The 115,343-nt window shown below is 63.3% G+C and carries 83 protein-coding genes and 1 pseudogene (2 of these 84 only partly in view); 46 read left to right on the plus strand and 38 right to left on the minus strand.

Going from position 1 to position 115,343, the window contains the following annotated elements; all coding sequences use genetic code 11:
- Positions 1-921: the 5' portion of a pyridoxal-phosphate-dependent aminotransferase family protein gene (locus FHS03_RS02585; RefSeq protein WP_183439429.1), read on the minus strand. 282 nt of this gene lie to the left of the window's left edge; the window shows 921 of its 1,203 coding nt (coding positions 1-921); its start codon is at positions 919-921; its stop codon lies beyond the left edge, outside the window.
- A gap of 123 nt (positions 922-1,044) precedes the next feature.
- On the opposite strand from FHS03_RS02585, the gene FHS03_RS02590 reads away from it, so the two are divergent.
- Both FHS03_RS02590 and FHS03_RS02595 read left to right on the plus strand, forming a co-directional pair.
- On the plus strand, positions 1,045-1,665 hold the full coding sequence (locus tag FHS03_RS02590) for a TetR/AcrR family transcriptional regulator (protein ID WP_183439430.1): 621 nt from the start codon (positions 1,045-1,047) through the stop codon (positions 1,663-1,665).
- A gap of 193 nt (positions 1,666-1,858) precedes the next feature.
- Complete coding sequence (locus FHS03_RS02595; RefSeq protein ID WP_183439431.1) at positions 1,859-2,470, plus strand: 2-hydroxychromene-2-carboxylate isomerase; 612 nt, start codon at positions 1,859-1,861, stop codon at positions 2,468-2,470.
- Between the two features lie 8 nt (positions 2,471-2,478).
- Here the strand turns inward: FHS03_RS02595 and FHS03_RS02600 are convergent, their stop codons facing one another.
- Positions 2,479-3,399: a LysR family transcriptional regulator gene (locus FHS03_RS02600; protein ID WP_183439432.1), complete on the minus strand. Its 921-nt coding sequence runs from the start codon at positions 3,397-3,399 to the stop codon at positions 2,479-2,481.
- Between the two features lie 94 nt (positions 3,400-3,493).
- Here FHS03_RS02600 and FHS03_RS02605 point away from each other — a divergent pair, with 94 nt between their 5' ends.
- Positions 3,494-3,976 carry a GNAT family N-acetyltransferase gene (locus FHS03_RS02605; protein ID WP_183439433.1) on the plus strand — a complete coding sequence of 161 codons (483 nt, stop codon included), beginning with the start codon at positions 3,494-3,496 and terminating at the stop codon, positions 3,974-3,976.
- Between the two features lie 23 nt (positions 3,977-3,999).
- On the opposite strand, the gene uvrA is transcribed toward FHS03_RS02605, so the two are convergent.
- Positions 4,000-6,852 carry an excinuclease ABC subunit UvrA gene (uvrA, locus tag FHS03_RS02610; protein ID WP_183439434.1) on the minus strand — a complete coding sequence of 951 codons (2,853 nt, stop codon included), beginning with the start codon at positions 6,850-6,852 and terminating at the stop codon, positions 4,000-4,002.
- A gap of 231 nt (positions 6,853-7,083) precedes the next feature.
- Here uvrA and ssb point away from each other — a divergent pair, with 231 nt between their 5' ends.
- A complete protein-coding gene (gene ssb, locus FHS03_RS02615; protein WP_183439435.1) occupies positions 7,084-7,581 on the plus strand; it encodes a single-stranded DNA-binding protein in 498 nt (165 codons plus the stop codon).
- A 219-nt stretch (positions 7,582-7,800) separates the two neighbouring features.
- Here ssb and FHS03_RS02620 read toward each other — a convergent pair whose 3' ends face one another.
- The gene (locus FHS03_RS02620) at positions 7,801-9,885 is read right to left on the minus strand and encodes a M4 family metallopeptidase (RefSeq protein ID WP_183439436.1); all 2,085 of its coding nucleotides are present in this window, start codon (positions 9,883-9,885) and stop codon (positions 7,801-7,803) included.
- Positions 9,886-10,305: 420 nt separating this feature from the next.
- Between FHS03_RS02620 and FHS03_RS02625 the strand changes: the two genes are divergently transcribed.
- Both FHS03_RS02625 and FHS03_RS02630 read left to right on the plus strand, forming a co-directional pair.
- Positions 10,306-11,985 (plus strand): M12 family metallo-peptidase, encoded by a 1,680-nt coding sequence (locus FHS03_RS02625; protein ID WP_183439437.1) that lies wholly within the window; start codon positions 10,306-10,308, stop codon positions 11,983-11,985.
- 85 nt (positions 11,986-12,070) lie between these two features.
- Positions 12,071-13,792 carry a M12 family metallo-peptidase gene (locus FHS03_RS02630; RefSeq protein ID WP_183439438.1) on the plus strand — a complete coding sequence of 574 codons (1,722 nt, stop codon included), beginning with the start codon at positions 12,071-12,073 and terminating at the stop codon, positions 13,790-13,792.
- Between the two features lie 42 nt (positions 13,793-13,834).
- Here the strand turns inward: FHS03_RS02630 and FHS03_RS02635 are convergent, their stop codons facing one another.
- The gene (locus FHS03_RS02635) at positions 13,835-16,438 is read right to left on the minus strand and encodes an MXAN_6230/SCO0854 family RING domain-containing protein (protein ID WP_183439439.1); all 2,604 of its coding nucleotides are present in this window, start codon (positions 16,436-16,438) and stop codon (positions 13,835-13,837) included.
- A gap of 304 nt (positions 16,439-16,742) precedes the next feature.
- On the opposite strand from FHS03_RS02635, the gene FHS03_RS02640 reads away from it, so the two are divergent.
- From FHS03_RS02640 to FHS03_RS02675, 8 genes are all read left to right on the plus strand, one after another.
- On the plus strand, positions 16,743-17,015 hold the full coding sequence (locus FHS03_RS02640) for an ACT domain-containing protein (protein ID WP_183439440.1): 273 nt from the start codon (positions 16,743-16,745) through the stop codon (positions 17,013-17,015).
- Positions 17,016-17,055: 40 nt separating this feature from the next.
- On the plus strand, positions 17,056-18,846 hold the full coding sequence (locus FHS03_RS02645; RefSeq protein WP_183439441.1) for a S8 family peptidase: 1,791 nt from the start codon (positions 17,056-17,058) through the stop codon (positions 18,844-18,846).
- 20 nt (positions 18,847-18,866) lie between these two features.
- Positions 18,867-19,121, plus strand: a complete 255-nt coding sequence (locus FHS03_RS02650; protein ID WP_050410792.1) for a hypothetical protein — start codon at positions 18,867-18,869, stop codon at positions 19,119-19,121.
- 11 nt (positions 19,122-19,132) lie between these two features.
- Complete coding sequence (locus tag FHS03_RS02655; RefSeq protein ID WP_183439442.1) at positions 19,133-19,465, plus strand: hypothetical protein; 333 nt, start codon at positions 19,133-19,135, stop codon at positions 19,463-19,465.
- A 328-nt stretch (positions 19,466-19,793) separates the two neighbouring features.
- Complete coding sequence (locus tag FHS03_RS02660; protein WP_183439443.1) at positions 19,794-20,948, plus strand: efflux RND transporter periplasmic adaptor subunit; 1,155 nt, start codon at positions 19,794-19,796, stop codon at positions 20,946-20,948.
- A gap of 4 nt (positions 20,949-20,952) precedes the next feature.
- Positions 20,953-24,102 carry an efflux RND transporter permease subunit gene (locus tag FHS03_RS02665; RefSeq protein WP_183439444.1) on the plus strand — a complete coding sequence of 1,050 codons (3,150 nt, stop codon included), beginning with the start codon at positions 20,953-20,955 and terminating at the stop codon, positions 24,100-24,102.
- Positions 24,099-25,526, plus strand: a complete 1,428-nt coding sequence (locus FHS03_RS02670) for an efflux transporter outer membrane subunit (RefSeq protein ID WP_183439445.1) — start codon at positions 24,099-24,101, stop codon at positions 25,524-25,526. Before FHS03_RS02665 ends, FHS03_RS02670 begins: the two co-directional genes overlap by 4 nt.
- A 28-nt stretch (positions 25,527-25,554) precedes the next feature.
- Entirely contained in the window at positions 25,555-26,763 is a 1,209-nt protein-coding gene (locus FHS03_RS02675; protein ID WP_183439446.1) for an arabinose transporter, read from the plus strand.
- Positions 26,764-26,897: 134 nt separating this feature from the next.
- On the opposite strand, the gene FHS03_RS02680 is transcribed toward FHS03_RS02675, so the two are convergent.
- Positions 26,898-28,304 (minus strand): MFS transporter, encoded by a 1,407-nt coding sequence (locus FHS03_RS02680; protein WP_183439447.1) that lies wholly within the window; start codon positions 28,302-28,304, stop codon positions 26,898-26,900.
- A gap of 110 nt (positions 28,305-28,414) precedes the next feature.
- Between FHS03_RS02680 and FHS03_RS02685 the strand changes: the two genes are divergently transcribed.
- The 4 genes from FHS03_RS02685 (at position 28,415) to FHS03_RS02700 (ending at position 39,644) form a co-directional block, all read left to right on the plus strand.
- Positions 28,415-29,266 carry an AraC family transcriptional regulator gene (locus tag FHS03_RS02685; protein WP_183439448.1) on the plus strand — a complete coding sequence of 284 codons (852 nt, stop codon included), beginning with the start codon at positions 28,415-28,417 and terminating at the stop codon, positions 29,264-29,266.
- Positions 29,267-29,777: 511 nt separating this feature from the next.
- Entirely contained in the window at positions 29,778-36,005 is a 6,228-nt protein-coding gene (locus FHS03_RS02690; protein ID WP_183439449.1) for a beta strand repeat-containing protein, read from the plus strand.
- A 166-nt stretch (positions 36,006-36,171) separates the two neighbouring features.
- A complete protein-coding gene (locus FHS03_RS02695; RefSeq protein WP_183439450.1) occupies positions 36,172-38,316 on the plus strand; it encodes a peptidase domain-containing ABC transporter in 2,145 nt (714 codons plus the stop codon).
- Positions 38,289-39,644: an HlyD family type I secretion periplasmic adaptor subunit gene (locus FHS03_RS02700; RefSeq protein WP_183439451.1), complete on the plus strand. Its 1,356-nt coding sequence runs from the start codon at positions 38,289-38,291 to the stop codon at positions 39,642-39,644. The genes FHS03_RS02695 and FHS03_RS02700 overlap by 28 nt, the downstream gene beginning before the upstream one ends.
- A 146-nt stretch (positions 39,645-39,790) precedes the next feature.
- Here FHS03_RS02700 and FHS03_RS02705 read toward each other — a convergent pair whose 3' ends face one another.
- From FHS03_RS02705 to FHS03_RS28590, 16 genes and pseudogenes are all read right to left on the minus strand, one after another.
- Positions 39,791-40,684: an NAD-dependent epimerase/dehydratase family protein gene (locus FHS03_RS02705; protein ID WP_183439452.1), complete on the minus strand. Its 894-nt coding sequence runs from the start codon at positions 40,682-40,684 to the stop codon at positions 39,791-39,793.
- Positions 40,681-41,238 carry a dTDP-4-dehydrorhamnose 3,5-epimerase gene (gene rfbC / locus FHS03_RS02710; RefSeq protein ID WP_183439453.1) on the minus strand — a complete coding sequence of 186 codons (558 nt, stop codon included), beginning with the start codon at positions 41,236-41,238 and terminating at the stop codon, positions 40,681-40,683. Before rfbC ends, FHS03_RS02705 begins: the two co-directional genes overlap by 4 nt.
- Before the next feature lie 15 nt (positions 41,239-41,253).
- Complete coding sequence (locus FHS03_RS02715; RefSeq protein ID WP_183439454.1) at positions 41,254-42,018, minus strand: hypothetical protein; 765 nt, start codon at positions 42,016-42,018, stop codon at positions 41,254-41,256.
- Between the two features lie 10 nt (positions 42,019-42,028).
- Complete coding sequence (locus FHS03_RS02720) at positions 42,029-42,691, minus strand: class I SAM-dependent methyltransferase (RefSeq protein ID WP_183439455.1); 663 nt, start codon at positions 42,689-42,691, stop codon at positions 42,029-42,031.
- Positions 42,688-45,537, minus strand: a complete 2,850-nt coding sequence (locus tag FHS03_RS02725) for an O-linked N-acetylglucosamine transferase family protein (protein ID WP_183439456.1) — start codon at positions 45,535-45,537, stop codon at positions 42,688-42,690. Before FHS03_RS02725 ends, FHS03_RS02720 begins: the two co-directional genes overlap by 4 nt.
- A 28-nt stretch (positions 45,538-45,565) precedes the next feature.
- Positions 45,566-46,885 carry a lipopolysaccharide biosynthesis protein RfbH gene (gene rfbH, locus FHS03_RS02730; protein ID WP_183439457.1) on the minus strand — a complete coding sequence of 440 codons (1,320 nt, stop codon included), beginning with the start codon at positions 46,883-46,885 and terminating at the stop codon, positions 45,566-45,568.
- A gap of 4 nt (positions 46,886-46,889) precedes the next feature.
- Complete coding sequence (rfbG, locus tag FHS03_RS02735; protein ID WP_183439580.1) at positions 46,890-47,972, minus strand: CDP-glucose 4,6-dehydratase; 1,083 nt, start codon at positions 47,970-47,972, stop codon at positions 46,890-46,892.
- Positions 47,969-48,742 (minus strand): glucose-1-phosphate cytidylyltransferase, encoded by a 774-nt coding sequence (gene rfbF / locus FHS03_RS02740; RefSeq protein ID WP_183439458.1) that lies wholly within the window; start codon positions 48,740-48,742, stop codon positions 47,969-47,971. The genes rfbG and rfbF overlap by 4 nt, the downstream gene beginning before the upstream one ends.
- 132 nt (positions 48,743-48,874) lie before the next feature.
- Positions 48,875-49,351 (minus strand): acyltransferase, encoded by a 477-nt coding sequence (locus tag FHS03_RS02745; protein WP_183439459.1) that lies wholly within the window; start codon positions 49,349-49,351, stop codon positions 48,875-48,877.
- Positions 49,352-49,363: 12 nt separating this feature from the next.
- Positions 49,364-50,470 (minus strand): DegT/DnrJ/EryC1/StrS family aminotransferase, encoded by a 1,107-nt coding sequence (locus tag FHS03_RS02750; protein ID WP_183439460.1) that lies wholly within the window; start codon positions 50,468-50,470, stop codon positions 49,364-49,366.
- 9 nt (positions 50,471-50,479) lie between these two features.
- Positions 50,480-50,914 (minus strand): sugar 3,4-ketoisomerase, encoded by a 435-nt coding sequence (locus tag FHS03_RS02755; protein WP_183439461.1) that lies wholly within the window; start codon positions 50,912-50,914, stop codon positions 50,480-50,482.
- A gap of 2 nt (positions 50,915-50,916) precedes the next feature.
- Positions 50,917-51,795 carry a glycosyltransferase gene (locus FHS03_RS02760; RefSeq protein WP_183439462.1) on the minus strand — a complete coding sequence of 293 codons (879 nt, stop codon included), beginning with the start codon at positions 51,793-51,795 and terminating at the stop codon, positions 50,917-50,919.
- A 55-nt stretch (positions 51,796-51,850) separates the two neighbouring features.
- Positions 51,851-53,155 carry a methyltransferase domain-containing protein gene (locus tag FHS03_RS02765; RefSeq protein ID WP_183439463.1) on the minus strand — a complete coding sequence of 435 codons (1,305 nt, stop codon included), beginning with the start codon at positions 53,153-53,155 and terminating at the stop codon, positions 51,851-51,853.
- Between the two features lie 29 nt (positions 53,156-53,184).
- Positions 53,185-55,698, minus strand: coding sequence for an O-linked N-acetylglucosamine transferase, SPINDLY family protein (locus tag FHS03_RS02770; protein ID WP_183439464.1), 2,514 nt, complete (start codon positions 55,696-55,698; stop codon positions 53,185-53,187).
- Between the two features lie 169 nt (positions 55,699-55,867).
- Complete coding sequence (locus tag FHS03_RS28585) at positions 55,868-58,675, minus strand: SPM autocatalytic domain-containing protein (protein WP_371871576.1); 2,808 nt, start codon at positions 58,673-58,675, stop codon at positions 55,868-55,870.
- A 114-nt stretch (positions 58,676-58,789) separates the two neighbouring features.
- A pseudogene (locus tag FHS03_RS28590) lies at positions 58,790-61,696 on the minus strand (hypothetical protein); the annotation flags it as partial.
- A 283-nt stretch (positions 61,697-61,979) separates the two neighbouring features.
- On the opposite strand from FHS03_RS28590, the gene nudC reads away from it, so the two are divergent.
- The 3 genes from nudC (at position 61,980) to FHS03_RS02790 (ending at position 64,773) form a co-directional block, all read left to right on the plus strand.
- Entirely contained in the window at positions 61,980-62,702 is a 723-nt protein-coding gene (gene nudC / locus FHS03_RS02780) for an NAD(+) diphosphatase (protein ID WP_183439466.1), read from the plus strand.
- A 106-nt stretch (positions 62,703-62,808) separates the two neighbouring features.
- On the plus strand, positions 62,809-63,375 hold the full coding sequence (gene folE / locus FHS03_RS02785) for a GTP cyclohydrolase I FolE (protein WP_183439467.1): 567 nt from the start codon (positions 62,809-62,811) through the stop codon (positions 63,373-63,375).
- A gap of 3 nt (positions 63,376-63,378) precedes the next feature.
- Positions 63,379-64,773, plus strand: coding sequence for a thioredoxin family protein (locus FHS03_RS02790; protein ID WP_183439468.1), 1,395 nt, complete (start codon positions 63,379-63,381; stop codon positions 64,771-64,773).
- 107 nt (positions 64,774-64,880) lie between these two features.
- On the opposite strand, the gene FHS03_RS02795 is transcribed toward FHS03_RS02790, so the two are convergent.
- The 3 genes from FHS03_RS02795 to FHS03_RS02805 all read right to left on the minus strand — a co-directional run bounded on the left by FHS03_RS02795 (position 64,881) and on the right by FHS03_RS02805 (position 66,794).
- Entirely contained in the window at positions 64,881-65,294 is a 414-nt protein-coding gene (locus FHS03_RS02795) for an STY0301 family protein (protein ID WP_183439469.1), read from the minus strand.
- Positions 65,291-65,662 carry a BPSL0067 family protein gene (locus FHS03_RS28000; RefSeq protein ID WP_371871573.1) on the minus strand — a complete coding sequence of 124 codons (372 nt, stop codon included), beginning with the start codon at positions 65,660-65,662 and terminating at the stop codon, positions 65,291-65,293. The genes FHS03_RS02795 and FHS03_RS28000 overlap by 4 nt, the downstream gene beginning before the upstream one ends.
- A 235-nt stretch (positions 65,663-65,897) precedes the next feature.
- Positions 65,898-66,794: a LysR family transcriptional regulator gene (locus FHS03_RS02805; protein WP_183439470.1), complete on the minus strand. Its 897-nt coding sequence runs from the start codon at positions 66,792-66,794 to the stop codon at positions 65,898-65,900.
- A 100-nt stretch (positions 66,795-66,894) separates the two neighbouring features.
- Between FHS03_RS02805 and FHS03_RS02810 the strand changes: the two genes are divergently transcribed.
- Together FHS03_RS02810 and FHS03_RS02815 are read left to right on the plus strand one after the other, a co-directional pair.
- Positions 66,895-67,893, plus strand: coding sequence for an aldo/keto reductase (locus FHS03_RS02810; RefSeq protein WP_183439471.1), 999 nt, complete (start codon positions 66,895-66,897; stop codon positions 67,891-67,893).
- 178 nt (positions 67,894-68,071) lie between these two features.
- Complete coding sequence (locus FHS03_RS02815; RefSeq protein ID WP_183439472.1) at positions 68,072-69,700, plus strand: methyl-accepting chemotaxis protein; 1,629 nt, start codon at positions 68,072-68,074, stop codon at positions 69,698-69,700.
- A gap of 98 nt (positions 69,701-69,798) precedes the next feature.
- On the opposite strand, the gene FHS03_RS02820 is transcribed toward FHS03_RS02815, so the two are convergent.
- On the minus strand, positions 69,799-70,245 hold the full coding sequence (locus FHS03_RS02820; protein ID WP_183439473.1) for a hypothetical protein: 447 nt from the start codon (positions 70,243-70,245) through the stop codon (positions 69,799-69,801).
- A gap of 138 nt (positions 70,246-70,383) precedes the next feature.
- Between FHS03_RS02820 and FHS03_RS02825 the strand changes: the two genes are divergently transcribed.
- The 6 genes from FHS03_RS02825 to FHS03_RS02850 are packed head-to-tail and all read left to right on the plus strand — an operon-like array spanning position 70,384 to position 78,847.
- The gene (locus FHS03_RS02825) at positions 70,384-73,920 is read left to right on the plus strand and encodes a response regulator (RefSeq protein ID WP_183439474.1); all 3,537 of its coding nucleotides are present in this window, start codon (positions 70,384-70,386) and stop codon (positions 73,918-73,920) included.
- 14 nt (positions 73,921-73,934) lie between these two features.
- Positions 73,935-74,768 carry a CheR family methyltransferase gene (locus tag FHS03_RS02830; protein WP_183439475.1) on the plus strand — a complete coding sequence of 278 codons (834 nt, stop codon included), beginning with the start codon at positions 73,935-73,937 and terminating at the stop codon, positions 74,766-74,768.
- Entirely contained in the window at positions 74,768-75,373 is a 606-nt protein-coding gene (locus FHS03_RS02835; RefSeq protein WP_183439476.1) for a chemotaxis protein CheB, read from the plus strand. The genes FHS03_RS02830 and FHS03_RS02835 overlap by 1 nt, the downstream gene beginning before the upstream one ends.
- A complete protein-coding gene (locus FHS03_RS02840) occupies positions 75,373-76,548 on the plus strand; it encodes a hybrid sensor histidine kinase/response regulator (RefSeq protein WP_183439477.1) in 1,176 nt (391 codons plus the stop codon). Before FHS03_RS02835 ends, FHS03_RS02840 begins: the two co-directional genes overlap by 1 nt.
- A gap of 11 nt (positions 76,549-76,559) precedes the next feature.
- Positions 76,560-78,578: a S8 family serine peptidase gene (locus FHS03_RS02845; RefSeq protein ID WP_183439478.1), complete on the plus strand. Its 2,019-nt coding sequence runs from the start codon at positions 76,560-76,562 to the stop codon at positions 78,576-78,578.
- A 32-nt stretch (positions 78,579-78,610) separates the two neighbouring features.
- Complete coding sequence (locus FHS03_RS02850) at positions 78,611-78,847, plus strand: hypothetical protein (RefSeq protein WP_183439479.1); 237 nt, start codon at positions 78,611-78,613, stop codon at positions 78,845-78,847.
- Here FHS03_RS02850 and FHS03_RS02855 read toward each other — a convergent pair.
- A complete protein-coding gene (locus FHS03_RS02855; protein ID WP_307729484.1) occupies positions 78,837-80,399 on the minus strand; it encodes a methyl-accepting chemotaxis protein in 1,563 nt (520 codons plus the stop codon). The genes FHS03_RS02850 and FHS03_RS02855 overlap by 11 nt on opposite strands.
- A 236-nt stretch (positions 80,400-80,635) precedes the next feature.
- Between FHS03_RS02855 and FHS03_RS02860 the strand changes: the two genes are divergently transcribed.
- Positions 80,636-81,103 carry a DUF2244 domain-containing protein gene (locus FHS03_RS02860; RefSeq protein WP_183439481.1) on the plus strand — a complete coding sequence of 156 codons (468 nt, stop codon included), beginning with the start codon at positions 80,636-80,638 and terminating at the stop codon, positions 81,101-81,103.
- Here the strand turns inward: FHS03_RS02860 and FHS03_RS02865 are convergent.
- On the minus strand, positions 81,100-81,711 hold the full coding sequence (locus FHS03_RS02865) for an OmpW/AlkL family protein (RefSeq protein ID WP_183439482.1): 612 nt from the start codon (positions 81,709-81,711) through the stop codon (positions 81,100-81,102). The two genes, FHS03_RS02860 and FHS03_RS02865, sit on opposite strands and share 4 nt — an antisense overlap.
- A gap of 239 nt (positions 81,712-81,950) precedes the next feature.
- Between FHS03_RS02865 and tssF the strand changes: the two genes are divergently transcribed.
- The 5 genes from tssF (at position 81,951) to FHS03_RS02890 (ending at position 89,351) form a co-directional block, all read left to right on the plus strand.
- Positions 81,951-83,759, plus strand: a complete 1,809-nt coding sequence (gene tssF, locus FHS03_RS02870; RefSeq protein ID WP_260108362.1) for a type VI secretion system baseplate subunit TssF — start codon at positions 81,951-81,953, stop codon at positions 83,757-83,759.
- Positions 83,760-83,843: 84 nt separating this feature from the next.
- Positions 83,844-87,554, plus strand: coding sequence for a type VI secretion system tip protein TssI/VgrG (gene tssI, locus FHS03_RS02875; protein WP_371871574.1), 3,711 nt, complete (start codon positions 83,844-83,846; stop codon positions 87,552-87,554).
- Positions 87,551-87,964 (plus strand): hypothetical protein, encoded by a 414-nt coding sequence (locus tag FHS03_RS02880; RefSeq protein ID WP_183439484.1) that lies wholly within the window; start codon positions 87,551-87,553, stop codon positions 87,962-87,964. The genes tssI and FHS03_RS02880 overlap by 4 nt, the downstream gene beginning before the upstream one ends.
- Positions 87,965-88,144: 180 nt before the next feature.
- A complete protein-coding gene (locus tag FHS03_RS02885; protein ID WP_183439485.1) occupies positions 88,145-88,729 on the plus strand; it encodes a hypothetical protein in 585 nt (194 codons plus the stop codon).
- Positions 88,730-88,784: 55 nt separating this feature from the next.
- A complete protein-coding gene (locus tag FHS03_RS02890; RefSeq protein ID WP_183439486.1) occupies positions 88,785-89,351 on the plus strand; it encodes a hypothetical protein in 567 nt (188 codons plus the stop codon).
- Positions 89,352-89,624: 273 nt separating this feature from the next.
- On the opposite strand, the gene gyrB is transcribed toward FHS03_RS02890, so the two are convergent.
- From gyrB to dnaA, 3 genes are all read right to left on the minus strand, one after another.
- Positions 89,625-92,123 (minus strand): DNA topoisomerase (ATP-hydrolyzing) subunit B, encoded by a 2,499-nt coding sequence (gene gyrB / locus FHS03_RS02895; RefSeq protein WP_183439487.1) that lies wholly within the window; start codon positions 92,121-92,123, stop codon positions 89,625-89,627.
- A gap of 62 nt (positions 92,124-92,185) precedes the next feature.
- Positions 92,186-93,292, minus strand: coding sequence for a DNA polymerase III subunit beta (gene dnaN / locus FHS03_RS02900; protein WP_183439488.1), 1,107 nt, complete (start codon positions 93,290-93,292; stop codon positions 92,186-92,188).
- A 122-nt stretch (positions 93,293-93,414) separates the two neighbouring features.
- On the minus strand, positions 93,415-94,824 hold the full coding sequence (gene dnaA / locus FHS03_RS02905; RefSeq protein WP_183439489.1) for a chromosomal replication initiator protein DnaA: 1,410 nt from the start codon (positions 94,822-94,824) through the stop codon (positions 93,415-93,417).
- A 373-nt stretch (positions 94,825-95,197) separates the two neighbouring features.
- Between dnaA and rpmH the strand changes: the two genes are divergently transcribed.
- From rpmH to FHS03_RS02950, 9 genes are all read left to right on the plus strand, one after another.
- Positions 95,198-95,332: a 50S ribosomal protein L34 gene (rpmH, locus tag FHS03_RS02910; protein ID WP_082219652.1), complete on the plus strand. Its 135-nt coding sequence runs from the start codon at positions 95,198-95,200 to the stop codon at positions 95,330-95,332.
- A gap of 23 nt (positions 95,333-95,355) precedes the next feature.
- Positions 95,356-95,763 (plus strand): ribonuclease P protein component, encoded by a 408-nt coding sequence (gene rnpA / locus FHS03_RS02915; protein ID WP_183439490.1) that lies wholly within the window; start codon positions 95,356-95,358, stop codon positions 95,761-95,763.
- Positions 95,760-96,020 (plus strand): membrane protein insertion efficiency factor YidD, encoded by a 261-nt coding sequence (gene yidD / locus FHS03_RS02920; RefSeq protein WP_183439491.1) that lies wholly within the window; start codon positions 95,760-95,762, stop codon positions 96,018-96,020. Before rnpA ends, yidD begins: the two co-directional genes overlap by 4 nt.
- Positions 96,021-96,031: 11 nt before the next feature.
- Positions 96,032-97,768, plus strand: coding sequence for a membrane protein insertase YidC (gene yidC / locus FHS03_RS02925; RefSeq protein WP_183439492.1), 1,737 nt, complete (start codon positions 96,032-96,034; stop codon positions 97,766-97,768).
- A gap of 68 nt (positions 97,769-97,836) precedes the next feature.
- Positions 97,837-99,216: a tRNA uridine-5-carboxymethylaminomethyl(34) synthesis GTPase MnmE gene (mnmE, locus tag FHS03_RS02930; protein WP_183439493.1), complete on the plus strand. Its 1,380-nt coding sequence runs from the start codon at positions 97,837-97,839 to the stop codon at positions 99,214-99,216.
- A 174-nt stretch (positions 99,217-99,390) separates the two neighbouring features.
- Positions 99,391-100,608: a tyrosine-type recombinase/integrase gene (locus FHS03_RS02935; protein WP_183439494.1), complete on the plus strand. Its 1,218-nt coding sequence runs from the start codon at positions 99,391-99,393 to the stop codon at positions 100,606-100,608.
- Between the two features lie 149 nt (positions 100,609-100,757).
- Complete coding sequence (locus FHS03_RS02940) at positions 100,758-101,645, plus strand: hypothetical protein (protein WP_183439495.1); 888 nt, start codon at positions 100,758-100,760, stop codon at positions 101,643-101,645.
- 102 nt (positions 101,646-101,747) lie between these two features.
- Complete coding sequence (locus tag FHS03_RS02945) at positions 101,748-101,978, plus strand: helix-turn-helix transcriptional regulator (RefSeq protein WP_183439496.1); 231 nt, start codon at positions 101,748-101,750, stop codon at positions 101,976-101,978.
- Between the two features lie 308 nt (positions 101,979-102,286).
- Entirely contained in the window at positions 102,287-103,411 is a 1,125-nt protein-coding gene (locus tag FHS03_RS02950; RefSeq protein WP_183439497.1) for a YagK/YfjJ domain-containing protein, read from the plus strand.
- On the opposite strand, the gene FHS03_RS02955 is transcribed toward FHS03_RS02950, so the two are convergent.
- The gene (locus tag FHS03_RS02955) at positions 103,401-104,255 is read right to left on the minus strand and encodes a toxin-antitoxin system YwqK family antitoxin (RefSeq protein WP_183439498.1); all 855 of its coding nucleotides are present in this window, start codon (positions 104,253-104,255) and stop codon (positions 103,401-103,403) included. The two genes, FHS03_RS02950 and FHS03_RS02955, sit on opposite strands and share 11 nt — an antisense overlap.
- Before the next feature lie 92 nt (positions 104,256-104,347).
- Between FHS03_RS02955 and FHS03_RS02960 the strand changes: the two genes are divergently transcribed.
- Positions 104,348-104,593 carry a helix-turn-helix domain-containing protein gene (locus FHS03_RS02960; RefSeq protein WP_183439499.1) on the plus strand — a complete coding sequence of 82 codons (246 nt, stop codon included), beginning with the start codon at positions 104,348-104,350 and terminating at the stop codon, positions 104,591-104,593.
- A 196-nt stretch (positions 104,594-104,789) separates the two neighbouring features.
- The gene (locus FHS03_RS02965; protein ID WP_183439500.1) at positions 104,790-107,300 is read left to right on the plus strand and encodes an N-6 DNA methylase; all 2,511 of its coding nucleotides are present in this window, start codon (positions 104,790-104,792) and stop codon (positions 107,298-107,300) included.
- 181 nt (positions 107,301-107,481) lie between these two features.
- Here the strand turns inward: FHS03_RS02965 and FHS03_RS02970 are convergent, their stop codons facing one another.
- The 6 genes in view from FHS03_RS02970 to FHS03_RS02995 are tightly spaced (at most 34 nt apart) and all read right to left on the minus strand, a layout consistent with a single transcriptional unit that may run on beyond the window.
- Entirely contained in the window at positions 107,482-110,646 is a 3,165-nt protein-coding gene (locus FHS03_RS02970) for an efflux RND transporter permease subunit (protein WP_183439501.1), read from the minus strand.
- Position 110,647: 1 nt separating this feature from the next.
- Entirely contained in the window at positions 110,648-111,844 is a 1,197-nt protein-coding gene (locus FHS03_RS02975; protein WP_183439502.1) for an efflux RND transporter periplasmic adaptor subunit, read from the minus strand.
- Positions 111,844-113,010 carry an acyl-CoA dehydrogenase family protein gene (locus FHS03_RS02980; RefSeq protein ID WP_183439503.1) on the minus strand — a complete coding sequence of 389 codons (1,167 nt, stop codon included), beginning with the start codon at positions 113,008-113,010 and terminating at the stop codon, positions 111,844-111,846. The genes FHS03_RS02975 and FHS03_RS02980 overlap by 1 nt, the downstream gene beginning before the upstream one ends.
- Positions 113,011-113,044: 34 nt before the next feature.
- A complete protein-coding gene (locus FHS03_RS02985; RefSeq protein ID WP_183439504.1) occupies positions 113,045-113,602 on the minus strand; it encodes a cytochrome b in 558 nt (185 codons plus the stop codon).
- Positions 113,603-113,634: 32 nt separating this feature from the next.
- Positions 113,635-115,212, minus strand: coding sequence for a condensation domain-containing protein (locus FHS03_RS02990; RefSeq protein ID WP_183439505.1), 1,578 nt, complete (start codon positions 115,210-115,212; stop codon positions 113,635-113,637).
- Positions 115,213-115,234: 22 nt separating this feature from the next.
- Positions 115,235-115,343, minus strand: the 3' portion of a protein-coding gene (locus tag FHS03_RS02995; protein ID WP_183439506.1) for an MATE family efflux transporter. Its footprint extends 1,274 nt past the window's final position; the window shows 109 of its 1,383 coding nt (coding positions 1,275-1,383); its start codon lies beyond the right edge, outside the window; its stop codon occupies positions 115,235-115,237.

Consider the following 115,343-nt stretch of genomic DNA (forward strand, 5'->3'; position numbering starts at 1 on the left):
TACGAGCAGTTCCAAGCCCATGGCTTCGATGCCGGCCTGCAGCGCTTCCGAGCATTGCAGGTGGCGGCGGAAGCGCTGTGGCAGGCTCTCGCTGCAGACCAGGCGCAGCGCCTCGTGCAGGGCCAGGATGCCGGAAACGGGCGCTGTGTAGTGGTAGGATTTTTGGTTCCAGAATTTGTCGGCCAGTTGGGCGTCCAGACACCAGTGGAAGGGCAGGGCTGTGCGCTTGGCGATCTTCTTCTGCCACGCGTGTTCGGAGAAGGCCAGCAGCGAGACGCCGGGAATCGAGGACAGGCCTTTCTGCCCGCCCGTGATCACGGCGTCGATCTGCCAGTTGTCCATCTCCAGCGGCATGGTGCTCAGCGTGCAGACCGCGTCGACGATGACCAGGCAGCCATGCTCTTTGGCCAGGCGCGCGATGCGATCCAGGCTGCGGTTGCAGACCGTGTTCGAGGTTTCGCCCTGCACCATGGTGATGGCGTCGAAGCGGCCGTTGCGCAGCGCGGCCTCCACCTGTTCCACGCTGGCGCTTTCATTGCTGCCCGCTTCCAGCAGCACCGGTTCGCCGCGCACCCGGCCCACCATCTCGGCCATGCGCCGGCTGAAGTAGCCGTTGCAGATGCAGAGCACGCGGTCGCCCTCGTGCACCAGGTTGGCGACCGCCATTTCCATCGCCGCCGAGCCGGGACCGCTCACGCCCATCACATAGGGGGAGTTGGTTTGGAACACATAGCGCCCCATCTCCTGCACCTGCCCGATCACCTTGTTCATGGTCTCGCCCAGATGGTTGATGACGATGGAGTTGGCCGCCGCCACGCGCTGCGGAATCGGCACCGGGCCGGCGCCCATCATCAGCAGGGGCTCGTCGGGCAGAATCTGCTCCAGCGGGACGATATGCGGAATGCTCACGGCTTCGATCATCGGACTTCCCTTTCCATTGGTTGAGATTGTCGAATTATCATAAGCCATTTAGTACGGTCATGCTTTTTTCCTCCAAAAAGAAAGCTTTGGCATGTTTCGCACACCTGTGCTAAAGTAATTCGCATGGATGCCCTGACCGCAAAAAGTGAAGCCACATATACCGCCATCATTGCCGCCGGCTGTGAGATGGCGGCGGCCGAGGGCATCGGCAAGCTGTCGCTGGGCGAGATTGCCAAGCGCACCGGCATCAGCAAGAGCGGGGTGTTTTCCCGCGTCGGTTCGCTGGAAGCCTTGCAGATCGCGGTGCTGGACGAGTACGACCGGCGCTTTGCCGAGCAGGTTTTCCTGCCCACCTTGCAGCTGCCGCGCGGCTTGCCGCGCCTGACGGCCCAGGTCAGCAACTGGATCCGGCGCGCTTGCGACGAGGCGCTGAGCAGCGCCTGTCTCTACACGGCGGGCGCCTTCGAGTTCGACGACCAGGACGGCGGCGTGCTGCGCGACCGTTTGCAGGACGGCGCCCTGCGCTGGCGCGCTTCCATGCGCAAGACCATCCTGCAGGCGATGGAAGCCGGCCAGTTGCGTCCCGATACCGAGCCGGAACAACTGGTGTTCGAGATTTACAGCCTGATCGTGGGCCTGGTGCACGATGTGCGCTTCCTGCGCGACGCGGACGCTCCGCGCCATATGCAGCGCGCTTTCAACCGTTTGATTTCGACGTACAAAAGCTTCAACGATATGGCGTAAGAAGGCGGCCGCGGCCTGTTTGCGGCTTTTTCTTTAATTAAATTTCGCACACCTGTGCGAAACGGAGATTGAAAATGAGCATCCTGCTGCTGTTAGTCCCCCTGGCCCTATACTTGGCCTATCCGCGCGGCCTGGTTTCCGTGCTGCGTTCCCTCCCCAACAGTAACGAAGACTTCGTTTTATGAGGACCGCCATGCAAGAACCCATCGAGTTTTACTTCGACTTCATTTCGCCCTACGCCTATCTGGCCACCACCCGCATCGACCAGCTGGCGGCGGCGCATGGGCGCAAGGTGCGCTGGCGCCCGGTGCTGCTGGTGACGCTGTTCCAGGCCATGGGCAACCAGCCGGCGCCGCTGGTGCCGCTGAAGTGGCGCTATGTGCAGCATGATCTGGAGCGCAGCGCGCGCGCCGCCGGCATTCCCTACCGCTTGCCGCCCGGCTTTCCCAAGCTGATGGTCGATCCCGGCCGCGCCATGCTGTGGATCGAGGAGCATTACGGCAGCGACAAGGCGGCCGCCTTCGCCCGCAACAGCATGAAGGCGTACTTCGCCGACGGCGTCGACATCGACGACAAGGACGTCCTGGCCGGCATTGCCGCCGCGCTGGGCGTTGAACGCGAGGCGCTGCTGGCGGGCATGGCCGACAGCGCCATCAAGGCGCGCTTCAAGCAGGCCAGCGAGCAGGCGATGGAGCTGGGCGTCTGCGGTGTCCCCTTCGTGATTGCCGATGGCGAGCCATTCTGGGGCAATGACCGCTTCGACCAGCTGGAAGCCTGGCTGGCCGGACAGCGCCAGGCGGCATAAGGGGCGCTTCAGCGCGCCGCGGCGGCCAGCAGTTGCGCGCGCATCCAGGCATGCGCCGCCGTGCCGCTGTGGCGCATGTGGTGGTAAACCTTGAGCGTGTATGGCGGCAGCTCGAACGGCGCCGGATAGATGGTCACCGGCGCCGCCGCCTGCAAGGTCTGCGCCGCATGGCGCGGCACCGTCATGATCAGCGGCGAGCGCGCGATGATGAAGGGTGCGGCCAGCACCGATGGCAGCTGCACCGCCACATCGCGCTGCAGGCCTTGGCGCTGCAAGGCCTTGTCGATGGTGCCGCTGGCATCGTTCCACGGCGTGACCACCACATGGCGCGCCGTCAGATACTGTTTCAGATCCAGACTGCCCTGGATCGTGGGATGCTCGCGGCAAGCGATCACCACATACTCGTCGCTGAGCCAATCGAAGCTTTCGATGCCGGGCAGGGGCTGCATCGGATCGTTCTCGTAGCCGAGCGCGAAATCGATGCGCCCCGCCGCCAGGTCCTCGGCCGGTTCGCCGCCGCGCGAATACACCACCTTGATGCGCAAGCGCGGCGCGGCGTGCTGCACGGCCGCGAGCAGCTGCGGCAGGATGGCAAACGCCGTGTAATCGGTGGCGGCGAAGACGAAGGTGCGCTCGCTGCTGGCGGCATCGAAGGAGGACGCATCGGACAGGCCGCGCGCCAGCAGCTCCAGCGCCGCCGCCAGCGGCTCGGCCATACGCTCGGCAAAGGCCGTGGCCTGCATGCCGCTGCCGGCGCGGACCAGCAGCTCGTCGCCCAGCGTGGCGCGCAGCCGCGCCAGCGCGTGGCTCAAGGCCGAGGGACTCATCGCCAGCTCGTCGGCCGCCGCGCTCACTGAGCGGTGGCGCAGCAGGGCGTCAAAGGCCAGCAGCAGGTTCAGGTCGAGGCGGCGCAGGATCGGATGCTGCATGATGTTCACAGTCGGCTGAAATAAATGCAGCGCATGCATGGTTGGAATGCCCTAGTATAGGCACTTTCAGCCCAAGAGTTAAAGAGTCCCGAGCATGACTATCCATATCCGCGCCGCCGGCGAACAAGATTCCGCCCTGATCCTGCGTTTCATCACCGAATTGGCTGTCTACGAGAAAGCCGGCGATCAAGTGGCCGCCACCGTCGACACCATCCGTTCCAGCCTGTTCGGCACCGGCAGCCCGGCGCGCGCCCTGATCTGCGAAGTCGATGGCGAAGCGGTCGGTTATGCCGTTTACTTCTTCAGCTATTCGACCTGGCAGGCGAAGAAAGGCTTGTACCTGGAAGACCTGTACATCTCGCCCTCGGCGCGCGGCGTGGGCGCGGGCAAAGGCATGCTGCGCCATCTGGCGCAAGTGGCGGTGCAGCAGGGTTGCGGACGTTTTGAATGGAGTGTGCTCGACTGGAACCAGCCGGCCATCGATTTCTACCTGTCGATCGGCGCGCAGCCGCAGGCTGAGTGGGTGCGCTACCGGATGGCCGATAGCGCCTTGCGCGATTTCGCGGCTGGCGCTTGAAAGCGCGCCAGCCGGCATAAGGCTTACTTCTTCTTCAGCAGCGGGCCGAGATACTTGCCGGTAACGCTGGCCGGATTGGCCGCCACGTCTTCCGGCGAACCGGCGGCGATGATCTGGCCGCCGCCCGCACCGCCTTCCGGACCCAGGTCGACGATCCAGTCGGCCGTCTTGATCACGTCCAGATTGTGCTCGATGATGACCAGCGTATTGCCCTGGTCGCGCAGGCGGTGGATCACCTTCAGCAGCAGGTCGATATCGTGGAAGTGCAGACCGGTGGTCGGCTCGTCCAGGATATACAGGGTGCGGCCCGTATCGCGCTTGGACAGTTCCAGCGACAGCTTGACGCGCTGCGCCTCGCCGCCCGACAGTGTGGTGGCGCTCTGCCCCAGCTTGATATAGCCCAGGCCCACGTCGAGCAGGGTTTGCAGCTTGCGCGCGATGACCGGCACCGGCTTGAAGAACTCGTGCGCGTCTTCCACCGTCATGTCCAGCACTTCGGTGATGCTCTTGCCCTTGTAGTGCACTTCCAGGGTTTCGCGGTTATAGCGCTTGCCGTGGCAGACGTCGCAAGGCACGTACACGTCCGGCAGAAAGTGCATCTCCACTTTCAGCACGCCGTCGCCCTGGCAGGCTTCGCAGCGGCCACCCTTGACGTTGAAGGAGAAACGGCCGGCGCTGTAGCCGCGCTCCTTGGCCGCCGGTACGGTGGCGAACAGGTCGCGGATCGGCGTGAACAGGCCGGTGTAGGTGGCCGGATTCGAACGCGGCGTGCGGCCGATCGGCGCCTGGTCGACCGAGATCACCTTGTCGAAGTGTTCCAGGCCGCTGATGCTGTCGTGCGGCGCCGGTTCCGTCTGCGAGCCATACAGGTGGCGCGACAGGGCGGGATACAACGTGTCGTTGACCAGGGTTGATTTGCCGGAACCGGAAACGCCGGTGACGCAGGTCAGCAGGCCGACCGGCAGGTCCAGCGACACCTTCTTCAGATTATTGCCGGTGGCGCCGCTGATGCTCAGCTGGCGGTCCGGGTCGGGCTGGTGGCGCTTCTTCGGCACTTCGATTTTCAACGCGCCGCTCAGATACTGGGCCGTCAGCGATTGCTTGTTCTTCAGGATGTCCTTCAGCGAGCCGGACGCGATCACGTCGCCGCCATGCACGCCCGCGCCTTTGCCCATATCGACGATGTAGTCGGCAGTGCGGATCGCATCTTCGTCATGCTCCACCACCAGCACGCTGTTGCCGATGTCGCGCAGATGGCGCAGGGTGTCGATCAGGCGGTCGTTGTCGCGCTGGTGCAGACCGATGGATGGCTCGTCCAGCACGTACATCACGCCGGTCAGGCCGGAGCCGATCTGCGAAGCGAGGCGGATGCGCTGCGCCTCGCCGCCCGACAGGGTGTCGGCGCTGCGGTCGAGCGACAGGTAGTCCAGGCCCACATTGTTGAGGAAGGTCAGGCGCGACACGATCTCCTTGATCACGCGGTCGGCGATATCCTTTTTCGCGCCTTTCAGCTTGAGCTGCTCGAAGAAGCTCAGCGTATCGCGCAGCGGCTTCTCGGCGATCTCGTAGATGGCCTTTTCCTGCTTGCCGCTGCCGACTTTCACGTAGCGCGCTTCCACGCGCAGGCGCGCACCCGAGCAGGAAGGGCACTTCTTCTCGTTGATGAACTTCGCCAGTTCCTCTTTCACCGCCATCGAATCGGTTTCGCGGTAGCGGCGCTGCAGATTGTTCACCACGCCCTCGAAAGTGTGCTCCTTGATGACGGTCTTGCCGCGCTCATTCACATACGAGAATGGAATCGTGTTCTTGCCCGAACCGTGCAGCACCACGTTCTGCGCATTGGCCGGCAGCTTCTCGAAAGGCTCGTCGATATCGAAGCCATAGTGATCGGCCAGGCTGGTCAGCATCTGGAAGTAGAACTGGTTGCGCCGGTCCCAACCCTTTACCGCGCCGGAAGCCAGCGACAGATTGGGGAAGGCGACGATGCGTTTGGGATCGAAGAACTCGATATGGCCCAGGCCATCGCATTCCGGGCAGGCGCCCATCGGATTATTGAAGGAGAACAGGCGCGGCTCCAGCTCCTGCAGCGAATAGCCGCAGGTGTTGCAGGCGAATTTATTGGAATACACATGCTCCACACCGGTATCCATCTCATACGCCATGGCGCGGCCATCGGCCAGGCGCAGCGCGGTCTCGAAGCTTTCGGCCAGGCGCTGTTTCAGCTCGGCGTTGACCTTGATGCGGTCGATCACCACGTCGATGGTGTGCTTCTCGGTTTTCTTCAGCTTGGGCAGCTCGTCCACTTCATAAATCTTGGCATCGTGGGTGCCGCTCTGCACGCGGAAGCGCACGAAGCCCTGGGCCTGCATCTGCTCGAACAGGTCGACGTGCTCGCCCTTGCGGTTGGCCACCACCGGCGCCATGATCATCAGCTTGGTGCCCTCGGGCATGGCCAGCACGGCGTCGACCATTTGCGACACCGATTGCGCCGCCAGCGGATTGTCCGGATGGTCGGGGCAGTAAGGCGTGCCCACGCGCGCATACAGCAGACGCAGATAATCGTGGATCTCGGTCACGGTGCCCACGGTCGAACGCGGATTGTGCGAGGTGGCTTTCTGCTCGATCGAGATAGCGGGTGACAAGCCCTCGATCAGGTCCACGTCCGGCTTTTCCATCAGCTGCAGGAACTGGCGGGCATAGGCCGACAGCGACTCCACATAGCGGCGCTGGCCTTCGGCATACAGGGTGTCGAAAGCCAGCGAGGATTTGCCGGAACCCGACAAGCCGGTGATGACGATCAGCTTGTTGCGGGGGAGGTCGAGATTGATGTTTTTCAGGTTATGCGTGCGCGCGCCGCGGATGCGGATCTGTTCCATTGTCTGTGCCTTGGTAGCGGTGGGCCAAAAACGGTGAACCTTGTACTATAGCCGGGTTTGCCAAACAGCGCTGTGGGCAGCTTGCGCTGGATCAGCTGGCCGCTGGCAAATACTGTATATAATACCAGTATTCAAAACCGCATGCTGGCGTCCGCCACAAATTTTCCGCAGGTCAGCCAGCGGCGCTGACATATAATTCTTGTTTGCTTAATTTCACCGCAGGAGTAATACATGGCATCTGTCAACAAAGTCATCATCGTCGGCAATCTGGGCCGTGACCCGGAGATTCGCTACATGCCTAGCGGTGATGCCATCGCCAATATCGCGGTCGCCACCTCCTACAAGAGCAAGGACCGCAATACCGGTGAGCAGAAAGAGCTGACCGAATGGCACCGCATCTCCTTCTTCGGCCGCCTGGCTGAAATCGTGGGCCAGTACCTGAAAAAAGGCTCCTCCGTCTACGTCGAAGGCCGTCTGCAGACCCGCAAGTACACCGACAAGGACGGCGTCGAGAAATACGCGACCGACATCATCGCTGAAAACATGCAGATGCTCGGTGGCCGTCAAGGTATGGGTGGCGGCGACTCGATGGACGATGGCATGGGCTATGACGCCGCTCCAGTGAGCCGTCCAGCATCGCGCCCGGCGCCAGCCCCGGCCCCGGCGCCACGTCCGGCAGCGCGGCCAGCGCCGAACTTCTCGGATATGGATGACGATATTCCGTTCTGAGGAACACCCCATCCAAGGGTATAAAAAAACCCTGCAACTCATTGAAGTTGCAGGGATTTTTGTTTTTGGATGTGTGTGAATGCCGTTGAGGTCGTATTAGTGCGGGCTGCCTGTCGATAGCAACAGTGATAGGTCGCACGATTTTGGGCCAGACGGCAGGGTGAAAACGCGAGCGCAGCGCCTTGCCAAGCTGCGCTCGCGATGTAGAAGCATGTAGCTTTAGTGGTTAGCGACGATATCGGCGATCGTGGCGTCGATGGTTGGAATGAAGGCCTGCACCTGGGTGGCGGACGTCACGGTTTTCAGCAGATTGCGACCCTTGCTCAGACCCACGGGTGTAATGTACGAAGAAATCTCCGCTGGTTCATTGACATGTTCCGTGAAACGCAGGGACACGCCAACTTTCTTCCCGACTGTCAAAGCATCGTTTTTGCGCTCGGCATAAGGACTGGCCAAAGCGTCCGCCATGATTTTCATCGGTGCCGACTGGCGGGTACTTTCTCCGGAGTTGATCCGATGATTCCAGATACCGTTATTGGACGAGTCGATCCCGCGGCCAAATTCATTCTGGAAGACCGCGCCGATCAGTTGGTAGTGGCTGCCTGCCGGGTCGCTTGGTAAGAAAGCTTGCGCTTCCGTGCTCAGGGCAATGCCATCGACAATCGATTTGACGCTGGGATTGCTGCTGTAGGCGGCCGCGAATTCCACCAGGGTTTTCGGTACGCCGGCCGCCGCCATATTGTCGGTCCAGTATTTGAGTCCGCCGGGGTCGCCAGGACGGCCGGTGTAGGCCAGATACAGCTGTTCCGCCAGCCATTTATAGTTATCGCAATTGACGCCCACGGCATTAAAGGCGGTGCTGACCTGGCTCACATTGTAGCCGCGGTTGCTGGCCGCTTGTTCCACGCCGCAAGCGCCTTCATTGAAAGTACTCAGCTCAGTCCAGTACAAACGATTGGCATCGAACATCACCTCGAATGCTTTACGGGTATTCCAGCCGGGCGAGGTCGCCAGCAAATAAAACGCCTTATTGTAGACACCGCTGCTGTAATGCACATTGTCGAACGGCGAGACATTGGCGGCATTGTCCTTGGAATTGCCATCCAGCGGAGGGTTGTACATATAGCGCAAGGCGTCGGTGGTCTTCGTTATAGCGGCGCCGGATTTGAAATCATTCGTACCCTTCAAATAATATTCCAGCGCCTCGCCGGCCATATCGGAAAATGCTTCATTCATCCCGCCCGAATGCGCAAAGTAGAGCAGCTTGGAATTTTGCTCGGTAAAGCCGTGGCTCACCTCATGCGCGATCACATCGGCCGATACCAGCGGATAGAACTGGTTGAGGCCATCGCCAAAGATCGTGGTGCCGCCGGTCCATCCCGCGCCTTCGTAGTTTTGGCCATAATGCACGCGCATGACCAACTGTTGCTGGATCGGACCGACGCCGAACCAGTCGCGGTACATCTTGACCGTGGCATTGCCGAAGAAATGCGCATCGTTCATGGGAGCGAAGGCGCCGTTCACCGCCCTGTAGGTATTGCGCGGGCAATTGAACTGGAAGGCGGTGCTGACATTTGCCGTGCCATTGTTTTGATCGACGGTCTTGATCGTGCCGTTGTCCATGGCGCAGTTGCTGCTGACGTCGAGCGGGCCGTAATTGACGCCAAATTCGTACTGGCCGGTCTTGCTGTTGCCGCCAGGCCCGGTGGCGTTGACGCGGGCCAGGCCATCCCACTGTTTGACGACCTCTCCCGTATTGGCATCCATTAAGAAGAATGGCCGGCTCGGCTGGTTGCCATTGGGCGCGAAGAACGACACCAGGTAGACCAGGCGGGCGGACTTGCTCTTCTCGTCCAGGTGTACATATAACTGAACCTGTTCTTCCTCAAATTTTGCTTTTGGCACTTTGCTCTTGGCCAGATTCAAGATGGCGGACGAAGACAGCTGCGGCGTTGCGGTCGGCACATCGCTGGCCAGACCCTGGATGATGGCGCCAGTCAGCGATGGTGCCGCTTTGCTGTTGTCGCGATGCTCAACCACATTGCTATTTAAAACAGGAATCCCACGATATAACTGCTGATAACGGGTCAGTACCTTGCCATTCGGAAGGGTCTGGCTATAAAGCGCTTTCAAATCGCTATTGCCGAGTCCCAGTTTTTCCGCCGTTGTGGCGGAGCTCTTCGCCAGTGCGGCGGAATATTTGGGGGCAATCGTATCGATATCGACACGGCTTGCAGCCTGCACTCCAGTAGTACCAAATGCGAGTGCTACCCATACTGCCCCTTTTTTTAAAGTCGCTTGCATGAAACTCCCCATAAATGATTATTGTTGGCACTTGATCCCAAGTGCTGGCAGGGAAAATGAATTATTCATTTTCTAATTTAATTTATCACATAATTGTATAAATATAAATTGTTCGAGGGTTGCATTTGGCATCTGTTGTCTCAACGATGGAAATGTTGACTGTTGTGTAAATTGGCGAGAATCCATGCAAACGGGCTGCGACAGAATGGCATGGCGGAGTTCCAAAAAAGCATATGAGTGGACGGGAAACTCATAAGACGGAGCTCGCGCATCAAAGTACTGTGCATCCGCGCGTATTGCGGCGGTCAACCAAGTGGCATAGATAAAAGGACTTTTACGATGAAAGGTTTAAGCGCTTTTATATCGCAATTTACGATGGCCAGTGCCTTGCTTATTCCCGCAGCGGGATGGGCGCAAACCGTGGACTTCTTTACCGCCATACCGGCCGGCCAAGCCGGCAAAATGGATGCGGTCCAATCCCGGCACCTGGGCCAGATCCAGGGCCGCGCCACCACCAAGGAAGTGACGCTGATCCGCCTGAACGCTGCGGCATTCCAGGCCAGCAGCCTGCGCATGGCCATGCCCGGTAGCAAACCCTTGGACTTCAACAAGACCCAGCTGGAAACGCGCAGTCCCACCGACGCCACCTGGTATGGCAAGCTGGCCGGCATTCCCGGCACGGCGATCCTGGTCATCCGCGACGGCAATGTGACGGGCAGCGTGCGCGATAACGGCAATCTGTACAGTATCGAACCGCTGGGCCAGGGCGTGCATGCCCTGATCAAGGTCGACCAGAGCAAATTCCCCGAGGACGAGCCGCCATCGTTCCGGGAAAAGCAAAGCCAAAAGCCGGCCCCGCTGCCGGAGACAAAACAGTCCGCCGCCCAGGCTGACGGGCCGACCGTCATCAATGTGCTGGTGGCGTACACGGCGTCGGCGCGCACCTCGGTGGGCGATATCAACGCCACCATCGACCTGGCCGTGGCTGAGGCCAACCAGTCCTACATCAACAGCAATATCAATATCCGCCTGGCCAAGGTCAACACCTTCGAGGTCGGCTATTCCGAAAGCGGCAAAAGCTACGAGCAGATCGTGCAGGACTTCAAGGGCTTGAACGATGTGGTGAATAACCGCAATATCACGGCAGCGGATATGTCGGTCCTGATCGTCAACCAGTCCGATTACTGCGGCATGGCCGATGCGATCATGGCCAATGCTTCCACCGCCTTCGCGGCGGTGCATATCGGTTGCGCGACGGGCTACTACTCCTTCGCCCACGAACTGGGCCATCTGCAGGGTGCGCGCCACGACATCGCCAACGATTCGAGCCAGCAGCCCTTCCCGTATGGGCATGGCTTCCAGCACACGGCGCCCGCTCCGGCATGGCGCACGATCATGGCTTATAACTGCGCCGGCAATTGCAACCGTCTGCAGTACTGGTCGAATCCATCGGTGACGTATAACGGCTACGCGATGGGCAATACCGGCACCGCAAACAATGCGCGCGTGCTCAACGAAACGGCGGCCACCATCGCCAGCTTCCGCAACACGCAGGCCTATACGCGCTGCGCCGCCGAGCATGAAACCTGCACGGTCAGCGGCACGCGCAATATCGCCTACGGGGCAAACGGGAAGTTCGTGTACCGTACCGTGACCGGCAGTTTTGTCTGCGATAACGGCACCTTCGGCGACCCGCTGCCAGGCACGCCGAAAGCCTGCTATGCCGGCAAGATCGGCTATGCCTACTGCACCGCCGAACATCAGAACTGCAGCTTCGCCGGCACGCAGTCGATCGCCTATGGTGCGGGCACCAAGTTCGCGCACCAGCTGGCCACCAATAACATCATGTGCGATAACGGCACTTTCGGCGACCCGAATCCTGGCGTGGTGAAAGCCTGCTATTCAGGGCCATCCGGTTATGCCTACTGCTCGGCCCAGAACGGCCAATGCGCCGTCAGCGGCACCAAGACTGTCGCCTATGGCGCCAACGGCCAGTTTTACTACCGCACCGTGAGCGGGCCGATCGCCTGTACCGACGCGGCTTTTGGCGATCCCGCCTTTGGCATCGGCAAGGCCTGCTTCGTCGGCCCGGCACTGTAGGGCGCATCCCCCATTTCCGATTAAGTTGGACTGATAGGAGATACTCATGAAGAGATGCTCAAACTCTTTATTAGCATTGCTCGCCTTGGTCTTCACGCTGTTGATGCCTGTGCCAGGGTGGGCGCAGGCATTGGAGTTCTTCACGCCCGTATTGACCGGCAAGGCCGATGACCTGGATGCCGTCCAGGAACGCAAGCTCGATCAGATCGCAAAGCGTCCGACCAGCGCCAGTGTGACGCTGGTGCGTTTGAACGAGGCGGCATCAAAAGCGGGTAGCCTGCGTATGACCATCCCCGACCGCAAACCGCTCGACTTCGCGCGGGTGCAACTGGAAAGCCACAGCGCCAGTAACGTCATCTGGTCCGGCAAGCTGTCCGCCCGGAATGGCACGGCGACCCTGGTCTTCCGAAACGGGAATGTTACGGGCACGGTGACGGAAGAGGGCAATCTGTACGGAATCGAACCGATCGGCAATGGTCTGCATGCGCTGATCAAGGTCGATACGGCAAAGTTCCCGCCCGACGAATCGCCTTCGTTCCTGGAGAGGGAGCGGCGTGCCGCGCCTTTGCCGAAGGCGGCATCGTCCTCGCCTGCCACGGACGGGCCAATCACCATCAATCTGCTGGTGGCCTATACGCGGAGCGCGAGCGGTGCCGTCGGCGATATCGATGCGACAATTCAGCTGGCAATGGCGGAAGCCAATCAAAGCTATATCAACAGCAACGTCAATTTGCGGCTGAAAATGGTGAGCACATTCGAGGTCACTTACTCCGAGAGCGGTAAGGACTACGACCAGATTCTCGTCGATCTCAAAAAGATGAACGATGTTCTGAACAGCCGCAATATCACGGGCGCGGACATCGCCATGCTGGTGGTAAACCAGGATGAATCCTGCGGCCAGGCGGATGAGATCCTGGCGACGGCTCCCACCGCCTTCGCCGCCGTGCATATTGGCTGTGCCACCGGCTATTACTCGTTTGCGCACGAGCTGGGGCATTTGCAGGGCGCGCGCCATAATATGGGCAACGATCCCACCCAGACCCCCTTCGCTTACGGGCATGGCCACCAGCATACATCGTCGGCACCGGCCTGGCGGACGATTATGGCTTACGAATGCAAGGGCGAGTGCGCCCGTCTGCAATACTGGTCCAATCCTGATGTGAATTACAACGGCTTCCCGATGGGAACGGCCGACACCAGCAACAATGCCAGGGTGTTGAATGAAACCGCCGCCACCATCGCCGCTTTCCGCAACACGCAAGCCTATACCCGTTGCGCCGCCGAGCACGAAAACTGCAGCTTCAGCGGAACGCGGACGGTTGCCTATGGCGCCAATGATAAATTCGTGTACCGTACCGCCAGCAACGGCATCGCCTGCGATAACGGCGCGTTCGGCGATCCCCTTCCGGGCGTGCCGAAAGCCTGCTATGTGGCGAGGATAGGCTACGAGAAGTGCGCGAACGAATGGGGGAACTGCGTCTTTAACGGAACGCAATTCGTCGCTTTCGGCGCCGGCAGCAAGTTCGCCTTCAAGCTGGCCAGCGGCAGCATAGGCTGCAATTACGACGTCTTTGGCGATCCGGCTTTCGGCACGCCGAAAGCCTGCTATATCGGACCGGCCGGCTTCACATACTGCGCCGCAGAGAATGGCCAATGCGCCGTCTCAGGCACCAAGACTGTCGCCTATGGCGCCAACGGCCAGTTCTTCTACCGCACAGTGAGCGGGCCGATCGCCTGCAGTGACGACGCCTTTGGCAATCCTGCCGTTGGCATCGGCAAGGCCTGCTTCGTCGGCCCGGCGCTGTAAATATGGAAGGCGGTCGCTAACGTCGCCATGGCATCTGAAAAATCAGGAAATCAGGTCGCTGGCGGCGATGGTGGCCGCCGTTTCGCCTGGCTGCAGCACGTAGGCCTGGCTGCCGGCAGGTAGTGCCAGATCGCCTTTCAGCAGGGCGGCGAAGATGGGGGCGGCGCCGCCATCTTCCGTGGACGCGGCGGCGCTTGCGCCGTCGTCTGCCCGCAGCCGCGCCAGGAAGTCCGCGCTGGATTCGCCGGCAAGCCGCGTGACGATACACTCTTCGCCGCCGCGCAGCCTGACCCGCTGGCCGCGCGCGGCCGCATGCAGCAGGGCCAGCTCGTACATGGAGGGCCGCACGCCGCTGGCGAAGTACGCGATCAGCGCCGGGCAGATCGCCGTGATGGCCGCATGCGAGGAGGCGGCGTTGTTGAATTCGAACTCGCCTTTGGAATAGACGTCGAGCCAGTGCAGACGCTGTTGTTCCAGGTCGAGCACCAGCGGCAGGAAAATGCCGTTCTCGCCTTGCAGATCGAATTTCAGCTGGACCGTGCGCGGATCGAAGTGCGCGCCATGCTTGTCGTCGCGCAGCATCAGGCCGGCAAAGGCATGCTCCAGCTCCTCAAAAGGCATGCCGCCATAATTATTCACCACGGCGACGGCGTAGCGGATGCCTTCCTGGCGCGCCTGGCCGCAGTCGATATCGACAAATTCGGTCGCTCCGTCCGGATGCCGCGCGCTGCGCAGGTCGCCCGCGCTGCGCGCGATGCCGGCGCCGCTCTTGCCGGTCAGCGTCAATTGGTAGTAGGAGCAGACGCCGAGATACGCCCAGGCCTCATCGTAAAAGGCGACCGACAGGTCAAGGTCGGTGGTATGGCCGCCGCGTTGCGGCTCGCACCAATGCAGGAACAGGCGCAGCGTTTTCGGAAATTCGAGATCGATATCGATGGCTGAACCGCGCGGCAGCTGGATCGCCGAACGGCTGGCCGTTCTTTCGTTGAACGGCGCCATAACCGTATCCAGCGTCCTGTCGATGACGAAATCGTTGTAGTGCTCTTTTTGCGCGAAGCGGCGCAGCAGTTCGCCTTCCACCAGCGCCAGGGCGCGGCTGATGGCCGCCGGCGTCAGGGAGGGGCGCTGGTCCGGGCCGAATACGCCCTTGGCCGCTTTGCCCTTGGGCCAGTAGACGCGCGCGGCCGCCGGCGCGCCGCGCGTGGGCAGCAGCGCCGCCAGCGTCAGCAACACAGGCGTCGCAAAGCGCTCCACCATGCTGGCGAAGGTGGTCAGCAGCTGTTCTTCCGCGCCAGCGTCGCCGCCGGCGATGCGCAGGGCATGGTCGAAGCGGCGCGCCAGTTCGCCGGGACGTTGCGACAAGAGGCGCAGCATGCCGCTGCTGTCCTTTTGCTGGGCGCTTTGCTCCAGGCGCGCGTAGTAGCTGCGGAAAAGCGGCGCGGGCGTGCCGTCAGGCGCCTTCTTGCGTACGATGGCGAAGGAGTGCGCCACGCCCGGATAGCGCTTCTGGTATTCGTGCGGATGCAGGAATTCCCCCAGCCATACCCAATAGGAGCGATGGCGCAGCATGTCTTCCGTGCGCGATTCGGGGGAAAGGCTTTCCAGATAGGCGAGCAGGGCGCGCCGCAGCGGACGGCCAAGCTTGGCCAGTTTGAAGCGCTTGTTCAGCTGCGCTATGGGTATGGTCTGGCGCTGCAGCCAGTAAGACCCTGGGGCGAAGAAGGCCTGATATTTTGGCATTGCGCGCAGCGTCGCGGTATCTCGTTCGCGGAAAATCGTATCGCCTTGCAGCGCGGGGTCCGCACCGGAATAGGCGGCCAGCAGGCGCAGGGCATCGGTGGCGCTGTTGAAATAGGGCGCCGCCGCCGCCATCACGGCATCGGGCGCGAGGTGCCGCAGCAGGCTGCCGAACAGCAGGGCCACGTTTTCGCGCACCGGAATGGCAGCCGGCATCCAGTCCAGGATGGCGGCGCCGCGTTCGCGTATCAAGGCTTGGAAATCATCCTTGTCCACCGGCGACAAGGCTTGCTTGCGTTCGCAGAAGGAGACGAAGAGCGCCTGCGCGCTGGCTTCGAGCGACTCGCCCAGCGTCAGCAGCTTGAGCGGCGTTGCCGCCGCTGGCGGCGCCGTGGCGCGCTCCGGGGCGGGCAGGAAGAAGGGCGAGCCGGGATCGACCTGCCGCTCGCACACCGGGCAGGCCGAGTAATTGCTGCCGTCGAAACAGGCGCTGCACACCACATGGCGGCAAGGATTCAGCACATGGGTGGTATGCGTCTGGCCGCAGTGCAGGCAGGCTTGTCCTTCGGCTTGCATGAAGTGGCTCAGCACCTTGCGGCACCACAGGTCGAAGGTATTGTCCGGCACGTCCTCGGGGAAGCGGCGGAACAGGGGCTGGTGGCGGCGCTGGCCGCCGAACGCGGTCAGCAGCGTGGCCAGTATGTTTTGCTGCAAGGCGCCCAGTTGCGCTGCCGTGCCGGTGGCCAGGCGCGCGCGCAAGCGCGTCGAGATGGCATAGCCGATGCCCGCCAGATTGATTTCAAACGCTTCCAGATGCGACGCTGGCAGCTGGCCGTCCCCCGCCGCGGCGAAGACCTGGGACTGGCGTCGCAGCAGTATCGCTGCGCTGGCGGGAAAGCTTGTTTGCATGGGGCCATCCTGGCTGGGCAAAAAGAAAAGCGGAGGATGGCATGGCCATCGTCCGCGCATGGGGTGAGAAGGAAAGCGGCCAGACTGAATTGGAGTAGAAGGAAGTCCGGCCTAAGCCTTCTCGAATGCAATCGTAACCCATCTTGCCCGGATCGCTCAAGCCGTTTTCATTTTTTGACAAGTACTTTTATGTAGATGAGATGCCGACAATTTCGCGACAAACTTGCCGTCCTTGCATCCTATAGTGGTTGAGCGCCTCCGGCCCAAACCAGGGGCGTGAAGATCCACTTAAAAAGGAAGACCTATGCAGATCGTCGTGCAGCTCGAAGCCGGGACGGCGCGTCTTTTCCAGCAGCAGCGAAGGGAGGCGGCGGCGGCAAACGAGCTGGCGCAGGTGCTGGCGCAGTCGGGCCTGGCCCTGCAAGCGCTGCATCCGGACAGCGGCGACCCTGCGCTTTCAGGCTTTTTCCACATCGATGTTCAGGATCAGGACATCGCCGCGCGCGTAATCGAACGCCTCCTGCAGGTACCGGGCGTGGAGGCAGCATACCTCAAGCCGCGCGACGAAGCGCCCTGAAAGAAAGAGACCACAGCAAGCAATCCAAGGAGGATGTGCGATGCAAAAGAACCGTGTATTTCCCGCCGGGCAGCGTTCTGCCGGGCAGCGGCCGGGCGATCCGCCCGGCGGCGGCGGCGCTTTCCCGCCGGGACCGAGCAGCGAATGGGAGCTGATCGTCGTGGCGGAGCCGGGCTATGGCCTGCGGGCCAAGCGCGATGGCGTCGAATCGGCGTCGGGCGCCGACGTGGCGCCGCTGGCGCGTCTGCTGGAGGCCGAGCAGATCGTGCTGGAGCCGCTGTTCGGCAATGAGGACCGGCTGCGCCGCGAGAAGCAGGCTGCGCCGGCCGTCGATGGCGCCGAGCTGCCGGACCTGTCGGTGTTCTACCGCGTGGAAGCGGCGCCCGAGCGCATGGCGGAACTGGCCAAGCAGCTGGCGCAGCAGCCCATGGTCAGCGCCGCTTATGTAAAGCCGCCCGCCGAACTGGCGCACGCGGCGCGCGACGTGGAGTGGGAAGCGCTCAATTCCATGACGCCCGATATCCAGGACGCGCCGCCTGTCACCGCCGACTTCACCAGCCGCCAGGGCTATCTGGATGCGGCGCCTGGCGGCATCGATGCGCGCTATGCCTGGACCCAGAGTGGCGGCGGCGGCAGCGGCGTGCGCGTCATCGACCTGGAGTGGGGCTGGCGCTTCAGCCATGAAGACCTGATCCAGAACCAGGGCGGCATCGTCGGTGGCACCGGCTCCAGCGACACCAACCACGGCACCGCCGTGCTGGGCGAGATCAGCGGCGACCGCAATGGCATCGGCATCACCGGCATCGCGCCGGAGGCCGTGATCAGTGCCGTGGCCTTCTCCATGCCGACGGCAACGGCCATCCGCGACGCGGCCGACCGCCTGCGACCGGGCGACATCATGCTGCTGGAAATCCACCGGCCCGGCCCGCGCTACAACTTCGCCGGGCGCGACGACCAGCTGGGCTATATCGCCGTCGAATGGTGGCCCGACGATTTCGCCGCCATCCGCTATGCCAGCAGCAAGGGCATCATCGTGGTGGAGGCGGCCGGCAACGGTGCCGAGAATCTGGACGACGGCTTGTACAACGCGCGTCCCGCCGGCTTCCCCGCCACCTGGACCAACCCCTTCAACCGCGCCAATCCGCAGTGCGGCGCCGTGGTGGTGGGGGCGGGCGCGCCGCCGCCGGGCACGCACGACCACGATCACGGTCCGGACCGTTCGCGCCTGGGCTTCTCCAACTTCGGCGCGTGCATCGACGCCCAGGGCTGGGGCCGCGAAGTGACCACCACCGGCTATGGCGACCTGCAGGGCGGCACCAACGCGGACCTGTGGTACACCGACCGTTTCAGCGGCACTTCAAGCGCATCGCCCATCGTGGTGGGCGCGCTGGCCTGCACCCAGGGCGTGCTGCGCGCGCGCGGGCGCATTCCGCTGTCGCCGGCAAGGGCGCGCGATGTGCTGCGCAGCACCGGCTCGCCGCAGCAAGACGCGCCGGGCCGCCCGGCCACCCAGCGCATCGGCAACCGCCCCAATCTGCGCCAGATCCTGGCGGCCGTCACGGCGCCCGTTGCGCCCTGGGTCGGCGTGCAGTTCCACGGCACGGTGCCGGCGGGCGCCAGCCGCCGCTGGTTCACTTACAACTGGCCGGCGCACTGGCATGTGCTGTGGACGGTGATTCCGACCACGCCGCGACCCGGCGCGCCGCAGATCAAGTGGCAGGTGCAGGTGGAACGCGCCTCCGATGCTTACATCACCTATTGGATCACCATCACCAACGTCAGCGCCGCGCCCTGCGATATCGAAGCGCGTTATGCGGTGCTGGGCTGGTAAAACGTCAAGGAGAACAGATCATGAGAGTTGGAGTGCAATTTACCGGTTCGGTCCCCGCAGGCGCCACCCGCCGCTGGTTTACGTTCAACTGGCCGCAGGGCTGGCATGTGGCGTGGAATGTGGTCTCCACGTCGCCGCGCCCCGGTTCGCCCCAGGTGGACTGGGATGTGGAGGTCGAACGGGCCGACGCCAACAACCTGACGTACTGGATCAGCGTGCGCAATGTCACGCCTGACCCGGTGAATATCGAAGCGCGTTACGCGGTGCTGAACTGAAAGGGGGAGATATGCGTATCGTGATCGAAACCGACGAGCAGTCCGGCGCCGCCGGAAGCCGCGCCGCGCCGCGTGTGGTGGCGGATGACGCCGCCACCCTGGGCGCCGCCGGCAACGAGCCAGGGCGCGCCGCAACGGCCACCGATGCCGGTCCGCCATCGGCCCAATTGCTGCGGGCGATTGGCGAAGCCGGCGCCCTGCCGCCGGCGCCGGGCGGCGCGCGCGACGGCATGGATGGCGGCGGTCCGCCGCTGGAACTGGTGCAGGCCTTGCGCCGCGTATCATCCGACGCCGGCAGCCGGACGCCGGAGGGTGACAGCAGCGGCGGCGGCGCGCCGCAGTAAGGTCGCGCCAGAGCCATTTGCGCTAAATCAAACAATGTCCACCCTGGTGTCAGGCACCAGAGCCGGACATTCTTTGATCTAGATCAGTAAATGTCCCACCCTGGTGCCTGACACCAGGGTGGGACATTTTTTGCGCTGGATCAAACCGGCGGCGTATTGAAAATGCGAGTAGCGGAGCGGTGAGTGGGCTGCAGGCGGGGCTTGCCCTGCCTTGGCGTCTGTGCCCGCGGGATGACCCAGGACGCGAGTTTTCGGACTGAGTAATTGCTCATATTATGAACCTTCAATTTGAGCAATTACTCACGTTTACTCGTCCAAGGGAAATCCAATGTTCAAACAAAGAATTGCCGCGTCGGCCGCGCTGCTGCCGCTGGCGGCTTTGCTGTCGGCGGCGTTGACGGCTTGCGCGCCGTCGGGGAATGCCGCGTCCGGCCCGCCGCCGCTGCCCGTGGTGGGAGTGGCTCATCCAGCGAGCGCGCTGGTGGGCGAAAGCCTGGACTACACCGGCCGCGTCGAGCCGGCGCAGCGCGTGGAAGTGCGCTCGCGCGTGGCGGGCTATCTGGCGGCCATCAAATTTCGCGATGGCCAGGTGGTGAAACAGGGCGATCCCCTGTTCGTCATCGACCAGCGGCCGTTTTTGGCGGCGCGCGACCGCGCGCGCGCCGGCCTGGCCCAGGCCAAGGCGCGCCAGACCTTGGCGGCGGCCCAGTTGCAGCGCCTGACGCGCACCCAGGAAACCGGTGCCAGCAGCGCGGAGGAGCTGGACCGCGCGCGCGCCGAAGCCGACGGCGCGCAGGCGGCGGTGCTGATGGCGCAGGCCGAGTTGCGCAACGCGGAGCTTGAGCTGGAGTTCAGCACCATCACGGCGCCCATCAGCGGCAAGCTGTCCGACCGCCGCATCGACGTGGGCAATTATGTCGCGGGCGGCGCGGCCCAGGGCGCGCCGCTGACCACCATCGTCTCGCTCAGTCCCGTGCGCGTGACGGTGGACATCACCGAGGCCGACTTCCAGCGCCTGCGCCGCCAACCGCGCTTGCCGGAACAGGTGCAACTGCAGTTCGACGGCGCCGCCGCGCCGCTGCGCGCCGATATCGACTTTATCGACAATGAGGCGAGCAGCAAATCGGGCACGGTGCGCGTGCGCGCCAGCCTGCCAAATCTCGATCATGCGCTCTTGCCCGGCTATTTCGCGCGCGTCAGCATTGCGGCGGCCGAGCCGCAGCCAAGGCTGACCGTGCCCGATGCGGCGATCCAGAGCGAACCGCTGCGCAAGCTGGTGCTGGTGGTCGATGCCGAAGGCAAGGTGGCGCCGCGCGCGGTGCAGCTGGGTGGACTGGTGGGCACGCAGCGCGTGGTGCTGGCGGGGCTTGGCGCGCAGGACCAGGTGATCGTCAGCGGCGCCCAGCGCGTCAAGCCGGGCGAGCGGGTGCAATTGGCGCCGGCGGCGGCTGGGGCCAAGCCTGTGCACGGCAAGGGAGCGTAGCCCGATGCGCTTTTCCCATTTCTTTATCCAGCGTCCCGTTTTCGCGGCGGTGCTGTCGATTCTGCTGACCCTGATCGGTGGGGTGGCGGCTTTCAAGCTGCCGATTTCGGAGTTCCCCGAAATCGTGCCGCCCACCGTCACCATCAAGGCCACTTATCCGGGCGCTTCGGCGCAGGAAATCGCCGATACCGTGGCCGCCCCCATCGAGCAGGAGTTGAACGGAGTGGATGGCATGCTGTATCTGTCCTCGCAGTCGGTGGGCGACGGCAAGCTGACCATCAGCGCCGTCTTCCGTCCCGGCACCAATGTGGACGAAGCCCAGTCCCTGGTGCAGAACCGCGTGGCCATCGCCGAGCCGCACCTGCCGGAGGAAGTGCGGCGCCTTGGCGTGGTGGTGAAAAAATCCTCGCCCGATCTGATGATGGTGGTGTACTTCGTCTCGCCCAAGGGCACGCATGACCAGCAGTTCATCTCCAATTATGTCAGCGCGAACGTGAAGGACACGCTGGCGCGGCTGGACGGCATCGGCGACTTGTACACCCGTGGCGCGCGCGATTTCTCGATGCGCGTCTGGCTCGATCCGGCCAAGGTGGCGGCGGTCGGCATGACCGCGCCGGAAGTGGTGGCCGCCATCCGCCGCGCCAATGTGCAGGTGGCGGCGGGCGTGTTGAACCAGCCGCCCGGCGCCGGTGAAGGCGCTTACCAGATGCAGGTGCAGACCCAGGGCCGCTTGCGCAGCGTGGAGGAATTCCAGTCCATCGTCATCGCGCCCAGCGCCGACGGCGGCGGCGTGGTGCGCCTGCGCGATGTGGCGCGGGTGGAGGCCGGAGCGCTCGACTATACCGAGAACGGCTTTGTCGACGACCAGACCGCGGTTGCCATCGGCGTCAGCCAGAAGCCCGGTTCCAATGCGCTGGCCACGGCCGACCGCGTGATCGCCCAGCTGGAGCAGCTCAAGCAGAAGTTCCCGGAAGACTTCAACTACCACGCCTACTACAACCCGACCAAATTCATCCGCGCCTCTATCGAGAAGGTGCGCGACACCATCTTCGAGGCCGTGCTGCTGGTCTGCCTGGCGGTGCTGCTCTTCCTCGGTTCCTGGCGCGCGGCGCTGATTCCGATTCTGGCCATCCCGGTTTCGCTGGTCGGCACCTTCGCGCTGATGGCGGGTATGGGCTATACCCTCAACACGCTCTCATTATTCGGGCTGGTGCTGGCCATCGGCATTGTGGTCGACGACGCCATCGTGGTGGTGGAAAACGTGGAGCGCCATATCGAACACGGCCTCTCGCCGTTCGAGGCGGCGCGGCGCAGCATGAACGAAGTGGGCTTCGCCCTGATCGCCATCGCCCTGGTGCTGGTGGCGGTGTTCGTGCCGACCGCCTTCATCAACGGCATCTCGGGCATGTTCTACCGCCAGTTCGCGGTGACGATCGCCGCCTCCACGGTGATCTCGGCCCTGGTTTCGCTGACCTTGTCGCCGGCGCTGGCCGCCGTGCTGCTCAAGCCGCGCGACGCGGCCTATGCGGCCAGCCTGGCCGGGCGCTGGATGGCGGGCTTCGACCGCGTCTTCGGCCGCCTCTCGGCCGGCTATGAAAGCCTGACCGGTTTCACCCTGTCGCGCCGCTGGCTGATGCTGCCGCTGTACCTGCTGCTGCTGGCGCTGACGGTGTGGCGCTTCGGCGCGACGCCGACCGGCTTCGTGCCGCAGCTGGACCGTGGTTATGCCATCGTGTCGATCCAGTTGCCGCCGGGTTCCACGCTGGCGCGCACCACCGAGGTGGTGCACGACGCGGCGCAGCGCCTGCTCAAGCAGCCGGGCATCGCCCACACCTCGGCTTTTGCCGGCACCGATGGCGCGACGTTCACCTCGGCACCGAATGCGGCCGTGATCTTCGCCGTGTTCAAGGAGTTCGATGAGCGTGGCCGTGAGCATCTGGACGGTCCCGCCATGCTGGCCGCCATGCGCAAGACGCTGGCGCCGATCAGCAGCGCGCGCGTGCAGGTGATTCCGCCGCCGGCCGTGCCGGGCATCGGCACCGGCGGCGGCTTCAAGCTGCTGATCCGCGACGTCAACGGTCAGGGACCGCAAGCCTTGCAGGCGGTGGCGCGCGAGATGGTGGGCGCCGCGTCCAAGCTGCCGTCGGTGGCGAACGCCTTCACGCCGTATAACGCGCTGACGCCGCAGCTGAAGGTCGATGTGGACCGCACCCGCGCCGAGATGCTGGGCCTGACCATGGACCGCATCAATGAAACCATGCAGAGCTATCTGGGGTCGGTCTTCGTCAACGATATGAACCTGATGGGCCGCGTGTGGCGCGTGACGGCGCAGGCCGACGCACCTTACCGCCGCACGCCGCAAGACCTGGCGGCGCTGAAGACGCGGGCCTCGAACGGCGCCATGGTGCCGCTGGGCAGCGTGGCCAGCTTCAGCGAAAGCACGGCGCCATTCCGCGTGCCGCGCTACAACCTGTATGCGGTGGCCGAAATCCAGGGCGCGACCAAGCCGGGCTTCTCGTCGGGCCAGACGATTGCGGCGATGGAGGAGCTGATGCGGGCGCGCCTGCCGGCCGGTTTCGACTACGAATGGACCGAGCTGGCCTTGCAGGAAAAAGAGGCGGGCGGCTCCACCCTGGTGGCGCTGGTCCTGGCCGTGGTCTTCGTCTACCTGCTGCTGGCGGCCCTGTTCGAAAGCTGGTTGTTGCCGCTGTCGGTGGTGCTGATCGTGCCGATGTGCGTGCTGGCGGCGCTGCTGGGCGTGTCCTGGCGTGGACTGGACAACAATGTGCTGACCCAGATCGGCATCGTGGTGCTGATCGGCCTCGCCGCCAAGAACGCCATCCTGATCGTGGAGTTCGCGCGCCAGGCCCATGCCGAAGGCGCCAGCGCGGCGCAGGCGGCGATCGCCGCCGCGCGTACCCGTCTGCGGCCGATCCTGATGACGTCCCTGGCATTCCTGATGGGCGTCTTGCCGCTGGTGTTTTCCAGCGGGCCGGGGGCCGAGATGCGTCAGTCCATGGGTACGGCGGTGTTTGCCGGGATGATCGGCGTGACCGTATTCGGACTGGTGTTCACGCCGCTGTTCTTTACCTTGCTGGCGCGCCGCCGGCGCGAGCGGAACGCGGTGCAGCAGATGATGGGAGAACAAGCATGAAGAAATGGCTATTGCGCGTGAGCGCGGCGGCTTGCGCGGCGGCGGGACTGGCCGCCTGCGCCGTGGGACCGGATTACCGCAAGCCGCAGGCATCGGCAGTGCCCGAACGCCTGCCTTCGGCCGTGGCCTCAACTGCAGCCGATCAGGGCTTGCGCGAAGGTTTGCCGCAAGCCCTGTGGTGGCGCGAGTTCGGCGATGCGCGGCTGGAAGCGCTGGTGCAGCAGGCCTGGCAAGGCAACTACGACCTGCGCATTGCGCTGGCGCGGGTGCAGGCCGCCTCCGAACAGGCCAATGTGGCGCGCGCCGCGCGCTGGCCCGGCGCCAATCTGGAAGGCGCGGCCAGCCATGCGCGCCTGAACGCGGGCGAAAGCCCGGACGGCGTGGCGCGCATCGCGAATCCCGTCCAGGCGGCGCTGGTCTTCGGCTGGGAATTGGACTTGTTTGGTCGCGTGCGGCGCGGCGTGGAAGCGGCGCAGGCTTCGCTCGAAGAGCGCGAAGCCTGGCGCGAGGACATGCGGCGCCTGATCCTGGCCCAGGTGGTGGACAGTTATCTGGAGCTGCGCGGCGCGCAGATGCTGGAACTATGCCTGCAGGCGCAGATCGACAATGAGCGGCAAACCTTCGGCCTGGTGCGTGAACGCGTCGCCGCCGGCCGCGCCGCGCGCGCCGAGCAGTTGCGCTACGAAGCGCAACTGAGCCTGCTGGCGGCGCGCCTGCCGCTCTACCGCGCCCAGACCCGCGCCGCGCGCAATCGCCTAGCCACTTTGAGCGGCCTGAGTCTGGATGCGGCGCCGCTGGCGGCGCTGGATCAGCCGCAGGCCTGGCGCCTGCCGGACAGCCTGCTGCTCGACGCGCCGGCCGCGCTGCTGGGACGCCGTCCCGATGTGCGCGCCGCCGAAAGGGCGCTGGCGGCGGCCACGGCGCGCGTGGGCGTGGCCCAGGCCAACCGCTTCCCGCGCATCAGTCTTGCGGCCCTGCTGGGCGGCAGCGGCGTGGCCGGCGAATGGCTGGGCGGCGAGGCATCGCGCTGGCGCGCCGGCGGCACGCTGTCATGGTCGCTGTTCGACGGCGGCGCGCTCGCCGCCAGCCAGCGCGCCGCATCGGCCGACGTCAGCGCCGCTGCGGCCGGCTTCGACAAGGCCGTCGCCATCGCGCTGGAGGAAAGCGATACCGCCATCGCCAACTGGACGCAATTGCGCCAGCGCGCGCGCCAGCTGCAAGGCGCGCAGGAACTGTCGGCCGAAAGCGCGCGGCTGGCGCGCATCCGTTACCGCGAAGGCACGGAAAGCCTGCTCGGCGTGCTGGAAGCGGAACGCACCGCGCTGGCCGCGCAAGAGCAGCTGCTCTCGGCCAGCCGCGACCTCGCCCTCGCCACCGCGCGCAGCTATGTCGCTGTCGCCGGTGGTTTCGACCAGGGCCATTGATCACTGAATAGAAAGTAGAAAGGAATTTATGTCGCATACCCCCACCCATGCCCAAGCGCGGCCCGCCGCGCAAGGACAGGCATCCATCGTGTTGAAACTGCTGCCCATCGTGCTGGCCGTCTTTGTCGGCTTTCTGACGATAGGCTTGCCGCTGCCGGTGCTGCCCCTGCATCTGCAAAACACCCTGGGCATGAACACCCTGGTGGTCGGCCTGACGGTCGGCAGCCAATTCGCTTTTGCCCTGCTGTCGCGCGCCTGGGCCGGCGGACTGGCCGACACGCGCGGCGCGCGGCGCGCCGTCCTCACCGGCTTGCTGGTGGCTGCCGCCTCGGGCATCGCCTATCTATGCTCGCTGGCCTTCACCGGGCAGCCCTCCACGGCGCTGGCCGTGCTGCTGCTGGGACGCCTGCTGCTGGGCTGCGGCGAAAGCCTGGTGGTGACGGGCGCCTTGAGCTGGGGCGTGGGCCTGGTCGGACCGCAGAACGCGGGCAAGGTCATGGCCTGGGTTGGCATCGCCATGTACGGCGCCTACGCGCTGGGCGCGCCGGCCGGCATGGCGCTGTACAGCGCCTACGGCTTTGCCGGCGTCGCCAGCGCCACCGCCCTGGTGCCGTTGCTGGCGCTGCTCATCGTGCTGCCGGTGCGCGGCATCGCGCCCGCCGCCGCGCGCCGCCTGCCGTTTTATAAAGTGCTGGGCAGCGTCTGGGTGCCGGGTCTCGGCCTGGCCCTGTGCAGCACCGGCTTCGGCGTCATCACCGCCTTCATCGCCCTGCTCTTCGCCGCCCGCCACTGGGACAACGCCGCGCTGGCCTTCACCGCCTTCGGCCTGGCCTTCATCGGCGCCCGCCTGCTGTTCGGTCACCTGCCCGACAAGATCGGCGGCGCGCGCGTGGCCCTGGTCTGCGTGCTGATCGAAGCGCTCGGCCAGTTGCTGATCTGGGGCGCCGAGCACAGCCTGGCGGCCTATGTCGGCGCCGCCCTGACCGGCTTCGGCTACTCCCTTGCCTTCCCCGGCTTCGGCGTCGAAGCGGTACGGCGCGCCCCGCCGCAAAGCCGCGGCGCCGCCATGGGCGCCTTCGTCGCCTTCCTCGACATCTCGCTCGGCCTGACCGGCCCGGCGGCCGGCGCTGTTGCCACCGCGGCCGGCGTCAATGCCGTCTACCTGTGCGGTGCCGTGCTGGTCCTGCTCTCCGCCCTGGTCGCCGCCTGGCTCTGCACCAAGAAAGTGCCTGCCTGAGCAGTTTGGGTTTGCGCCAGATCAAACAATGTCCGACCCTGGTGTCAGGCACGAAGGTCGGACATTTCTTGATTAATCTCAAAGAATGTCCGGTTCTGGTGCCTGACACCAGGGTGGACATTGTTTGTGCTAGATCAAGCGGGGGCGCTGGGGCGCAGGGCCAGGGAGGCGAGGGCGGCGGCCAGGCTGAGCACGGCGGTGGCGCTGAAGGCGGCTTGGTAGCCGGCCAGCGGGGATTGCTGGGCGGCGATGGCGTGGGCCAGGGTGCTGAGCAGGGCGATGCCGAGGGCGGCGCCGAGCTGGCGCGCGGTGTTGAACAGGCCGGAGGCGAGGCCGGCTTCGCGCCCCGGCACGCCGGCCAGCGCGGTGTGGGTGGCGGTCATCAACATCAGGCCCAGGCCGAGGCCGGTCAGCACGGTGGGGCCGAGCACGTCGTTGGCGAATACCGGCTGGGCCGGCAGATGACTCAGCCATTGCAGGCCGGCGGCGCTGCACAGGCCGCCATAGAAGGGCAGGCGGCGCAGGCCGCCATCCAACAGCGGCCGCGAGACGATGGCGGCCACGGCCAGCGCCAGACTCATGGGCAGTAGGGCGAGGCCGGTGTCGAGCACGCCATAGCCGGCCACTTGCTGCAGCACCAGCGAGCTCAGGTAGCTGGCGGCCGTCAGTGAGGCGCCCAAGCCCAAAACGACAATATTACCCATGCGGACATTGTGCAGGCGGAAGATGGCCAGGGGCAGCAGCGGCTGGGCCACGCGCCGTTCGCACTGGAGGAAGGCGGCCAGCAGCAGCGCGGCGGCGGCCAGGGCCAGCCGCACCGGCGCGCTGCTCCAGCCCAGCACGGCGCCCTGGGACAGGCCGTAGATCAGCGCGCCCATGCCCAGCGTGACGCTGGCCGCGCCGGCCAGGTCCAGCGGTGGGCGATCGCGCGCCGCCGCCGCGCCGCCGCCTTGCAGGCTGAGCGAGACGGCTGCCATCAACAGCAGGCCGGGCGGCACATTGACGAACATAACCCAGCGCCACCCGGCCTGGGCGGTCAGCACGGCGCCGATCAGCACGCCGCAGGCCGAGGCGATGGCGCTCGAGGCGGCCCAGCAGGAAATCGCGCGGCCGCGCGCCGCGCCATGCGGGTAGACGGCGACGATGACGGCCAGGGTCGAGGTGGCGAGGGCCGCGGCGCCCAAGCCTTGCACGGCGCGCGCGCCAAGCAGCAGGGTGGGGCTGGCGGCCAGTCCGCCGGCCAGGCTGGCCAGCGTGAACACGGCCAGTCCGGCTTGCAGCACGCGGCGCCGGCCGAACAGGTCGCCGGCGCGCGCGGCCAGCAACATGCAACCGCCTAGTACCAATAGATAGGCGTCGACCACCCAGGGCAGCTGGCTGGCCGACAGGCCCAACTCGGCCTGCATGCTGGGCAGGGCGACGTTGACGATGGCGCCGTCCATCACCACCATGAAGGAGGACAGGCAGGCGATGGCGACCGCCACCCAGGGCGGCAGATGGGGGCGCAAGAGCGCGGGAGGCAGGACGATAGGGCTGGACATGGGAACTCCTTGGTCATGGCGGCGGCCGGCTGGCCGCCCTGCCTCCAGTGTTAGACAAGCCCGGCCTGCGGTGATATCGTTGTTTGGACTAAAAATAGCGAAATCCAGCCATGCTGCCTCATCTGTCCCCGCCGCCTGCCGGCGCCGCGCCGTCCGCGCCGGGCGCCGATCCGCTGATCGACCCGGCCGAGCGTGCCGACGGACCGGCCCTGATCGCACTGTGGGCGGCTGACGAGCGCAACCCCGAGTTCGGCCTTGGCACCCGGGAATACGATTGGCACCGCCACCTGCGCGGCCAGCTGTTTTGCGTGGAAAGCGGTCTGATCCATGTGCGCACGCGCCACGGGTCCTGGCTGTTGCCGCCGCACCGGGCCGGCTGGATTCCACCGGGCGAGGCGCACCAGATCAGCGTCAGCGGCGCCATGAGCGGCTGGGCGGTGCTGGTGGCACCGGCCGCCAGCGCTATGCTGCCGGCCCAGCCTTGCGTCCTGGGCCATAGCGCCCTGCTGCGCGCCCTGGTGCAGCGCGCGGCGGACTGGAGCGGCCAGGCCCAGCTCAGTGCGCACCAGGAACGTTTATTGGCCGTGCTGCTGGACGAAGTGGCGCTGGCGCCGCGCGAACGCCTGCATCTGCCCCTGCCCAGCGACCGCCGGCTGCAGCGCATCGCCGCCGCCATCCTGGCCGAGCCGGGCGCGGGCCGCACCTTGGCGCAGTGGGCGGCCTGGGGCGGCTTGTCGGCGCGCAGCCTGAGCCGGCTGTTCCTGGCCGAGACCGGTTGCAGCTTCGCCCAATGGCGCCAGCAGGCCCAACTGCTGCGCGCGCTGGAGCGCCTGGCCCAGGGCGAGCCGGTGGCCGGCGTGGCCGATGCGCTCGGCTATGCCAATCCGAGCAGTTTCATCGCCATGTTCCGGCGCAGCTTCGGCGCTTCCCCCGCCCGGTATTTTGCCGGCAAGCGCGATTAAATTTCCCCCATCCCCGGTTTAGGGGAGGGGTGTGATCTTGCTGTAAACATATGTTAATGATTTCCCAACATTACCACCCGTCCCGAGGGCCGCCCCTGCCGCCCAGTCTCCAAACCATGTTTCTCTTGCATGCAAGCAAGGAAAACTTGCTTTTTCGTCGAGTTGTGGGGTCGACACATGGTGAAAATAAAGTGCCGTCTGGAAACACGTGCGGGTTATACTTGCCGCTGATCAAGAGCCCCCCTTGTGTTGGGCGCTCCCCGCTTCGCATTCTGTCGACAGCTGATCACGGCCCGGTTTTTTGTTACTTTCCGTGGCTAAAGTTCAGCTAATTGTTGACGTTAAGAATGGAAAGCGGGCTTGCTGCGACGCAATTAGTTGAGTGGCAACAAATAAAAACAGTAACACCCGGCAGCAATACAGGTAGATAGAGAGTGGAGTCGCAGGCTTGGCCGACATCTCCATTTATCCAGACAGAACTTCAGTAGCAGTACCCCAAGGAGAATGGAAAATGAGTATCGTCACCAGCATGTCCACCAAGCAGATTTCTGAGCTGACTACGGCCCAAATCGCCGGGCTGGTCACTTCGGATATCGCCGGCTTGAACTCGGACCAGTTCCGGGCCCTGACGACGACTCAGATACAGGCCTTCACCACCAACCAGGTGCCGGCGTTTACCACGGCCCAGATGGCCGCCGACATGACCACGGACCAGATCGTGGCCCTGACCGCCAACCAGGCGGGGGCGCTGACCACGCTGCAAGTTGCCAATCTCTCGACCAATAATATCGTTGCCCTGGAGACGGCCGACCTGGCCGCCCTGAAAACCGCGAATATCGCCGCCCTGAAGTCGGCGCAGGTGGCGGCCATCACCACCACCCAGATCGGCGCCCTCGGCACCGCCCAGGTTGCCTCGCTGAGCACCGCCAGCCTGGCCAGCGGCATCACGACCGACCAGATCGTAGCCCTGAGTTCGGACCAGGTCGGCGCCCTGAGCACCGGCCAGTTCGCGTCGCTGAGCACCAATTCGATCGCCGCCATCGAAACGGCCGATATCGGCGGCCTGAAAACGGCCGTGATTTCCTCGTTGAAATCGGCGCAAGTCGTGGCCTTGACCACCGGCCAGGTTGGCGCCCTGAGCACCAACCAGGTTACCGCCCTGAGCAGCGCCGCGACGGCCGGCTTGAGCACCGACCAGGTGGTGGCCCTGTCGTCCAACCAGGCTGCCGTGCTGAGCTCGAGCCAGGTGAACGCGCTGTCGACCAATGCGATTGCCGCGATTGAAACCGGCGACTTCGCCGCCCTGAAAACCAGCGTCATCGGCGCCCTGGGCAGCAACCAGACCAAGGCCCTGACCACCGACCAGATCGTGGCCCTGAGCACCAACCAGGTTGTCGCGCTGAGCAGCGCCGCCATGGTGGGCTTGAGCACCGACCACGTCGTGGCCCTGTCGTCCAACCAAGCTTCGGTCCTGAGCTCGAGCCAGGTCAACGCCCTGTCGACCAGCGGCATCGCCGCCATCGAAACCGGCGACTTCGCCGCCCTGAAAACGGCCGTGATCGGCGCCCTGTCGAGCAACCAGGCCAAGGCCCTGACCACCGACCAGATCGTGGCCCTGACTTCGAACCAGGCCGCGGCCCTGAACAGCCAGCAAGTGGCGGGTCTGGGCACCGACGCCATCGTCGCCCTGGAAACGGCCGACCTGCTCGCCTTGAAAACCTCCGTGATCGGCGCCCTGAGCACCAGCCAGTTCGCCGCCGTCACCACCAACCAGATCGGCGCCATGTCCACCGCGCAGGTTGCGTCGCTGAACACGGCCCAACTGGCAGCGGGCTTGACCACCGACCAGGTGGTGGCCCTGTCGTCCAACCAGATCGGCGCCCTGAGCACCGGCCAGTTCGCCGCCCTGGGCACCAGCTCGGTGGCCGCGATTGAAACGGCCGACATCGGCGGCCTGAAAACGGCTGTGATCGCCGCCCTGAAATCGGCGCAGATGGCTGCGTTCACCACCGACCAGATCGTGGCGCTGAGCACCAACCAGATTACCGCCCTGAGCAGCGTCGCCATGGCGGCGCTGAGCACCGACCAGGTGGTGGCCCTGTCGTCCAACCAGGCCGCGACCCTGAGCTCGAGCCAAGTCAACGCCCTGTCGACCAACGCGGTTGCCGCCATCGAAACCGGCGACTTCGCCGCCCTGAAAACAGCCGTGATCGGCGCCCTGTCGAGCAGCCAGGCCAAGGCCTTGACCACCGACCAGATCGTGGCCCTGACTTCGAACCAGGCTGCGGCCCTGAACAGCCAGCAAGTGGTGGCGCTGGGTACCGACGCCATCGTCGCCCTGGAAACGGCCGACCTGGCCGCGCTGAAAACCTCGGTGATCGCCTCCCTGAGCACCAGCCAGTTCGCCGCCGTCACGACCAACCAGATCGGCGCCATGTCCACCGCCCAGGTTGCGTCGCTGAACACGGCCCAGCTGGCAGCGGGCTTGACCACCGACCAGGTGGTGGCCCTGTCGTCCAACCAGATCGGCGCTCTGAGCACCGGTCAGTTCGCCGCCCTGAGCAGCAACTCGGTGGCCGCGATTGAAACGGCCGACATCGGCGGCCTGAAAACCAATGTGATCGCCGCCCTGAAATCGGCGCAGATGGCCGCTTTCACCACCGACCAGATCGTGGCGCTGAGCACCAACCAGATTACCGCCCTGAGCAGCGTCGCCATGGCGGGCTTGACCACCGACCAGGTGGTGGCCCTGTCGTCCAACCAGGCCGCGACCCTGAGCTCGAGCCAAGTCAACGCCCTGTCGACCAACGCGGTTGCCGCCATCGAAACCGGCGATTTCGCCGCCCTGAAAACGGCCGTGATCGGCGCCCTGTCGAGCAACCAGACCAAGGCCCTGACCACCGACCAGATCGTGGCCCTGACTTCGAACCAGGCCGCGGCCCTGAACAGCCAGCAAGTGGTGGGTCTGGGCACCGACGCCATCGTCGCCCTGGAAACGGCCGATCTGGCCGCGCTGAAAACCTCGGTGATCGCTTCCCTGAGCACCAGCCAGTTCGCCGCCGTCACCACCAACCAGATCGGCGCCATGTCCACCGCGCAGATTGCGTCGCTGAACACGGCCCAGCTGGCAGCGGGCTTGACCACCGACCAGGTGGTGGCCCTGTCGTCCAACCAGATCGGCGCTCTGAGCACCGGTCAGTTCGCCGCCCTGAGCAGCAACTCGGTGGCCGCGATTGAAACGGCCGACATCGGCGGCCTGAAAACCAATGTGATCGCCGCCCTGAAATCGGCGCAGATGGCCGCTTTCACCACCGACCAGATCGTGGCGCTGAGCACCAACCAGATTACCGCCCTGAGCAGCGTCGCCATGGCGGCGCTGAGCACCGACCAGGTGGTGGCCCTGTCGTCCAACCAGGCCGCGACCCTGAGCTCGAGCCAGGTCAACGCCTTGTCGACCAACGCGGTTGCCGCCATCGAAACCGGCGACTTCGCCGCCCTGAAAACGGCCGTGATCGGCGCCCTGTCGAGCAACCAGGCCAAGGCCCTGACCACCGACCAGATCGTGGCCCTGACTTCGAACCAGGCCGCGGCCCTGAACAGCCAGCAAGTGGCGGGTCTGGGCACCGACGCCATCGTCGCCCTGGAAACGGCCGACCTGCTCGCCTTGAAAACCTCCGTGATCGGCGCCCTGAGCACCAGCCAGTTCGCCGCCGTCACCACCAACCAGATCGGCGCCATGTCCACCGCGCAGATTGCGTCGCTGAACACGGCCCAACTGGCAGCGGGCTTGACCACCGACCAGGTGGTGGCCCTGTCGTCCAACCAGATCGGCGCCCTGAGCACCGGCCAGTTCGCCGCCCTGGGCACCAGCTCGGTGGCTGCGATTGAAACGGCCGACATCGGCGGCCTGAAAACCGCGGTGATCGCCGCCCTGAAATCGGCGCAGATGGCCGCTTTCACTACCGACCAGATCGTGGCGCTGAGCACCAACCAGATTTCGGCCCTGAGCAGCGTCGCCATGGGGGGCTTGAGCACCGACCAGGTGGTGGCGCTGTCGTCCAACCAGGCCGCGACCCTGAGCTCGAGCCAAGTCAACGCCCTGTCGACCAACGCGGTTGCCGCCATCGAAACCGGCGACTTCGCCGCCCTGAAAACGGCCGTGATCGGCGCCCTGTCGAGCAACCAGACCAAGGCCCTGACCACCGACCAGATCGTGGCCCTGACTTCGAACCAGGCCGCGGCCCTGAACAGCCAGCAAGTGGTGGCGCTGGGTACCGACGCCGTCGTCGCCCTGGAAACGGCCGACCTGGCCGCGCTGAAAACCTCGGTGATCGCCTCCCTGAGCACCAGCCAGTTCGCCGCCGTCACCACCAACCAGATCGGCGCCATGTCCACCGCGCAGATTGCGTCGCTGAACACGGCCCAGCTGGCAGCGGGCTTGAGCACCGACCAGGTGGTGGCCTTGTCGTCCAACCAAGTAGGCGCCCTGAGCACCGGCCAGTTCGCTGCCCTGGGTACTAGTGCTGTCGCCGCGATTGAAACGGCCGACATCGGCGGTCTGAAAACCAATGTGATCGCCGCCCTGAAATCGGCGCAGATGGCCGCTTTCACCACCGATCAGATCGTGGCGCTGAGCACCAACCAGGTTGCCGCGTTGAGCAGCGTCGCCATGGCGGCCTTGAGCACCGACCAGGTGGTGGCGCTGTCGTCCAACCAGGCCGCGACCCTGAGTTCGGGCCAGGTCAACGCCCTGTCGACCAACGCGATTGCCGCCATCGAAACCGGCGATCTGACCGCGCTGAAAACCGCGGTGATCGCCGCCCTGGGCAGCAACCAGGCCAAGGCGCTGACCACCGACCAGATCGTGGCCCTGAGCACCAACCAGGTGATCGCCCTGAGCAGCGCCGCCATGGTGGGCCTGAACTCCGACCAGATCGTGGCCTTGTCGTCCAACCAGGCCGCGACCCTGAGCTCGAGCCAAGTCAACGCCTTGTCGACCAGCTCGGTGGCAGCCATCGAAACCGGCGATTTCGCCGCCCTGAAAACGGCCGTGATCGGCGCCCTGTCGAGTAACCAGGCCAAGGCCCTGACCACCGACCAGATCGTGGCCTTGACCTCGAACCAGGCTGCGGCCCTGAACAGCCAGCAAGTGGTGGCGCTGGGCACCGACGCCATCGTCGCCCTGGAAACGGCCGACCTGGCGGCGCTGAAAACCTCGGTGATCGCTTCCCTGAGCACCAGCCAGTTCGCCGCCGTCACGACCAACCAGATCGGCGCCATGTCCACCGCCCAGGTTGCGTCGCTGAACACGGCCCAGCTGGCAGCGGGCTTGACCACCGACCAAGTGGTGGCCCTGTCGTCCAACCAGGTGGGTACGCTGAGCACCGCCCAGGTGGCCGCTCTGGGTACCAGCGCCGTGGCTGCGATTGAAACGGCCGATATCGGCGCCCTGAAAACGGCCGCCATCACGGCCCTGAAATCGGCCCAGGTCGCTGCCCTGACCACCGACCAGTTTGCCGCCCTGGGTTCCGCCCAAGTCGCCGCCCTGAGCACGGCCAATATCGCCAGCGGCCTGACCACCGACCAGGTGGTGGCCCTGACCACGACCCAGGCTTCGGCCCTGAGCTCGTCCCAGCTGGCTGCCTTCAGCACCGCCGCGGTCGCCGCGCTGGAAACAGCCGATATCGTGGCCCTGAAGTCGAGCGCCATCAGCGCCCTGAGCAGCAACCAGGTTGCGGCCCTGGGCACCAACCAGCTGATGGCCATCGAGACCGCCGACATCGGCGCGCTGAAAACTGCGGCCATCCGCGGCCTGAGCACCGACCAGATCCAGGCGATCACGACCAGCCAGATCAAGGCGCTGACCTCGAGCCAGGTGTGCGCCTTGACCTCGACCCAGGTGCAAGCCCTGACCTCGGACCAGATCAACGCCTTCACCTCGCCGTTCTACACCCCGGTGGTGCTGGACTTGAACGGCAACGGCATCGAGACCCTGTCGACCGAGGCCGGCGTGAACTTCGACCTGCTGGCCAACGGCAGCAAGCTCAACACCGGCTGGGTGGGCGGCGGCGACGGCCTGCTGGCCCTGGACCGCAACGGCGACGGCATCATCAACGATGGTTCCGAACTGTTCGGCTCCGGCACCACCCTGGTCAATGGCCAGAAAGCCGGCAATGGCTATCAGGCCATGGCTGAGCTGGACAGCAACGGCGACGGCGTCCTGAGCGCTGCCGACAGCGCCTTCAGCCAGCTGCGCGTCTGGGTCGACGGCAATGCCGACGGCGTGAGCCAGGCGGCCGAGCTGAAATCGCTGGCCGAGCTGAACATCGCCAAGCTGGACCTGAAGGCACAGCAGAACGTGTCCTGGAACAACGGTAACCTGGTGGGTCTGACCTCGACCTACGAGACCACCGATGGCCAGACCCACGCCGCCGCCGACGTCTGGTTCGCCGCCAAACCGGCTGCCGCCACCAGCAGCGTCAGCAGCCTGGTGCAAGCGATCGGTTCCTTCAGCAACGAAGCGGCCGCCGTGGCAGCGCCGAAGCTGGATGCCGCCCAGGCGCTGAACGGCAGCAGCGTGGCCGCCAACGCCGCCTCTATGGCCGGTGCGATCCGCAGCTTCGAAGCGGCCAACAAGCCGAACGGGGCGGAAAACATGGCTTCCAGCGAAGAAACCTTGCGTCTGAAAGCCCTGAACAGCGCTGCCGGCCACGGTTTCCTGGCTGCTCCGCAGAAGTAAGCAATGCCCCATCCGGGGGCAAAACCGGGCAGGGGACGGGGGACCGTCCCCCTGTTTCCTGGAATCAAAAGCGGCAAGACGACCAGTCTTGCCGCTTTTTTCATGCATTTGCTTTTGACGGCCTAGAGTAGAATCCTTGAGCGATAACACTGCGCCAAGCTCACTAATGTCCGAAAAATTTCCACATACCGCAATCCAGTGCCTGACGGCCGTCGCCCAGCATCACGGCTTGCAGATCAATCCGGAGCGCTTGATCGACGACTATGCCCTGGGTGCGGTGGAACCCGCTCCCGGCGTGCTGCTGCGCATTGCTAACGACATTGGCCTGAAAGCCAAATCGGACAATCTGAGCTGGGAAAAGCTGCTGGCCCAGGGCGGCGTCTTTCCGCTGCTGGCCCGCCTGAAAAACCAGAATATGGTGATCGTGGTCGGCGCCACCGGCGCCGGCGCCGGCGCCAAGGTGGCCGTGCTCAATCCGGCCGCCCGCAATGCCGAAGTGGTGATGCTGGACCGCGCCCAGTTCACCGAATACTGGACCGGCGAAGTGCTGTTCCTGAAACGCCAGCACAAGCTGACCGACCCCAACCAGCCCTTCGGCCTGCGCTGGTTCATTCCCGAAATCCTCAAGCAGAAGGCGGCCTTCCGCGACATCCTGATCGCCGCCATCGCCATGCACCTGCTGTCCTTGGCCTCGCCCATGTTCTTCCAGTTGGTGATCGACAAGGTGCTGACCCACCAGAGCATCAGCACCTTATGGGTGCTGGCCGCCGGCATCGTCATGGCGCTCTGCTTCGACGCCCTGTTCGGCTTCCTGCGCCAGATGCTGACCCTGGCCGCCAGCAACAAGATCGATATGCGGCTGACGCGGCGCACCTTCGGCCACCTGCTGTCACTGCCCATCGACTACTTCGAGACGACGACGGCCGGCATCATCACCCGCCATATGCAGCAGCTGGAGAAAATCCGCAGCTTCCTCACCGGCCGCCTGTTCTTCACCGGCCTCGACTTGCTGGCGCTGCTGGTCTTCCTGCCCATCCTGTTCTCCTACTCCTTCAAGCTGACCATGGTGGTGCTGCTGTTCGCCGCCATGATCGCCGGGGTGGTGATGGCCATGGTGCCGACCTTCCAGCGCCGCCTCAACGCCCTGTACACGGCCGAAGGCATGCGCCAGGCCATGCTGGTGGAAACCATCCACGGCATGCGCACGGTCAAAGCCCTGGCCATCGAGCCGGCCCAGCGCCGCGACTGGGACCAGCGCTCGGCCGAGGCGATCAATATGCACTTCCGCGTCGGCCAGATCTCGATCACCGGCAACGCCGTCACCGACTTCCTGGGCAAGATGATGCCCGTGACCCTGATCGTCATCGGCGCCCAGGACGTGTTCGACCAGACCCTCTCGATCGGCGCCCTGATCGCCTTCCAGATGCTGTCGCAGCGCGTGACCCAGCCCCTGATCTCCATCGTCGGCCTGGTCAACGAATACCAGGAAACCGCGCTCTCGGTGCGCATGCTGGGCGAGGTGATGAACCGCGCGCCCGAAGGCCGCGCCGGCGCCGGCGGCCTGCGTCCGGTGCTGACCGGCCAGATCAAGTTCGAGGACGTGACTTTCCGCTACCCCGGCTCGCAGACCAATGCGCTGGACCGCACCAGCCTGACCATCGAACCGAACACCGTAGTCGGCATCGTCGGCCGCAGTGGCTCGGGCAAGACCACGCTGACCAAGGTGATCCAGGGTCTTTACAATATCCAGGAAGGCATCGTGCGCTTCGACGGCTTCGACGCGCGCGAGATCGAGCTGGCCCACTTGCGGCGCCAGATCGGCGTCGTCCTGCAGGAGAACTTCCTGTTCCGCGGCACCGTGCGCGAAAACCTGGTGGTCACCAAGCCCGACGCCACTTTCGAGGAAATCGCCGAAGCGGCGGCGGCGGCCGGCGCCGACGAATTCATCGAGCGCCTGCCGCAGGGCTACGACACCCTGCTCGAAGAGAATGCATCGAACCTCTCGGGCGGCCAGAAACAGCGCCTCTCGATCGCCCGCACCCTGCTGGCCAAGCCGCGCATCCTGATCCTGGACGAAGCGGCCAGCGCGCTCGACCCGGAAAGTGAAGCCATCTTTATCCGCAACCTGTCGCGCATCGCCGTGGGCCGCACCGTGGTGATGATCTCGCACCGGCTGTCGACCCTGGTCAACGCCGACTCCATCCTCGTGATGCAGCGCGGCCGCCTGGTCGACGCCGGCCGCCACGAAGAACTGCTCACCCGCAGCGACACTTATCAGCACTTATGGAACCAGCAAACAAGCCACCTGTGAAATCGCGCGAGGCCGGCACCGAAATCGAGTTCCTGCCCGACGCCGACGCCATCGAGCGCTCGCCGCTGCCGCGCTATGTGCGTTTGACGCTGCACCTGCTGACGGCCGCCTTTGTCACCTTTATCGTCTGGGCCAGCCTGTCCCAGGTCGAAAAGGTGGTGAGCGCGCACGGCCGCCTGGTCAATCCGCTGCCGAACATCATTGTGCAGCCGCTGGAAACCTCGATCGTGCAGCGCATCGAAGTGCGCGTCGGCCAGGTCGTGAAAAAAGGCCAGGTGCTGGCCACGCTCGACCCCACCTTCACCCAGGCCGACGAGCAGCAGCTGCGCAACCGCCTGGCCAGCCTCGACACCCAGACCGACAGCCTGCGCGCCGAACTGGAAGGCAAACCGGTGGCCGCCACCGCCACGGGCAGCGCCGACCAGGTGCTGCAAGGCCAGCTGGCCTCCGAACGCCAGGGCAATTTCCAGGCCCAGCGCACCAGGATGGACCAGAACATCGAGCGCCTCAAAGCCAGCATCGAGACCAGCCGCCGCGACCAGCAAGTGCTGGCCCAGCGCGTCAAATCGCTGACCGAGATCGAAGCCATGCAGGAAAAGCTGCTGTCCGAGAATTTCGGCGCCAAGATGCACCTGCTGGAAGCGCGCGACCGCCGTCTCGAGGTCGAGCGCACCATGGTCATGGGCCGCAACCGCGAAATTGAGCTGGGCCGCGAACTGGCCGCCGCCGAAGCCGAACGCGCCGCCTTCAACAAAAGCTGGCGCCAGAAAGCCATGGAAGACCTGCTGGCCGCCACGCGCGACCGCGACGGCATCAACGAGCAGCTGGCCAAGGCCGACAAGCGCCACCAGCTGGTCCAGCTGACCGCCCCGGCCGAAGCCGTCGTGCTGGAAGTCGGCAAGCTCTCGCAAGGCTCGGTGGTGCGCGAAGCCGAGCAGATGTTCGTGCTGGTGCCGCTCGGCGCCCAGCTCGAAGCCGAAGTGCAGATCGACTCCGCCGACATCGGCTACATCAAGCGCGGCGACCCGGTGCATTTGAAACTGGACGCCTTCCCCTTCCAGCAGCACGGCGCGCTCGACGGCAAGGTCCGCACCGTCAGCGAAGACTCCTTCAAGCGCGAGCAAGCCACGCCCGGCCAAGGCACCGACGCCTACTATGTGAGCCGCATCGACTACGGCAACAACCGTCTGAAAAAGATGGAAGGCAAAAGCCGCCTGCTGCCCGGCATGACGGTCACGGCCGAGATCGTCGTCGGCAAGCGCAGCGTCATGTCCTACCTGCTGTGGCCGCTCACCAAAGCCCTCGACGAATCCATCCGCGAACCCTAAGGTTTGATCTGCCGCAAACAATGTCCCACCCTGGTGTCAGGCACCGGAGTAGGACATTCTTTGATTTAGATCAGCAAATGTCCCACCTTGGTGCCTGACACCAGGGTGGGACATTTTTTGATTTGGCGCAAAGGGTTGTGGCGGGCTTAGCCGGCGAGGGTGCGGGTGATGCCTTCGGCCAGGCTGATTTTGGGGTGCCAGCCGGGGAGTTGCGGGTAGCTAGTCCAGGGGACCATCACTTCGCGCGGACGGTAGGCACGTCCGCCCCATTCGATGTCGAGCGGGAGGCCGCTGACTTTGGCATACAGGGCGGCCAGCTCTTTCAAGGGCAGGGGGGCGCCGCTCGAGATGCCGTAGGCGGCCATGGCTTCTTCCTGGGCGCCGCTTTGCAGGCGATCGAAGGCCTGCAGGAAGGCGTCCAGCACATCGTCGATGTAGACCAGGTCGATCAGTTGGCCGCCGGGGGACATGGCCAGCGCCGTTCCGGCTTGCGCGGTCTTTTTCAGCAGGTGCAGCAGCTTGGGGCGCTGGTCGCCGGGACCATAGGTGTCGAATAGCTTGAGCGTGCAGACGCGCAGCCCGGCGCATTCGGCGTAGTAGCGCAGGATGGCTTCGAAGGCCTGCTTGGTGGCGGCGTACAGGCAGACCGGGTTGTAGTCGCCGTCCTCATAGTGCTGCCATGAGGTGCCGGCATTCACCAGCAACTTGACGCCGTTGGCGGCCATGGCTTCGGCCAGCTGGGTGGAGAACAACACATTGGACTGGATCAGGCGCTCGACATCGGCCGCCGTGTGCTGGGCCAGGAACAGCGAGGCCAGATGGAATACGCCTTGCGGCGCGGCCTGGCGCACGATTTCGATCAGCCCCGCCGTGCTGCCGTCATGTTCATGGATGTGCAGGGCCGGATGCTCCAGCCCTTCTCGCGCGGAGCCGGGACGCAGCAGCAGATGCACCTGCCAGCCTTCGCGCGCCAGCCGCTGCGCCAGCGCCGCGCCGATAAAGCCGCTGGCGCCGGTCAGCAGGACGGAGCGCGTAGTCATGCCGCGCTCCCGCGATAGACGAAGGGGGAGGCGAAATCGGCCAGCGCGGCAAAGCCCTGGTCGCGCTGCGACAGCACCGGATTGTCGCCCGGCCAGGCGATGCCGGCCGAGTTCCACAGGATGCCGCTGTCGTGCGCCGGCGCGTAGACGGTGCTGACCTTGTACATCATCAGCGCCTGTGCGCTCAGGGTGTAGAAGCCGTGCGCCACGCCCGGTGCCAGATACAGCATATGGCCGTTCTCGCCGCTCAGTTCCATGGTCAGGTGCTGGCCATAGGTGGGCGAGCCGACGCGCAGGTCGACAGCCGCATCGAGCACCGCGCCTTGCACGCAATAGACCAGTTTCGTATGGTCTTGCGGCGGGGTCTGGAAATGCAGGCCGCGCAGCACGCCGCGCTGCGAGGCGGAGTAGTACTCTTCGCGGAACACGGTTTCCAGTCCGTGCTCGCGGAACAGCTCTTCGTGGAAGGTTTTCACGAAGTGGCCGCGTTCATCGCGCAGGATGTTGGGAATGATCTGGAAGCAGCCTTCCAGCTTGGTAGGCAGGATGATCATGGGTGGCTTCTTCATTTAGCTGCGCGCTCCTTGCTCGCTCAGCAGGACCAGGGGATTCGATACCAGCTTGTCCCAGCCCCAGGCGTCGGCCTTCTTGGCCAGCAGCAGGGCTTGCAGACGTTCGCAGCAGAAGGCCATGCTGCGTTCCAGATAGCCTTCGCGCTCGATGTAATGATAGCGGTAGAAGCGCGCCATGACCTTTTCCAGCGCGCCGACGATCTCGATAAACCACGCGATTGGAATATATGCGACAGTCGGCGCCGTGATGAAGGCGTTCTGACTGAGAAAGTCGCTGGCTTCCTGGTCGGTGATGACGCCGCAGTCGATTGCAGCGCCGAAGTAAAGCAGCAGGTCGCGCGCGATGCCGTTGGCGGCGTACTGGCGCAGCACCGAACCCTGGAAGGTCACCATGGCCGGGATGATGGGCGTCTTGCCGTCGCCGTAGAAATGCTCGGGCAGCACGCGCGCCAGCAGGTCGGGATGGGCATGGTAGTTGAAGCCGCGCAGTTCGCCGATGGGCTGGGTCAGCGCGAAGCGGCGGTAGTGGCAGAAGCCGACGAAGCCTTCGGCCTGCGATTCGATCAGCATGCGGCGGATCGCGTACAGGGCCACGTATTCGCCCAGGTAGCGGTTCTTCATCGCCAGCTCGGGATAGCTCTGGCTCATGGCGATGCCTTTTTCTGGCACGTGGCTGCCGGTGCCGATCATGGTCATGAAATCGGGCAGTTGCCAGGCGGAGGGCGCGTGGGCGATGCAGTAGAAGTGGATATTCTGTTCCATGGTGCAGGGCTTAGACGGGAACGGCTTTGATCAGGAAATGGGAAGGCAGGGCGTCGGCCAGTGTGTGCGCGGGATCGGCGCCCAGCAGCTGCGCCATCTGGTGCAGCGCGGCGCTGACCGCTGCGGAAGGCGGCTGCGCGTCGTCCAGCGTGCGTCCGCCCACCACCTGGAAGCCGCATTCGGCAAACAGCGTCATCAGCGAGGCGCGCGTGTACAGGCGCTGCTGATGCTTGGACAGCGTGCCTTGTTCGCCGTACAGCATGGCGCCCCGGTTCAGCGCGAGCTGGGTCATCCAGTGTTGGCTGTTGCGCACATGGACCACGACGCTGCAGTCGGCCGCAATCACCTTGCGGATATTGGCCAGCACGCGCCAGGGATCGCGCAGGCTTTCCAGCGTGCCGTCGAAGATCCAACAGTCGGCCTGGGCGAAATAGCTGTAGAAGGCCGGCCCGACATGGTCCAGGTTCGCCTGGTGCACCATATCGTAGTGCGCGCGCGCGGCGCCGGCTTCCTGCGCCGTGGCCGCCAAGCCTTGGTAGAAGGTGGCGGGATAGCTTTGCTTGTAGCGCTGCGCCAGCGCGCCGCCGTTATGGCCGAATTCGAGCAGCTGGCGCGCGTTCGGCGGCAGCAGCGCGAACAGCGGCGCGATGTGGGAAGGTACTTGGTCGCTCATATCGTTTGGGATGCGGGAATATCGTCCAGCAGCAAAGTCTGATAGCCGAGGCGCAGAATTTGCTGGATGCGTTCAACAGGATAGCGGGCGGCGCGCAGCGCCAGGTAATGCTCCGCAGTGTAGCTGGAAAAGGCGGCCAGCCGCGCCGCCAGCAGGGCATGGAAGGCCGCGCCGTCGTGCAGGAAGCATTGCTTGCGGTGGGCGTCGAGCAGTAGCTGCAGCCATTCGATGGCGGCGTCCATGGCCGGCAGCTGGTCCGCGCGCGGCGCCGGCGCGGCTTGCGCGCTCAGGGCTTCGTGCAGGTAGACGCAGCCGCGCTGCGAGAGCAGGGCGAGCCAGGTGGCCGCCGCTTCCAGCGCGCCGTAGCGCCGCCCTTCGAAGCGGCCCAGGGTGGCGTCGGCGTCGGCACGGCGCAGCAGGGCGGCGCTCAGGCTGCCCAGCGGATTGCTTTGGCTGTTCAGCATCAGCTGGCCCATCGAGGGGCCGGTGACCAGGGTGTCGACCGGCAGCAGAGGCGCGGCGAGCAGGGGCTGGCCGGCGGCATCGAGGCCGTCCTGGCTGGAAGTGACCAGGGCGATGTCCGGATTGTCGGCGAAGCAGGCCAGCATGCGCAGCAGCTTGTGCGGATGCAGGCGGCTGTCGGCCGTCAGCACATTGACGAACTGGCCGCCGCACAGCGCCAGGCAGCGCTGCAGATTGTCGGCCGCGTCCACCCCCGGCTTGCGCCGGTATTTGATGCGGGCATCGGCTTGCAGGCGCGGCGCCAGCACGGCTTCGTGGCGCGTGTCGGCGCTGCTGTCGGCGATCACCACCTCGATATGGGCGTAGGTCTGCGCCAGCGCGCTGTCCAGCGCCGCCAGCGGCGAGGGACTGGCTTCGTCCAGCGGCAGCAGGATGCTGACCAGCGGGCCGGTCGGGCGCGCCGTGGCGGCAGCGGCGCCGGCGTCGGCGCGCAGCTCGCCGCGCGCCACGCGCAGATAGGCCGCTTCCAGGTCGCGCACGAATTGCGGGCTGTTGAACAGATCCGATTCCATCCGGTTCTCGGCCAGGCGCTGGCGCAAGGCGGCCAGCTCCTGCGGCGACTGGGCCAGGGCCACGGCTTTTTCCTCGTATTCCTCGGCACTGAACGTGACGAGTTCCGGCAGGCCGGCGGCGCGCAGCAGGCTGCCCGCCATGCGGCCCGCGAAGCAGCGCCCGACCTGGGTCAGCAGCGGCAAGCCCGCCCATAGCGCGTCGCTGGCCGTGGTGCCGGCGTTGAAGGGCAGGGTGTCGAGGAAGAGGTCGGCCACGCGGAAGCGCGCAAGATACTGGGCCGGCACCACGCGTCCGGCGAAGATCAGGCGCTCGGCGCCGATGCCGGCCTTGACGGCTTCCTGCGTCAGATTGCGCTTGGCTTCCTCGCCATCGGCCAGCAGCCACAGGACCGCGTTCGGCACGCGCCGCAGGATGCGCATCCAGAGCGCGAAATCTTGCGGCGTGAATTTGTGGTTGTTGTTAAAGGAGCAGAAGACGAAAGCGTCTTCCGGCAAGCCGCATTCGGCGCGGCTGGGTGCGACGCCGATGGCGCGCTGGCGGTCGTTGATCTGGAAGCAGCGCGGCAGGTAGAGCGGCTTTTCGCTGAAGTGCGGCGCCAGTTCCGGCGGCAGCACGAATTCGTCGGCGATCACATAATCGATTTCGGGCAAGCCGGTGCTGCCGGGGAAGCCGAGCCAGGTCATCTGCACCGGGGCCGGACGGTAGGACAGGATGTCGGGTCGCGCACCGAGGGTCAGGCCGTGCAGGTCGACCAGGATATCGATTTCGTGCGAGCGTATAAATTCGGCCGCCTGCTCGTCCGTCAGGCCGCCGATGCGCACATAGTGGTCCATCGCATTCACCACGCGCGCGCGCAGCGGCGAGCCGTCCTCGCGGCTCCAGCTGAAGGCGAACACCTCCACCAGCTGGCGGTCGTGCAGTTCGAACAGCTCGGCGGTCAGGATCGAGACCGCGTGCGAACACAGGTCGGAAGAGAGGTAGCCGATGCGCAGGCGCGGATGCACATAGCCGGCGGCTGGCGCCAGCGGCGCCACACCATGCAGCACCTTCTCCTGCACGAAGCGGCGCGCGGCGGCCAGCTGCACCACCGGGTCGCCGCAGGCGCTGAGCGTGGCCAGGGCCGAGGTGGCGCCCAGCAGATCGTCGGCACTGAGGCCGGCAATCGGCTGCAGGGCCGGCCAGCGGCACTGCTTCTGGCGCAGGTGCACCCAGTGCGTGATCACGCTGGGCTGCTGCGGATTGAGTTCCAGGCTCAGGGTCAGCATGGCTTCCGCTTCGCCGTAGCGGTCGAGGATTTCCAGCAGGCGGCCCAGATTGTTCAGCGCCTGGATGCGCAAGGCATTGCCGTCCGGCCGCGCCGGATCGACCAGCTGCAGCGCGGTGCGCCAGCTGTCGAGCGCCAGTTCCTGCTGCTGCAGGCGCTCCTGCAAGGTGCCCAGGTTCAGGCGCGCTTCGGCAAAATCGGGACGCAGGGTCAGCGCGCTGCGGTAAGCGTCTTCCGCGCCGGACAGATCCTCGGTCTGCACCAGCAGCACGGCCAGGTTGAACCAGGCCGCGTGCATCAGTGGCGAGACGGTGTGCGCGATCCAGCTGCGGTACAGGGCGATGGCTTGCGCCGGCTGGCCGCTGGCGCCCAATTGGGCCGCCACGCCGAACAGCTCGGGCAGCGGCAGGGCGCCGTCGGCGGCCAGCGCGAACGCCAGGGTGGCCGCCTGCGCCTGCCGCCCTTCGGCCAGCGCCCGCCCCAGTTCCGCCAGTCCCAGCGGACCTTCCGTGGCAGTGTGGGTGGAGGACGGGGCGGCGGACGTCATCGCATGGCGCGGCTTGCGGCAGCCGCCATCAGAAGTTGACGCCGAAGAAGGCTTCCAGCTTGTCCACCACGTAGTCCAGCATTTCGCGCGTCAGGCCGGGGTAGACGCCGACCCAGAAGGTGTCGTTCATCACGCGGTCGGTGTTGGTCAGCTCGCCCGAGACGCGGTAATTGCGGCCGATCATATACGGCTGGCGCGTCAGGTTACCGGCGAACAGCAGACGGGTGCCGATCTTGTGCTGGTCCAGATAGGTCAGCAGGTCGACCCGCGCCACATTCGCTTCCGGCTTCAGCGTCATCGGGAAACCGAACCAGGACGGATCGGAGTGCTCGGTCGCTTCCGGCAGGATCAGGAATTCGGCGCAGGATTGCAGGCGTTCCTTGAGGTAGGCGAAGTTGTCCTTGCGCGCCTGGATGAAGCCTTCCGCGCGGTCGATCTGGGCCAGGCCGCAAGCCGCCTGCATATCGGTGATCTTCAGGTTGTAGCCCAGGTGGCTGTAGGTGTACTTGTGGTCGTAGCCTTCCGGCAGGGTGCCCAGCTTCCAGCAGAAGCGCTTGCCGCAGGTATTGTCCTTGCCCGGCGGGCAGTAGCAGTCGCGGCCCCAGTCGCGGAAGGATTCGGCGATCTGCTTCAGCTCATGGTTGTTGGTGAAGACGGCGCCGCCCTCGCCCATGGTGATGTGGTGGGCCGGATAGAAGGACATGGTGCCGATGTCGCCGAAGGTGCCCACCATCTTGCCGTGGTAGGTCGAGCCGAGGGCGTCGCAGCAATCCTCGATCAGCCACAGATTGTACTTTTTGCACAGCGCGACGATCACGTCCAGATTGTAGGGGTTGCCCAGGGTGTGGGCCAGCATGATGGCCTTGGTCTTGGGCGAAATTGCCGCCTCGATCTTGGTCGGATCGATATTGTAGTTGCCCAGTTCCACGTCGACGAAAACCGGCACCGCGCCGAATTGCAGGATGGGGTTGACGGTGGTGGGGAAGCCCGCGGCCACGCCGATCACCTCGTCGCCCGGCTGGATGGCGCGCGCGCCCAGCTTGGGCGAGGTCAGGGTATTGAAGGCCACCAGATTGGCCGAGGAGCCGGAGTTCACCGTGATCAGGTGCTGCACGCCGATCAGTTTCGCCAGCTTGGCTTCGAACTGGTCGTTGAAGCGGCCGGTGGTCAGCCAGGCGTCGAGCGAGGCGTCGACCATCAGCGCCATTTCGGGCGCGCCCACCACCTTGCCGGCGGGCGGAATCACGGTCACGCCGGGTTCGAAGGCGCGCGGCTGGCTGGCCAGGGCGCCGTACTGGCCCACCAGTTGCAGGATCTGTTCGCGCAGTTGTTCTTTGCTTTGGCTCATGGCTTTACTTGTTGTCGCTGTGTTGCTGTTGATAGTCGTGGATCTGCGCCAGCGTGAAGGCGCGCATATCCTCTTGCCGGGCATGGGCCTTATGCCATGCCACGATATGGTCGATGGTCTGGCCCAGGTGCCAGCGCGGCTGCCAGTGCAGGCGGCCGCGCGCCTTGGAGCAGTCCAGTTTCAGATAGGTCGCCTCGTGCGGCTGCGGCGCGCCGTCCAGTTCCCAGGACGCGCCCTCGCCCCAGCTCGCGCACAGGCGGCTGATGATCCACTCCACCGGCCGCGCGTCGGTATCGTGCGGGCCGAAGTTGAAACCTTCGGCGTATTCCGCGCCGTGCAAGTAGAGGTGCTCGGCCAGGCTCAGATAGCCCGACAGCGGCTCCAGCACATGCTGCCAGGGCCGGATCGCATGCGGGCTGCGGATGCGTACCGCCTGCCCGGCGGCGATGGCGCGCATCATGTCGGGGATCAGGCGGTCTTCCGCCCAGTCGCCGCCGCCGATCACATTGCCGGCGCGGCCCGAGCCGAGCGCCACGCCATGCTGGGCGTACTGCGCCGGATTGAAATAGGAATTGCGGTAGGCCGAGGTCACCAGCTCGGCGCATGCCTTGCTATTGCTGTAAGGGTCGTAGCCGCCCATTGCCTCGTTTTCGCGGTAGCCCCAGGGCCATTCCTTGTTCTCGTAGCACTTGTCGCTGGTGACGTTGACCACGGCCTTGATGCCGGGCGTGGCGCGCACCGCCTCGAACAGATTGACCAGCCCCATCACATTGGTGGCATAGGTTTCCACCGGATGCGCATACGAGTAGCGCACCAGCGCCTGGGCCGCCATATGGATGACGATCTGCGGCCGCGCCGCCTGCAGCGCCGCGCGCAGCGCCTCGGCATCGCGGATATCGCCGATGGCCGACTGCATGCCCTGGCCCACGCGCGCCGCCTCGAACAGGCTCGGTTGCGAGGGTGGGGCGAGGGCGAAGCCGCTTACCTCGGCGCCCAGCGCCTGCAGCCAGAGGCTGAGCCAACTGCCTTTAAAGCCGGTATGGCCGGTCAGGAAAACCCGCTTGCCTTGCCAGAACGATGGGTTCATGTCCAGATCTTCCACGGCGCCTTGCCGCTCTGCCACAAGTCCTCCAGGTGGAATTTGTCGCGCAGCGTGTCCATCGGCTGCCAGAAACCGTTGTGGCGGTAGGCCGCGATCTGCTTGTCGCGCGCCAGGTTTTCCATCGGTTCCTTTTCCCAGATGGTGGCGTCGTCGGCGATATAGTCGATGACTTTCGGCGAGAGCACGAAATAGCCGCCGTTGATCCAGCTGCCGTCGCCCTGCGGCTTCTCGCGGAAGCTGTCGATGACGTCGCCGTGCATTTCCACCGCGCCGAAACGGCCGGGCGGCTGCACCGCCGTCATGGTGCCGAGCAGGCCATGCTGCCGATGGAAGGCGATGCTGGCGCCGATATCGATGTCGGCCACGCCGTCGCCGTAGGTGAAGCAGAACGCTTCCTCGTTCTCGACGAAGCGCTGTACGCGTTTCAGGCGGCCGCCGGTCATGCTGCTGTCGCCGGTGTCGACCAGGGTCACGCGCCACGGTTCGGCGTGGCGCTCATGCACTTCCATCGCATTTTTTTGCAGGTCGAAGGTCACGTCCGAGGTGTGAAGGAAGTAGTTGGCGAAGAATTCCTTGATGACGTAACCCTTGTAGCCGCAGCAGATCACGAAATCGTTGATGCCGTGGGCCGAATAGGATTTCAGGATATGCCAGAGGATCGGCTTGCCGCCGATCTCCACCATCGGCTTCGGTTTGACGGTGGTCTCTTCGCTCAGCCGTGTACCCAATCCGCCGGCCAGAATGACTGCTTTCATATTATTCTCGATCAGTTAGGTGGTTGCAGTCGCCAGGGTCGCCCTGCAAGCTATTGTAACCCCGCCGTTGTGGGAGAAGAAGCCGATTTGCGCCCCCTTGTCCGGGTATTTCCGCCTTTTGCCACAGCCGTTTCAGGCGGCGGGGGCACCCTCGAGGTAGCGCACCACGCGCGCCGGATTGCCGGTGACCAGGGCATAGGGCGGCACCGAACGGGTGACCACCGCCCCCGCGCCGACCATCGCATGATGGCCGATGGTGACACCGGGCAGGATCACGGCGGCGGCGCCGAGAGAGGCGTGGTCCTCGATGACGGTGGCCGGAAACTGCTCGGGATAGCACTTCGAACGTGGGAATTTATCATTGGTAAACGTCACGTTTGGGCCGATGAAGACATTATTGCCCACGCGCAGGCCATCCCACAGATAGACTCCGCACTTGACGGTGACGTTGTCGCCGACGACCACATCGTTTTCGATGAAGCAGTGGGCGTTGATATTGCAATTATCGCCAATCACGGCGCCGGCCAGCACCACGCTGAACTGCCACACCTGGCTGCTGGCGCCGATCTGCGTGCTGTGCACGTCCGACAGGGGATGGATTCTGGCCATTGGCGCGCCTCCTCAATCCTGCAGGGCGTGGCGCACCGCGGCCGCCACAGCGTCCACCTGCTCCATGCCCAGGTGCGGGCCGACCGGCAGGCTCAGAACCTCGCGGTGGATCGCTTCGGCGATCGGGAAATCGCCTTCCTTGTAACCCAGTTCGGCATAGGCCTGCTGCAGATGCGGGGCGATCGGGTAGTGCACGATGGTGCCGATGCCCTGCTCGGCCAGGCGCTGGGCCAGCAGGTCGCGCCGCGCGTGGCGCACCACGTACAGGTGCCACACCGGTTCGGCCCAGGCCGGGACGTGCGGCAGGACCAGGCCGGGAATGCCGGCCAGCAGCTCGCTGTAGCGCGCGGCCTGGGCGCGGCGCAGGGCGTTGCCCTCGTCCAGCGCGTCCAGCTTCACATTCAGCACGGCGGCCTGCATTTCGTCCAGGCGCGAGTTAAAGCCCTGCACCAGGTTGTGGTACTTCTTCTGCGAGCCGTAATTGCGGTAGGTGCGCAGCAGCTCGGCCAGGGCCGCGTCGTCGGTGACGATGCCGCCGGCGTCGCCCAGGGCGCCCAGGTTCTTGCCAGGATAGAAGCTGAAGGCGGCGGCGTCGCCCAGCTGGCCGCTGCGCTTGCCGTGGCACAGGGCGCCATGGGCCTGGGCCGCGTCTTCCACCACTTTCAGCTTGTGCTTGCGCGCGATGGCGGTGATGGCCGGCATATCGGCCGGCTGACCGTACAGGTGGACGGCGACGATGGCCTTGGTGCGCGGCGTGATGGCCGCTTCGATGCGGGCCGGGTCGATGTTATAGGTCGCCTCCACCGGCTCTACCGGGATCGGCGTGGCGCCGCACTGGCTGACCGCCAGCCAGGTGGCGATGAAGGTGTTGCTGGGCACGATGACCTCGTCGCCCGGGCCGATGCCGTAGGCGCGCAGGATCAGCATGATGGCGTCCAGTCCATTGGCCACGCCGATGCCGTGCTGCACGCCGCAATAGGCGGCGAAGCGCCGTTCGAAGTTCTCCACTTCCTGGCCCAGGATGTACCAGCCGGAATGCAGCACGCGCTGCAGGGCCGCTTCGAGTTCGGCCTGCTGGCTCAGGTTGATGGCTTTCAGATCGAGAAAGGGAACGCTCATGGATGGCTTTCAGCGGGGAGGATGATCGGGATGCTGGCCGCGCGCGACGGCCTGGAATTCATCGTAGTCGTGGAAATAGTCTTTGGGATCGTAGTTGGTCGAGGCCAGCACCAGGCACACCCCGCCCGACGAAAAATTTTCCACTTCGCGCCACATCATCTTGGGGATGTAGAGGCCGTAGTAGGAACGGTTCAGGTGGATCTTCTTGCGCCCGAAGCCGTCGTCGACGATCACGTCGAAGCTGCCGGACATGGCGATCATGAACTGCTGCAGTTCGATGTGGCCATGGCCGGCGCGCGTCGAGCCGCCCGGCACGTCGTACAGGTAGTAGACGCGCTTGATGTCGAAGGGGATCTGCTGCCCGCCTTCGATCACCGACAGATTGCCGCGCGGGTCGGAATGCTTGGGCAGCTGAATGATCTTGCATTCGTCGAGCAGGGACATGCTTATCCTTTCAGCGGCTGGAGATAGGCCAGGTAGCGCTCGTATGAGCGGCCGATCTGCTCGAACACGCCGCGCAGCGACAGGTAGACCGCGTGCACCTGTTCCTGCGTGGCCAGCAATTCCTCGGTCGTGACCAGGCCGATTTCATGCGAAGCGTACAGCAGGTCGATATAGTCCGAGAAGCAGTAGCCGAAGTTCGGGTTGGCGTTCGGATTGGAATTCGATTGCAGCACCGGATCGCGCCGGAAATAGCTCAGTTCCTCGTCGATATAGAAGGCCGAGCCGCCCGCCACCAGGTTGAAGTAGGCCGCCACGTCGGCCAGGCCGATGGTGCAGTCGTGCGAGCCGACCTTGAACAGATTATGCCAGCCAATCTGCCACAGCTTACTGCGACGGAACATGATGGTGGTGAACTCGCCGATGAAGTTGCGCATGCCCAGGGTCATGCTGCGGTGCAGGTCGAGGCCGCTCACCATGCCGCTGGCCTCATAGGGGCGGCGCGTTTCCACGCGCTGGTTGCCGGCATCGATGACCTGGGATGCGGAGAACAGCAGCTGCACCTCGTCGCGGCCGGCGGCCGCGGCCACCATGCGCTCGACGCAGAAGGGATGCAGCAGGTCGTCGTCGAACAGCGGCTTGATGAAGACACCCTTGGCACCATACAGGGCGCCGAGCACATTCGCCTCGCGCAGCACGCTGCTGCGCTGGTAGATCACGCCGGGGAAGCGGGCGCAGATCTCGCGGATTTCCTCGGTCGGGCAATTGTCGCTGACCAGGATTTCGATATTCGGATACGTCTGGCCGATGGCCGAGCGCAGGCATTGCTCAAAATGGCCTGGCTTGTAGGACGGGATCACGATGCTGACTAAGGGTAAGGCCATATACCATCCTATGTTTGAAGGCGCGGGGCGCCGGTTGCAGGGCCGCTGGCGGAACTCAGGCCGCTTGCGCGAGGATGATGTACTGCCACGGCAGCGCGTCCTGCACCGCGGTGTCGGGATCGCTGCCGCTGGCTTCGGCCAGGGCGCGCAGCGCCGGCAGGAAGGCTTCGCGGCCCGCTTCTTCGCGGATCACCGGCGTGCCGCCCGCGATGCGAAAGCCTGCCTGCTGGAACATATCAAGAATTGTTCCACGCGTAAACACCCGCACATCAGGTAAATCGAGCACCGTGCCGGGCTGGTAGCGCAGGTCGCCCACGGCTAGGCGCGCCTGCATGCTCCAGTGCTGGAAATTGCGCAGCGAAGCGACCACCGTGCCGCCCGGCTTGAGCTGGCGGCGGATGCGCGCCAGCATGGCCCAGGGGTCGCGCAGGCTGCTCAGCACATCGCCCAGGATCCAGCAGTCGGCGCCGGCCACGTGGGCGTAGAACTTCTCGTCGGCCTGCTCGATATCGAGGTTGAACACGTAATCGCAGTGCGGGCGCGCCAGATTGGCCTGGACAGGATCGGCTTCCACCCCGGTGTAGTTGCAGATCGGGTGGGCGGCGCGGTAAGCCTTGGCGAACACGCCGTTGTGGCAGCCCACTTCCACCAGCTTTTGCGCGTCGGCCGGCACGAAGGCCAGCAGGTGCTGGTCCAGTGTGCTGTCGGCGGCCGGCAGATCGTAATGGTAGCCGCCGGTGCGGATCACCGTGCCCTGCCAGGTGTGGCGGATGTAATGGCGGCCGGTCTCGGGGCCGAAATCGTCCTTGACCCAGTCCATATGCTTGAGCAGGTGGGCCTTGCCCGCCTGGTGCAGGGCTAGCATGGTTTGCACCAGTGGCGCGCCGTGCTTGATCGGCAGCGGCCATTGGCGCACCACATCGATATTGACCAGCATGCAGGCGGGGTGCAGATAGGCCACGGCGCCGTCTTCGGGCCGGTCGTAACCCTGTTCATTGACCTGCTGGATGCCGCCGGCGCCCCACATCTCGGGCGTCAGCCCGCTCTGCAGCGATTCGATCATGCCGCCGTTGACGATCTCCACGTCCGAATCGAGGAACAGCACCTGGCCTTCCAGTCCCAGATTCTGGATAGCCCAGGACATGCCGGGGCCGTGGTGGATGTTGTAGCCGAAGGCGATGAATTCCACGTTGGGGAAGGACACGGCGATGGCCTTGATCTGCAGCGCGATGTCGGGATTGGAGCCGTCGATCACATACACCTTGTTGGCATAGAACTGGCGGAAAGTGCGCAGCAGCCTTTCGATCAGGTCGGGCGAATTGTAGGACACCGTGATGACTGGGATGTGGGCGGTACTCATGGGCGAGGTTTCCTTTGGATGTCCTGGGTTCAGGCGGCGACGGCGCGCACCAGATATTGATAGGGCAGGGCGTCCTGCACCGCCAGTTCCGGATCGGCGCCGCTGGCGATGGCCATCTGGCGGATCGCCGTCAGCATCGCTTCCGGCGGCGCGTGCAGGGTGACGGTATTCATGTCCACCACATTGAAGCCGCATTCGCGCAGCATCAGGGCCAGGGTGCTGCGCGTGAACCAGTGCAGGTTGGCGCGGTTGAGCAGGCCGTTGTCCTGGTATTGCAGGTTGCCGCTGGCCAGGCAGGATTGCAGCGCCCAGTTCTGCGCGTTCGAGACGCAGGCCACCACTTCCACCGGGCCGGTGGCGTGCCGGCGCAGATTGCGCAGCATGGTCCACGGGTCGCGCAGGCGTTCCAGCGTGTCGGGGAAGACCCAGAACTGGGTCGCGCCCAGCTGGCGCCAGGCGGCATCGTCGAGCTGCTCGGCGTCGGCCGCCAGCACTTCGCTGCTCCATGGCGTGTCCGGCGCGGCCAGGCTGACGCTGGTGTAGCGCGCCTGCGGATTGGCCGAGCGGTAGGCTTGCGCCAGTACGCCGTTGCCGATTTCGGCCACGCTGTGCAGGCCGTTGCGCAGCATGCGCAGCATGCCTGCGTGCTGTACCGGCATGTTTTCCGGGGCCGGCACGGCGCCGGGCGCCGCTTCGTCCTGCAGCGGCACGCCGGCCGGGCGCGGAATCACGCTGGCGTACAGGTCTTCCAGGTCGCGCACGAAGCGCGGCGTGTCGAACAGCGGGCTGCTGGCGCGCGTGGCCAGCAGGCGCTGGCGCAGCGCCGCCAGTTCGGCGCGGTTGCCGGCCAGGGCCACGGCGCGCTCTTCGTAGTCATGCAGTTCGTGCGTCACCAGTTCCGGCAGGCCCATGGCATGCAGCAGGCTGCCGGCCATGCGCGCGCTGAAGGTGCGCCCGGCGCAGGTCAGCACCGGCAGGCCGGCCCACAGCGCGTCGCTGGCGGTGGTGCCGGCGTTGAACGGCGCGGTGTCGAGGAAGAGGTCGGCCAGCTGGAAGCGTGCCAGGTAATCGGCCGGCGCCACGCGGCCGGCGAACAGCAGGCGCTCGCGCGCCACGCCGCGGCTTTCCGCTTCGCGCAGCAGGTTGGCGCGGGTTTCCTCGGTATCGGCCACCATCCACAGCACGCTATCGGGCACGCGCTGCAGGATGCGCATCCAGGCCGAGAACACGTCCGGCGTGAATTTGTAGTTGTTGTTGAAGGAGCAGAAGATGAACTGGTCTTCCGGCAGGCCGTTGGCGGCCTTGGTCGGCGTGGCGCCAATGGCGCGCTGGCGGTCGTTGATCTGGAAGGTGTGCGGCATGTGCAGCGGCTTTTCCGTGAAATACGGTTCCAGCTCGGGCGGCAGCACAAAGGGATCGGCGATCACGTAATCGACGCCGGGAATCGCGGTCGGGCCGGGGAAGCCGAGCCAGGTGGCTTGCACCGGGGCCGGACGGTAGGCCAGGATGCCGGGGCGCGCGCCCAGGGTCAGGCCGTGCAGGTCGACCAGCAGGTCGATCTCGTGGCGGCGGATGCAGTGCGCCGCTTCCTCGTCGGTCATGGCGTCGATGCGGATGTAGTGGTCCATGGCGCCGACCACGCGCGCGCGCAGCGGGCTGCCGTCCTCGCGGCTCCAGCTGAAGGCGTAGACTTCGACGCGGCTGCGGTCGTGCAGCTCGTACAGCTCGGCGGTCAGGATCGACACCGCGTGCGAGCAGAAGTCCGAGGACAGGTAGCCGATGCGCATGCGCTTGTGCGGATAGCCGGTGCCGTCGGTCAGCGGCGCCACATTGCTTTTGACTTTTTCGTCGATGAAGCGGCGCGCGGCGGCCAGCTGTTCGGCCGGATCGGGCGAAGCGCTGAGCATGGCCAGGGCCGAGGTGGAGCGTTTCAATTCGTCCGGTCCCAGGTTCGGCAGGCCCGCGTACACCGGCCATTCGCATAGCTTCTGGCGCAGATGGACCCAGTGCGTGATGACGTTGGGCTGCTGCGGATTGAGTTCCAGGCTGCGGCGCAGCATCTGCTCGGCTTCCGGCAGCAGCTTGCGGATTTCCAGCAGGCGGCCCAGATTGTTCAGGGTCTGCTGGTGCAGGGCGGGCTGGGTGGCGATGTCGGGCTGCACTTCGCGCAGGATGGCGCGCCAGACGTCGAGCGATTCGTCGGGGCGGCCCAGGCGTTCGAGCAGGGAACCCAGGTTCAGGCGCGCTTCGACGAAGTTGGGATTGAGGGCGATGGCCTGGCGGTAAGCCTGTTCGGCGCCGGCCTCGTCGCGCTGGTCGCCCAGGGTCACGGCCAGGTTGAAACAGACCGCGTAGGACAGTGGCGAGCGGGTCTTGTCCAGCCACAGGCGGTACAGGGCGCTCGCCTCCTGCGGCGCGCCGCGCGCCACCAGTTCCTGGGCCGCCTGGAACAGTTCGCCGATCGGCAGCACGCCCCGGCTTGCCTGCTTCAGCACGGCTTGGTGGGAAGCGGGAAGAGAGGCGGAGCTGGCTGAAACGGTCATCTTGTTCTTTCGCTGAAAACGGCCCGGCGGCCGACGGGCGTAGAAGGCGTAATCATACCCTGTTGCGAGGGGGGAAACGGGGGATATTGTGGCCTTGAAGCAACTGATCGGCGCCGCCGCCAACCCGGCCCGCGCGCGGACGGACCGCGCGCGGTGGGCGGGGATGGACTTACTTGGTGGCGGCCAGCCAGCCTTGCGTCTTCTGGCTGTCGTGCAGGGCTTCCAGTTGCTTGTGGCCGCCGTCCGGCGCCGCTTGCAGCGCCGCCATCTGGCCGTCGGCCGCGAAACGCTCCAGCGCATGGGTCAGGGCCTGCACCTGCAGCGAGAGCGGCGAGGCCGGCGCCGGCAAGCGGGCCGGCGCCGGGTTGGCGCTGCCCGGCTGGCTGGCCGTTTGCTGCGCCGCCGCGGCGGCGGGCGGTGCGGCGGCCGGGCCGGTGGCGAACCAGACGTCGGCGGCGGCATGCTGGCGGCCCTGGGTGTCGGTCCAGCTCGACGTCAGGCCGATGCGGTTGCCGTTCTGGCGCGCTTCCGACGCTTGCGCCTGCAGCCCGAGCGAGGCCACGCCCAGCGCGGCCAGGGTATGCAGCTCGCCGGACTGGCTCACGCCGTCGCCGTCGGCATCGACCCAGACGCGCAACTGGCCATAGGCCTGGTCGGCGCCGTCGATGCGGCCATCGCCATTGCTGTCGAGTTCGCGCAGCGCGGCATAGGCGTCGCGCGCCTTGCTGCCGTCGGCCAGCGTGACGGCGCTGCCGAACAGCTCGCCGCCATCGTTGATCTGGCCGTCGCCGTTGCGGTCCAGGGCCAGCAGGCCGTCGCGCGGGCCGGCCCAGCCGGTCCGCACTTTCTGGCCGCGGCCATCGATGTCGAACTGCACGCCGGCCTCGCGGCCCAGGGTGCTGACGCCGTCGCCGTCCAGGTCGAGCACCAGCGGCGTGGCGTAGCGCGTCGAGGCCGGATTGAGCGCCATGGTTTGCGCCACCGTCATGGCTGCGATTTGGGCATTGGTGAAGCCGTGGTCGATCTGGATCACGCTGAGCGCGGCCAGGTCGGCCGTTTCCATGGCCGCGATCTGGGCCGTGGTGAAGGCGGCGATCTGGGCCGTCCCCAGCGCCGCCGCCTGCACCGTGGTCAGGGCGGCGATCTGGGCCGGTTTCAGCGCCGCGATCTGGGCCGGACTCAAGGCCGCGTATTGCACGGCGCTCAGGGCGCCCAGCTGCTGGCTGTTCAGCGCGCCGAGCTGGACGCCGTTGAAGCTGGCCAGCTGGGTGGTGGAAAACGCTTGCATCTGGGCCGTGCTCAAGCCCGCCAACTGGCTGACTTTGAGGCCGGCCAATTGGACATTGCTGAGGTTGACGAGCTGGTCATCCGAGAAATAGCCGATTTGCAGCGCGCTGAAGGCGCCGATCTGGGCCGCGCTGAGCACCGACAACTGGACCGTCGAGAGGGCGCCGATCTGGTCGATATTCAGGGCTGCCAGTTGCGAATTCTTCAGCGCCTTGAGCTGGTTGGCGCTGAGCACGGCAGCCTGTTCGGCCGTCAGCGCGCCGATCTGGGTGGGCGTCAACGTGGCGACCTGGGCTGTACCGAGGCTGCCGATCTGGGCGGTCGTCAGGGCGGCCACCTGGTCGGCCGTGAGCGCCGTCAACTGGGCCAGGCGGATGGCGGCCAGCTGGGCCGTGCTGAGCGCCTGGATTTGCTCATTGTTCAGCACCGGCAACTGGGTCGCGCTCAGGTAGCCGATCTGGGTCACGGTGAGGGCCGCGATCTGGGCCGTGCTGAGCACGGTCAGGTGGTCGGCGTTGAGCACCGCGATCTGGGCGCTGCTCAGGGTGGCGATCTGGCCCGTGCCGAGCACGCCCATCAGGGCCGGCGGCAGGGCATTGATCTGGGCGCCGCTGAGCGCCGCCACTTGCGCGTTCGACAGCGCCGCCAATTGCTCGCTGCCCAGACCGGACAGGGCCGTTTCGCTCAGGGCGCGGATCTGCGCCGTGTACAGCGCCTGCAACTGGTCCGTGGCCAGCGTAGCCAGTTGCTGGGCGTCGAAGGCGGCGATCTGCTGGGTGCCGAGGGCGCGCAACTGGGCCGTGGCGAGCGCGGCGATCTGGCCCGTCGCCAGCGCCTGGATCTGCTGGCTGCTGAAGGCTTGGATCTGGCGCGTGCTGAGCGCGGCCAGGTCCACGGTTTCCAGCGCGCGCACCTGTTCGCTGGCCAGGGCCGCCAACTGCAGCGCCGTCATGGCCTGCATCTGCGCCGTGTTGAGGGCGACGATGTGGGCGGTGTTCAAGCCCAGGCCGAACTGGTCGGCCGTCAGCGCGGCAATCGCGGCCGTGTTCAGGGCGGCCAGCTGCGCCGTGCCGAGCATGGCCATTTGGGCCGTGCCGAAGCCGCCCACCTGGCCGGCCCGCAGCGCGGCGGCCTGGTCGGTGCTGAGGACGGCGATCTGGTCGCTGCGCAGGGCCGCCAACTGGCCCGGTTTCAGCGCCGCCACGGCCGCCGTGTTGAGGGCGGCGAATTGGCTGCTGCCGAGGCCATAGCTGAGCTGGCTGGTGCTCAGGGCGCTGGCGGCGGCCGTGCCGAGCGCGGCCGCTTGCCCCACGGTCAGCGCTGCGATCTGCTCGGTGTTCAGGGCGCCGATCTGCAGGCTGCCGAAACCGGCGATCTGGGCGCTGCCCAGGGACTGGATCTGGGCCGTCGTCAGCGCAGCGATCTGGGCCGTGTTCATGACGGCCAGCGCGGCCGTGTTCAGGGCGCGCAACTGGTCACTGCTGAGCCAGCGGAACTGGGCCGAGCTGAAGGCGGCCAACTGGTCGCCGCGCAGCACGGCCAGGTCTTCCGTTTCCAGCGCCGCCATCTGGGCGCTGTTGAGCAGGGCCAGTTGGCTGGTGCGCAAGGCCAGGATCTGGGCCGTGTTGAAGGCGGCGATCTGGGCCGTGCTGAGGCCGCTGCTGATCTGGCTGTTGCTCAGGCCGCCGATGGCGCTGCTGCCGAGCGCGTTGAACTGGGCCGTGGACAGGGCCGCCAGTTGCAAGCTGGTCAGGGCGCCCAGCTGGTTGGCGCCGAATGCGGCCAATTGGCTGGTGGCCAGCGCCGCCACCTGTTCGGTGCTCAAGCCCAGGCCGATCTGCGCGGCCGTCAGCGCGCGCACGGCGCTGCTGGACAGGGCGTTCAGCTGGTCGGGGCGCAGGCCGCGGATCTGGCTGCTGTTCAGGGCCACGATCTGACTGCTGCGCAGGGCGTTCAAGTCCTGGGTTTCGAGCACGCTGATCTGGAAGCTGTTGAGCGCGGCCAGCAGGGTGTTGCTCAAGCCCGCGTACTGGGTGGTGGTCATGGCGATCAGCTGGGTGCTGCTCAGGGCGCCCAGCTGGGCCGTGGTCAGGCCGGCGATGCCGGCGCTGCTGATATTGCTCAGGATTTCCGTGCTGAGGCCGGCGATCGTGGCCGTCGCCAGCGCCGCCACCTGGTGGCTGCGCAGCGCGGCGAAGTCCTGCGATTCCATGGCCGCCAGCTGGGTGCTGCTCAGGGCGGCGATCTGGGCCGTGGTCAGGGCGCTGGCCTGGTCGGTGGTCAGGGCGACGATCTGGTCGGTGGACAGGGCCGCGATCTGGGCCGTGCGGAAGGCCGTGATCTGGTTGCTGCGCAGGGCGGCGAAATCGGCCGTTTCCAGGGCCGCCAGCATGGCCGTGTTGAAAGAGGCCAGCTGGTTGCCGTTCAGCGCGGCGGCCTGGGCGGTGGTGAAGGCGGCGATGCGCGCCATGCTCAAGCCGTTCAACTGGCGCGTGCTCAAGGAGCCGATCTGCAGGCTGCCGAGGGCGGTGTACTGCTCGTCGCGCAGGGCGGCCAACTGGCTATCCTTGAGCGCCTGCACCTGGCTGTAGCGCAAGGCGTTGAGGTCGGCCGTTTCCATGGCGCGCATTTGCGCGTCGCCCAGGGCGGCGATCTGAGCCGTGCTGAGGCCGACGATCTGGGCCGTGCTGAAGGCGGCCATGGCGGCGGCGTCCAGGTCGGCCAGCGCGGCCGTGCCGATGCCGCCGATCTGCGGCGCCTTGATGCTGGCGAAGTCCTGGCTTTCCATCGCGTTCAACTGCGCGCCGCTGAGACCGGCCAACTGGCGCTGGGTCAGCGCGCCGGCCTGGGCGGTGCTGAGCGCGACCAGCTGGGCCGCGCTGAGACTGCCCATCTGGCTGCTGCTCAGGTAGCCGATCTGGGCGGTGCTGAGCAGGGCCAACTGGCTTTCGCTCAGATTGGCCAGGGCCTGGGTCGACAGGCTGGCGATCTGCTGCTGGCGCAGCGCGCGCAAGTCTTCCGAGGCCAGCGCGTTCAATTGCTCGCTGGTCAGGTAGCTGAGCTGGCGCGTGCCGAGGTTGGCCAGCTGGGCCGTGGTCAGCGCCGTGATGTGCTGACTGCCGAGGCTGGCGATCTGCTGCGAATTCAAGCCGTTCAGCGCCTGCCACTTGATGGCGGCGAAGTCGGCCGTTTCGAGGGCGGCCAACTGCTCGGGACGCATGCCGCTGAGCTGCTGGGTATTCAGCGCCGCCATCTGGGCCGTGGTCATGGCCACGATCTGGGCCGTGTTGAGCGAGGCCATCTGGCCAGGCGTCAGGCCGGCGATCTGCCTGGTGCTCAGCGCGGCGATCTGGGCCGTGCTGAGGTCGGAAAAGCGCAGGGCGCCCAGGGCCGCCAGTTGGGCCGGGGTGAGCACGGCAAAATCTTGCGGCTCGAACGCGGCCAGCTGGGCCGTGCTGAGCGAAGCCATCTGGGCGGTGGTCAGGGCCATGGTCTGGGCCGTCGTGAGCGCCGCGATCAGGGCCGGCGACAGCGTGGCGACCAGGTCGATATTGAGGGAGGCGATCGTGCGCGTGCCGAGCGCGGCCCAGTCCTGGGTTTCCAGCGCATTCAGTTGCGCGCTGCTCAAGGCCGACAATTGGCGCGTGCTGAGCGCGGCCGCCTGGGCCGTGCTGAGCGCGGCCACCTGGCCCAGGCTCAGGGCGCGGATTTGCGCCGTGCTCAGGCCGCCGATCTGGCGGCTGCCCAGGGCCGCCAGCTGGCCCGCGTCGAGGCCGGCGATCAGGGCCGTGGCCAGCGCGCCGATCTGCTGCGAAGCCAGCTGGCCCAGCTTCTCGGTGCCGAGCGCGGCCAGTTGTTCCGCGCTGAACAGGTTCAGCGTGCGCGTGCTCAAGCCGGCCAACTGGGCGCTGCGCAGGGCCGCTAACTGGGCGCTCTGTAAGGCGGCGATCTGGTCGGTTTGCAAGCCCAGCAACTGGCTGCTCTTGAGGGCCGCGAAATCTTCCGTCTCGATGGCCGCCAATTGCTCATTGCTTAGCAGACCGATCTGGCGCAGGCTGAGCGCGGCCGCCTGCTGGGTGGTCAGGGCGGCGATCTGCGCCGTGTTGAGGCCGGCCAGCTGCTTGCTGTCGAAGGCCATCAATTGGCGCGTTTTCAGGGCCGCCACATCCTGGGTTTCCATGGCGCCGATCTGGACACTGCTCAGCGCTTGCAACTGGCTATTGCTGAGCTGACTCACCTGCTCCGTGCCGAGGCCGGCGATCTGGTCGGCGCGCAGCACGGCCAGTTGCCGGCTGGTCAGCGCGATCAGCTGGGCGCTGCGCAAGGCCGCCAGGTTTTCCGTTTCCAGCGCCGCCACCTGGTGGGTGCTCAGGGCGGCGATCTGCTGGCTGCCGAGCTGGGTGAACTGGGTGGTGCTGAAGCCGTCGGCGAGCTGGTCGTTGGTGAGGGCGGCGATTTGCTGCGAGCTCAAGCCATGCAACTGGGGCGCGCCGAAGCCCGCGTGCAGCTGGGCCGTGGTCATCGCTTGCAGGCTGCGCGTGGTGATGGCGCGGATTTGCTGCGAGCTCATCACCTGCAACTGGGTGCTGCTGAAGGCGACGATCTGTTCCGGCCGCAGGCTGGCCATATCGGCCGTCTTGAGCAGCGTGATCTGATAAGTGCTGAGGCCGGCGATCTGCGCCGTGTTCAGGTCGGGTACGATAGAGGGCATAGTAGGTTCTCCTATGCCCAATATATCCCGAATGCAACAGCCGCCATGTTGAGAATAGGCGGGGAAATAACGTTTAAATCACTGTACTGAAATAATAACTTCCGCTTCGATAGTTTTTATTTTTGCATTAAATCCCGTATTATCGTGATACACGGTAGCTCGAATAAATTTAAATCTAGTCGATAATGTTACAAACTCCGCCAGCCTTTATTCCGCTGATTAGCTCCGAAATGGCGGCCGCCGCGCCGCGCCGCGCCGCGTCTTTCTCTTCCACCAGGGCCAATTGCTTTTGCGCAGCGCCGACCTGGCCCTGCCCGCGCAGCTGGACGCCTTTGGCCTGAGTCCTGAACAACTGCACCCGGTCGGCCTCTGGCAGGATTGCTATTACCAGGCGGCCTGGACCGACAGCCCGGCCCTGCCCGATGCCGAACACGGCTGGCACGGCTTGCGCGCCCTGTTCGGCAGCATGGACGAGGGCTTGCTGGGCCTGGCCAGCCGCGCCAGCCAGCTGGCCGAATGGGCGCGCACCCACCGCTTCTGCGGCGCTTGCGCCACGCCGATGCGGCGCGCGGCGGGCGAACGCAGCTTCCAATGTCCCGCCTGCGGCATGACGGCTTACCCGCGCATTTCGCCGGCCATGATGGTGCTGATCCGTAAGGGCGAAGCGGCGTTGCTGGCCGTGCATGCGCAAGCGCCGTATAAGCGTTTTACCGCGCTGGCCGGCTTCCTGGAAGCGGGCGAATCGATCGAGGAAGCCGTGCACCGCGAGGTGTATGAGGAAGTCGGCCTGCGCGTGCAGAACCTGCGCTATTTCGGCAGCCAGTCCTGGCCTTTTCCGCATTCGCTGATGATCGCGTTTACCGCCGATTATCTGGACGGCGAAATCCGCGTCGACCCGAATGAAATCAGCGAGGCGCGCTGGTTCGGTCCCGGGGATGAATGGCCGGAGATGAGCGCCACCGTTTCCATCGCCGCCGCCCTGATCAACGCCCACCGTCCGCGCTGAGTCCGGCGCGCGCCCAGGCGGCCCCGGCTTTGAGTCAGCGGCCGGTGCAAGCGCGCCAAAGCCTGTATACTGATGGGTCAACCGCAATTTTCAGGCCTTTATCATCATGTCAAACGCAGAATTCTCCGAACACGACTGGCGCCGCCTGCTGCAGAGCTTTGGCGAAGACCCGGACCGTCCGGGCTTGATCGAAACCCCGCACCGCGTAAGCAAGGCGTGGAAACACTGGACCTCGGGCTATGGCCAGGATCCCGTGGAGCTGCTGAAGGCCTTTGAAGATGGCGCCGAGCAGTACAACGAGCTGATCGTGGTGAAAGGCATTCCCGTCTACAGCCACTGCGAACACCACCTGGCGCCGTTCTTCGGCAAGGCCACCGTCGGCTATGTGCCGAACGGCAAAATCGTCGGCCTGTCCAAACTGACCCGCCTGGTGGACTGCTTCTCCAAGCGCCTGCAGGTGCAGGAACGCATGACCATGCAGATCGCCGAAGCGCTGATGGAAGTGCTGGAGCCGAAGGCCGTGGGCGTGGTGGTCAAGTGCCGCCACCTGTGCATGGAAAGCCGCGGCATCCGCACCCCGGGCGAAGAGACCGTGACCTCGGCCATGCTGGGCGAGTTGCAACCGAACCTGGCCATGCGCACCGAATTCCTGGCCCTAGCGCGCGAGCCTTAAACGATGGCGGGCGCGATCGAGTGGCAGAGCGGCGACTTCAGCGCCGCGCAGGCGCTGGCCAGAACGGCCGGCCGTCCCCTGTTCCTGTACTGGGGCGCGGGCTGGTGTCCGCCCTGCAACCGGGTCAAGTCGGAAATCTTCAGCCGCGACGAGTTCGCCGTCCGCCTGCGTGGCCTGGTGCCGTTCTGGCTCGACGGCGACGCGCCCGGCGCGCAAGCGCTGGCCGCCCAGCTCAAGCTGCGCAGCTATCCGACCCTGGTGCTGTTCGCGCCCGATGGCAGCGAAATCACGCGTCTGCCCTGCGAACTGGACGGCGAGCTGTTCATCGCCGCCCTCGATGCGGCGCTGGCCGCCACGCATAGCGCCGCGCAATCGCTGCAAGCGGCGCTGGACGGCAGCCGCATTCTGGACGCCGCCGAATGGACGCTGCTCAGCCACTATTCCTGGGATACCGATGAAGGCGTGCTGCTGGCCGGCCGCGCGCCGGGCGCCACGCTGACCGCGCTGGCCCAGGCCGCCGCGCCGGTCGCGCCCGACGCCGCCATCCGCCTGCGGCTGCTGTCCCTGCTGTTCCCGGCGGCCGAAGCGGCTCCCGCCGCTGCCGGCACCGCTACCACCGCGCACGCTGGCGCCGCCGCGCTGGCGACGGCGGCAAGCGTCGCCGAATTGCTGCTCGGCGTCTGCCGCGACGCCCGGCTGGCCCGCGCCAATATGGACATCTTCGGCAACAGCGGTGCCCAACTGCTGAAGCTGGCTGGCGCCGCCCAGCCCGGGCTGGCTGGTGCCCTGGCGCAAGCGGCCCAAGCCTGGGCCGACGATATGTGGTTGTCCGTGCCCGACCGCCTGACCGCCGTGCGGCTGCAAATGCGTATGGCCCGCTTCGGCCACGCCGCCGCCGGCCTGCCCGAGCTAGTGCGCGCCCGCGTCGCCGAGGCGCTGGCCGCCGTAGACGACGCCTACGAGCGCCACACCCTGGTCAACACCGCCGTCAGCGCCCTGAACGACGCCGGTCTGCCGGCTGAAGCCGACGCCCTGCTGCAAGCCGAGCTGGCGCATTCGCACTCGCCCTACTACTTCATGCTGAGCCTGGCTTCCAGCGCCAAGCGCCGTGGTGACGCGGCCGGCATGCTGTCCTGGTATGAGCAAGCCTGGCGCGCCGCCGCCGGCAGCGCCACCCGCCTGCAATGGGGCGTCACCTACCTGATCTCCCTGCTCGACAACAGCCCCGGCGACAGTCCCCGCATCGAGGATGCCGCCGCTGGCCTGCTGGCCGACCTGAGCGCCACCGCCGACGCCTTCCGCCAGCGCAACCTGGCCCAAGTCCGTCGTCTGGCCGCCAAGCTCAGCGGCACCCCCCACGCCCCCGCCCTCCAGCAAGCCCTGCACCCCGCCCTCTGACCCACTGACCACTGCCCAGCCCGTGTCCACCTTGGGGGCAGACGGGGACGCCGAGACCCCAATCGGACACAGACTGGACGGCTATCCGGCAGGCTCGGCTTGATGAACTATTCACAGTCAATCTGCTGCACGCTGGCATAGTTGGTCGCGTGGTCGAGGATGAATGTGCAGCGCTGAATATTGGCGGGCAAGCTGCGGCTTAGCGTGAGGGACGTGTCGGTATACAAGCAAATGAGCCATGGCTGACGAATGTTTCCAAGCTCATAAACCAAGGCTTTGTTCTTGCCTTTTTTGATCTCGCGCGTAGGCATCAGCAGAATCCGGCGTTGTGGCGCCCCTTCGCTAATTTCAGCGGTCTGGAGAGGATGCTCCCGTTCGGCGGCAGCATCAAAACCGACCCATCCGCCGGGAGCCTCGGCTGTCTGTCGCACGACTAAGCCAGCAGGGCATGCGAGTTCGGCGCTCTGTGCCGCAAGTGCCGTAGCCGCAAGAGAGAAAATTGCCAGCGATGCTGTCTTCATTCGATCACCGCATAAGCATCGCCATCGTCGGAAGGGCTGCCCTTGCCGCCGCGAAAAGCGATGAAGCGTTTTCGGATCAATCCCTTGGGTACTCTGCGGAATTGCTCAATGACCCAAATCCCGAACTGTTCCTGTCCTAAATAGAAGGCGGCATGGTTGCCGGTGCGCCGGTTCTGGTATCGCCTCTCCTTGAAGGTAGCGATGGCGGTGCCGGCTGGTAGTGTCATATTGCCTCTGACCCCGCTTCCCATTTTCCAATGCATGGTTGTGGGAAGGCCTGCGTAGTGCTGGACCAAAGCGACACATTCATGTGAGCCGACCCATTCCTTGCCCTCCAGCTTGGCTGCTTGTTCGTATCTGTATGCCACGACGTCCTCCCCTTTCAGAAATTGACGCTTCAGCTTAGTCCGTCTAAACAAGATTGCTTTGGGGTAAAGCAAGCCCCTTGTTCTGCGACTACGCCCATCAAGTTGGATGGACGCCGGTCCGTTGTGCATCGGATAAGCCAACAGGCAATCTACAGTTCAGTCCGTGTCCGATTGGGGACTTGGCGTCCCCGTCTGACCCCAAGGTGGACGGGACTGCCATCCGGCGGGCTTGGCGCTAGCGCAGCTGCAGGGTGGCGGCCAGCCAGTCGACGAAGACGCGCACGCGGGCCGAGAGGTGGCGGCTGTGGGCGTAGACGATGGAGACGGGCAGCGGCGCGGCGCGCCAGGCGGGCAGGACTTCTTCCAGCTCGCCGCTGGCGAGCAGCGCTTCCATGCCGAGCCGCGGCGCCTGCATCAGGCCGAGGCCGGCGCGGCAGCTGGCGACATAGGCTTCGGCGCTGCCGACCGAGACGCGGCTGCGCATGGTCACGGTGTGGCTCTGGCCGTCGGCGTCGAGGTATTCCCAATCCAGGTCCCGCCCGCTTTGGCTGGAGAAGAAATTCACCGCGTAGTGCTGCTTCAGATCGGCCAGCGTCTGCGGCCGTCCGTATTGCGCCAGATAGCTGGGCGCGGCGCAGTTGACCTGCTCCATGGCGCCGACGCGGCGCGCGATCAGGCTGGAGTCGCGCAGGGTGCCCACGCGCAGCGCGCAGTCGATGCCTTCGCCCACCAGATCGGCAAAGCGGTCGCTGGCGCCCAGCCGCACCTGGATCTCGGGATAGGCGGCAAAAAACGCGGGCAGGGCCGGAATCACGATCAGGTGCGCAATGCGCTCGGGCAGGTCGACGCGCACCACGCCGGCCGGCCGCTTGCCGCTGCCGAGGAAGAGGGCGTTCATATCCTCCAGTTCATTGAGCAGGGCGCGGCAGCGCTCCAGATACACCACCCCTTCCACCGTCAGGCTGACCTTGCGCGTGGTCCGCTGCAGCAGGCGCACGCCGAGCTGTTGCTCGATGGCCTGCACCGCATTGGTCACGGTGGGACGCGGCAGGCCGAGCTGCTCGGCGGCCTGGGTGAAGCTCTTGCTGTCGGCCACGGCCTGGAAAATCTGCATGCTGCGGAATTGGTCCATTGTTATGTTTGGCCGAATAAAGATGTAGGAATTCGTGTATTTATTACGCGAATCCAGAATAGCACAATGGCTGCACCTCAACGCTTCTGGAGATTCGCACATGCAAACCCGCCAACTCGGCCGCACCGGCCCGCGCACCGCCCAACTCGGCCTGGGCCTGATGGGCATGTCCGACCTGTACGGCCCGGCCGACCGCGCCGAAAGCCTGGCCACCATCCACGCCGCGCTGGAAGCCGGCGTGACCCTGCTCGATACCGGCGATTTTTATGGCATGGGCCATAACGAAATCTTATTGGGCGAAGCCTTGCGCGGCCAAAAACGCGAGCAAGCCCTGGTCAGCGTCAAATTCGGCGCCCTGCGCGATCCGGCCGGCGGCTGGAGCGGCTACGACGCCCGTCCCGCCGCGGTGAAGAATTTCGCCGCCTATTCGCTGCAGCGCCTGGGCCTGGAGCACATCGATATTTACCGTCCCGCCCGCCTTGATCCGAACGTGCCGATCGAAGACACCGTGGGCGCCATCGCCGACCTCGTCAAGCAAGGCTATGTGCAGCATATCGGCTTGTCCGAAGTGGGTGCCGATACGCTGCGCCGCGCCCATGCCGTGCACCCCATCAGCGACTTGCAGATCGAATATTCGATGATTTCGCGCGGCATCGAAAACGGCGTGCTGCAGACGGCGCGCGAGCTGGGCATCGGCATCACGGCCTATGGCGTGCTGTCGCGCGGCCTGATCTCGGGCCACTGGAGCGCACAGCGCGCGGGCGAGGCCGATTTCCGCGGCCAGTACAGCCCGCGTTTCCAGGGCGAGAACCTGGCGCATAACCTGGCCCTGGTCGAGCGCGTGCGCCAGGTGGCCGACAGCCTCGGCATCTCGGTGGCGCAGCTGGCGATCGCCTGGGTGCTGGCGCAAGGACAGGACATCGTGGCCCTGGTCGGCGCGCGCCGCCGCCAGCGCCTGCAGGAAGCGCTGGGCGCGGACCAGGTGGTGCTGGGGGCGGCCGATCTGGCCCGCCTGGAGGAAGTGCTGCCGGCCGGCGCGGCGGCGGGCGAGCGCTACAACGCCTACCTGACCGTTGACCTGGACAGCGAAAAGCAATAAACAATATAGCCGCTTAAACCACGATTTGCCTTATTGTTTTTAAGCAATTTACACACATTGTTGCATCCAGGCCGCATGGCGTTTGCCCTGCGGCCATTTTATTTCCGTTCGGAATCGAACGCGGTTATTCTTGGCCTCCAGTACCAAAACAAATTCTTTCTGGTATCAGGAGACTCAGGTGAACAATTTGTCATTCAAGCAGAAGTTGTGGATTCCCTTGCTTTGCAGCCTGCTCTGCATCTCGGCCGTGTTTATTTACGATGCGCTGCAAATGCGCAATGTGCGCATCGAAGAGCGCAAGAACGATCTGGCCGACGTGGCCGATGTGGGCTTGAGCGTGCTCAAGCTGTACGGCGAGAAGGCCCAGTCCGGCGCCATGAGCAAGGAAGAGGCCCAGGCCCAGGCGCGCGCCAGCATCAAGGCCATGCGCTTCGGCAAGGATGGCTATTTGTCCATCGTCGGCACCGACGGCATCGCCCTGATGAATCCCTTCAAGCCGGAAAACGACGGCAAGAATCTGCTGGACTTCAAAGACCCCAAGGGCACCTATCTGTACCGCGACATCACCAATGTCGCCAAGAACGAGGGCTCCGGCTTCGTCAGCTACTGGTGGGCGCGTCCCAACGCCACCGAGCCTTCACCCAAGCTGAGCCGCGTCGCCACCTACAAACCCTGGGAGTGGTCGCTGGTGACGGGCGTGTATATGGATGATATCGACGCCGCCTTCTATTCCCAGCTGATGAAGTCGGGTGTGCTGCTGCTGGTGGTGTGCCTGATCCTGGCCGCCATTGTGGGCGCCATCAACCGCAGCCTGCACCGCGCCATCGGCGGCGAACCCGAGTATGCGGAAAAAGTCGCCTCGCTGATCGCCGCCGGCGACCTCAGCGTGACGGTGGACACGGCCAGCGGCGACCGCAGCAGCATGCTCTACGCCATGAAGACCATGCAAGCCAATCTGGCCAACACGATAGGCGAAATCCGCCGTGCCGCCGACACCATCGCCATCGCCTCGGCCGAAATCGCCAGCGGCAATATGGATCTGTCGGCGCGCACCGAATCCCAGGCCAGCTCGCTGGAAGAAACCGCCGCCTCGATGGAAGAGCTGACCTCGACCGTGAACCAGAACGCCGCCAACGCCGTGCAGGCCAACCAGCTGGTGCAATCGGCCGCCCAGGTCGCGCAGCAGGGCGGCACCGTGGTCTCGCAGGTGGTGCAGACCATGGACACCATCAACGCCTCCTCGCGCCGGATTGTCGACATCATCGCCGTGATTGACGGCATCGCCTTCCAGACCAATATCCTGGCCCTGAATGCCGCCGTCGAAGCGGCGCGTGCCGGCGAGCAAGGCCGTGGCTTCGCCGTGGTCGCCTCCGAAGTGCGCAACCTGGCCCACCGCAGCGCCGCCGCCGCCAAGGAAATCAAGGAGTTGATCAACGATTCCGTCGGCACCATCGAAAGCGGCAGCACCCTGGTGGCGCAAGCCGGCAGCACCATGGACCAGGTGGTGGAAAGCGTTTCGCGCGTGACCCAGATCATGGCCTCGATCACCGACGCCTCGAGCGAGCAAAGCACCGGCATCGGCCACGTCAACCAAGCCATCACCGAGATGGACTCCGTCACCCAGCAAAATGCCGCCCTGGTGGAAGAAGCGGCGGCCGCCGCCGGCGCCATGCAGGAGCAGGCCGCCACCCTGGCCCAGCTGGTCAGCCGTTTCCGTCTGACGGCCGGCGAAGCCAGCGCCGCCGCCCAGCCCGCCCAGCGTAGCCAACGCGCCCCGGCAAGACAGCGCGCCCTGAGCCACGCCTGACCCGACTGCGTGAAGCAATAGTTCAGCCTAACGGCTCAGCCCGTGTCCACCATGGGGTCAGACCCCAATCGGACACGGGCTCGGCCGTTAGGTGGGGCTTATTCGGTGGTTTCGGCGACGGCGGGGGCGTCGGCGGGGACTGCGGCTTTGGGCGCGGGGGCGGGTTCGAAGACGAGCTTGTCGGCGTCGCCGCGGAAGACGCCCAGCTTCTGGCCGCTCGCTTCGCCGCCTTCCTGCAGTGCGCAGCTCTCGGTTTCCACTTGCCAGACTTGCTTGCCGGCGCGCAGGCTCCAGTGGCGCTCGCCGCTGCCGAACAGCTCCACTTCCGTGTCCAGGATCGGCAGTTCGGTCAGCTGTAGCTGGCGCTGGCAGTCGGGCAGGCGCGCCGCCATCAGCGTGATGCGCGCATCGTCGCTCCAGAAATAATCCTGCTGGCGGCGCACGCTGAGCGTGTGCTCCTGGGTGCTGTCCGCGTAATAGGTGGCCGTATCATTGATGCAGCCGGCCAGCAGCAGCGGGAGCAGGGCGGTCAGGATCTTGCGCATGGTGGTCTTCGCTTGTTATTCACGTAACGAAATTCATTATAGCGGTGCGCGCATGGGCCTGCATCATCGGTGCGGGGTCTTCCATGAAATTGCTATAAGATAAAGCCCATTTCTTACTGAACTACAGGCTCGTGCGCCATGAATGGACAGTCCTCTCTCGACGACCAGAGTTTTCGCCGTGTTCTCTCCCGCAATATCACGCTGCCGCTGGCGGCCGGCGTGGTCAGCGCCGGGGTGTTTGTGGCGGTGCTGGCCTATCTGCTGAGCGCCCTCAACTGGGTCGAGCATAGCGAGCGCGTGATCGGCAATGCCCAGGAGGCGCGCAAGCTGACGGTGGATATGGAAACCGGCATGCGCGGCTTCCTGCTGACGGGCGATGAAAGCTTCCTCTCTCCCTACAAGCTGGCGCGGCCCAAGATCGATGCCGCGCTCGACGTGCTGGCCGGCCTGGTCAAGGACAACAGCCAGCAGGTCGACCGCATCCGCAATATCCAGGCCCAGCAAAAGCAGTGGGAGGGCGTGGCCGAGCATATGATCGCCACGCGCCGCGCCAACGGCGATTATCTGTCCCTGGTGCGCAGCGGCCGCGGCAAGGTCGAGTTCGACGAGGTGCGCGCCCAGTTCCAGAGTTTCGTCGCCACCGAGGAAAGGCTGCGCGGCGAACGCACGCGCCAGTCGCGCAATGTGACTTTTTTCACCACCATCACCTACCTGACGCTGAGCCTGATGCTCAGCGGCGCCCTGGCCTATTTCGGGCGGCGCGACCTGATGCGCCTGTCCAGCGCCTTCGGCAAGGCGCTGCAGGCGCAAACCGAGCAGTCGGCCAAGCTGGAGCAGCAAGCCTGGATGCGTTCCGGCCAGGGCCAATTGGCGGAGCAGGGCATCGGTCAGATGGCTTTGCCGCTGCTGTCTTCCACGCTGCTGCAATTCCTGGCGCGCTATCTCGACGTGGCGGTGGCCGCCCTGTATGTGCGCGAAGCCGACGGCAGCCTGCGCCGCGTGGCCGCCTATGGCTTCAGCCATGAGGATATGGAACACGGCCAGCAACTGCTGCCGGGCGAGGGTATCGTCGGCCAGGCGGCGCAGGGACGGCGCCTGGTGCATCTGCAAGACCTGCCGCCCGCTTATCTGAAGGTCAGTTCCGCGCTGGGCAGCGGCCAGCCGCTGCAGGTGGCGGTGCTGCCGGTGGACAGCGACGGCAGCGTGAACGGCGTGGTGGAACTGGGCTTCCTGCGCGCGGTGGGCGAGCGCGAACTCGATTTCCTGCGTTTGGTGGCGGGCAATATCGGCACGGCCATCGAGACCACCCAGGCGCGTCAGCGCCTGCAGGAAGTGCTGGCCGAAACCCAGCAGCTGAACGAGGAATTGCAGGTGCAGCAGGAAGAGCTACGCACCGCGAACGAAGAGCTGGAAGAGCAGTCGCGCGTGTTGGAGCTGTCGCAAGCCAGCCTGGAAAACCAGAAGGCGGAGCTGGAACAGAGCAATGAGCAACTGGCCGAACAGGCCGTCGCGCTTGACCAGAAAAACGCCGCGCTGGGCGATGTGCAGCAGCAGCTCGAAGAGCGGGCGCGCGATTTGGAGCGCGCCAGCCAGTACAAATCGCAGTTCCTGGCGAATATGTCGCACGAGCTGCGCACGCCGCTGAACAGTTCCCTGATCCTGGCCAAGCTCTTGTCCGATAACGAGGCGGGTAATCTGAGCGAGGAACAGGTGCGTTATGCGCAAACGATTTACGGCGCGGGCAATGACTTGCTTAATCTGATCAATGACATCCTCGATATCTCCAAGGTCGAAGCGGGCAAACTGGAACTGGCGCCGGAAGAGCTGCAGCTGGAACCGCTGGCCGAACGCCTGGCGCGCGCCTTCGAACCGCTGGCGCTGCAAAAGGGATTGGACCTGGTGGTGGACCTGGAACCCGGCCTGCCGCCCACCATCTTCAGCGACGGCCAGCGCCTGGAGCAGATTCTGAAAAACCTGCTGTCGAACGCGATCAAGTTCACCGACCAGGGCAAGGTGATTCTGCGCCTGTCGCCGGGCGAGCAGGGCCAGGTCAGCTTCGCGGTCAAGGATTCCGGCGTCGGCATTCCGCGCGAGCAGCACGAAAACATCTTCGGCGCTTTCCAGCAGGCCGACGGCAGCAGCAGCCGGCGCCATGGCGGCACGGGATTGGGCCTGTCGATCTCGCGCGATCTGGCGCGCCTGCTGGGCGGCACGATTGCGTTGAGCAGCACGCCGGGACGCGGCAGCACTTTTACCCTGACCCTGCCGGCGCAATGGGCCGTGCCGCCGCTCGCGCCCGCAGCGTCGGCGCTGGCCGCCGGCGCGCAACTACCGGTGGCCGGCATTGCCGCGCCGCCGCTGGCCACCTCGCCGCCGCGCTCCATCTCTCTGGCGCCGGCCGGCATCGCTTCGGCATCCAGCGCCAACGGCGCCCATGTCCCCTTGCCCGCCGTGCCGCGCGCCTTCAGCGATGATCGCGACAACGCGCCGCCGCCCGAACGCAGCGTGCTGGTGATCGAGGATGAAGCGGCGTTCGCCCGCATCCTGTTCGACCTGGCGCACGAGATGGGCTACCGCTGCCTGGTCGCCTTCTCCGCCGAGGAGGGCTTGCAACTGGCCGCGCAGTACCGGCCCGACGCCATCCTGCTCGACATCCGCCTGCCTGACCGTTCCGGCCTCTCGGTGCTGCAGCTGCTGAAGGACAATCCGCTGACCCGCCACATTCCCGTGCACGTGGTCTCGGCCGCCGAGAATGCCGAAGCGGCCCTGCATATGGGCGCGGTCGGCTATGCGCTCAAGCCGGCCACGCGCGAGCAACTGACCGAGGTATTCAGCTGCCTGGAACGCAAGTTCACGCAGGAGATCAAACGCATCCTGCTGGTGGAAGACGATGCGCGCCAGCGCGACAGCATGGTGGAGCTGATCGCCGACGACGATATTGAAATCCGTGCCGTGGAATCGGGCGAGGCGGCGCTGGAGCTGCTGCGCAGCACCGTCTTCGACTGCATGATCATCGACCTCAAGCTGCCGGACATGCAGGGCAACGAGCTGCTGCAGCGCATGTCGCGCGAGCCGATCGCCTCCTTCCCGCCGGTGATCGTCTACACCGGCCGCAATCTGACGCGCGCCGAGGAAGCCGACCTGCACAAATATTCGCGCTCCATCATCATCAAGGGCGCGCGTTCGCCGGAACGCCTGCTCGACGAAGTGACCCTGTTCCTGCACAAGGTGGAGTCCGAACTGTCCAGCGAGCGCCAGAGCATGCTGAAAACGGTGCGCAGCCGCGACCGCGTCTTCGAAGGCCGCCGCATCCTGCTGGTGGACGACGATGTGCGTAATATCTTCGCCCTCACCAGCGCGCTGGAACAGAAGGGGGCCGTGGTGGAAATCGGCCGCAACGGCCAGGAAGCCCTGGACAAGCTGGACGCCGTGCCCGAGATCGACCTGGTGCTGATGGACGTGATGATGCCCGGCATGGACGGCCTGGAAGCCACGCGCCGCATCCGTGCCGACGCGCGCTTCCCGCGCCTGCCCATCATCACCGTCACGGCCAAGGCCATGAAGGACGACCACGAACAATGCCTGGCGGCCGGCGCCAATGACTACCTGGCCAAACCCATCGACCTGTCGCGCCTGTATTCGCTGCTGCGCGTGTGGATGCCGGTCACCGACTGAGGATGGAGCACGCGATGTCCGGCCACCATCACCACCAAAGCGATATCGAAATCGAGCTGGCCATGCTGATGCAGGCCATCTATATGAAGTACAGCTACGATTTCCGCGACTACACGGGCGCTTCGCAAAAGCGGCGCGTGCTGTATGCGATGGGCCAGATGGAGTGCCGCACCATCTCGGAACTGCAGTCGCGCGTGATGCACGAGGCCGAGGCTTTTAGCGCGCTGCTGCAATACCTGACCATTCCCGTCACCGAGATGTTTCGCGATCCGGCATATTTCGCGGGCCTGCGCGAGCATGTGCTGCCGGTGCTGAGCACCTATCCCTCGCTGAAGATCTGGGTGGCCGGCTGCAGTACCGGCGAGGAGGTGTATTCCCTGGCCATCCTGCTCAAGGAAGAAGGCCTGCTGGAACGCAGCATCATCTACGCCACCGACATCAATCCGCAATCGCTGGAAAAGGCCAAGAAAGGCGTGTTCCCGTTGGAGAGCATGCGCCAGTACACCGAGAACTACCAGGCTTCGGGCGGCCGGCGCGCCTTCTCCGACTACTACACCGCCGCCTACAACGCGGCCCTGTTCGACCGCGGGCTGTGCGAGAACGTGACCTTCGCCGACCACAGTCTGGCGACCGACAGCGTGTTCGCCGAAACCCAGTTCATCAGCTGCCGCAATGTGATGATCTACTTCAAGCGCAAGCTGCAGGAAAGGGCGCTGGGCCTGTTCCACGAGTCGCTATGCCATCGCGGCTTCCTCGGCTTGGGCAGCAAGGAGAGCATCGATTTTTCCAGCTACGGCCCGCGCTTCGAGGCGGTGGCCAAGCGCGAACGCCTGTTCCGGAAACTTTGATGGACACGCGCGCCGCCATCGCCCAAGTCCTGCGGGGACGCCAGATTGACGCCGTCGCCATCGGCGGCTCGGCCGGCGGAGTGAATGCCCTGCTGCAGATCCTGCCCGGCCTGCCGCCGCATTTTTCGCGCCCGGTGATTGTGGTGCTGCATGTGCAAGGCGGCCGCCAAAGCCAGCTGGCCGAAGTCTTCCAGCGCCAGTTGTCCTTGCCGGTGCGCGAAGCGGGCGACAAGGAAATCATCGTTCCGGGTACGCTCTACTTTGCGCCTTCGGATTACCATCTGTCGGTGGAGACGGATGGCAGTTTTTCCCTGAGCTGCGAGCCGCCCGTGAACTTTGCCCGCCCCGCCATCGACCTGATGATGGCGTCGGCCGCCGATACCTATGGCGCCGGCCTGCTCGGCATCCTGCTGACCGGCGCCAACCATGACGGCGCGGCCGGCCTGGCGGCGATCGGCGAGGCGGGCGGCGTGACGGTGGCGCAGAACCCGGACGACGCCATGGTCGGCACCATGCCGGAAGAAGCCATACGCCTGCGCATGCCGGACCTGATCTTGCCGCTGTCGGATATCCGCAGCCTGTTGTCGATGCTGGAGAACACTTGATGGAAATGGAAAGTACCAAGCTGCTGATTGTGGATGACCTGCCGGAGAATCTGCGCGCCCTGAATGCCTTGATCCGCGGCGAAGGGCGCGCGGTGTTCCAGGCCGCCAGCGGCGAAGAGGCGCTGGCCCTGCTGCTGGAACACGATTTCGCGCTCGCCATTCTCGACGTGCAGATGCCGGACATGGACGGCTTCGAGCTGGCGGAGCTGATGCGCGGCACCGACAAGACCCGCCACATCCCGATCGTCTTCGTCAGCGCGGCGGGCAAGGAGCTGAATTACGCCTTCAAGGGTTATGAGACGGGCGCCGTCGATTTCCTCTACAAGCCGCTGGACGCCGACGCCGTGCGCAGCAAGGTGAACGTCTTCGTCGACCTGTATTGCCAGCGGCGCGAGATCCGCCGCCGCGTCGAGCAGCAGGAGGCGACCATGCGCGAGCTGCATGCGGCGCAGGATGAGTTGCGGCGCGCCCTGCATATGCGCGACGATTTCATGTCCATGGTGGCGCACGAGCTGCGCACGCCGTTGAATACCCTGTACCTGGAATCGCAGATGCGCAAGATGCAGCTCGAACGCGGCACCCTGCCTGCTCTCGACAGCGCGCAGACGCGCCGCATGGTGGAGCGCGACGAGCGCCAGATCCGCAGCATGATACGGCTGATCGACGATATGCTGGACGTGTCGCGCATCCGCAGCGGCACCATGTCGATCCGTCCCTGCGATACCGAACTGCTGCCGCTGCTGGAACGCGTGGTGGCCGACCTGGAAACCCAGGCCGCCAATGCCGGCAGCGTCATCAGCCTGAACGCCAGCCATAACGTCAGCGGCTGCTGGGACGAGTTCCGCATCGAACAGGTGATTATCAACCTGCTGACCAATGCGCTGCGCTATGGCGGCGGCCAGCCGGTGGCCGTCACCTTGAGTTCGACACCCAGCCAGGCAATGATCGAAGTGGCGGACCATGGCCCCGGCATCGCGCCTGAGCAACAGGTGCGCATCTTCGAGCCGTTCGAGCGCGTGGGCGGCAAGGAAGCCCCGGCGGGGCTTGGCCTCGGCCTGTATATTTCGCGCCAGCTGGCGGAAGCGCATGGTGGCAAACTGGCGGTCAGCAGCCGCGTTGGCGAAGGCGCGGTGTTCAGCCTGATCTTGCCGCGCCAGGCCGCGCAATCGGCGTGACGGCGGGCGTCATGGGCACGAGGGGTACGATGGGCAAGCCGCGGCCACGGGCGGGCAAGCTGGCAAGCGCCGTGCAAGGCGACGTGCTGCGCGCCGCCGCGCTGCTGCCGTCGATCACCCGCTTGCAGGCGCTGGCCGGCGATTTCTGCGGCGCCGTGACGGAGAACCCGAGCCTGCCCGAACAGCGCCAGATCCTGCGCCGCGTGCATAGCCTGCTGAATCTCTCCGTATGGCTGGACGGGCCGGACATCGCCCTGAAACCGGGCAGTCCGCGCGTCACCGCCGCGCATGTGAACGGCGCGGTCGATTACTGCCTGCACGCTTACCGCCACCTCACGCTGTTGGCGCAGAAGCTGGCCTTTGTCGATCTGCTGCTGGACTTCTTCCAGACGGCGCTGGGCGGCGACGGCCAGGCCATCGTTGCCGCCGCCGAACGCTTGCGCGCCGCCGCTGATGCGGTGCGGGCGGCCGAAACGCAGCCCCGAACCAGTGCCGGCGCTATGCCGCCCTACCGTCTGTCCGACTTCCGCGCGCGCGACTGGGAAGCCGCGGAATACGTGCTGCTGCCGATACGCGGCCTGCGCTCGCCCGCGCTGGCGGAGCTGCAGCAGGCGCCATCCGCTGATGCTCCCTTGTCAGCATCGGTGGCATCCCTGTCCGCCGAGCAGGCGGCGCATCTGGCGACGCCCAATATCCTGCATTCCTCGCATGAAGATGGCCCCAAGCTGGCCGCGTTGACGCAAAGCGATGTGCTGCGCCTGAAGATCAGCGCACCGGGCGTACGCGTGCTGCCGCAGGTGTTTTACGAACCGGCGCGCAGTCCCATGCTGGAACTGGCCCCCGCCTTGCGTGGCGAGACGGCGGTCGCCGCGCAGCTGCGCGTGGGCGTGGTGGATGCCGCCACGCGGCAGCCGGTGATGGGCGCGCGCCTGGTCGCCTTCACCGATTTCGCCGCACGTCTGGGCGCGGAAGGCGTCAGCGATGCGGCGGGAGAGATCCAGCTTGCTTTGTCGGCGGAGCGGAAGATCGAGGTCCTGGTGGTGTATGGACCGGCCGGCTACTGGGGCCTACACCGCGCCGCCACGACGCTGGAAGAGGGCGCGCGCCTGCCGCTGCAAGCCGTCGACCTGAATATCCCCGACCATCTGCAACTGCTGTATGGCGCGAACAGCCCAAGCGCAGGCGAGGGCGTGACGGTGGGCGTGATCGACACCGGCATCGACGCCAGCCACCCGCATCTTATGTTGGCCGGCGGCGCTGCCTTTGTGGTGGCGGAAAGCGATGCCGGCGGTCCCGGCCCCGCCGCCGTCGAAGGCGGGCATGGCAGCCATGTCGCCGGCATCCTGGCCGGACGCGGCGCGGCGCCCGGCGGCAGGCGCGGCGTCGCGCCCGGCGTCAAGCTGATGAGCTACCGCGTCTTCCCGAATGCCGGCGGTGGCGCCTCCAACTACGACATCATCCGCGCCATCGACCGCGGCGTGGCCGATGGCTGCGACCTGCTCAACCTGAGCTTCGGCGGCGAGGTGCGCGACGAGGCCGTGCGCGAAGCGATCAAGGACGCTTTCGACAAAGGCGCGCTATGCCTGGCCGCCAGCGGCAACGACCGGCGCGGCGGCGTCAGTTACCCCGCGCGCTGGCCCGAAGCGCTGGCCGTGGCCGCCGTGGGCCGTCTTGGCGGCTTCCCGGCCGGCTCGTCGGAAGAACTCGATGCCCAGGCGCCGTTTTCGCCGCTCGACGCCAGCCTGTTCGCGGCGGGTTTCAGCAATATCGGCAAGGAAATCGACCTGGCCGGGCCGGGTGTGGGCATCGTCTCCACCGTGCCCGGGGGCGGCTATGGCGTGATGAGCGGCACCTCGATGGCCTGTCCGGCGGTGGCGGGAGCGGCGGCGGCCCTGCTGGCGCACCACCCCGCAGTCCTGGCCATGCCGCGCGACAGCCGGCGCGCCATCGAGATGCTACGCCTGCTCAATACGGCGGCGCGCAGCATGGGGTTCGCGCGCGAGTATGAAGGACTGGGCCTGCTGCCCTGACGCTGGGCCCGGCCATGGAGTAGACTGGAATCATGCGCCACCTGCTCTTACGCCCAACCCGCCACGCCAGCCTGAGTGCCGACGAGGCCGAGCATATTGTGCGCGGCTTCGCCGCAGCGCGCATCCTGGGCCGGGACGGCAAGACCATGCTGGTCGATTTCGACCCCTGCGAGCTGGACGCGCTGCGCCAGCGCCTGCCCGGCTGGCTGGTGAGCGAACAGGGACCAGCGGTCCCCGTGCCGGACAGCTGCCTGCATATCAAGCCCTGAGACGCATCGCGCCAGCGGCCGAAGCGCCGGTCTTGAAGAAGCCCACCACTTCGGCCAGACGCGCCGCCTGCTCCTGCATGCTTTGCGAGGCGGCCGCTGCCTGCTCCACCAGCGCGGCATTCTGCTGCGTTACCTCGTCCATTTGCGAGATGGCGACATTGACCTGCTCGATGCCGATGGTCTGCTCCTGGCTGGCCGAGGTGATTTCGCCCATGATGTCGGTCACGCGCTGGATGCTGGTGACGATATCGTCCATGGTCTGGCCCGCATCGTTGACCAGGCGCGAACCGGCATCCACATTCGCTACCGATGCCGAGATCAATTCCTTGATCTCCTTCGCGGCGGCGGCCGAGCGCTGGGCCAGATTGCGCACCTCGGAAGCCACCACGGCGAAGCCGCGCCCCTGCTCGCCGGCGCGCGCCGCTTCCACGGCGGCATTCAGCGCCAGGATATTGGTCTGGAAGGCGATGCTGTCGATGACCGAGATGATATCCACGATGCGGCGCGACGATTCGTTGATCGTACCCATGGTATCGACCACTTGCGAAACGATGGCGCCGCCCTTCATCGCCACCTCCGACGCGCTCTTGGCCAGCTGGTTGGCCTGGCGCGCATTGTCGGCATTCTGTTTGACGGTGGAGGTCAGTTCTTCCATCGAGGACGCCGTTTCCTCGAGCGAGCTGGCCTGCTCCTCGGTGCGCGAAGACAGGTCCAGATTGCCCGCGGCGATTTGCGACGAGGCCGTGCCGATGGTATCCGTACCGCTGCGCACCTGGCTCACCACATTCAGCAGGGAGTCATTCATGGCCCGCAGCGCGTTCAGCAGGCGGCCCGTTTCATCGCCGCGCCGGCTGTCGATGCGCGAGGACAGATCGCCCGACGCCACCGTTTCAGCCACCGTCACCGCCTCGTTCAGCGGCAGCGTGATCGAGCGTGTGATGAACAGGGCAATGGCCGCGCCCAGCAGCACGGCCAGGGTGCCGATGCCGATCATGGTGGCCTGCGAGCTGGCGTAGACATGCTCGACATCCTGCCCGGCATCGCTGACCTGCTGCGCCTCGTAGCGGATCAGCGCATCGAGCGCGCCCAGCACGCGCGCCAGATTCGGTCCCGACTCGCGCAGCAGGAACTCGGTGGCGTCCTGGATCTCGCCCTCCTTGCGCAGCGCGATCAGCTTATTGTTCTTGGCGCCGCCATCCTTGAGCGCCTGGTCGACGGCGGCCATCAGTTCGCGCTCCTTGTCCGAACTCAGTTTCTTGAGCAGGACTTCTTTTGCCGCCCCATACTTCTTGCGCGCTGCCGCGACTTTTTCCAGCTCCGCCTCCATTGCAGGCGTGCCCGGCACCACGATCATCGTCGTCAGCGCCTGCGAGATATTGCGCACATGGTCCACCATCTCATTGGCCGCTGCCATCTTCACGTTCTTATCGCTGACGATATCGTGGGTCCGGCTCCCGATACTCGACATCGACCGCAATCCCAGCAACAGCACAGCAACCAGCAGCACCAGCACCGCGGCAAAACCCAGGCCGAGGCGGGTGCCAATTTTCATATTGGCAAGCGACATACAAGATCCCCATAGCGGTTAGCGAAGGCAAACACCATTGTTCCCCTAAACCAGTGCGCGCAGCGCTAAAAAGCTGAGGTTGTCGCAAGGAAACAACGCCATCTGATGCCGGCCGTGACGCGGTCGTTGTCGCCGAGTTTGCTGCTGCTGACGAGGGCGGCGCCAGCGCATTGGCCACGGCTGGCCGTACAATATTCGTGTCGATGTATCAAGGAGAGGATGTGCCGCCGGATCCGTCCATCGGCCAGCGCGAATGGCTGCTGCGCCGTAATTGCTCGCTGACGCCGCGCCAGATGGGGGCGGCGTTTGCCGTGCTCTGCCTGATGTCGCTGGCGGTGGCGGCCATCTTCATCGCGCAGGGCGTGTGGCAGATCCTGCTGTTTACGGCGCTGGAGCTGACGGCGGTGGCCGTGGCCTTCCTCTGCTACGCGCGCCATGCGGCCGATTACGAACAGATTGTGCTGAGCCAGGGTAGCTTGCTGGTGCGCAAGGTGGTGGGTGGGCGCGAAGCGCTGGTCCGGCTCGATCCGGACTTTATCCGCATCGAGATGCCGCGCCAGCCGGGCGACCTGATCCATCTGTGCACGCGCGAGGCGAACGTGGCGGTCGGCTATTTTGCGACCGAAAAAAAACGCCGCGAGCTCGCGAACGAGCTGCGGCGGGAACTCCAGGGTGGAATTTTTAATTAGAAGCGGTAGCCCACGCCCACGCCGATCAGCACTGGGTCAACTTTGACCTTGCTGGCTTTTACGCCGCCGATCATCACGTCGCTGCGGATCTGGATTTTTTTGATGTCCAGGTTGAGCGACCAGTTTTTGTCCAGTTTGTAGTCCACGCCGGCTTGCACGGCCAGACCAAAGCTGTCGTGCTCCAGGCTGGCAGCGCCGTCCAGGATCTTGTTCTTGGAGAAGGTGGTCCAGTTGATACCGGCGCCGACGTATGGGCTGAATTGCGCGTCAGGCATGAAGTGGTACTGTACCAGCAGGCTTGGTGGCAGGTGCTTGAAGGTACCGATGGTTTTGCCATCCAGACGCACATCATGTTTTTGCGGGTAGGTCAGCACCAGTTCCGCAGCGATGTTTTTGGTGAAGAAGTAGGAGATGTCCACTTCAGGGATGGTCTTCTTGCTGACGGACAGGCGGTCGGAGGCGCCAACGCCACCCAGCGGGTCGGATTTGTCGGCCGGATCGATGTGCACGGCGCGCGCGCGCACTTGCCATGGAGTGGTTTGGGCCGACGCGTTGACTGCCATCATGCCTGCCGTTACTGCCAATACTGCCAGGATTGCTTTCTTCATTTCACTTCCTCTTTCACGTTGTTATCAAGTAACGGTTGAGAGTGTAGTGATGCGATGCAGCAATTTCTTTGATCTAAGTCAAAATTGTCGGAAACGTTTGAATGCGGTCGATTGCGCATCCAGCGGCGCGGGATACTGGGCAATTTGCCCCTTTCAAAAGAGAAATTGTTGCAGTATGTCAATCTCATTGAAATTCGGCCTGTCATCATGGAAGTGGGATCAGCGCAGGCGGAGGGCATATGGAGGCATGGCGGCCGTATTATGAGCAGGAGTTGGTCATGCTGCGCCAGCACTGCCAGCGCTTGGCCGGCGAGTATCCCGGACTCGCCGCCGCGCTGGCGCTGGCAGCGGAGGCGGGCGTCGATACCAGCCTGGAGTGGCTATTGCAAGCCAGTGCCTTCCTCAATGCCCGCCTGGCGCAGCGGCTTGACCGCAGCCATGATGGTTTCGCCGCCGCGCTGCTGGAGCAGCAGCAAGCCCACTATTTGCGCCCCCTGCCGTCCGGCGCGATCGCCCAGTTCGACTGGAGCGGTCTCGGCCCCGGCAGCCTGAGCACAGTGAGCACCGTCGCCCGCGGCAGCGAGCTGAAAGCGCTGCAGGGCGGCGTGGCTGGCGCCTGCCGGCTGCGTACCGTGCAGGACGTCCACATTGCGCCGCTGCACATCGGCGCGCTGCGCTTTCAGCCCGTGTTCGATGCGCCGGCCACCCTGCGGCTGCCGCCGGATGCGCACTCGGCCATTAGCCTGCGCCTGGACAGCCTGGCATCCACGCCGGCAGCGATGCCGCAGAGCTTGCCCATGCTGCGTCTCTTCCCCGATGGCGAAGCGGCTCTGCGCGCGGCCCTGCGCGACAGCCTGTTGCTGCAAACCGTCGTCTGCTACGTCGAATGCGATGGGCGCTGGCAGCGGCTGGCGCAGAATCCGCTGACGCCCGTCGTGCCGGAAGCCGTGCACCTGCCGCCGGCGCCGGGCGACGATCCAGCCTGCCGTCTGCTGAGCGAATATTTCGCCTATCCCGACAGCTTCGATTTCTGCGACCTGGACCTGGCCGCCGTGGCGGCCGCTGCCGGACAACCCACCAGCCGCAGCCTGCATGTGCACTGGGTGCTGCGTGATCTGCGCCAGCGGCCTGCCTTTCGCTTGCTGCATCAGTTGGCACCCCGGCATCTGCGACTGGGCTGCACCCCGGTGATCAATTTGTTCGCGGCGGCGGCTGAGCCGCTGCGCCTGGCGCCAGGCGAGACCAGCGCGCCATTGCGCCCAAGCCGGGCACGGCAGGAATCTTGCGAGATGTATTGTGTTGAACGGGTAGGCCTGCTGCGCAAGGGGGGGGAAGCGTCGGCCACCGTCTTCCAGGCCGGCCGCGCATTGCTGGCGGCTAGCGGTCCCTATTGGCAGCTGCAGCGCGAAGACGCCATGCTGGCCGCCGTCGAGGGCCATGCCTTCCGGCTGGCGCTGCTGGACCGCGACCGGCGTCCCCTGGCGCTGGCGGGCGCAACCCTGTCCATCCAGCTGAGCTGCAGCAACGGCGAGTTGCCGTCGACACTAATGCCGGGGCAGGCGTCGGGCGACCTGGCCAGCGAAGCGGGCGTCGGCAATTTCCCGATCCGGCTGCTGCGGCGGCCCTCGGCAGCAAGGCCCGCCGCACTCGACCCAAGCGCCTACCGCGAAGCCATCGCCGGCCTGGCGCCGCGCCCATCGCTGCTGGGGCGGGAAGGCTGGCCCGCCTTGCTTTCCCTGCTGCGCTGCCACGTGGCGGCGGACGATGTGCAGGGACTGCGCCTGCTGTCCGGTCTCGGCAGCCTGGCAACCCAGCCGGCCATGCTGTGGCGTAGCGGCCAGCCCTGGCATGGCCGGGCGCTGTATTTGAGCATCGATGAGCAGGCCTTTACTGAACGGAGCCTGTACGCCTTTGCCCTGGTGCTGAACCGCTTTCTCGCGCGCTATATCCACACGCACAGCTTCGTCCGCTTGCATCTGCTGGCCCAGGCTTCCGGCGTCGAGTTGCTGCGCTGTCCGCCTTGCGCAGGCAGTTTGCCCCTGGTCTGACACGGAATTGCTTATCGTCAATGCGCCGAACTTGCCGTGTGTAAAGATGAAGCTAGCCTTCATCGCAAGCAAGAGGAGCCGGACGTGGATCACAACAATGCCCTGTTCAGTTTTCTGGCCCAGGAAAAAGAGCTGGTCACCAGCAACCGCCCTTTGCGGCTGCGGCTCGCCCATCCATCCGGCCTGATGGAAGACGTGCTGCTGCCGCAGCGCATCAGCGGCAGTGAAGCGGTCTGCGGCGGCGTCGAGTACCGCGTGCTGTGCGTCTCGCTGAACGCCCACCTGCCGCTGAAGGAACTGATTGCGCTGCCGGCCGCCATCGACATCGTCACCGACCGTGGCGACGTGCGCAGCGTGTGCGGCATTGTCAGCGAAGCCAGCGCGGGCGACAGCGACGGCGGTCTGGCCAGCTACCAGCTGGTGGTGCGCGACGCGCTCGGCATCCTGGAAAAGCGCATCAACACCCGCGTCTTCCGCCAGAAGAGCGAGGTGCAGATCATCCGCCGGATCGTGGACGAGTGGCGGCAGACCAATGCCGTGCTGGCGCACGCCTTCCGCTGCGAAAGCGGCGAAGGCTTCGACGACGAGCGTTACCCGCCGCGTGAATTCACCATGCAGTACAACGAGTCGGACGCCGCCTTCATCCGGCGGCTGATGCAGCGGCGCGGCATCGCCTGGCATTTCCGCTCTTTGCCGGACGTGCAACCGGCCCATGCCATGGTGATGTTCGATACGCCGCACGCACCGCAAAAAAATGCTGCAGGCGCCGTGCGCTACCACCGCGATGCCGCCACTGAAGAACGCGACAGCATTACCGCCTGGTGCGCGGTGCGCGCCATCCAGCCGGGTTCCGTAACGCGCCACAGCTGGGACTATCGCAATCCGCAGTCCGCCTTCATGCAGGGAGCCGCGTCCAGCAGCGTGGAGCAGGGAAGCAATGGCGGCACGCTGTGTGCCAGCCTGGACGACTACCAGATCCTGCCGCCGCATGTGGGCGACAGCCACGACGATCTATGCCGCCTGGGACTGCTGCGCATGCGCCGCCACGACTACGAATCGAAATGCTTCCATGGCCAGGGCAGTGTGCGTGATTTATGCGCCGGCGAGTACTTCACCTTGACCGAGCATCCCGAGATCGACACGCATGCCGAATCCGAACGCGACTTCGTGGTGACGGCACTGCATCTGCGTGCGGAGAACAATCTGCCGCAAGGCTTGTCCGAGCGCGTGGCCAAGCTGTTCGCGCATCAGCCCTGGCATGCGGACAAAGAAGGCGATGTTTTGCGTGCAGACCGCGGCGCAGGCAGCGATGCGGCCGGTCCCACGCGCACGCGCATCCACTTCACGGCGGTGCGGCTGGGTACCGAGATCGTGCCGGCCTACGATCCGCGCAGCGACCTGCCGCAAGTCCGGCTGCAAAGCGCCATCGTCACCGGCCCCGAAGGTGAGGAAGTACATTGCGATGCGCTGGGACGGGTCAAGATCCGCTTCCCCGGCATGCGTCCGCAAGATCATGCGAGCGGCCCCGGCGCCAGCGGCACCGATACCGATTCCGCCTGGGTGCGCGTGGTCAGCAGCTGGGCGGGCGATGGCATGGGCAGCATCGGCCAGTGCGGCAGTCTGAGTTTGCCGCGCGTGGGCAGCGAAGTACTGGTCGATTTTTTGGGAGGCGACCCCGATAAACCGGTGATCGTCGGACAGCTCTACAACGAAAATGCGCGCCCGCCAGCCTTGAGTAAAGGTGGCGGCCTGCCCGGCAACCGCTACCAGTCCGGCATCAAAAGCCGCGAAATCCGCCAAGGCCGCGCCAACCAGCTGCGCTTCGACGACACCGAAGGCCAGATCAGCGCGCAACTGGCCAGCGACCACGGCGACACCCAGCTCAATCTCGGCTATCTGAGCGGCCCGCGGGAAAATGGACGTGCCAAGCCGAGAGGCGAGGGCGCGGAATTGCGCAGCGCCGAAGCGATTGCACTGCGTGCCGGCAAAGGCTTGCTGCTCTCGACCTGGCCGCTGCCTTCGGCGGACGCCAGCCACCTGCAGCGCCAGGATTATCTGGCCCTGCTGGCGGACAGCATGGAACTGAGCCAAAGTCTCGCCGCCGCCGCAGCGCAAAGACAGGCCATGGCAGCCGATGGCAAGGCGCAGCAGGAACTGGGCGAAATCTTCAAGGCTTGGGAAAACGGCAGCAACAGCGCGCCGCAGGGTGATGGCGGCCGCAAACCCGTCATCGGCATGACGGCGCCAGAAGGCATCTGCTTCGCCACAGCGAAAACGATCGTCACCTACGCCGCTGCCAATATCGACAGCTGCTCGCAGAAGAACACGCAGCTCAGCGCCGGGCAAAGCCTGATCGCAAATGCCGGCAAGGGCATCTCGCTGTTCAGCCATAGCGAAGGCATCAAGGCCATCGCCCAGCGCGGCAAGCTGCTGCTGCAAAGCCAGCATGACGACACGGAGCTGAATTCCGCCAAGGATGTGAAGTTCACCTCCACCGAAGGGAAGATCATTGGCATGGCGAAAGAAATTGTGCTGATCGCGGAAGACGGTTCTTTCATCAAGATTGGCGGCGGCATCACGCTCGGTACGCAGGGCACGATCACGCATCACGGCGCCAACTTCCCCTTTAAAGGCCCATCGGCCATGGCGGCATCCTTGCCCAGCTTAATAGAAGGAGATGCTGACTCTTATCCCAATATTGAAGAAAACAGTCGAGAGAGAGCTATCAACAAGGCCAAGTTGGCTTGGATGGATAAGAAGGTCGACGAAATTACGCGTAATAGTCCGGCTGCCAATCTTTATGCCTCGGGGAGTATCGGGAGTTTGTTAAGCCACAATCCAATGGGAGAAGGTGCAATATGGGATGAAGGTGGGCCTCAGGATTCGCCTAGAGGATGGGGCGCTGACGATCGCAACTCCTATCTCGCGTTGGGTGCTACATCTGGGAGTGCTGGGAGTTTGCGGAATAACAAAGAAATAAATCTAAATGAGGCTGAGTCGTCCAATGGTGATGGGTTGAAGCTGGGAGTGAACGAGCTTTATGCTGATGCAATCAATTTCGCCAGCCGCCGAACTGATGTGCCAGGATCGTCTATTGCCGCAATTATTGGTGCTGAAGCAGGTAAGATTTCCAAGGCTCAGATTAAGGTTGCTGCTGATAAGGAATTTTATAGTACTCATCCAGGCTTAAATCCGGGAGGCAAGTTAACGAAATCTCAGGAAGTTGAATGGAATAATTTGAGGCGGTACTATTCTGAGCAATGGGACCCTGATTCCTATAACTCTAGTACAGGAGCTAGCGGCCTGACTCAATTCATGCCGGATGCTTGGAATGATATGGCCAGAAAAGAGGGTAGCTACCTGAATGAATATGCTGCCAAGGTTGGCTATGTTGACGGTAAGGGCGTCATTCTTGATTCTGAAAAGTTATTGAAGCTGCGCTTCGATCCAACTCTTTCTATTGTTACTGCTGCTGAATATGATCAAGATATATTCAAAAGACTCGAGAAGACGAAAAATCATGATGATGAGCCCATTGTTCCCGAAAATTTGAGTGCAGATGAGCGTGCAAAATACATTTATATTGGCCATCACGAAGGCTATAAGGGGGCTGTGTCTTTCATTCAGAAAACATTGAGCGAGAGCCGGGCAAATACTTTGCTGACAGCGAATGTGTCAGATCAAACCGTTCGCCAAAATATGATCGATGCAGCGAATGGAAGCAAGGCAGATGCGTACCAAAAATTTCTATGGGATTACGTTGACAATAAGATTCAACCAGCGAGATATCGATGAAAAAAAATTGTAAGGCCAAAGCTTTCGTTGTTCTTGCCATGTTTTTTGCAAATGGCCTGGGACATACGCAGGTATCTGGGAAAATTGGCGGCACATGGGAAGGTTTCGTGGGGCAGAAAATCCTACGTATGGATGTAGTAACGCTAAAACCAGAGGATGGCTACGTGGCCGCTGAATTTGCAGTGGCCGAGCCCGGATGCAGCGGTGGAATTGCAGGTATCGGAAAAGTTAAAGGTAATTCAATGGTTCTCACTCAGTACATGGCGAATAAGGATGAGCGTTCTTGCATGGTGACAATGCAGTTCGATGAGAAGGGCGAGACCGTTAAAGTCAGCGAATCATCATGTTCTGATTTTCATGGTGCCAGTTGCAATTTTTCCGGTGAAATGCGCCGGGTGCGACCGAACTAGCTAATTAGAATGCATATTCTATTCCGTCGGCTCACATTTGCTTAATGTGTCTAGTTTCGTGCGATCATGTCCCTCGTCAAGCACGGCCTTGGCGCGGAACAAAGGCATGCTGCGACGAGGGATATGATCGCACGAAACTAGACAGTTAGTACCTCATTCCAAGCTTGGGACAGTCTAACAATGCAGCAAGTAGATGATAGGTTCGAATTTTATACAAAAGAAGGAGCGGATTTGAACCTTCCTTTTGCTTCTCCACGCTTTTCAGATACAGCAAGAGGGGAAAGCGTCAGTAATTACTCAAGAAAGATACTTGACACAATAGCGACAGCCTCTAATGTTGATGTGACCACTCTTCTAATTACAAGTACGACGAGGACGCCAGAAGATCAAGCAAGGATCATGTACGAGCAGTTAGGGAATGGAACCATCTCAAGATATGGTTCGACAGGGAGAGCAGTAATCGATATCTACCATGATTCAATAAAGAATGGAAATGATGCGCGGCAAACGAGAAATGCAATGCGCGACACCATTCAGAAATACCTGGATAATGGACAAAGAGTTTCGAATCATCTAGGTGATCCTAAAGTATTAAACGTATTTAATATTAGTCCAACTAGTATTTCAAAAGATAACATAAAAACCTGGGAGGAAACACTCTCACAAGCATTGGATGGTAATGTGATTAGCACATACCTAGGGCCAAGAACTAGAGTTTATGATTCGGCGTATCATATTGAAATAAATCAGCCAAAGAATCATTAAAGGTTATCTATGAAATCATTCTCGCCACTTATGTTTTGTTTTGTTGCCAAGCTTGATGGCTGGCTGTAACGCATTTGGCAAAGATGGAGAGACGGTTAAAGAAATATTTTCAGAAATCTCTAAGAGAAATTTGGAGGCGCTGAAAATAATATCAGGAATTGAATTTGAGGAATTGAGGATTGGGATAAATAAAAACTACCCTGCTAGCTATCTTGTTGGTTCTTGCAGAGGGATCTTGAGATCTCCAGCAGAGAATGGTTATGGGTTGGCGCTTGTGCAATTAAAGTCGAATACAGCAATCTATGTTTCTGTATTGAAAGGAGATACTGAGTCATTCAGTTTTCAAAACCTGTCTTTTTTTAATATAGCTTTTAGTCAAAGTGGAAATATTATTGGACGTGGAATAGAGGTGGCTTGCGAGTCCTGGGCTAGTTTGATGGAAATAGATAGGGACTGCAAGAAGAACGTAAAAGGTATTGTGAGGGGGAGCACTTTAATGCCGGAAACGCGTCTTGATTCGATTTGTGGAACGTCAAATGAAGGTGATATGGAATTCCTGTGCTTCCAATATGATCCAAGCAGACGGCGATTTGTAGAAATTGGAGGATGGTACAACGAGTGATGACGACATCACGAGGCTGGTCCGGTACGCAATGTCATGAGCAGGATTGTGTCTTATACGTGGGTCAGTTTCGTGTGCAAATTATGCGGTGAAGTGGGTCAGATTTGGCTGCAAATCAACAAACAGACACTAAAAAGCCCACGAATCGAAATTCGCGGGCTTTTTAATTAACTTTAGCGGTTTGTACAGACCTGAGTTATCGAAATGCCTTTTTTGATTAAAATCTCAAAAGATGCTTCGCGAAATCTCAGGTTATGGCTCCTGCTACACACATCAAACGTCAATATTCCCCGCCCGCAGGGCGTTCGACTCGATGAAGTTACGGCGCGGTTCCACATCATCGCCCATCAGCGTGGTGAAGATCTGGTCGGCGGCAATCGCGTCTTCGATCTGCACTTTGAGCAGGCGGCGCACGGTCGGGTCCATGGTGGTTTCCCACAGCTGTTCAGGATTCATCTCGCCCAGACCTTTATAGCGCTGCTTGGAGACGGTGCGTTCGGCTTCGTCGCGCAGCCACTGCATGGCGTGGTGGAAGTCCTCCACGGCGGAGTCCTTGGTGCGTTCGCCTTCGCCGCGGCGGATCACGGCGCCTTCGCCGATCAGGCCAGTGAAGGTGGCGGCGGCTTTCGCCAGCACGGCGTAATCCGCGCCCTGCACGAAGTCGGCGTCGATGGTCGACACCTTCACGTTGCCGTGGTGCAGACGTTCGATCCACAGCATATGCTTCTCGCTCAGCTCATCGGAACGCACCGACACGGTGACGCTCGCGTCGCTGATATTGTCCGACAGCGCCTGGGCCGATGCCTTGGCTGCCTCAATGCTCGACAGGTCCAGCGTCACGCCGGTCATGATGCCGGTCAGCGCGGCGCGGTCGATGACGCGGGTCAGGCGGGTCATCACGGCATTCGCCAGGTTGTACTGGCGCGCCAGTTCGGCCAGTGGTTCGCCGGTGATCGGATCGGCGCCTTCGCGCGGGGTCAGCACGGCGGTGTTCAGGGCCACGGTCATCATATAGCCCGCTTCTTCCACGTCGTCCTTCAGATAGCGCTCGTCGCGGCCAGCCTTGACCTTGTACAGCGGCGGCTGGGCGATATACACGTGGCCGCGTTCCACCAGCTGCGGCATCTGGCGGTAGAACAGCGTCAGCAGCAGGGTGCGGATGTGGGCGCCGTCGACGTCCGCGTCGGTCATGATGATGATGCGGTGGTAGCGCAGCTTCTCGACGTTGAATTCGTCCGGGCCGATCGAGGTGCCCAGGGTGGCGATCAGGGTGGTGATCTGCTCCGAGGACAGCATCTTCTCGAAGCGCGCCTTCTCCACGTTCAGCACCTTGCCGCGCAGCGGCAGGATGGCCTGGAATTTACGGTCGCGGCCTTGCTTGGCCGAGCCGCCCGCGGAGTCACCCTCGACGATATACAGTTCGCACAGGGCCGGGTCTTTTTCCTGGCAGTCGGCCAGCTTGGCCGACAGGCCCAGGCCGTCCATGATGCCTTTGCGGCGGGTCAGGTCGCGCGCCTTGCGCGCCGCTTCGCGCGCGCGCGCCGCTTCCACGATCTTGCCGCAGATGATCTTGGCGTCGTTCGGCTTCTCCATCAGGAAGTCGGTCAGGGTCTTGGCGACGATCTCTTCGACCGGGCCGCGCACCTCGGACGACACCAGCTTGTCCTTGGTCTGGGACGAGAACTTCGGCTCCGGCACTTTCACGCTCAGCACGCAGGTCAGGCCTTCGCGCATATCGTCGCCGCTGATTTCGACCTTGGCCTTCTTGGCGAAGTCGTTCTCGTCGATGTATTTGTTGATGACGCGGGTCATCGCCGCGCGCAGGCCGGTCAGGTGGCTGCCGCCGTCGCGCTGCGGAATATTATTGGTGAAGCACAGCACCTGCTCGTTGAAGGCGTCGTTCCACTGCATCGACACGTCCACCGAAATGGTGGTGTTCTGGTCCGACTGGCGCTCGCCGGTGGCCTGGAACACGGTCGGGTGCAGCACGGTCTTGGCCTTGTTGATGTACTCGACGAAGCCGCGCGTGCCGCCTTCGAAGGCGAACACTTCTTCCTTGCCGTTGCGCTGGTCGCTCAGCTTGATGTTCACGCCATTGTTCAGGAAGGACAGTTCGCGGATACGCTTGGCCAGGATCTCGTAGTGGAATTCCACGTGGGTGAAGATCTCTTCGTCGGCCCAGAAGTGGACGTCGGTGCCGCGCTTGTCGGTTTCGCCGATCACCTTGATGGGCGAGCATGGGAAGCCGTCGACGATTTCGATTTCGCGGTTCTGCGCCACGCCTTTGATGAATTCCATCTGGTGCACTTTGCCGTCGCGGCGGATGGTCACGCGCAGCAGTTTGGACAGCGCGTTCACGCACGATACGCCCACGCCGTGCAGGCCGCCCGACACCTTGTAGGCGTTCTGGTCGAACTTGCCGCCGGCGTGCAGTTCGGTCAGCACGATTTCGGCGGCCGAGCGCTTCGGTTCGTGCTTGTCGTCCATCTTCAGACCGACCGGGATGCCGCGGCCGTTGTCGGTAATCGAGATCGAGTTGTCCGAGTGGATGGTCACATGGATTTCCGAGCAGTGGCCGGCCAGCGCTTCGTCGATCGAGTTGTCCAGCACTTCGAACACCAGGTGGTGCAGGCCGGTGCCATCCGAGGTATCGCCAATATACATGCCTGGACGTTTGCGGACTGCTTCCAGGCCTTCCAGGATCTGAATCGATGCGGCGCCGTATTCTTCCAGCTTGGCCTGGAGTTGGGGTTCGTTTTGGCTTTCGGGCATGGACTGCTTTCTCAAATAACGATTACTGATTGACTCGGTAAAAACTTACTGCATGCGCCGCGTTAAATACGCATTGGCATCACAACGTACTTGAAGTCTGGATTGTCGGGGATCGAGATCAGGGCCGAGGAATTGGAGTCGCCCAGCGACACATTGATCTGATCGCACTTCAGGTTATTCAGCACGTCGAGCAGATAGGTGACGTTGAAGCCGATGTCGATATTGTCGCCGCCGTAGTCGATTTCCAGCTCTTCCACCGCCTCTTCCTGGTCGGCGTTGGTGGACGAGATTTTCAGGCTGCCCGGGCTGATGATGCAGCGCACGCCCTTGAATTTATCGCTGGTCATGATGGCCGCGCGCTGCAGGGAGCGCAGCAGCTCGTCGCGGCCGATGGTGAAGTCGTTGTTGTAGCCCTTCGGGATCACGCGCGTGTAGTCGGGGAATTTGCCCTCGACCAGCTTGGAGATCAGTTCGATGTCGGCGAAGGTCAGCTTGACCTGGTTGGCCGCGATGTCCAGCTGCACGGCGTCGTCGCTTTCTTCCAGCAGGCGTTGCAGCTCGATGATGGTCTTGCGCGGGATGATCACTTCCTGGCGCTCGAAAGCCTGTTCGGTTTCAACCTGGCAGAAGGCCAGGCGGTGGCCGTCGGTGGCCACGGCGATCACGTTCTTGCCGTCCAGGACCAGCAGCAGGCCGTTCAGGTAGTAGCGGATGTCCTGCTGCGCCATCGAGAAGTGCACCATATTGAACAGGTGCTTCAGGGTTTTTTGCGGCAGCGTGAAGGAGGCGTTGTAGCTGTCGGCTTCCTGCACGGTCGGGAACTCTTCGGCGGCCAGCGTTTGCAGGGCGAAGCGCGATTTACCGCTTTGCACCGCCAGGCGCTTGTTGGCCAGGGTCAGCGACACGTCGCCCGCTTCCGGCAGGGCGCGCAGAATGTCCAGCAGCTTGCGCGCGGCCACGGTGGTGCCGGTCACTTCGGCGCCGGAGCCGATATTGGCGTGCGTGGTGATCTGCACTTCGGTGTCGGTGGACAGGAATGAAACGCTTTCGCCTTCCTTGCGGATGAGGATATTGGCCAGAATCGGCATAGTGTGCCGACGCTCGACAATACCGCTCACGATTTGCAGTGGCCGAAGCAGCGTATCTCGGGTGGTTTTGACCAGTTGCATAAATATCCTCAGTTAAAAGTTAAACGTTAATTCTTTTGCATCGCTTGTCGCGACGCGTCTGCTGCTTGCCTTGGCGGCTCAAACCCAGCAGTGTAATAGCAAATCTTCAGCCCCGGCCAGCATCAGCCTTTGAGGGTTTGTTCCAGAACGTGCAGCTCGTGGTTGCACTCCGGGTTCTTGGTGCGGTCCAGCGCGATCTTGCGCACCGCGTGCAGCACGGTGGTGTGATCGCGGCCGCCAAACAGCTCGCCGATTTCGGGCAGGCTCTTTTGCGTCAGTTCCTTGGCCAGATACATAGCGATCTGGCGCGGACGCGCAATATTGGCGGGGCGGCGCTTGGAATACATGTCCGCCACCTTGATGTTGAAGAAGTCCGCCACCGTCTTCTGGATGTTTTCCACCGAGATCTGGCGGTTCTGCACCGAGAGCAGGTCTTTCAGTGCTTCCTTCACGATGTCGATGCTGATGTCCTTGCCGTGGAAGCGCGAGTAGGCCAGGATCTTGCGCAGCGCGCCTTCCAGCTCGCGCACGTTCGAGCGCAGATGCTTGGCCACGAAGAAGGCCACGTCGTCGGACAGCGTGACGCCTTCCGACTTGGCTTTCTTGAGCAGGATCGCCACCCGCATTTCCAGCTCCGGCGGCTCGATCGCCACCGTCAGGCCGGAGTCGAAGCGCGAGATCAGGCGGTCGTCCATGCCGGTGATCTCTTTGGGATAGGTGTCGCTGGTGATGATGATCTGCTTCTTGGCCGCGATCAGCGCTTCGAAAGCATAGAAGAACTCTTCCTGCGTGCGGCTTTTGCCGCCGAAGAACTGGATATCGTCGATCAGCAGCATGTCCAGCGAGTGGTAGTAATGCTTGAAGTCGTCGAAGCCCTTGCGCTGGTAAGCGGTCACTACGTCGCGCACATACTGTTCGGCGTGGATGTAGCGGATGCGCGAGCCCGGCTGGTCGGCCATCACTTGGTTGCCGATGGCGTGGATCAAGTGGGTCTTGCCCAGGCCGACGCCGCCGTAGAAGAACAGCGGGTTGTACGACACGCCCGGATTGTTCGCCACCTGGATCGCGGCGGCGCGCGCCAGCTGGTTGGCCTTACCGGTCACGAAGCTGTCGAACGTCAGGTCGGTATTGATGCGGCTTTGCTCGCGCCCGCGCGCATTGGCGAATTCCGGCGTGGACACGATGGCCGCGGCGGCAGGCTGCTCGGCGCTGCGCGCCGTGTCGGCGGCGTGGTTGACTGGCGCGGCGCTGCTGCTGGCGGTCGGTGCGGCCGGCTTTTTCGCGGCATTCAGGCGCGGGTCGAGCACGAACAGCACTTCGATCGGCCCTTCCCAGTATTGCGCTGCCAGGGCCGTGATGCGGCTGGCGAATTGCGTCTTCACCCAATCCAGCTTGAAGCGGTTGGGGGCGGCAATACGCAGCTTGCCCTCCTCGTAATCGAGGGGGATCAGCGGCTTAATCCAGGCACTGAATTGTTGCGGCGTCAGCTCCAGTTCCAACTGAGCGGAACAGGTCTGCCAAAAATTTTCCATGAATCTTCTATCTGAAAAGCTGTGGGAGGGCGTCTGGGCGAACTCCAAACGCCACACGTAACACGCTATTCTACCCCCGAAGTTCCAAGTTATCCACAGGCATCACGCGAAAAATGTGCAAAAGCCGATGGCCCGCGGGGGCGGGTGGGCGCGCTTCAAGGTTGACAAGCGGTGTCGAAATGCTGATAATTCAGGGTTCCCCGCCCGTACTCCGTGTTTTTTCAGTTTACGACCAGCGCGGATTAAGCGGGCGATGAGATTGGCCAGCTTGTGCCGGTATGTTGGCATGGGTGCGCGAAATGTCATTGGCACCAATAACTGACGGGACGTCAGACCCGATTTTGCATTTTTTTGCTTCTTTAGCGAGACCAACATGAAACGTACTTACCAACCTTCCGTTGTGCGTCGTAAGCGCACCCACGGCTTCCGCGCTCGTATGGCTACCCGTGGCGGCCGTCAAGTTCTGAATGCACGCCGTGGCAAAGGCCGCAAGCGTCTGGCTGTATAAGCCACAGCTTGCAGGCTGATCGCGTGGACAGCTGTTCAAACGGCTCGACAGGCGAAGGTTCCCACGACTTCGCGCGCGCTCGGCGCATCATTAAAACGGATGAATTTTCATCCGTTTTTCGTTTGCGCCCGGCCCAGAAAAGCGCGCATTTCGTGCTCTATACCCGCCAGAATCAGCTGCCACATGCGCGGCTGGGCATCGTCGTTGCCAAACGCTTTGCGCCGCGCGCGGTTACGCGCAACACCATCAAGCGCGTGACCCGCGAATTATTCCGCGTTACCGGACTGCCGCCCATCGACTGCGTCGTGCGGCTGGCGAAACCGGTCAACCGCAAGGATGGTCCGGCCACCACGGCCAAACTGAAGCTGGAACTGCGCCAGGAGCTGACGCGCCTGTTCGCTTCCCAGACCAAGAACCGTCCTGCGCGATGAAAACGCTGCTCTCCTTCCTGCTGCGCGCCTACCAGCTGACCATCAGTCCCATGCTGGGGCCGCGCTGCCGCTTTTACCCAAGCTGCTCGAACTACGCGCTGGAAGCCCTGCGCGTGCACGGCGCGGGAAAAGGGAGCTGGCTGGCGCTGCGGCGTGTATGCCGCTGCCATCCATGGAATAATGGCGGGCTTGATCCGGTTCCGCCGGCATCAGACAAGGATTCCCAAACAACCGCTTGCGGTTGCAACCACTCTTGATACTTACCGTAATGGATATCAATAAACGTACCATCCTGTGGATCGTATTCTCCGTATCGCTCGTCTTCCTGTGGAACGAGTGGATGATCTCCACCGGCAAGCCATCCATGTTCGCACCGGCGCCGACCCAGACCGCGAAAGCGCCTGCGGCCAAAGCGGCCGGCCTGCCGGCCCCTAGCGCCAGCGCGACCGCCGCCACGCCAGGCGCCGCCGCCGTTGACGGCGCCGCGCCGTTCAAGAGCGAAATCATCACCATCACCACCGACGTGATGAAGGTCGATATCGACACCCTGGGCGGCCAGATCAAGCGTCTGGAACTGTTGAACTACAAAGCAGCCGGCAATCCGGGCTGGTTCGGCGGTTGCTTCGGCCTGTCCGAAGCCTGCAAGAGCAATCTGGATGCGCGCGCTAACGAAGTGCTGTTCCAGCAGAACGCCGCCAAAACCTATCTGGGCCAGACCGGCCTGGTCGGCGCGCCTGGTCTGCCGAACCACAACACCGGCTTCGTCGCCAAGCCTGGCGTGCGCACGCTGGCCAACGGCAACCAAGTGCAGCTGGTGCTGGAAGCGGAGCAGGGCGGCGTCAAACTGACCAAGACCCTGACCTTCAAGCGCGGCGACTATGTGGTCGACGTGCGCCACGACGTGACCAATACCGGCGCGGCGCCGCTGACGCCGGAGCTGTACCTGCAGCTGGTCCACGACGGCAACAAGCCGCCTGAATCGTCCTGGTTTAACAGCAGCTTCACCGGCCCGACCCTGTACACCGACGCCGACAAGTACAAGAAGCTGAGCTTCGAGAAGATCGAGAAGGAAGACAAGACCCAGAAGGAAAATCCGGGCAAGCCTTTCACGCCGGATCATCCGACCAAGGCTGACAGCGGCTGGATCGCGATCTCGCAGCACTTCTTCGTGTCGGCCTTCGTGCCGCAAGCGAAAGCCGCGCGCGACATCTTCACCAAGAAAGTGGACACCAATCTGTACGCCATTGGCGTGGTGCAGCCGCTGGGCACTCTGGCGCCAGGCGCCACCGTGTCCAACACGGCCCAGCTCTACTCCGGTCCGCAGAACGAAAAAGCGCTGGAAAAAGTCTCGCCCGGCCTGGAGCTGGTGAAGGACTACGGCATGCTGACCATCATCGCCAAGCCGATGTACTGGGTGATGGAACACCTGCATAGCGCGCTGGGTAACTGGGGCTGGACCATCATCGCCTTCACCATCCTGATCAAGCTGGTGTTCTTCCCGCTGTCGGCCGCCAGCTACCGCAGCATGGCCAAGATGAAGGTGGTCACGCCGAAGATGACGGAAATCCGCGAGCGCTACAAAGGCGATCCGCAGAAGATGAACCAGGCCATGATGGAGCTGTACAAAACCGAGAAGATCAATCCTCTCGGCGGCTGCCTGCCGATCCTGGTGCAGATGCCGGTCTTCATCGCCCTGTACTGGGTGCTGAACGCCTCGGTCGAAATGCGCGGCGCGCCCTGGGTGGGCTGGATCACCGACCTGACCCAGCACGATCCATGGGCCATTCTGCCGGTGCTGTACGCGATCTCCATGTTCATCACCACCAAATTGAACCCGCAGCCGGCCGATCCGGTGCAGGCCAAGATGATGCTGTTCATGCCGCTGGCCTTCTCGCTGATGTTCTTCTTCTTCCCATCCGGCCTGGTGCTGTACTGGGTTGTGAACAACGTGCTCTCGATCGCCCAGCAATGGGTCATCACCCGCAAATACGGCGCCGCCAAGTAAGCCTGGCCGGTGTGTTGCAGAAAAACCCGTGCCAGGCACGGGTTTTTTTTATCATCTAGAATTCCGCTATGAATCTCGACACTTCCCCCATCGCGGCAATCGCCACGGCCCCCGGACGCGGCGGCATCGGCGTGGTGCGCGCCTCCGGCAAAAACCTCAACGGCCTGGCCCAGGCCCTGTTTGGCGCCACCGCCCTGCAGCCGCGCCACGCTACCTACATCCCCTTCAAGAACGCCGACGGCAGCATCATCGACCAGGGCATCGCCATCTATTTCAAGGGGCCGCACTCCTATACCGGCGAAGACGTGCTGGAATTGCAAGGCCACGGCGGCCCGGTCGTGCTGCAGATGCTGCTGGCGCGCGTGCTGGAGGCGGGGCAGGAATACGGCCTGCGCCTGGCCGAGCCGGGCGAATTCACGCGCCGGGCTTATATGAACGACAAGCTTGACCTGGCCCAGGCCGAGGCGGTGGCCGATCTGATCGACGCCTCCACCGAAGCGGCGGCCAAGTCGGCCTCGCAATCGCTGTCCGGCGCGTTCTCGCAGACCATCCACGCCCTGGTGGAGCGCGTCACCCACCTGCGCATGCTGGTGGAGGCCACGCTCGACTTTCCGGAAGAGGAAATCGACTTCCTCGAAAAATCCGACGCGCGCGGCCAGCTCAAAGGCATCGTGGAAGCGCTCGACCAGGTGTTCCGCCAGGCTTCGCAAGGCGCGCTGCTGCGCGAAGGCTTGAACGTGGTGCTGGTGGGCCAGCCGAATGTGGGCAAGTCCTCGCTGCTGAACGCCTTGGCCGGCGCCGACGTCGCCATCGTCACGCCGATCGCCGGCACCACGCGCGACAAGGTCAGCGAAACCATCCAGATCGAAGGCATCCCGCTCAACATCATCGACACCGCCGGCATCCGCAGCCATGACGAAGCGGTGGACGTGGTCGAGCGCATCGGCATCGAACGCACCTGGGGCGAAGTGGGCAAGGCCGACGTCATCCTGCACCTGCTGGACGCCGATCACGGCCCGACCCGCGCCGACGAGGCCATGGTCGAAGCCTTCCCGGCCGGCGTGCCGGTGCTGCGCGTGTGGAACAAGATCGACCTGTCCGGCCACAAGCCGTCGGTGGATGAAATGTCCGACGCCACCCATGTGTATTTGTCGGCCAACGAGAAGCTCGGCATCGACCTGCTGCGCGGCGAACTGCTGCGCATCGCCGGTTGGCAGCAGACCGGCGAATCGCTCTATTTGGCGCGCGAACGCCACCTGATCGCCCTGCGCTCGGCCTCGCGCCACCTCGACCTGGCCGGCCAGCATGCCGCCCAGACCGACCAGTCGCTCGACCTCTTTGCCGAGGAGCTGCGCCTGGCCCAGGTCCAGCTCTCCAGCATCACCGGCGCCTTCTCCTCCGACGACCTGCTCGGCGTGATCTTCAGCCGCTTCTGCATCGGAAAATAGAATCCGTTCCGGGGTGTTCCGAGGGATACCCAAAACGGGCGCTCCGCCCTTGTAATTACTGAGTTTTGGTTCTGATGGGTTCCGGGATTTTCCGACCAGTTCCTGGCTTTTTTGGTACACAGGTTGGCACACTGTTGAGGTATACTTAGACAACTGTGTACCTAAAGGAGCCCGATGCCACGCCAAGCCACACCACTGACCGATACCAAGATCAAAGCCCTCCGGCCTAAGCTTGCGCGTTTCCGCGTGAGTGACACAGGCGGCCTTCTCTTGGAGGTGATGCCTAGTGGCTCAAAGGTTTGGCGGTATCGCTATCAACTGCACAGCGTCCGCTATCCGGCGCTGACCATTGGCAACTACCCTGAAATTAGCCTTGCAGACGCCCGTAAGCAGAGGGACGAGTGGGCCGCGCTGGTGGCTCGCGGTGAGTCCCCAAGGAAGGCCGTAGCGGCCTCTAAGGTGGAGAAGCTGAACACCATTCAAGCATTTGCAGCTGAATGGTTCCGCGAACAGATCAGCGACAAGTCCGATAGCTACAGCCGTAATGTAGAACGGGTACTCAACAAGGACATATTTCCAAAATTGGGCCGTGTGCCGCTTACGGAATTGACGCCGGGTGACGTGATGGCACTTTGCGACCATATCAAATCTCGGGGCTCGCCTAAGATGGCGCTGTTCTCCCGCAACGTGTTGAAGCGCATGTACGACTTTGCGATAGCGCGACAGCTTGCGACCAGCAACCCCGCAGCAGCTCTTGTGGCTCGCTTCATCGCGACGGAGGAGAGCAGAACTCGTGTGCTGACTCCAAGCGAAATAGGCTTCGTTTTACGCTCCATATACGCGTCGGACATTCGACGCCCTTTGAAGCTGGCATTACACCTATTGTTGATAACGATGGTACGCAAGGCCGAGCTTACGGAGGCCCGTTGGCAGGAATTCAATCTGGAGCAGGGCACGTGGGACGTACCTGCCGAGCGTATGAAGAAAGACCTGCCCCACCGCGTGTATCTCTCCGCCCAAGCAGTGGAACTGCTTCAAGAGCTTCAGAAGCTCTCAGGGCGATCAGAATTCCTTTTCCCGAGCTCTCGAGGTAGCGATGATCGTCCAATCAGTAAGAGCACCTTAAATCAAGCGGTAAGAGCGCTGTCGTTGGATGTACAGCATTTCGTGTTGCATGACTTTCGGCGCACCGCCTCTACGCACCTTCACGAAATGGGGCACTCGTCTGATGCAATTGAGAAGGCTCTTGCACACAAGGTCAGCGGTATTAAAGGGGTCTACAACCGTGCTGAATATGCCGAGCAGCGTAAACAAATTCTGCAAGCATGGGCTGATTTCGTGCAGGCTCAGGTGGCAGGGGCAAACGTCACCCCACTTTTAAAACGTGCCTAAGTACGCACAAGAATCAAAGGAAGATAGCATTGGGTAAAGTTATATCTCGTTTGCGAGATGCTCTCGAGCGGACGAGTAAGGATGCACAGTCAGCGCTCGAGGAGTCCATTGCAGGAAGGCTCGTTCTCTACGTTAGCGTACCGGAGGGGATGGAAGTTTTCAGTGTAGATGCAAGCCATCTCAACCCGTTCACTTTACCTTCGTTTATCAAACGTTCTCGCATCCTTCCACAATCGGCCTTCGCTATGCGTGGATTACAATTTCTGGCCCTCCGACCTGATAGTGTACGCATGTTGCTGAACACGGAGATCGCTACGGCGCGTACGTTTGACGTGGGCATTCGAATCGATGCCAATGCTAATGTTCACCCGCAGAGCGCGTCAACTCAGCTTTTAATCGAAGACGCGTTCACAGTAACCACAATTGAACTGCCTAATCGCAGTTATGCAATCTACCATGCGAGCCTGAACCCCATCCATGCCCCTGAGCATCTGCAATTTCCCCAAGTCTTACGCATAACGCTCGACGACATTTATGTTGAGAATGATAGTCTCAACGAGACCACTCACGTAATTTCACCTTTCAGAGCGGAGCTGATAACGCGGCTTCAATCGTTCCAAGGCCCGCACATCTCGTTCAGTCTGAACATGCTACGGTCGATTTTTCTGATGGAGCTAGCTGGACTTAGCACATCTTCCGCTAAAGCTCCCCAGGCTGATAGCCTCAGGCCCAAGCTCCAGTCCCATATCAAATCCGGTAATCAGGTGAATGCAGCCGCTAAGGTATTGGCGAACTCCATACAGAGCGTGCTTGAGGCCGAAGCAAATTTCGATAAACGTATACCTGAGATCGTGCATCTCTTTGATTGTGCTGAACAATTTTGGGGCGGTGAATATGACCAATATAAATCGCGGGTCAAAGTTCCGGAAATTTCGCGCTGGCTTCAAAGAAGATTCTTGCTAGATGATCATCCAGCCAAGGCTTGTGTCGCGCTGATTAGGCCGACGCGACAGGTAGGCAGAGTGAAAAAAGCATAGTCCCCAATTGCTCGAATTGTTCGCGAGCTATCTTTATCTATTCTTGCCACGTCATTGTCCCCAAGATACGGTCATTCCTAACCAAGCCATACGAGGCCTAGAATGACCGTAACCTACCCTGCACTTCCGAAACTCACCGTACTGCGCCGTAAGCAAGTAGAAGACCGCACCGGGCTATCTCGCTCCACCATCTACGAGAAGATCAATAGCAGATCCCCTCGCTACGACCCCCATTTCCCCAAACCTATTCGTCTAAGCAGTGATGCCGTCGGTTGGATCGAGGCCGAAGTTAACGCGTGGATAGCGCTGCGCGTACGGCATAGCCGGTGCTAACTTCCTACTAGCGCCAGCGATAGATACCTGATTGGCGGCACAAGTTACTTGATCTGAGCACAAGTTAGGTGATTGCAACCACTTCCCTTGCTTCCTGGCTAACAACATCCTTTCGTAAACCGGTTTTTTTGAGGTGATATGTGGTCGTAAATTTCTGGAATCAAATAAGTCCGTATATCTGAAAATCCAAAATTTCGCCCAATAGCGGCCTCAGCGCTATAAAAAATCCGTCATATTGGCTGGCGCTAGGGATCGGCAATTTTGGTTTTTAATATTATTTAAGAGAGACGACCCAACACGATTTAAACATGAACATCCAACAGAATGATAACAGCTTTAGAGCTCATGCAGGCGATGATATATCCGTCAAGGCAATGTATCAACAGATCACTTTTGATCTAGATCTTGACCTTCTAACAGGAAATCCCGAAATTATGGAAATCACAGAAGGATTTCTAAATCCATTAGTAAAGATAGAAGAATTTGTGCACAGAGCAATTGAATCAAACGATCCTATCTATAACTTCGGAATCATAGATCCCTACGATCCTGAGGTTGGTCTAAGCGAGTTGGGACAAGCTATCATTCCATTCTTTTCTTCTATGGCCGAGTGTTACGATACCAGATTTGATTACAGCGAATACGTTAACGCGTTCTTTCAATCGCTAACGACTCAATATAAAAATTTCAATTTGAGTTATGGAGGCTTGCTTCTTGATATCCCTGGCGAAGTAAGAACGGAATTCTTTAACGGATTGGTTACAAAAATCCGAGAGACATGTTCCACAAAAGACTTTGCAAGAAAAATCGTGTTACGTAGATTTAAGTCAAAAGAAAATTACAACCGTGCTTTAGATTTTATTGAGGCGCTGTTTAAAAAGACGTCAAGAATACTAGTGCTACGAGTCGATTTTGGATATAGAGCTGCTGTGCGTGGCGAAATTAACGAGATATCCGCCGCGAAGCATAGGGACGATTTTCTTAACAATACTCGCTCTAATGCGGTTTTCAAAAACCTACTTGGATATATTTGGAAATTTGAGTATGGCAAAACGAAAGGCCATCATTATCATTTTGCCTTTTTCTACGACGGAGCTCGGGTTTGGAAGGACTCATTTAGAGCTGACCAGATAGGTAAGTGTTGGGAAAAGATCACGCGAGGATGGGGAACTTACTACAACTGCAATCGCAGTAAATGCAAGTATAAATACATCGGCATCGGAATGATAAACCACGACGATATCGAAATGCGAGAAAATTTAAAAAAGGCCGTTAGCTATTTAACGAAGAAAGACCAGTACCTAAGGAAGAGACTCTCAAAAAAAATGAAGACTTTTCAGACCAGTAATTTTCCAAAATTTTCTGACAGTCGTGTCGGACGGCCCAGGAGAAGCATTGATAGCGCTTCTCCTGATGTGGGAATTAAGTATTAGGCTTCTTGCCTTGATCACACCATGTTTTCCATTCATCAGTTTGCTCGGATGAAATAGGTGCGTCGCTGCCTTTTTCTTTGTGGAATGCCGCTATCCAAGCACCTAGGCAATCTACTGAGTTCGTTTCAGTTTGTGCTGGTTTATCTTGATAATCTTGCGCTACGCCGTTATTCCACATAGTTTTTTCTGCAACTGAACCATTCGCGTTATAGCGAATGGTCTCACCTTGATATTTCCCATTAACGAGATTTCCTTCAAAAATAGCCTTGCCGCTATTTTCATCCAACGCGGTCTCGCTGCCATTTAGCACACCATTTTCGAACTTGACTTTGTAGATTGGATTTCCCGTGGTGAAACCATAAATGATGAGCAGGCCGCTGGCTTTGCCGTCCAGGTAGTCTACATCAGCGAGGCGAACGTCTTTTCTGAAAGCATAGTAAAAAGTTGCTTTGCCGTCGATTACCCCATTTTTAAAATTCATTTTGATAATGCGGTTTCCAGAGGGAACCGATTTACAAGATGTTTCTCCATTGAGAACTCCATCAACGCTAGAAGTGTCGCAAAGAACGGTGTCATGCCCAACGGAAAGTGATTCCGTATAGATTAGATTGTTTATGTCTTTGTTACCGGTAGCCTTTGCAATTAAATTTACGACCGGTACGATTTCACTATAAGGCAGCTTGCCCAGAGGGATATTCGTTATTTTCCCGCTGAAGCCTTCGTTTTTTCCAATTTGATAAATTTTGTTATTTGCGATTTCCGAATTTCGCGAATCTAGAGTGTCGTTACATGCACTCAGCGCAAAGCTCAAGAGGATCAGGGGGAGTGCAGCCAGCTTCCGCATTTGCTTCCTTTCCGGGCAGTTATAAAGACGGCAGCGCCAAATGGGTCGTAAATGCCGTGGTCGTTCTTGCATCATAGCGACACCATTGCGTAATGGCAAGAGTCTCCGCAAAACAAGATAAAGATGGGCAGCTAGTCCTGCTAGGGGCTGCCATTCGTGGCCGTCGAGTGTCGCTAACGCTCTCCCAAGAGGCACTTGCGGACTACGCCGAGATAGACCGCTCTCACATGGGCAAGATCGAACGTGGCGAACGGAACGTCACAATTCTGAACATCATCAAAATCGCTACCGCACTGGGTTGTTCTCCATCAGAGCTACTGCGCAGTGCAGGCCTGTGAGGATTGCTTGTGGTTGCAATAGTTGCTATCCAGTCCTGAAAAATCTGTTGCAAGCCGTGTATAATCACGAGCAACTTGGTGTCCCTCGAACGGCATGAGAAGTGCATCGATTTTTCAAAGCCCAGAGCCACCCCCTCCCTAAGCAAAACATATTTCCATTCGATTAATTCGGTGGCGAATTTAATGATGTAAATAAATGACGACCATAAATACCGAAACCGAAACCGTTGTAAAGAAAATTTTGCCGTATCTGGAACGTCGCGGATATGACATTTCTAGTGACCTAGATTTCGAGACTGCAATTAATACGACAGATCGATATTCCAAAGGCTATATCGATATTTTGGTTACTTTGGGTAAGTCAAAGCCTACGTTCTTGATCGAAGCAAAGAAAATTTCAAAGACCCTGACTACGAAAGATCGTGACCAGGCTTTGAGCTATGCAAACTCAGCAGGTATCAATGTGCCTTTTGTTGTTGTAACAAACGGCGTAGACATTCACTGCTATAACGCAAAGACCAAGACAAAAATACAGTGGGACGGCGAGACCACAGAAAAGATTCCGACTAAGGAACAACTAAAGCTGGTTATCCGTACATTAAAAGCAAATTCAGCCGAGACAAACATCGGCATCTCCAACGACCCAAGTTTGCCTTACCGACCCGGCTTGCCGCTTCGTCAGTTAAATGCACTTTTTTACAAGTGCCACAGTGCTATTCGAAAAATCGAAAAGAATGAAGAGAACGCTTTTTCTGACTTTTCAAAGCTGCTTTTTTTAAAATTACTTGAAGAAAAAGCTGATATTGAAGACGATTTTTCGCTTCCCTATTCATACCGCTTCCATGAGTTGGCTGAAAAACCTGCCAGCGAGTCAGATCAAGTTAAGGATTCTATTCTCAGCATGATCGCGTCCATTGTGGACAAACGCGCATACGGCGAGGTATTGCAAGATAAAGTTAAGTTAAAAAACCCTAAGGCGTTTCACTATATCGTGAAAGAGCTTTCTGGTGTCTCTTTCTACGATTGTAGCTTAGACTCTAAAGGGGCCGCATTTGAATATTTTGTTCGGGCTACTTTGAAAGGTAAAAAGCTGGGACAATATTTCACTCCTCGTGAATTAGTTCAGACCATGCTAGCCTTAGTCGGTAGAAAGAAGATCGTTAATTCTGTAAATTCTGGTGCCACTCCGAAGATTTTAGATCCTGCCTGTGGAACCGGGGGCTTCCTCGTCTTTTTGATGCAAGAGTCAATTGCTCAGCTGACGGAAATGTTTAGAAATCGGGAAATTACAAAAGCGACTTTTGAGCTTTCCAAGAAGAAGATTAAAGAAAAGGTGTTTTTTGGCTCCGACGCCAACGAAGGTGTAGCTGCGTCAGCAAAAATGAATATGATTATCGCTGGGGATGGTCACACAAATATTCAGCATGAGGATAGTCTTGCTCGAGGTGCAAAAAACTGGAGTGTTACCCAGCCGGATTGTGACCTCATCCTGACGAATCCTCCGTTTGGTACTTCTGAGACTGACTCCCTTTCCAATGATGACTGGGCTCAATTTGATATCCGTAGCGGCAAGGGACAATATCTGTTCTTGCAAAAGATGGTCAAATCCCTCACGCCGGGATCAGGCGAAATTTGCACCGTTATCGATGAAGGTGTATTAAACACTGAAAGCGGCGGAGCTTTGCGCAGGTGGATATTACAGCAGTGCAGGTTGAAGGCAGTTGTCAGCTTACCGAACGAAACTTTTAAACCGAATAAAATCAATGTCAAGTCTAGCTTGCTCTATTTGGAAAAGCGAGAGACCCCAGATCTCGATTTGGAAGATGTTTATAAGGTTGTGGTATGTAAAATCGATTCGCTAGGCTATATCGGTTCGGGTGAAAAGATTCGCGGTTTCGACTTCACGCGATTTTTTGATGAGGTGTCTCGAGACGTACTTAATCAAGATGGGTCGTCGCACCGGAAGGGCTATAACTGGGAAGCGTTTGACGTCGATGCAGCGCTATTGCATGCTGACAAAACCAATCGGTTCGACTTTAAATATTGGGATACAGATACTCGCTCAAAGATTCAGGCACTAAAAGATGCGGGCGGCATCCTGCTGAAAGAACTCAACACACTGCCGACCGTACGAGGAAGCAGTCCTCCAGCAGAGAACTATGTTGATGAAGAGGATGGTTTTGCTATCGTTATCAAGTCAGGTAGTAACATTAGCCGTCAGGGGAAAATTCTCGAAGAAGGAGCGGACTATATCGAAAAATCGATCTATGACGAGTTTTTGGAAAAGGCGAAAACATCCGGCGAAAACTTGAACTTGGTGCAACGTGGTGACGTTCTACTGTCCTCTACTGGTGACGGGACTCTTGGGAAATGTGCAGTGTACGACTCTGATAAACCTGCGATTGCCGATGGTCACATAACGATCATCCGTCCCGATACTTCGAAGGTTGATCCTTACTATCTCTGCGACTATTTGCGGGCAGGGTTTGGGGCGGTACAGGTAACACGTTCGTTCACCGGCTCTACTGGCATGATTGAGTTGACCCCGGATCAGGTGGATAACATTGTGGTTGATCTCCGTGACAGTAAGTCCGCCCAGGCCAAGCTATCGAGGAAAATTCGGACGCTTGAAGACCGTTATCTAAAAACACTAGACGACGCGGAGGAAATTCAGGTTGAGGTTGCTCGTGTTTTGAACGATCTCTGATCGACCCGGTTGCGTGGCGTTCAATGCCAGGCAGCCTAACTTTTCAAAGTCACGTTGGCTCTTTGGTACACGCTTAGGTACACATCGGCCATCGTGACTGAGTAAAGTCTAGCATTTATGCGATGTTTGAGCGCATTCAATAGCTTCTGCATCGAAATAAGCCGCGGCGCGGGACCGGCGCTCACGCCAGCGGCAGCTCCTTGCGCGCCACCTCCGGCGCCGCCGTTTCCGGCGCGCCGCCAGGCGCGGCGTGCGCCTGCTGGAAGTAGCGGCGCGCGCGCCTTCCCCAGGTATCCAGATAGCTGTAGGCGACCGGCACCACCACCAGGGTCAGCAAGGTGGAGGTGAGCACGCCGCCGATCACGGCGCGCCCCATCGGCGCCTGGATCTCGCCGCCTTCACCGGCGCCGATGGCCATCGGCAGCATGCCGAAGATCATGGCCAGCGTCGTCATCAGGATCGGCCGCAGCCGCACCTGGCCGGCGTGCAGCAGCGCTTCATGCTGGCCCATGCCTTCGCGCTGCGCCTGGTTGCTGAAGTCCACCAGCAGAATCGCATTCTTGGTGACCAGGCCCATGAGCATGATGAAGCCGATCACCGAAAACACATTCAGCGTGCTGCCCGTCGCCAGCAGGGCCAGTACCACCCCGATCAGCGACAGCGAGAGGGAGCTCATGATCGCCAGCGGCTGCAGGAAGCTGGCGAACTGCGAGGCCAGCACCAGGTAGATGAAGATCACGGCGATCGCCAAGGCCACGCTGGCCGCCTGCTGCATTTCGCGCATCTGCTTCATGCCGCCACCGAGGTCGAACTGCACGCCGGGCGGCAGGGCGATGGCGCGCGTCATCGCCTGGACTTCCTGCCCCACGTCGCCGGCCGGCCGCCCCTGCACATTGGCGTAGATGCCGACCCGGCGCTGCATGAACTGGCGGCCGATCACCTGCGGGCTGTAGGCCGGCCGGAAATCGGCGATCTGGCGCAGCGGCACCATCACCGGCGCGCTTTGCGAGATGCCGAGCGGCGTGCCCAATGGGCCAGGCAAGCCGGCCGCCAGCGCCAGATCGGCCAGGTCGCCGGCATCCTGGCGCAGGTGCTTGGGCAGCTGCACGCTGATGTCGTAGTTCTGGCCATCGGGACCCAGCCAGCGGCCGATCGGGTCGCCCGACAGCAGGGGGCGCAGCGTGGCGCCGATCTGCTCGGGCGAGAGGCCCAGGTCGCTGGCCACTTCCTGCTTGATATGGATGCCGATGGCCGGATTCTCGGCGGTCTGGCTGTATTCCAGGTCGGTGATGCCCTTGATGGCGGCCATCTTCGCCATCACCTGGCGCGCGGTGGCCTCCAGCGTGTCGGCGTCCTGGCCCAGGATGTCGACCCGGATCGGCTTGCCCCAGCCGAGCGAGATATCGATGCCGGCAATCTCCTGCAGCTTGGCGCGGATCTGTTGTTCCAGCACCTGCTGCGAGGGCCGCGCGGCGACCTGGCGCGGCACCAGGGTCAGGGTCAGCAAGGCGCTGTTGACGCCATTCTCGCCGCCGGCCGTCGCCACCACCCGCTCGATGGCCGGGATTTCCTTCAGCGCCTGCTCGACCTGGCGCAGCTTGCCGTCGGTGTAGACCAGGCTGGAACCGACCGGCGTCTTGAAGCCCAGCGTGATATAGCCTTGATCGGTCTGCGGCTGCATCTCGCTGCCCACCGTCGGCAGCAGCAGCAGGGCGCCGATGAACAGGGCCAGCGCCAGTCCCAGCGTGCTCTTGCGCCAGGCCAGCGCGCGCCGCAGCAGGCGGTCGTAGGCGCGGTGCAGCGCATCGAGGCCGCGCTCGAAGGCGGCCAGCCAGCGGCCCAGCCAGGGCAGGCGCGCGAAGCGGTCCTGTTCCGGATCGGGCCAGACCGAGGACAGCATGGGGTCGAGGGTAAAGCTGACGAACAGCGAAATCAGCACGGCCACGCTGACGGTCAGGCCGAACTGCAGGAAGTAGCGCCCGATCATGCCGTCCATGAAGGCGACCGGCACGAAGACGGCGACAATGGCGAAGGTGGTGGCCATCACCGCCAGCCCGATCTCCTGGGTGCCGTCCAGCGCGGCGCGCACATGGCTCTTGCCCATGGCGAGGTGGCGCACGATGTTTTCGCGCACCACGATGGCGTCGTCGATCAGCAGGCCGATGCACAGGGCCAGCGCCATCAGCGTCATCGAATTGAGCGTGAAGCCGAACAGGCGCATGGCGATGAAGGTGGCCAGCACGGCGATCGGCAGGGTGAGGGCGGTGATCACCGTGCTGCGCCACGATTGCAGGAACAGGAAAACGATCAGCACCGTCAGCGCGGCGCCTTCGATAATCATGTGCTTGACGTTGTCGAGCTGGCGTTCCACCGCCTCAGAACTGGAGCGCACGATGGCCAGTTCGACGCCTGGGGGCAGTCCCGCTTTCAGCTTGTCGACGGCGGCGGCGATGCCCTTGCCGGTTTCGACGATGTTGGCGTCCTGGGTTTTGGTCAGGCTCAGGCTGATGGCCGGCTGGCCGTTGCTGCGCGCCACAGAGCGCGCTTCCTGCTCGCCGTCAACCACGTCGGCCACCTGCTCCAGGTAGACCGGGGCATTGGCGCGCCGCGCCACGATGATCTTGCCGAAGGCCGATGGCTCCTTGACCTTGCCTTCCACCCGCACCAGTTGTTCCGTCACCGCGCCGCTGACGGCGCCGGCCGGCACGTCCTGGTTGCGGTTCTGCACCGCGCGGATGACTTCATTGACGCCGACCGCCTGCGCCTTCATGCGCTCCGGCCGCAGCTGGATCTGGATGCGGCGGCTGGTCTGTCCGCTGACCTCGATTGTGCCGACCCCGGCGACGCCGCGCAGGCGCTTGACGATGAGTTGCTCGGTCAGCGTCGACAGCTGGCGCGGATCGACGCTGGCCGAACTGACCGTCAATGTGGCCACCGGCTCGGCGTTTTCCTGCTGGCGCAGGATTTGCGGGTCTTTCGCTTCGCGCGGGAATTGCGGGCGCAGCTGCGCCATCTTGTCGCGCAATTCCTGCATGGCGCGGTCGACGTCGGCCTGCAGGGTCAGGCCGATCCAGGTCACGCTGCGCCCCTCGTAGGAGCTGGAAGCGAGAAAGTCGATGCCGCTGATCGTGTTGACCGCTTCTTCGATGGGCTTGGTGATGTCGTTTTCGACGATCTCGGGCGAGGCGCCGGGATAGGCGACCTGGATCGTCATCATCGGCATCTGCACGTCGGGCATGGGTTCCACGCCCAGGCGCTGATAGGAGAACAGGCCGAGCACCATCAGGCCGACCATGACCATGGTGGCAAAGACCGGCTGCGCAATGCTGGTACGGGTCAGCCACATATCAGCCTTGCTCCGGCGCGCGGGATGCCGCTGGCGCGGGCGGTGGCACCGGCACGGCCGCCGCGGCGGCGCCGTCGTCGGCCAGACGCACGCGGCGGCCCGTTTTCAGTCCATCCAGCCGGACGCCGACGATGCGCGCGCCCGGCGCCAGACCGGCCGTGATGGCGGTCCAGCCCTGGCTCGTGCCGTCCAGACGCGTTTGCACGGTTTGCGCCAGCAGCCGTCCCTGTTCGATGCGGTAGACCACCGTGGCGTTGCCCTGGCGGCGCAGGGCGGCGCTGGGGACCAGCAGGCTGGGCGTATCGGGCGCCAGCGCGATGCTGCCTTGGGCGAACATGCCGGCGCTGAGCGCGCGGTCGCGGTTGTGCACTTCGATATACACCAGCATGGCGCGCGCCCCCGCTTCCGTCTCGGGATTGACGCGCGCCACCGTGCCGCTGAAGCGCCGGCCCGCATGGCCGTCCACCGTGAAGTCCACCTGCTGGCCGGCGCGCACGCGCGCGATATCGCTGGCCGGCACCGCGGCCTCCAGCACCAGATGTTCCAGGTCGACGATGGCGAACAAGGGCGTGTCGGGCGCCACCTTGTCGCCTGCCTGCACAAAGCGCTTGCTGACAATGCCGGCATAGGGTGCGCGCACGGTGGCGTCGTCCAGCGCGCGCTGGGCGATTTCCAGCCGGGCGTCGGCGGCGCCCAGGGCGGCGCGGGCCAGTTCCTCGTTGCTGTGGGTGGTGTCGTAAGCGTGCTGGGAAATGAATTGCTGGGCTTGCAGCTGCGTGCTGGACGCATGCTGGCGCTGCGCCAACGCCAGCCGGGCCTGCGCTTCCTGGCGCAGGGCCCGCTGCATGGCCAGTTGGGCGCGCAGATCGGCGGTGTCCAGCTGCAGCAGGACCTGGCCGGCGCGGACGGCCACGCCCTCGGCCAGCAGGCTGCCGCGCACCTCGGCATTGACCTTGGCGCGTACGGTGGCGCGCTGGCGCGCCACCAGGCTGCCCGAGATCGGCAGCAGCGCCGGCAGCGGCCGCAGCGTGGCCGTCGCCACCTCGGCCGCGGCCAGGGTCAGCACGGCCTCGGCGGGGGCGGCGGCGGGCGCGGTCTTGATGGGCTGGCCCGGCCTGCCCAGCCAAGCCCCGACTGCCGCCACGCCCACGCCCACGCACAGCAGGGCAGGCCAGATCATGCGCGACAGTTTGCCCATCAGATCAGCGCCTGCTGGATTTGCTCGTCGCTGGCCAGGCCCATGGCCAGCGCGGCATGGACCTGGTACACCGACTGGCTGGTAAAGGTGGCGTGGGTCAGGCCGGCGTTGGCGTCGCGCCAGAAGCGGTGCAGCGGCGAGCTGGTATGCAGGGCGCCGCCGCCGCAGCGGCAGAACACCTCGTTGATCGCGCGCACCGCGCGCCCGGCGCCGCGCACCTGTTCGGCGCGGTTGGCGGCGCGCCGCGCCAGCGATACCTCGGCGCCATCGGCCACCAGCGCATAGGTGGCGGCCACATTGGCCAGCATCGCCGCCTGGGCCGCGTGGACTTCGCTGGCCGCCTCGCCCAGCACCGTCAGCATGAACGGTTCCGGCGCCGCCTTGGTTTGCAGGATGCGCTCGCGGATCTGGCGCTGCGCCGTCGCCACCAGGCCCTGGCACATGCCCAGCACCGCCGCCGTGATGGCGTTCGGGAACAGCGACGACCAGGGCATATGGTAGAGCGTGCCGCTGCGCCGGCTGGCGGCTGCCGCCTCGCCCGACATCACGGCCGTGGTCCACAGGCAGCGGTAGGCGGGAATGAAGGCATTGCTGACACGCACATCCTTGCTGCCGGTGCCTTGCAAGCCCACCACATTCCACGTGTCTTCCAGGATCTCGTAATCGGCGCGCGGCAGCATCACATGCATGCCCTGGCGCGGTTGCGCCGGCTTGCCGTGTTCATCGCCCAGTACCGCGCCCAGCACCAGCCACTGGCAGTGGTCGGTGCCGGACGAGAAGGTCCAGCGTCCGCTCAGCAGATAGCCGCCGGCCACCGGCGTCGCCACGCCCATCGGCGAATATGGCGAGGCGATCCAGGTGTCGGGCCGTTCGCCCCAGATCTCGTGCAGCAGGCGGTCGTCGTTCAAGCCCGCCTCCCAATTGTGCACGCCGACCACGCCGGCGATCCAGCCGGCGCTCGGATTGCGCGCCGCGATCGCCATCACCGCCTGCAGGAAGTCGTTGGGATGCGTCTCCAGGCCGCCGAATTCGCGCGGCTGCAGCATGCGGATCACATTCGATTCTTTCAGCAGCGCCACCGTGCTGGCCGGCAGCTTGCCCAGTTGTTCCGCTTCGGCCGCCTGCTCCTGCAGCAGCGTCAGCATGTCTTCATTCAGATTCAGCACGGATGCCATCCTTGAAATGGTTGCGGGTTAAGGCTTACTCGGCGCGGCGGCCCAGCATGCGCGACAGGGTGTGGTCCTTGTCGAGGATATGGTGTTTGAGCGCGCCGGCGACGTGCAGCACGATCAGGGCCAGCAGCAGATAACCCAGGTAGCCATGCAGGGCCTGGCCCAGGTCGGACCAGGCGGCGCTGAGCGGAATGGCCTGGCCGGGTTTGTCCGGCGCGTAGTTGGCGGGGAAGATCTCCCAGCTGAAGATGCCGAAGCCATGTCCGCTGGCGCCCGAGAACAGCATGCCGGTCAGCGGCATGGCCAGGGTGCCCAGCAACAGCAGCCAGTGCACGGTCTTGGCGGCCAGATGTTCGAAGCGGGAAAACTCGCGCACCGGTTTCGGCAGGCCATTGAGCAGGCGCCAGGCCACGCGCGCGATGATTAGCGCGAAGATCAGCAGGCCGATCGATTTATGGATGTGGTACAGCGGCCAGGCCTCGCTCTGCACCATGTAGATGCCCACGCCGCACAGGGTCAAGATGCTGAGGGCGACCAGCCAGTGCAGGGCGATGGTCAGGCCGCTGAGTTTTTTTTCGGTATCCATATCTTCTCCTTGTTATCGTTAAGACGCCGCCCTCAGGACAGCAAAATGGTTTCCAGCTGCGCGACGACGCCGTCGAGCAGGGCTTCGATGGTGGAAGGCGCGTACATGCAGGGACTGAAGCCCATGCTCAGCTTCAGTTGCTGGCCCGCCAGCAGGACGTTCATGAAAGGCTTGATCTCGGGACTGAACCATTTCTCGCCCTCGCCGCACGGTTCGCTGGCGCGCGCGAAAATGAATTCTTCCGTGCTGGCGCTGGCGAAGGGAATGAAGTTGAAGCCGATGTGGTACAGCGGCAGGCGGGCCATGGCCGCGCGCACGGCCGCATCCTGGTTCATGTATTTCAGGCAGGTCAGCGACAGCGCGTCGTCCTGCACCGCCTTGGCCTGGCGCACGATGGATTCCACCAGGGCGATGCCCTGCAACTGTTCCGGATTGCGCAGGTAGAGGGTGGCGTAATTGATCATCCAGCCCACCGTCTGCAAGACATTGGCGTCGGGGATGGTCTGATAGATGCGGCCGTTATGCACCATGGCCAGCGCCAGGATCTCGCTGCCCGACCAGTCGCGGAAAGCCTGCTGCAACGCCGCCATCACCACATAGCTGGGATCGACGGCTTGCAGGCGCTGCAGCTCGATCAGGCGGGCGGTGGCTGCGCTGCTCAGCGAACGCGCGGCGAAGCCCAGCGCCGCCATGGCGCCGTCGGCCACGGGCAGACTGGCCGGATCGGGATCGGCCGGCAGCGGCCGGTAGCCGTCCCAGTTCTGCGCCTGCCAGTAGGGGTAATGCGCCAGCGCCGGGCCTTGCGCATAGTCGTGCAGCAGCCGGGCCCAGTCGCCCACGCGGCGGCCGGCGGCCGTCAGGCGCACCGGCTGGCCGGCGCGCAGGGCGCGGTAGGCGCTGGCGATGTCGTTGAAGAGAATCTTCTCCGAGATATTGTCGATCAGGATATGGTGCAGCAGCACGAACAGGCGTGCGCCGCGTTCGCCGCCGAGGTCGAAATACACGGCGCTGAAGGCCCGCTCTTCGACGCGGATGCGGGCCTGGTAGCCGTCGCAGAGGCGGTTGATTTCCTGCGCCAGCAAATGGTCCGGCGTGGCGCGCAGATCCTCTTCATGCCACCATGGCGCCATGGCGTCGGGCGCCTGCAGCTGCTGCTGCCACTGGCCGGCCGCGTCGCGCCGCAGCAGGATGCGCAGGCCGTCGTGCTGGCGCAGCACGGCGTCGATGGCGGCGCGCACCTGCTGCGGCTGGTCTTGCGCCGTCAGCCGGTACAAGTGGCCGACATTGTAGTGATTGACGTCGATGCGCTCGAACAGCCAGTAGTGCACCGGCAGCAGCGGGAAGGTATCGGCGTCCGGCGCGGCGGTGGCGGGCGCGCCATCCGTGGCGGCCTGCTGCTGGCGCACGCAGTGTTCCAGGCGCGCCAGCGTCGGTTCGCCGATCAAGTCGTCGATGGCGATTTCGACCTGGTAGGCGTTCCCCACATGCAGCAGCATGGCGATCAGCTGGATGGAGGAGCCGCCGATGTCGGTAAAGCTGGCGCCGGCCGGAATCTCGTCCAGATCCAGCACCTTGCACCAGATGGCGCGCAAATTCTCTTGCATGTCCATAGTGTTCTCCTGTGTGTCAGCGTCAGGCGGCGTTGGTGGCCGCTGCTTCGGGGGCGGGCGCGCTCAGGCTGTCGATCAGCTTGATGCGCCAGGCGCCATGCAGCCAGCGCCAGATGTTGTAGCCGCACTTC

Source organism: Pseudoduganella violacea (assembly GCF_014191875.1).
Lineage (GTDB): Bacteria > Pseudomonadota > Gammaproteobacteria > Burkholderiales > Burkholderiaceae_D > Rugamonas > Rugamonas violacea_A.

Coding starts and splice junctions, on each gene's coding strand:
- uvrA (WP_183439434.1), bottom strand. CDS start 6,852: ATGGAACAGATCCGCATCCGCGGCGCGCGCACGCATAACCTGAAAAAC.
- FHS03_RS02685 (WP_183439448.1), top strand. CDS start 28,415: ATGCTGCCTCATCTGTCCCCGCCGCCTGCCGGCGCCGCGCCGTCCGCG.
- FHS03_RS02970 (WP_183439501.1), bottom strand. CDS start 110,646: ATGTGGCTGACCCGTACCAGCATTGCGCAGCCGGTCTTTGCCACCATG.
- FHS03_RS02820 (WP_183439473.1), bottom strand. CDS start 70,245: ATGCGCAAGATCCTGACCGCCCTGCTCCCGCTGCTGCTGGCCGGCTGC.
- FHS03_RS02855 (WP_307729484.1), bottom strand. CDS start 80,399: ATGAAAATTGGCACCCGCCTCGGCCTGGGTTTTGCCGCGGTGCTGGTG.
- FHS03_RS02885 (WP_183439485.1), top strand. CDS start 88,145: ATGCAGCAAGTAGATGATAGGTTCGAATTTTATACAAAAGAAGGAGCG.
- FHS03_RS02955 (WP_183439498.1), bottom strand. CDS start 104,255: ATGCGGAAGCTGGCTGCACTCCCCCTGATCCTCTTGAGCTTTGCGCTG.
- FHS03_RS02650 (WP_050410792.1), top strand. CDS start 18,867: ATGAGAGTTGGAGTGCAATTTACCGGTTCGGTCCCCGCAGGCGCCACC.
- rpmH (WP_082219652.1), top strand. CDS start 95,198: ATGAAACGTACTTACCAACCTTCCGTTGTGCGTCGTAAGCGCACCCAC.
- FHS03_RS02655 (WP_183439442.1), top strand. CDS start 19,133: ATGCGTATCGTGATCGAAACCGACGAGCAGTCCGGCGCCGCCGGAAGC.
- FHS03_RS02935 (WP_183439494.1), top strand. CDS start 99,391: ATGCCACGCCAAGCCACACCACTGACCGATACCAAGATCAAAGCCCTC.
- FHS03_RS02990 (WP_183439505.1), bottom strand. CDS start 115,212: ATGGACATGCAAGAGAATTTGCGCGCCATCTGGTGCAAGGTGCTGGAT.
- FHS03_RS02845 (WP_183439478.1), top strand. CDS start 76,560: ATGGGCACGAGGGGTACGATGGGCAAGCCGCGGCCACGGGCGGGCAAG.
- rfbG (WP_183439580.1), bottom strand. CDS start 47,972: ATGAACCCATCGTTCTGGCAAGGCAAGCGGGTTTTCCTGACCGGCCAT.
- FHS03_RS02790 (WP_183439468.1), top strand. CDS start 63,379: ATGGCGGGCGCGATCGAGTGGCAGAGCGGCGACTTCAGCGCCGCGCAG.
- FHS03_RS02600 (WP_183439432.1), bottom strand. CDS start 3,399: ATGCAGCATCCGATCCTGCGCCGCCTCGACCTGAACCTGCTGCTGGCC.
- FHS03_RS02670 (WP_183439445.1), top strand. CDS start 24,099: ATGAAGAAATGGCTATTGCGCGTGAGCGCGGCGGCTTGCGCGGCGGCG.
- FHS03_RS02890 (WP_183439486.1), top strand. CDS start 88,785: ATGGCTGGCTGTAACGCATTTGGCAAAGATGGAGAGACGGTTAAAGAA.
- FHS03_RS02705 (WP_183439452.1), bottom strand. CDS start 40,684: ATGACTACGCGCTCCGTCCTGCTGACCGGCGCCAGCGGCTTTATCGGC.
- FHS03_RS02940 (WP_183439495.1), top strand. CDS start 100,758: ATGGAAGTTTTCAGTGTAGATGCAAGCCATCTCAACCCGTTCACTTTA.
- rfbC (WP_183439453.1), bottom strand. CDS start 41,238: ATGATCATCCTGCCTACCAAGCTGGAAGGCTGCTTCCAGATCATTCCC.
- mnmE (WP_183439493.1), top strand. CDS start 97,837: ATGAATCTCGACACTTCCCCCATCGCGGCAATCGCCACGGCCCCCGGA.
- FHS03_RS02880 (WP_183439484.1), top strand. CDS start 87,551: ATGAAAAAAAATTGTAAGGCCAAAGCTTTCGTTGTTCTTGCCATGTTT.
- FHS03_RS02750 (WP_183439460.1), bottom strand. CDS start 50,470: ATGAGCGTTCCCTTTCTCGATCTGAAAGCCATCAACCTGAGCCAGCAG.
- FHS03_RS02840 (WP_183439477.1), top strand. CDS start 75,373: ATGGAAATGGAAAGTACCAAGCTGCTGATTGTGGATGACCTGCCGGAG.
- FHS03_RS02810 (WP_183439471.1), top strand. CDS start 66,895: ATGCAAACCCGCCAACTCGGCCGCACCGGCCCGCGCACCGCCCAACTC.
- FHS03_RS02825 (WP_183439474.1), top strand. CDS start 70,384: ATGAATGGACAGTCCTCTCTCGACGACCAGAGTTTTCGCCGTGTTCTC.
- rfbH (WP_183439457.1), bottom strand. CDS start 46,885: ATGAGCCAAAGCAAAGAACAACTGCGCGAACAGATCCTGCAACTGGTG.
- dnaN (WP_183439488.1), bottom strand. CDS start 93,292: ATGCAACTGGTCAAAACCACCCGAGATACGCTGCTTCGGCCACTGCAA.
- folE (WP_183439467.1), top strand. CDS start 62,809: ATGTCAAACGCAGAATTCTCCGAACACGACTGGCGCCGCCTGCTGCAG.
- FHS03_RS02605 (WP_183439433.1), top strand. CDS start 3,494: ATGACTATCCATATCCGCGCCGCCGGCGAACAAGATTCCGCCCTGATC.
- FHS03_RS02695 (WP_183439450.1), top strand. CDS start 36,172: ATGTCCGAAAAATTTCCACATACCGCAATCCAGTGCCTGACGGCCGTC.
- FHS03_RS02690 (WP_183439449.1), top strand. CDS start 29,778: ATGAGTATCGTCACCAGCATGTCCACCAAGCAGATTTCTGAGCTGACT.
- FHS03_RS02745 (WP_183439459.1), bottom strand. CDS start 49,351: ATGGCCAGAATCCATCCCCTGTCGGACGTGCACAGCACGCAGATCGGC.
- FHS03_RS02595 (WP_183439431.1), top strand. CDS start 1,859: ATGCAAGAACCCATCGAGTTTTACTTCGACTTCATTTCGCCCTACGCC.
- FHS03_RS02965 (WP_183439500.1), top strand. CDS start 104,790: ATGACGACCATAAATACCGAAACCGAAACCGTTGTAAAGAAAATTTTG.
- FHS03_RS02755 (WP_183439461.1), bottom strand. CDS start 50,914: ATGTCCCTGCTCGACGAATGCAAGATCATTCAGCTGCCCAAGCATTCC.
- FHS03_RS02945 (WP_183439496.1), top strand. CDS start 101,748: ATGACCGTAACCTACCCTGCACTTCCGAAACTCACCGTACTGCGCCGT.
- FHS03_RS02660 (WP_183439443.1), top strand. CDS start 19,794: ATGTTCAAACAAAGAATTGCCGCGTCGGCCGCGCTGCTGCCGCTGGCG.
- FHS03_RS02700 (WP_183439451.1), top strand. CDS start 38,289: ATGGAACCAGCAAACAAGCCACCTGTGAAATCGCGCGAGGCCGGCACC.
- dnaA (WP_183439489.1), bottom strand. CDS start 94,824: ATGGAAAATTTTTGGCAGACCTGTTCCGCTCAGTTGGAACTGGAGCTG.
- FHS03_RS02645 (WP_183439441.1), top strand. CDS start 17,056: ATGCAAAAGAACCGTGTATTTCCCGCCGGGCAGCGTTCTGCCGGGCAG.
- FHS03_RS02985 (WP_183439504.1), bottom strand. CDS start 113,602: ATGGATACCGAAAAAAAACTCAGCGGCCTGACCATCGCCCTGCACTGG.
- FHS03_RS02665 (WP_183439444.1), top strand. CDS start 20,953: ATGCGCTTTTCCCATTTCTTTATCCAGCGTCCCGTTTTCGCGGCGGTG.
- FHS03_RS02640 (WP_183439440.1), top strand. CDS start 16,743: ATGCAGATCGTCGTGCAGCTCGAAGCCGGGACGGCGCGTCTTTTCCAG.
- yidC (WP_183439492.1), top strand. CDS start 96,032: ATGGATATCAATAAACGTACCATCCTGTGGATCGTATTCTCCGTATCG.
- tssF (WP_260108362.1), top strand. CDS start 81,951: ATGGAGGCATGGCGGCCGTATTATGAGCAGGAGTTGGTCATGCTGCGC.
- FHS03_RS02805 (WP_183439470.1), bottom strand. CDS start 66,794: ATGGACCAATTCCGCAGCATGCAGATTTTCCAGGCCGTGGCCGACAGC.
- FHS03_RS02675 (WP_183439446.1), top strand. CDS start 25,555: ATGTCGCATACCCCCACCCATGCCCAAGCGCGGCCCGCCGCGCAAGGA.
- ssb (WP_183439435.1), top strand. CDS start 7,084: ATGGCATCTGTCAACAAAGTCATCATCGTCGGCAATCTGGGCCGTGAC.
- FHS03_RS02975 (WP_183439502.1), bottom strand. CDS start 111,844: ATGGGCAAACTGTCGCGCATGATCTGGCCTGCCCTGCTGTGCGTGGGC.
- FHS03_RS02620 (WP_183439436.1), bottom strand. CDS start 9,885: ATGCAAGCGACTTTAAAAAAAGGGGCAGTATGGGTAGCACTCGCATTT.
- rfbF (WP_183439458.1), bottom strand. CDS start 48,742: ATGAAAGCAGTCATTCTGGCCGGCGGATTGGGTACACGGCTGAGCGAA.
- FHS03_RS02850 (WP_183439479.1), top strand. CDS start 78,611: ATGCGCCACCTGCTCTTACGCCCAACCCGCCACGCCAGCCTGAGTGCC.
- FHS03_RS02715 (WP_183439454.1), bottom strand. CDS start 42,018: ATGGAACAGAATATCCACTTCTACTGCATCGCCCACGCGCCCTCCGCC.
- FHS03_RS02770 (WP_183439464.1), bottom strand. CDS start 55,698: ATGACCGTTTCAGCCAGCTCCGCCTCTCTTCCCGCTTCCCACCAAGCC.
- FHS03_RS02835 (WP_183439476.1), top strand. CDS start 74,768: ATGGACACGCGCGCCGCCATCGCCCAAGTCCTGCGGGGACGCCAGATT.
- FHS03_RS02865 (WP_183439482.1), bottom strand. CDS start 81,711: ATGAAGAAAGCAATCCTGGCAGTATTGGCAGTAACGGCAGGCATGATG.
- gyrB (WP_183439487.1), bottom strand. CDS start 92,123: ATGCCCGAAAGCCAAAACGAACCCCAACTCCAGGCCAAGCTGGAAGAA.
- yidD (WP_183439491.1), top strand. CDS start 95,760: ATGAAAACGCTGCTCTCCTTCCTGCTGCGCGCCTACCAGCTGACCATC.
- FHS03_RS02590 (WP_183439430.1), top strand. CDS start 1,045: ATGGATGCCCTGACCGCAAAAAGTGAAGCCACATATACCGCCATCATT.
- FHS03_RS02765 (WP_183439463.1), bottom strand. CDS start 53,155: ATGAGTACCGCCCACATCCCAGTCATCACGGTGTCCTACAATTCGCCC.
- FHS03_RS02725 (WP_183439456.1), bottom strand. CDS start 45,537: ATGACGTCCGCCGCCCCGTCCTCCACCCACACTGCCACGGAAGGTCCG.
- FHS03_RS02795 (WP_183439469.1), bottom strand. CDS start 65,294: ATGAAGACAGCATCGCTGGCAATTTTCTCTCTTGCGGCTACGGCACTT.
- FHS03_RS02830 (WP_183439475.1), top strand. CDS start 73,935: ATGTCCGGCCACCATCACCACCAAAGCGATATCGAAATCGAGCTGGCC.
- FHS03_RS02635 (WP_183439439.1), bottom strand. CDS start 16,438: ATGCAAACAAGCTTTCCCGCCAGCGCAGCGATACTGCTGCGACGCCAG.
- FHS03_RS02960 (WP_183439499.1), top strand. CDS start 104,348: ATGGCAAGAGTCTCCGCAAAACAAGATAAAGATGGGCAGCTAGTCCTG.
- FHS03_RS02720 (WP_183439455.1), bottom strand. CDS start 42,691: ATGAGCGACCAAGTACCTTCCCACATCGCGCCGCTGTTCGCGCTGCTG.
- FHS03_RS02950 (WP_183439497.1), top strand. CDS start 102,287: ATGAACATCCAACAGAATGATAACAGCTTTAGAGCTCATGCAGGCGAT.
- FHS03_RS02760 (WP_183439462.1), bottom strand. CDS start 51,795: ATGGCCTTACCCTTAGTCAGCATCGTGATCCCGTCCTACAAGCCAGGC.
- FHS03_RS02680 (WP_183439447.1), bottom strand. CDS start 28,304: ATGTCCAGCCCTATCGTCCTGCCTCCCGCGCTCTTGCGCCCCCATCTG.